This window comes from Vibrio salinus, assembly GCF_021272385.1.
In the GTDB taxonomy this organism is placed as follows: Bacteria; Pseudomonadota; Gammaproteobacteria; order Enterobacterales; family Vibrionaceae; genus Vibrio; species Vibrio salinus.
In genome coordinates this window covers 1,268,513-1,383,855 of record NZ_JAJSDZ010000010.1, presented here as the reverse complement: position 1 = coordinate 1,383,855, position 115,343 = coordinate 1,268,513, and the positions used below count along the sequence as shown (strand labels likewise).

Genomic DNA, 115,343 nt, shown 5'->3' with positions numbered 1-115,343 from the left:
GAATACTCATAATAAAAATGCGTTTGCCGAACTTGAACACCATTTCTCAAATGGCTGGACAGCTAAAACACGCTTGAATTACACCAAAATTAAGGGCGATAGTAAGCTGCTGTATATCTACGAAAGTTCCGGATTAAGGGCTTATTCATCTGCGTATGACAATGATGTTGATCAAACCTTGTTTGATGTCCAACTATCAGGAAATTATGAATTGCTCGGTCGTCAACATGAAGCCACATTTGGATATCAGTGGTTTCATTCTGCTGTCTGGGATTTGTCAGGCTATGGCCCGACCTTTGATTCGATTTCACTGAGTGAAGTGCTAAGTGGGAGCTATTCAGAGCCGGCATTGAATCAATCATTTGACGGTAGTAACTATGACCAGTATCAGAGGGGGGCTTTTGCCGCTACAAGATTAAGCATTACCGATAAGCTTTCTATGTTAATCGGTGGCCGGATGACGGCGGCCAGTATCGCCGGACTTGCATATGGTACCAATAAATCGTCTGATTTTGATTATCAGTTTGTCCCTTACGGTGGTATCACTTATGAAGTTGTTAATGATGTCATGCTGTATACCAGCTATTCAAAAGTATATGAACCGCAAAATAAATTCGACGAAAGCGGACAGGTTCTTGATCCCATTCAGGGAAATAGTATCGAAATTGGTGCGAAATCGAATTTTGCTAACGATAAGGCTTATGCATCTCTGGCATTGTTCAGAGCCAGTCAGGATAATGTTGCCGCCGTTGCTGGTACAAATGGTGGTACGACTTATTATACCGGAGAAGATGGTATTACCAGCAAAGGTGTAGAAGCGGAAGTCGCAGGGGAAGTGATTAAAGGACTTCAGGTTCAGGCCGGTTATACTTATACCGATGCTGAAGATCCGGATGGTTCCCGGGCTCTGACTTATACTCCGAGAAATCTGGTTAAAGTGTCCGGAACATACCGATTTGATGCAATACCAGAATGGAAAGTCGGGGCGACATACCATTGGCAGGATGGAGTATATAGTTCAACAAATGATTATCTACGACAAGGTGCTTATGGTGTGGTTGGTGTGATGACCAGTTATGATATTACCGATGATATTAAGGCATCTTTGAATATCAATAATGTAACAGATAAAAAATACCTTACCAGTACACGTTGGGGGCAATCATACTATGCTGCGCCACTTAATGCTGTCGCCAGCGTTAGTTGGAATTTCTGAATTGACTCTGTTTCATTTTCATAAGCAAGAAGACGAGCCAGCTGGGTCGTCTTCTTTGATAATATTAAACGAGAGTTTTTAGTACATCAGATAACCGTTGTTTATCCGTTTCATTCTGAGGATGATAAATATTTAACCGGCTGTTCGAATCCCCATTCACGTTCCACCATATCTGTTTGTCTAATGTTATTTTCCCTAATGACGCGTGTTTATGTATGTACGAAATTTCCTCCGGTTGCAGAACCGAATTGTTTTGCCAGGCTTGCTTAAACGTAGGGGATAATTCGACAAAACTGTCGATCTTTTGTTTCAGAATTTTATCATTTGAACGACTTGCTAATGTATTTCTGAGAAAACCGGCCATCCGGGATATCTGTATTTTCAGTTTATCTTCATTGTCAATGAGCAGGAATTGTTGCCAGTCCGGATTCATAATCGTTAAATGAAGATAATTTCTTTCGTCCGGGGGGAGAGTTTCCATAGGAAAACCGATCATGAGGCTAAACGATTCATTACAGGCGATGATATCCAGATAGTCATTCTGTAGTAATGCCGGGAGTGGATTGATTTGTGACAGCAGTTGAAAGGTATGGTCGGAAATTTTATTACGAGGAGAATTAACGGTGATTTCCGGAATGGAAGAAGCCAAATTGCAGATGTAGTTATATTCGGATTTGGTTAGCTGAAGCGTTTCAGCAATATCGGCAAGAACCTGAGTCGAAATCCCTGAGACTTGTCCGCGTTCAATTTTACTATACCAAATGGTACTGATGCCCGAATGATACGCGACGTCATCTCTCCTTAATCCTTTTGAACGGGTCCTCTTGAGTCTTGGTAACCCAATCATTTCAGGTTGTATACGTTCTCTTTTTGCGCGTAAAAAATCACCCAATAGCTTTAGATTATCACAATGCATTAATTCGTTACCCTATACAATTTATACGTATATAACCGCTTCCTTGTACAATATTGAACACCACTCATAATGTCTATGTTTATTTAAGTCGTTGATATAGAAGTACTCAGTTATCCTGCACACAGCTAAGTACCGGTAACGACGTATTAGTACTTTTTTCAGAAATGAAATCAGTCATATGAGTTGAGGTTAAACAGGGTTATGAATAACAAATTACATGGTCCGCTATTTCTGGCGATTCTTAGTACACTAATGGCTTTTGCGTCGTTGTCGACAGATATTTATCTGCCGGCTATGCCGATGATGGCAACTGAGTTAAAGGGTGATGTTGAATTAACGGTCACGGGTTTTCTTATTGGCTTTGCATTGGCTCAATTGGTTTGGGGACCAGTCAGTGACGCTCTGGGGCGCCGTATTCCTCTGTTTATCGGTATGGCTATGTTTATCGTCGGCTCTGCCGGATGTGCATTGTCGGCAGATATCCAGCAAATGGTGTTCTGGCGGGTATTTCAGGCATTTGGAGCTTGTACCGGTCCAATGCTGGCACGAGCGATGATCCGGGACTCATTTACCCGTATCCGTTCTGCTCAAATGCTATCAACATTACTTTTCATTATGGCCATTGCGCCAATTGCCGGCCCTTTAGTTGGGGGGCAAATTATTAAGGTCTCGAGCTGGCACACGGTTTTCTGGTTATTGGTGGTGATAGGTTTATTCATGTTTCTTTCATTATTTACTTTACCGGAAACGTTGCCACAGGAGGAACGTGTAAAAGCCTCTTTGCCGGGCGCTTTTCGCAACTATTTAGCTTTGCTCCGTAATCGTCTGTTTATGCGCTATACACTATGCTTAACGTTTTTCTATGTTGCTGCGTATGCCTTTATGACGGGGTCTCCATTTGTTTACATCGATTTTTTTGGTGTTGCGCCTCAGTATTATGGCTGGCTGTTTGCCCTTAATATCGTTGGTGTTATGGGGGTAAGCCTGATAAACCGACGTCTTGTTCTGCATTTTCCGCTGGAAAAATTACTTAAATTTGCCGTGATCATATCGGCGCTTGCTACCCTGACATTGGCATGTTGTGTGAAGTTACAACTTGGGGGCATCATTGCGGTTGTCATAACAGTCTTTTTATTTTTCTCGATGAATGGTGTGATTGCGGCAAACTCAACCACGGCCGCCCTAGATGCGGTACCGTCATTGGCCGGTTCGGCATCGGCATTGATTGGTTCATTACAGTACGGGAGTGGTATTATCTCTACGCTTTTACTCGCGTTTTTTTATGATGGTACGCCGTGGACGATGTCATGGATAATGCTGCTTTTCACTATTGCCAGTGTTGTAACACTCCTGCTTCCCATGTCTGCAAGTACCTCTGCGCCTGAAATTTCTGTCGCTACGGGAAGATCTAAACATTCTTGGTATAATAGTCGACAATAGTTAATATTTTGTTTAGTTCATTATAACTAACATCTTTGCGGCAAATAGCATAAGATACACGGCCTTTATTTAGCACTGAGCCACTCATCGTAATGACAGATAACACACAGCAAGTGACATTTATCGATCTTGGTTTGATTCCAACCATAGTCGAGCGATTAGAATCCCTGGAATATAGTCAACCGACTCCAATTCAATCTCATACTATTCCTTATGTACTTGAGGGGCGGGATATTGTTGGTGGGGCTAACACCGGTTCTGGTAAAACCGCCGCGTTTGCATTGCCAATTTTGCAGAAGATCTACCAGCAAGATATAACACCTAATCGTCGTGGCAACTTCGTGTCTCATCTGATTTTGGTTCCAACTCGTGAGTTGGCATCACAGGTGGCTTACAACATTAAATCCTACTCGTACCATCTTAGAGATAAGATCAAAACGGTTGCAGTATTTGGTGGCGTATCGGTGAATCCTCAAATGCAGGCTCTTCGTGGTGGTAGTGACGTCATTGTCGCAACTCCGGGCCGATTACTTGATTTGGTATCTGGCAACGCCATCAGGTTGGACCAGGTAAAGACACTCGTCCTCGATGAAGCCGACCGTATGTTGAGCCTCGGATTTACAGACGAACTCAATAAGATTCTTGCACTACTACCTGAGAAGAAGCAGACACTGCTGTTTTCTGCCACCTTCCCTGAAAAAGTTACGAGCTTAGCTAAAGACTTGCTGCACGATCCCGTTGAAGTCCAGTTACAAAATGCGGAAGCCAGCACGTTGGTACAGCGAGTGTTTAGTGTCAACAAAGGTCAGAAGACGGCAGTACTTGCACACCTCATCAAACAGCATCAGTGGAGACAGACTCTGATTTTTGTTAATGCCAAGAATGCCTGTAACCATTTGGCTCAAAAACTGTCAAAACGCGGCATCACGGCAGAGGTTTTTCATGGTGATAAGGGGCAGGGGGCTCGTACTCGTGTGCTTGAAGGGTTTAAGTCTGGTGAGATTCAAGTACTTATAGCTACCGATATCGCCGCTCGTGGTCTTGATATCGAAAAACTACCGGTGGTTATTAACTTTGACCTTCCACGAAGTCCTGCTGACTATATGCACCGAATCGGGCGTAGTGGTCGTGCGGGCGAAGTCGGCCTTGGGTTATCGCTTATCGATTACGATGACTATCACCACTTTAAAGTGATCGAGAAGAAAAATAAGTTCCGGCTTGAGCGTGAGCAGATTGAGGGTTTTGAAGTGGAAGATGATCAAAGCGAAGCCTACTTTGCACCGATGAAACCACGTGCAAAGCCTGCCGGTACGGGTAAAAAGAAGAAAAAGCGCAATCAGTAGAATGCAGTTGATGGGAGAGAGGGTTCGCGAATTTGCTATTTTAATGCCTTAGATTTTCGGGAACATTTTCGTTTACACCTTAATAATAAAAGTTGCAATAAGATGCATTTTTGTATAATCAATTACATAAACAAGTTAACAGATTGAATAGCACCTATTGGCTGTCATTTCCGGACGGGAAGAAAATGAGTTATCAGCCTAATTTGTTAATGCTGTACATGCCTTGGACTTTACTATCATGATAAGGAAATCGCTCTTATGAATATTGCATCCAATCCCATTTGGTTCGTTGAACCTCAGACCGGCTACCAGATTAATTCGACGGCCATCAGTGCTGATGGCAGTGTCTGTTTACTTGGTACTTCCCGGGAATACGATTCAGGTCAGTTTGCCGTTTATTGCTATGACAGTAATAAGAACCTTTTGTGGAGCAAACCGATTACGGACTCCGAAGTGTATCAGGGCGTGTTCTGGGTTGCTGTCAGTGCCAATGGCCAGTATGGTGCTGCGGGAGGGATAAAGAAAACACAGACGTCAGGTACGAAAAAGGCTGTTAGGTTGATAGCTAGAGATGACTCAGAGAGTACCGACAATGGCTTTTTGAATATCTATGATATGAGTACCGGAGAAAACCTTTTAGCGCTGAGTTGTGCTAGCAGGGTCAACCAGGTTGCGATGTCAGACGATGGTTCAACACTTGTTGCCGTGGCAGGGAGTGAAGTTATCCTTTGTCAGAAGGTTGGAGGCGATTTTGAGCGAGTCGCTGTGGAAGACCTGGGTTCACAGTACGGTCAGTCGTGTCAGCTATCTGCTGACGGGTGTCATGCAGTAGTCGGTACGACCAATTACGATGAAAACAAAGATAATGGGTATACCGGTCAGGTCCTGACTTACAGCACAGCGAACCAAACCCTTACACAAACTGCACTTTATCAGGCTGATGTGGGAATTCAGCGAGTGGCTTTGTGCAGTGATAGTAGCTGGTGGGCTGCATCGACACACAGCGGTCAGCTTTTTGCGTTTTCTGCTAATGTTAAAAGTGGTTCGTTACCTGTTTGGACATTTACCCCTGATGATAAGGATGTCAGCCTTTCTTATGCGGTTGCCATCGGTCGGAAAGACGAGGTGGTTTACTTCACTTTAGGAGTGAACCTGCATAGTGAGAATGCCGGAGGGCGTTTGTATACTATGCAGTGTCAGGCCAGCTCGCCCGAGGGTAGTATGCCGACTCCATGCTGGCAGCACGATATTACCTATGGTGTTAATCCTGGAGTTAATATGGATAGGAATGCTGAATACGTTACTGCCACTGATGGTCAGCCGGGTTCTAAAAGTGATAAAGATGAATCAGCCGGTGATTTCTACTTGTTTAAGGTTAACGATAATAGTAATCCTCTGCTTTGGTCCTATAAAACAGATCAGATGAACTGGCCGATGTCTATCAGCGCGAATGGCAATGCCATCTTCGGTGCGAGTGATAACGGCTACGCATATTTCTGGGCATAAAGCCAAACAGATGTAGGACTCTTTGTAATCTCTGTCATCACACTTGGCAGAGATTATGTGAACCGCTTCTTATTGAAGAAAACGATTTGTTCCATAGCAATTTAATAGAGAATTACTCCGGTAGATATCTTCGCAAATTTTCTATACATTTTTGATAGCCATACGACTTTTGCCTGAATGTTCACTTAAAGTTGTTATTCATCGAGCCATGAATCAGAACCCACAATTAGACAAATATAACTTTAATTGCTAATGATAATAGAATTATGCCTGAGATTTTATCAATCAGAGATGCTTTAGCTCGTATTCTATCGATCACCGTTCTATTTGAAAGAATAATCGCTATCAATGTATACCAAAGGCCATCTAGTAAGGGAGGAATAACTGAAATTATCGCCTTATCTTGTATTGTTTGAGATACTCCAATAAATTGACTGAATAATGCAATGAAAAACAGTGCTATTTTCGGATTCAAAATTGATATAGCAAGCCCATCTCTTATCGCTTCAAGGATGCTACCTTTTTCTCCAGACTTAAGTTTGTCCTCTATTCCCCCTTTCGATAGAAAAGAACGAGTACCTAAATAAGCTAAATAAATGGCGCCTAGATAAGTTATTAATTTAAACACTAAAGATGAATGTTCAAGCACTATTGATAAGCCACTAATTGTCAATATTGCGTAAACGAATATACCTAATGAGTGTGACCATGCAGTTGTTACTCCGTATAAACGTCCCCCGGAAAGTGAATGCCTGGCTACAACAGCAAGGCTAGGACCCGGAGACATTGCACCGAGTAAACAAATACTCAATAAGGTACCAAAGAATGTTAATGTCATGATTTTTCCCTTTTTTGGTGAGGATAATGGAACCAGAGCATGTAGGGAAATCATAATTAATCATGATTAGTATGATCTATGGTAATAATGTTGTTAATTTGAACAGTTTGGAGATATCACGATAGATGGATAGAATTTTCGTTATCTTGCATTGAAAGTACAATTTGTTCCCTTACCCATTTGTGGCTGACGTCATTATCAAATTTTGGATGCCAAATTAGCCAATATTTATTGATTCCCATATCAAAGGGGAGGTTTTTATGCGTTATAGACCAGAACTTTGATAGGTTTTTAGCTATGTGCAGTGGAACAACCATTAAAGCATCAGTTTGTACCAATCGACTGACAGCTGCAGTAAAAAATGGTACCTGAAGATAAATTTCCCGATGATGGTTCAATAAGCTTAACTGCTGATCAACAATTGAGTCTTTATCTGCTCCACCTGTAATTTTTATATAGGGATATGATAGTAGCTCATTAACACTTATATTCTTCTTACTCGACAATGGATGCTTTTTGCGCATTACAAGAACAGAATAGTCACTTCCTATGAATAGACTCGATACTCCATGGGGCTTTTCTGGAAGCATTGTTGACGCAATATCGATACCTAACTCGTGCAATCGCTCAATATTTACCGGATTCCATAGCTGGTAATTGATTTTCAGCTGTGGAGCTAATAAATTGAGTCTAGAGCAAATGCTGGGTAAGACATATTGGGCAACATAATCACTGGATGAAATGATCAATTCTCCTGACCAATTTTCAGGTTCAAATGTTATGTCAGACAATAAGTGTTCAAAATCTCCCAAGAACGAGTCTAATTTTGCTTTAAGTATTTCGGCTTTAGGAGTCAGAACATAATAATTTGAACTGCGTACTAGTAAGTCGTCGTTACACATTTCCCTTAACTGAGCTAACTGTCTACTAACTGCTGATTGGGATATGTGAAGCCGCTTTGCTGCATTACTTACATGGGCTTCTTGTAAGAGTATATGGAGTGATTTCAATAAATTTAGATTGGTATTTTGAAACATAATTGGGTGCTCAAATATCCTAATTTTTTATGCCTTATGAATAATGTACTACTGACCTTATACAGCCGATCCTGATGTTATCATGTAAATAAACTTTTAGTGTTGAAAGAGATCTGAATCAGTAGTTTAAGGCATGTTGGTAAGCAATTTTCCTATACAAAAAGTAATTTATTGCTCGCTAATTTAGTAAAGTTCCTATCACTAAATTGTCCATCAGCGTGTCAGCGAGATCTTAGCTGACACGAATCTGCCCCATTCCAGTTTAGTTCTGGCTTTCCCATAAACTTTATTCTGAATTTTTTTGACCTAATTTGTTTAATACACATATATGACCTAGATTGTATATGTAATTGGCAATTTAAATATAGCTACAATCTACATTACTTCGCTTTAGTAAGGAGGTCATTATGACAAAAGGTGGTAGTTCAAAAGGTGGAAGCGGTGGTAAAAGCGGAGGCAGAGGGCCATCCAGTCATCCAGGTCCGGGTGGTAATTGGCCAAGTACCTCTGGGAATCCTTCTGGAGGTGGTCGTGGTAACGCACCATCAAAAGGGAAATAAGTATTACAATGTACCAGTTGATTTCTACGGCTGGCACAGAACTGCCCCATTCGAAGTTAGAAAGTAGGCATCGTATTCATATCGAATATCAGTTTTGCAATATTTATTCTACTGATACGTTCGGTTTGAATCGGGCTATAACGTTACCTTTGATGAAAATTTAATTATTAATTATATGATTTAATAGGTAATAATAATTTATAAAAAAATAAGTATCTATTATGTGTATATCGTGTATAGTACTGACAGCTCTAACAGTGAGCTATTGATAAAATATTTAGTTCAAGTACTTCTCAGTTTTTTTTCGATTTAATTCGTCATATTTATCCTGCGATACCTTTTTCTTCATTCCTTATTTAGTAGCTTTCTTTTTAATTTAATCAATGTATCGAGATATATATGTCAAATAAAGTAACTGGTTCAGTAAAATGGTTTAACGAAACAAAAGGCTTTGGATTTATCACACCTGATAACGGTGGTGCAGATTTATTTGTTCACTTCAGATCAATCGCTAGCGAAGGTTTCAAAACATTAGCTGAAGGCCAAAAAGTCGCCTTTAACGTAGAACCAGGTAACAAGGGCCCACAAGCAGGCAACGTTACTCTAGTATAAATATTTTCAGAAAGCTTTTTCCTATATGGAGAAAGCTTTTACTTTACAACTTAATAAGGAGTCCGATGACTAAAAAAACTAATCGAAAGACATATTGGTATTATGTTCTGCGCGAGCAGAGAATAGTTAAAGAACAAAAGATTAATTGTTCATAATAAAATATAGCCTTCATCATGGTAATGACTTCTTAGTCTGCCGTCATACATCAGTTAAATAGCGATGTATTAAAACGTTATATTCTTCCTAGATTAAATACCTGCATCTTTTATCTCAGCATTTTTTGAATTGGAAAATCTTGGTGAAATTAAAGATTCCATAGGGAGTTTTTTTGACGGGGGCATATTCAAATTAGAGAAGGAGATTGAGCTTTGAAAAAAACATCAACGAGTTCTAAATCCAAGACTGCCAAAGTCGTGGAACCTAGTACAGATGAAAGCTCTGATAGCATTCATAAGATAAGAAAAAAAATCGAAAACATTTTGTTGGAACGAGAACATAGAAAACTTTGGGATTTATAAGGCAAAGATCAATATGAGAAAACCAGTAAGAAAATCGAGTAAAAAAATACAAAAAAACAATTTTGAAGAGCGATTTACTGTTATGGTCAAAGAATATCAAGAAGCTAAAGAAGTTCTTGAATCTATGGCAGAAGGTACTTCAGAGTATATAAATCAGAAAAAAATATGCGATAAACTATTTGCCAATGCTGAACGATATATCAATAAAAATTAAAAAGCTGCAATGATTTCCATTTGTTTTATCTAAGATTCCCAAAATATATTAATTAATAGTTATCTTCTCTATCAGCCATTTTTTGTAAATGTGGCTACCAGCCCACAGTGATGTTTACCATATCCTTTAACACGGATGGGAGGTCAACATGGAAGGTGTTCAAAATATTTTTCCTAATCTGTTCAAGTCAGGTTAGTGCTACAGTTCTAACAAACTTTTGTCCATTTTTGAGTTAAGTTGTGTGTATCAGAAACCGCATGAAGGAATCAAAAAATTAGCATTCTTAATTTGAAATTAATCGGAATGGGGTAAGAGTAAATGGTACAAATTGCGATGACGAGAGACTAACCCAATTCAGGCAGTCTCTCGGTTTATCGTGTTTTAGTCCATTTCTGTCATTGCGGTTTTACCTGCAATACGGCCAAACGTAAAGATGTCTGCCAGGGCATTACCCCCCAGACGGTTACCTGCATGGATACCACCTGCGACTTCACCTGCGGCATAAAGATGCTTGATTGGCTGGTTGTTTTCATCCAGAACGCGTGTGGCGGTGTCAATTTTAAGCCCACCCATCGTATGGTGAACGGCCGGTTGACGAGGTGTCGCGTAGAAAGGGGCTTTTTCCACTTTCAGGCTAAATGTATCCTTGTGGAATTCAGGATCTTCACCGGCTTCAACATAGCTGTTGTATTTGTTCACCGTATCAACAAGTACCGCTGGATCCATACCGGCTTGAATGGCTAACTCTTCAAGCGTATCTGCTCTGAATAACGTGCCAGCTTCTACCTGGCGATCAATTTTCTCCTGACTGGTGTTTGCCGCTGTTTTCTTAATTTCATCATCAGCAATCAGATAAAAAAGTCCGCCTTCTGCCAGTGCGGCTTTCGTCAATACATCACGACCTGCAAACTCATTAATAAAACGTTCACCCTGTTTGTTCACAATCACGAAGTTTTCCGGCGGTACCTGAAGGCCACTGAACAGCTCACCCGTGTTCGGGTCAGCGACCGGCATCATCTGAGTGAAGCCCATGCCAGTCAAACCAGCACCGACTGATTGACCAAGAAGAATACCGTCACCGGTCATTGCGTAAGAGTTGGTTGTTTTGATGTCATCTGCGATGTTGCTCCAGTAGGTGTTGTACTGTTGTAACATCTTGGTGTTCGCACCAAAACCGCCACTTGCCAGCACTACCGCTTTAGCATGTACTGTAATTTTCTGACCATTCTCACCGGTTGCGATCATGCCTTTTATTTCGCCGTCTTCGATGAGGAACTCTTTGGCCGGGCTGTCAGTAATTATGGTGCCGTTCATTTTTTCAATGTATTCACTCAAGGCAAGAATGAAAGCAGTACCGTATTTTTTAACGGGTTTATGACCACGACGCCATAAGGCACCAACCGGTGCAAACACGATGGATTTGTCGTATTCCACACCGATATCTTCAAGCCATTGAACACTCTCTAAAGCATGGTCGGTTAAGATCTTAACCAGATCGTACTGGCCATAGATTTTATTTCCCTGAAGGTCAGTACGTTTGCCGCCGAAGTAAGTTTGCATTCTGTGAAGCAGAGGAGAATCAAACAGATAGCCTTTTCTTTCGCCAAACTCAGCCTGATAGTTCGCGAATTCATCTTTCAGAGCACGGAAATCTGCACGGTATTCTTCGTGAATCTCGCTCTCATCTTTGCTCACCAAAGCCTCGATTGTATGGCGTTCCCCCGGGTTTTCATCGAAAGTATGTTGCCATTCCGGGTCTGCCGCATTGATTGGCCCACCGGTACGAATCGTGTTACCACCTACTGCCGGGTATTTTTCGAGGACAATGGCGCTCTTACCTTGCTGAAGAACGGTTGCCGCAGCACTTAATCCAGCGCCGCCGCCGCCAATAACAACGACATCACAAGTGTACTCTTCGTCACCTTTATTCAGGCTGCTTGCGGGTTTAGGACGTTTTCTTAAAATGTCAGGGTTAACCCCCGCTAATTTCACCGCCTTAGCCACACCATTAAGAACCGCATTACTGGTTTCTGATGCGCCAGACAGTGCGTCAACATTCAGAGTTTGACCTTCGATGATTTTATCGGGGATGCGGACAAAAACAACATCTGCCAGACCTTCTGTCTCACCAGCGGTATCGATATCGATGCTTTCAATTTTCTTCTCGCTGAAGGCAACTTTCATTGGCAGAGCACCACCATGACCGATTGCATCCACTTCATAGGTACCTGGTGCAAATGAGAAATCTTCTTCTTCATTTAACTGGTTGGAAATCTTAGCAAAACGCATAAATCTCAAGAAGCAGATTTCCAAAAAGTCGATAGTGCTTTCACTGTTTAGTTGATCATTTTCATCAAAGGCTTTGTGGGCATTGCCCAGCAAGAATTCGTAGCCAGGCATGACGTTAGCATTCACCCCCGGAGCATCCAATATCTGACGAAGGTGTAGCTGTGCTCGTGAAGAACCCTGAGAATCAATAGAAGCCCCCAGAATCATAACGGGTTTCCCATCCAGAGGATGAAGCTCATAGCTTAGCCATTCAAGCACACTTTTCAGACTGGATGGTATTGAGTGGTTATATTCTGGCGTAGCAATAATGACACCGTCACTTGCTTCTATTTTTTCGTTAATTGACAATAGTTGTGGATTGTTAGATGGGTTGTCCTGATTAAACATCGGAACTTCGTTGATTTCTAACAGTTCAATTTCAGCCTTGTCTTTAAAATGCGCTTGCATAAACTGAAGCAGTTTTCGGTTGTAAGACTTTGGAGACGTGGTTCCGACGATTGCTGTAAATTTCATTTCTCTTATGCCTCCTGAGTTTGCCAGGCGAATTTTTTCGCTTTTTTGATTACAGACTTTTCTGATAACAGTTTTGTAATAAGATCTGTAAACAGAACAAATTCTCTAAAAATCTCATCGAGCTCTTCTACTTTGTCTTCATAGACCAGAGTGCCTCCGGCATTAAACGCTGCTTGTGATCTTCCTAACAGAAATTCACTGCTTGGCATAATACGGGCTGCTAATTCAGGGGAATCGAGAATTTGACGAAGATGAGCCTGAGCACGTGAAGAACCCAGAGAGCCGTGAGAAGCACCGACAATCAGGACGGGTTTATCAGTCAATGCCTGACTGGTATAGCTGATCCATTCCAATACACTTTTTAAGGATGCCGTAATCGTGTGATCGTACTCCGGTGTCGCAATAATCACACCATCTGCCTGACGGATTTTTCCGGAAAGCGCTTCGACTTCCTGAGGAACCTGATCTTCATCTGCTTCGTAAAAAACGGGAAGGTCTTTGATTTCAAAGAGTTCTATCTGAGCTTCTTCTTTGAAGTGCTCCTTCATGAATTGCAATAACATACGATTTGTTGACACCTTTGAGTTGGTGCCCACAATGGCTAAGTAGTTCATATCAGACCGTTCCTATCTTATAAAACCATAATTACTATCTGGGTATTGTTTTACCACAGTATTCAAAAGCTATCTAATAGCTGGTTATTCATACTTGATAAGTAATTTGTTATAGTCCCGGTATCATTGAGTTGAAGAGGGGGTGGGTATGTCTAAGTATCGTAATCAAAACACATTATTTTACATCGATGCTTTGTTAAAATTCAGTAATTACAGTAAGGCTGCAGACTCCCTTTATATTTCTCAACCATATTTAACTCAGGTGATTAAACGGATTGAAAATGAGCTGGATTGTCAAATCATAAACCGAAGCGAGCTGCCCTATCGTTTAACAGAGCAGGGCAAGGTTTACTATGATTATCTTGGTTCCCTTGAGACGGTTTATTCCAATATGCGCAGAAAAATTACTGCGATAACGGATATGAATAAACAGACCATAAAAATTGGTATTTTGCCCAGTATAGGTACTTATTTGATACCACTTTTTTTACCCAAATTTTTGTCTCTCTTTCCCGAATGTCAGATAGAGCTGGTGGAAGATATCCCCGAAAACAATGAGAAGCGTCTTATGAATGGGGAGATCGATTTCTGGGTTGGGCAGAACTCAAGTAATCTTGCTCCCAATCTTCTGGCGGTATCCTGGGGAAAGCACCGGTATTATGCCGTTATACCTAAATCCTGTGAGTTGTATCAGGAAGAGACTGCCATTATTGAACCAGACTCTATAGCGATAGAGGATTTATTACGACAAAAGCTTGTTTTAACGTCTAAAGGCTCTGCGATCCGAATGCAGGTCGATCACTTATTAAGTATTTATAAGATAAAGCCCGATATTGTGATTGAAAGCAGTGAAATCGCCACAGTAAAACATCTTGCAATGGCGAATATGGGGGTCACGTTTGTCCCTGAAAGTCTGCCGTTAGAATCTTGCCCATCGAAGTACAACATCTATATTCTGCCTGTGGACCGGTTAAACATCGATTATTTTATTGCCCATCTGGGTAACAGGGAACTCTCAGTGCCGGATACAGGACTGCTTGATTCGTTCCTTCGTTATAAAGACACGGCCCATTACTGATACTTTTAAGGAAAAACCATGACGGAATGTAATAAAGTACTCGACCTGATGGGGACCAGAATCCGTCTTTATTTTAAGGGCGATCAGGCGGATAAGTGTTTGTCTGAGGCTTGTGAAATGTTAAGACATTATGAGCAGGTCTTTAGTGCCAATAATGATCAGTCTCCGTTGTCTTTATTGAAAACAACCGCAGCGAGAAAACCCGTTGTCGTGGCTCGGGAATTGTATGAATTAATCAAGATAGGAAAGGAGCATAGTCTTGACCCCAATAGTTTATTAAACATTGCCATTGGCCCTTTGATTAAGCTTTGGCGAATTGGTTTTAAAGATGCTCAGGTTCCAACTAAAGAAGAAGTTCAATCGGTTTTAGAGAGGCTTAATCCATCTGACATTGTCTTGAATGATGAGCAAAGCTCGGTATTTTTTGCCAAAGACGGGCTTGAAATCGATCTGGGCGCTATAGCGAAAGGCTACTTCAGTGATAAAATCATGAGTTTTTTCAAAGGGAAAGATTCCCTTTCTGCCATGATTGATATTGGTGGTAATCTGCTGGTTTATGGCGAATCCCCTAAAAACGGGCAGTATTGGGATGTAGGGATACAAAATCCTTTTCTGCCAAGAGGAAACTGTGTTGCTAAGGTTAAGATAAGAAATCAGTCAGTCGTCACTTCCGGTATTTACGAAAGAACTTTTGAGCACAATGGAAACAAGTACCACCATATTTTTGATAGTCACAGTGGTTATCCTGTCGAAAACAATGTGGCATCATTGACGATTATCTCTGATAAATCACTGGATTGTGATATCTACACCACCAAACTCTTTGGACTGGATCCGAGAATTATTTTAGAAACAGTCAATAACATAAAGGGTATGGAAGCAATTGTTATTACCCTTGATGGGCAGTTCGCCAGCACGCCAAACCTCAGGAATAAAATAACGATGGCTTAGGTTTTCTCGGATTGACATGTTCAATATATACGCTAATGCGTAGCAATCCACACGCGATATTCCTGGCTAATAGCTATTTATCAATGAAGAAATGCCGGTGAAGTTCCTTTTTACCTTTACTTGTAATAATCACTTCTCGGTATCCAGAGACTCTTTCTATCCAGTAATTACTTTCAAAAAAATTCAGTAGTGATGCCCCTAAGTAACCGCCAACGTGGAACTTTCTTTCGCTCCAATCTAAGCACGGACAGCATTTTTTTCGTCTGGTTTTTTCATCTAAATTGATACCTAACAGCAAGAACTTTTCATGCCCTTGTACAGTAAGATCACTTCCATCCTGCTGAATCCAATTATTTTCCACAAGGAAGTCATACAATTTAACTGCGATTTCGCCAGCCAAATGGTCATAACATGTTCTTGCTTTTAGTAGTTCTGCCGGCACTTTCGAGCGGGAGGGATTATTTATTTGAAAAGTAATGCCCATCATATTTTCAAGTAATGAAGCGATGTTGTTACTGTAAAGGCGAAAATATCTATGTCGGCCCTGAGATAAACAGGTCACCAGATTGGCTTTTAACAGGCGGGATAGGTGAGAGCTGGTTGTTGACGCAGCAATATCTGCTACCACACTTAGCTCCGTTGCTGTCCAGGCTTTTCCATCCATTAATGCGCATAAGATTTTCATTCGGGAAGCGTCTGACATGGCTGCCGCCAAGGCCGCCATATCCGTTTCCTGACTAAAGGTTGTTGATTCTATGGGCGTTATGTTTTTCTTGTTCAAATCTGGATAGCCCAATCAGTCGTTGCATCGTCAGCCAATGTATCGTTATCTGTTACCAGTATCAATCGGTTATCATGATCACTATATTGAACTATGATATTTACTCCTTTATCAGCCAGTGCTTTGGCAATTGTGCCTAGCTCTCCCGGCTGTTCCTGTTTTAATTTTCTTATGAGTGGAGATACGACGCTTTTTACTTCAATCCCGTTCTGAGTCAGAAAAAATCTGGCTTTCTCACCATCTTCAACCAAAAAATGAGCATGGCATTGATTATTAACAGTAAATACGCCACCACCTTCCAGCCCGATTCTATTTTTACCTAGTATCTCCCCAACGCGGGCTAATTCTCCGGGGTCATTTTTTAAAATTATGTGTATATCTTGCATTTTTTATCCCTTTTTATTGTGAGCTATATTCGCGGGTTGAGGTTAAAACATTAATCTTGTACCAAGAAAAAATAGAAGATTTTCCTTCGTTCTGAGCAAGCTTATGCTGCACATTTTTTTTCCAATGCTTGATCGCTTCTTCATTGTTCCACCAAGATAGCGATATAAATTTGTCTGGATTCGTTGTGCTTTGGAAGCGTTCAATTGATATAAAACCATCAATATCACTGAGTAGTGGTTTTAATTGTTCCGCTAACTGGAAATACCGGTCTTTCTTTTCGGCAACTGCCATTGCCTCAAATAATACAGCTATCATTTCTTTCCCTATCCTATGTCACTTAATTGTTGCAGGTACTATAGCTATTTGGAAAAGAGATACTTCGTTGATGACCGAAATATGGTTGTTGTATGATTTTTATTCAGGGAAGGGAGTTTGCCCACAGCAACACGGTTTGCCCATTTTATGTTGATAGTGACTACGTTTTAGTTACATCACTGCACCTATCATATGAGAGACGATTTTTATAGTGAATATATTAAATTTCGGTTTTGAGATGCAATTACATACTTATCTGCTATTAATTAATTGGGATAACTTATCATTCCAAAATATAATATTGATTGAATAGGTGATGTTATGAAAAAACTCTTAGTGCTTTGTGTCAATATCTGTTTCATGCTTGTTGTGGCAAAATCTTACGCTGCTCCATTAATTGTGGCACATGAACTACCTGCGGGGCACCCGGTTAGTCAATCGATAGATTGGTTCGCTTCTGAAGTAGATAAACGCACAGGGATGGAAGTAAAGGTTTTTTCTGATGGGAAATTAGGGAATGAAACCGCCCTGCTTAAAGCTCTTCAAGATGGAAGTATTGCCGTCACAAAGGTTGGAGCATCTCTCATTACGAACTATTCAGATGATTACAAAGTTTTAGCATTGCCTTATCTTTTCAAAGATAAGGCTCATTATAGTCAAGTTCTCCAAGGACCAATCGGCAAAAAACTCTTAGCAGAGACAAACGATAAAGGTTTCATTGGATTAGCGTTTTTAGATGCGGGATCAAGGAGCTTTTATACCGATAAGCCAATAGTAAAACCGGCTGACTTAAAAGGGTTGAAAATAAGAGTTCAAAATTCTTCGTTACCTAAAGATATGGTGAGCGCGTTAGGGGCAGTGCCAATTCCGATCGCATATAGTGAACTCTACGATGCACTGCACTCTGGGCTTGTAGATGGTGCAGAAAATAATATTCCTTCATTTTTCTCTTCTAGGCATTACGAAGTAAAAAAATATTATTCTTTCGATAAACATAGTTCTGTGCCAGATGTTTTAGTCGTATCAACAAAAATATGGGATACCATTCCGGAATCTGACCAAAGTGAAATTCGTAAAATTGCCCAAGAGATGGTTAAAGTACAGGAAGATAATTGGAGCAAATTTGTTGGTTCTGCAGTTGAAAAGTTAAAAGCATCCGGAGTTAAATTTACGGAAAGTGATATTCCTGCATTTCAGGAAGCGGTTAAGCCTGTATATGAGAAATTTATAACTGAACATCCCGGTCAGGAAGAACTGCTAAAAAATATTCAGAATCAGTAATGTGAATAGAAGAGGGCCTTTATCTATATAGAGGCCTTTTTATTTATTTTTCAGTGAGTAGCCAAGAGACCTGGTTCATTGACAGTCAATTTTGGGACGCAGTTTAACTTTGGGGGGATGGAAATGAAGTCGCTTTCTTTTAAGTTCAAGTTACTTTCTCTAGTTTTGATGATTATTGGTGTAACCATCATTACTGCGAATATCAGTGCTAATTATTTTATTAGTTACTATGTCAAAGATACGCTCTCCTCTCAGGTATCTAGTGAGATAAACTTGGTGAAAAAGATTACAAGCCAGGAAGTGAATGCAAAGATAATAATTGCTAAGTCGACCAATTTTTCACTAACACAAGTTAAGCAAGCTGCACAGCAAACTGGCTTTCATCAGGTGGTTAAAATTCAAGATGATATTGCGATGGGAGTGAATGGGTGGATAGAAGACAAAGAGTTAATTAAACGCTATAAAAATCTTATTAAACAGGCGAATGGCAAAGTTTTTGTGGATAATGTGTATTTTCAGGATAAGGCACCTATCCTAACCATAGTCGTGCCTAAAGGGGAGAATCAGGGAAATTTGTTCTTTGCTGACTTAACCAGTTTAAAGACATTGTTAGAAAAAAATCAGAAAAATGGTATGTATTTCTCTTTAATTGATAATGGCCAGAGCTCTATTTTTAATGGGATTCCCCCTGATAAAAAGGGGACAACGTTTGAAGAATTTTTTAATGTGGTTGGTCATGAATGGAACTTGAAAGGGTTTGTGGATGACGAAGTGATTACAGAAAGTACGAACCAACTGAATCACTCAATTACTATTGCTCTACTTTGCAGTGCAATCATTATTTTTCCTGTCACTATCTTACTCATTAATGTTGCATATTCACCAATAAAGTCACTACGAAAACTAGTACAGGAACTAGCCAGTGGGCAAGGTGATTTAACTCAGCGTCTGGTTGTGAATTCAAAAGATGATCTTGGTGTGATATCTGAGAGTATCAATAAGTTTATTCAGCAATTACAGCAACAAATGCTTGGTATATTAGACATAACAGAAAGCATTGATCATGAGGTTCAGAGTTTTAGAGGAAGAACTCATTCTAATGAGGAGTTGCTTAACTCTCATAAATTAGAAACAGACCTGATTGTTACTGCCATGGAAGAACAAAGTTCGAGTTCTGAGTTGGTTTCGAATAGTGCTTCGGATACAGCTAAGCAGATTCAGGCAGCTACCGATGCTGGTAATTACTCCAGAGAGTTGGTTCAAAAATCACTTCTAAATGTTGAGCAGCTTGTTGAAAATTTAAATTATACCCATAGATCAACGGAGAAAATGGAACAAGTTACTATTGATATTACGGGTGTTCTTGGGGTAATAGAAGGCATTGCAGAACAGACTAATTTACTTGCTTTAAACGCTGCTATTGAGGCCGCAAGGGCTGGGGAATCTGGTCGTGGTTTTGCTGTAGTTGCTGATGAAGTCCGTTCTTTGGCTTCTAGAACTCAGAAAAGTACCGAAGAAATCTCAGAGATGTTAACTTCTCTAAATAAAGCCTGTAATGAGGTAGCCGAGAAAGTGAAGCAAACTCAAAGCTATGGAACGATTACTTCTGAAAATACAAGCCAAGTTGAATCGTCGATCGTAGGAATGACCGAATCAATGCTGTCCATTAATGACTTGTCTGCACACATTGCTACGTCAGCCAAGGAACAAAGTCAGGTTTCGGATGAAATGAGTAAGAATATGAATTCAATACAAAGTGTGGTAAATACATTGAGTGAAAATGGTGAATTAATAACATCAGGAACTGAACAATTGAATAAATTAAATAAATCGTTAGTGCAGCTTGTTGATAAATTTAAACTAGCCTAGCCTTTGCACTTTTAGGACTGACTGACAAAATTTCGCTTTACAACAAACGCGACCTCCGGTCGCTTATGAAAATAAACCCCACAAAAAGTGGGGTTCACCTTTCCCATATATCATTCGGATAACTTAATCCGCTTTAATCTCTATTCATCCCGGTATTCGTTAATATCAGGACAGGTACAAACTAAGTGGCGGTCTCCGTATACGTTATCCACGCGGTTGACCGTTGGCCAGTATTTTGCCTGACGGGTATGGTCAGACGGAAAACAGGCCAGCTCTCTGGAATAATCGTGTTCCCACTCAGCGGACATTAAATCTGCCTGTGTGTGCGGGGCATTGACCAGCGGATTATCCTGTAAAGACCATTCACCATTTTTGACTTTTTCAATCTCTCTGCGGATGGCTATCATGGCATCACAGAAACGATCAATCTCCTGTTTGTCTTCCGACTCCGTGGGCTCAATCATCAGCGTTCCTGCAACAGGGAATGACATCGTCGGGGCATGAAAACCATAATCCATCAGGCGCTTGGCAATATCTTCCTCTGATATCCCGGTCGCTTCTTTTAACGGCCGGATATCAATGATGCATTCGTGAGCGACGCGATCATGCGTTCCTTTGTAAAGAACCGGATAGTCGTTGCTCAGACGGCTGGTGATGTAGTTGGCATTCAATATGGCCGTTTGGGTTGCCTGCTTCAGCCCCTGAGCGCCCATCATTGAGATGTAGGCCCAGGATATGGGTAAAATAGACGCGCTTCCCCAGTTTGCAGCAGAGACTGCATAGTCTGAACCATGTTCTCCGTTTTCACAGTGTCCAGGTAAAAATGGAGCCAGATGAGATTTCACACCGATGGGGCCGACGCCGGGGCCACCGCCTCCGTGAGGGATGCAGAAGGTTTTATGCAGATTAAGGTGCGAGACATCGGAGCCGATAAATCCCGGGTTGGTTAAGCCAACCTGAGCATTCATATTGGCACCATCCAGATACACCATACCACCGGCAGCATGCACCATGTCACAGACTTCGCGGACCTGTTCTTCATACACACCGTGCGTCGACGGATAGGTAATCATCATGCAGGATAAATGATCGCGGTGTTTTTCGATAAGTGACGTCAGGTGACCGATATCAATGTTACCCACCGAGTCACAATTTACGACGACTACTTTCAGTGACGCCATTGAGGCACTGGCCGGGTTCGTCCCGTGTGCTGAGCTAGGAATCAGGCAGATGTTGCGGTGCGATTCATTGTTACTTTGATGATAACGCTGAATGGCAAGCAGCCCGGCGTATTCACCGGAAGCTCCGGAATTTGGTTGCAGTGAGAAGGCGTCGTATCCGGTAATGGCGCAAAGCTGATTGCTGAGTTCAGACGCCAGTGCCTGATACCCAAGCGTTTGCTCCGTCGGGGCGAAAGGATGAATCTGACTGAATTCAGGCCAACTGACCGGCATCATTTCCGTGGCCGCGTTCAGTTTCATGGTGCAACTGCCCAGAGGTATCATCCCATGGGTCAGAGAAAAATCTTTATTTTCCAGTTTTTTCAGATACCGCATCATTTTGGTTTCGCTGCGATAAGCGCTGAAGGTCGGATGCGTCAGAAAAGGTGACGTCCGGCGGCAGCTTTCAGGAATCGCAGAAAACTCGTTTGGTGCAATATCAGCGGATAAAGTCTCGATATCATCGTCGATGCCAAACAGACTAAACAGACGGGTAACGTCTTCAATGGTGGTGGTTTCGTCCAAACTGATGCCCAGAGCATCCGGGAATTTCCTCAGATTGCAGCCCATTTGCTGTGCCCTGTGGTACAGGCTGTCGGTTTGCTCACCGGTATTGACCGTGATGGTATCAAAGAAATAGGCGTGTTTTAATTCGTAGCCCTGACTGACGAGCCCTTTGGCAAGAATGGTCGTCAGGTGGTGAACCCGGCGGGCTATTTTTTTCAGTCCGTCTGGCCCGTGATAGATTGCGTAAAAGGCCGCCATATTGGCAAGTAATGCCTGAGCCGTACAAATATTCGAAGTCGCTTTTTCCCGGCGGATATGTTGCTCTCTTGTTTGCATTGCCATGCGAAGTGCCTGATTTCCTTTCGCGTCTACCGAGACACCGATCACCCGGCCGGGCATGCTTCTTTTCAGTTTATCGCGGGTGGCCATAAAGGCAGCATGTGGCCCGCCAAAGCCAAGAGGGACACCAAAACGCTGTGCCGAGCCGATGGCAACATCCGCACCCATTTCACCGACGGGTTTGAGTAATACCGAAGCCAGAAGATCGGTGGCAACGGTCACGACGGTCTTTTTGGCCTGTGCGGCTGAGATGATATCGGTCAGATCCCGGATTTCTCCGGTGGTGCCGGGGTATTGTAATAACGCGCCGAATACGTCGTGGTCATCCAATGTTTCGACCGGGGCCACAATGACATGGTATCCGAGAAACTCTGCCCGGGTTTTTATCACGCCAATGGTTTGCGGATGCAGGGCATCGGAGACAAAATAAAGATTGCTTTTGTTTTTGCTGCTTCGTTTACTGAGCGCCATGGCTTCCGCCGCTGCGGTGGCTTCATCCAGAAGTGAGGCGTTTGCGATATCAAGACCGGTCAGGTCGATGATCATCTGCTGGAAATGAAGCAATGCTTCAAGGCGTCCCTGAGAGATTTCCGGCTGATAAGGCGTGTAGGCAGTATACCAGCCCGGATTTTCCAATACATTTCTTAAAATAACGCTGGGCGTGTGGGTGTTGTAATAGCCTTGTCCAATATAGCTGCGGTAAATTTTATTTTGCTCCGCATAGGCTTTTAACTTTGTTAACGCTGCTGTTTCATTTAATGGAGGATTAAGGTCTAACGGATTTTTAAGCCGGATGGATTCCGGAATAGTTTGTTCAATCAGTGTATCAATGGAGTTAACGCCGAGCGCACTTAACATCGCGGCATGTTCTGAATCATTCAGGCCATTGTGGCGGGTGACGAACTCAGAACCGGAATCGAGCGTTTGCAGCAGTGAAGTCATGTTTCCTTACCTATACAACGTTGAGGTTATCAATTATTCATCTTCGATGGAACTCAGATAGGCTTCTGCGTCTTTTAAGCCGTCCAGCTGACTGGCATCTGAGATTTTGATTTTTGCTATCCAGCCGGTATCGTAAGGCTCTTCGTTAATGAGCTCGGGGCTGTCTGCCAGCTCGTCATTCACTTCGATGATTTCCCCTGAAATCGGGGCATAAATATCGGAGGCGGCTTTGACGGACTCAACCAAAGAGAAATTTTCTCCGGCGTCTACGTTTTCTCCAACCTCAGGCAGTTCTACAAACACAACATCACCAAGCATTTCCTGTGCATGTTCTGAAATACCGATTGTCGCGGTGCCATCGCCATTATCTTTTACCCATTCATGGCTGTCCGTAAATTTGAGTGTCATGTCCATCTGGAAATCTCCGTAAAAAAAAGAAAGCAACAAAGTGATAACATAGCGATTCTTTACTCAACATTCAATTAAAATTTCTTATAGGAAACTTTTTTATTGCTTGGCTATGATGATTTCTGGCATGGGTGTGTTTCTTGACCGGAAAATTCATGCCACAATGCGGGTAATTCTTTTGAAAAAACAGGAAAACGATGTATGCGAAATGAGATGTTGGATGAGTATCCTTCGTTATTGCTGGCGCAGGAAACAAACGAAAAGCGTATCGAGCCGTTAAAACTGGGAGAACGGATTAAAGAGATCCGGACCAATCTGGGGCTGACGCTGGAAGAAGCGAGCCATAAAACCGGGCTGGCCCGTTCAACATTGAGTAAAATTGAAAATGAACAAATTTCCCCAACATTTCAGGCGATGCAGAAACTGGCGGGGGGATTGCAGATTGATATGCCACAACTGTTTGAACCACCTAAGAAAATTACGGCTGCCGGTCGTCGTGATATTACCCGCAATGGTCAGGGGAAACCTCACCCTACATCAACGTATGAACATGAATTGCTGGCAACTCAGTTATCAAATAAGAAGATGATGCCTTTCAAAACGACGGTTCATGCCCGTCAGTTCGACGAGTATTCCGATTGGGTACGCCATGACGGGGAGGAATTCCTTCTGGTGTTATCCGGTGAAATTATGTTTTACACCGAGTTTTATGAGCCGGTGAGTATGCGGGAAGGTGACAGTGTTTACTATGATGCAACCATGGGGCATATGTTAGTTTCCTCCAGTGAAGACGATGCAGTGATTTTATGGGTGACGGCTAAGTAGTTTACTTTAAGAAACAAGGGATTCTTTTTTCTCTTTATCTGCATGTATTTTCATCACTTCTGGCTTTGTTTCATCATTTTAGGCACTAAATTTTGTTAATGGTTGGTTATTTTTGAACTTTTGTTTATTATTGGAAACTTAAGGGACACATAAAAATAACCCATTCAATTTATGATTTTACGGAGAAAACCCATGGCTGATTTGACAGAGCAGGGCGCATTACAGAAAACCCCTTTTTATGACCTTCATATTTCTGCGGGAGCCAAAATGGTACCTTTTGCAGGTTATGAAATGCCTGTTCAGTATAAGTTAGGTGTAAAAAAAGAGCACCTTCATACCAGAAATTCGGCCGGACTTTTCGATGTGTCTCACATGGGGCAGCTATTACTCACCGGTGACGGTGCCGCTTCATTTCTAGAAAGTCTTGTCCCTGTCGATGTACTTGGTTTGCCTGCCGGAAAGCAAAAATATGCGCTTTTTACTAATGAAAATGGCGGTATTTTAGATGATCTGATGATTACGAATCTGGGCGAAAGCTATTTCATTGTGGTGAATGCCGCGTGCAAAGAGCAGGATATCTGCCATCTCCGCGCCTGTTTACCGGATAATTTAATCCTTGAAGAATTAAGCGATCGTGCATTACTGGCATTGCAGGGCCCTGAAGCCTGCCGTGTTTTGAGTGCTTTGATTCCTGACGTGTCAGACATGGTCTTTATGGATGTCATAAGAGCTACCGTTGAGGATGTGGAATGCATTATCAGCCGGAGTGGTTATACCGGTGAGGATGGATATGAAATTTCTGTCCCTGAGAGTAAAGCGACATGGCTGGCGACCAGACTGACAGAGTTTGATGAAGTGGAATGGATTGGGTTGGGAGCCCGTGATTCGCTTCGTCTGGAATGTGGTTTGTGTCTGTACGGTCATGATTTGGATCCGACAACAACCCCGGTTGAAGCCAGTTTACTGTGGGCAATCAGTCCTGTCCGGCGCAATGGAGGAGAGCGAGCCGGAGGGTTCCCCGGCCACTCGGTTATTCTGGAACAGATAGAGACAAAATCTGTGGCCCGTAAGCGGGTCGGCCTGATCGGGACAACAAAAGCGCCTGTCCGTGAAGGGGCGGAATTATTTAGCTCGGATGGGGAACTCATCGGGGTGGTTACCAGTGGCACTGTCGGACCTACGATAGGTAAACCGGTTTCGATGGGATACCTTGATTCGGATTTTGCCGCGCTGGGAACCGAAATTTTTGCAGAAGTGCGTGGTAAGAGGTTACCGATGCAGGTTGAAAAAATGCCGTTTGTCCCTCAGCGCTATTACCGTGGTTAACATACGATCAGGTTACGCCCACTTTCTTTGGCCTTATAAAGTTGGGCGTCTGCGCACTTGATGGTACTTTCCATTGGTTGATTGAGACAACAAAGCCCGCCGGAAATTGATACGGAGGGCTGTTGGGCTAATTGTTCAACCCCTGCCCGAATTCGTTCAATAATATTGGCGGCATCTTCTTTTGAATTCGTTTTCAAAATGACGAGAAATTCTTCCCCGCCGAATCGAATGGCATAATCTGAAAACCGTATTTTACTTTTTATTACAGTAGCAACCCGTCGGATAACCTGGTCGCCGATATCATGCCCGTATTTATCGTTTACTTTCTTAAAGTGGTCGATGTCTAATATGCAGAGATAATAATTTCCGTCGGTAGTGATTCTGTTTTTTATTTTACTGAGATAGTGACGGTTATTCAGGCCGGATAACTGGTCGGTGTAAGTTATCTTACTCAATGCCATTTTTTCTTTTCTTAATAAATATAAGTAATAGGTAACACCGGCTGTTATACCAAACATAAAAATGATGATGTAGAAATAAGGCGGAATAAGATCCGAGTCATCGATGATGTGCAAAACAAATACAGGTTGGTCCGATATAAATGATAATTTATGGACGATAACTGTGGTGTCTTTTATTGAAAAGGTATTATTTGGCTTATCCATGACCGATATTTCATTCCAGATCTTTGGATAAATTTCGCTTAGTTTATGGCCGGGATAAATATTTGAGCTGGAGGTGTTGTATATATAGCTGTCAGCATTCAGAAGGATTAAGTTTGGTGTGGAAAAATCACATAGAGCCTTCAGGTCCAGATTAATATATAGCTGTCTTATGGTTTTAGATTGGTGGCATATTGGTTGATATATTCGGAATTCATCGGTATTCGGATCAAATAACGTATTGGTTTTTACAGTGGAAGGAAAATGAGAGCCGCATTTGTGCGATATTTGATAGCTTGGTTTATACTCAATTGATTTTATATAATTAAAATTCTCTTTAAAACCTTTATTAAATACGCTGAATCCATAATCAGAATGATGTTTTATCAGGCTGTTAATGAGTCGTATTTTTTCTGAAATAATTTCAGACCTGAGTAACAATTGTTGTTGATAATCTTTTAGCTGATCGTTTTTTATATAACTGACCGGAGTATTAAAAAAGAAGATGATGGCAAGTGTAATGGCTAGACACTTAAGCTCCATATTGGACGATGAAGAACTGACTTTGGTCGGATATGTGAGCATTATTCATCTATCGGCTGGGTGAAACAATAAAGGAATATGCTATTACACTGATGTGACGGTTTTATGAACTACCACTCAGTATTGAGAAGATAATCAAGAAGTTTTAAGGATTGTAAAAGGTGGCACTAACAATAGAGAGAGGTTTAGTAAACCAGTAGCCCTGTAGCAGGTCCGCCTGCATATTTGTAAACTTATTCAACATGATACTGTCTTCAATTCCTTCAATGACAACGCTGATTTTTTTGGTTTTGCAAAGCTGTATTAAAAACTCCAGATATTTACTTGAGTCTTCATCAGACATCGTTTTTGTTGCAAATGTTTTATCAATTTTTATTTGATTAAAGGAAAAATCAAAGAAACTGTTGATAGAACTGAATCCGGCACCAAAATCATCCAGGGAAAGAGAAAAACCCATGTTTTTTAGTAACTTAAGTTGGTTTCTGGCGTTTTTGTTTCTATCCAGAAGGAAAGTTTCTGTCATCTCCAATACCACATTGGAAGGGGAAATACCCAGTTGAGAGGTGATTTTTCTTATGTTGTCAGGAAAGCGGGTGTTTAAAAGCTGTAAAACAGAAACATTAATATTAATGTTCACATTGGTTTGGTTTTTATCATTGTATTGTTTAATAAAAGAACAGGCCTTTTCATATACCAGATAACCTAGTTCAACAATCAGCCCTTTCTTCTCTGCCACCGGAATGAATTCATCCGGGAATATATGACCGAATTGCTCAGACTTCCAGCGGGCGAGAGCTTCAAAACTTTTCACCTCTCCGGTTTTTGAGCATATTATTGGGTGAAATTTCACCGATAGTTTTCTGTCCCGGAGAACTGTTTTCAGGTCATTTTCAATATAGAAAAACCGATCAATCCTGTTTTGTGTGCTGCCGTGGTATACCTCTATATGGGTTGAGGTCGATTCTTCAGCGTACATACAGGTGCGGGAAGCAAGACTAACAATTTCGTTACTGTCCAGATTTTCTGTTGACTGAGGGTAAATACCAAAGCTGAGCTTATTAGCGAGCAGATGACCCTGCGCGTACATTAGCTCAGAATATTCCGAAGAAGCTTCCAGACAGGCTTTAACAACAGGCGCAATAGAAACCGCCTGATTTAATAGAATGACATAGTCGCTGGCATTAACTCGGTAAAGCACGGAAGAATACGCTGAAAATGCAGATGAAGCTATTTTTAGGTTATTTACAATGTCGTTAGCTAGGCCGTTACTCAGTTCATCTGGCGTTGAGTGTATATTACCAACTTTTAAGTAGACAGTATTAAATTCGGTATTGTTTGTTTTTAATGAATCAATGTCAGCAAAAAGTTTCCGAAGATTAAATAAACCGGAAAAAGAATCATAGAAAGCCGTATTATTCAGGTAAGACTCAAGTTTTTTCTTGTCAGAAATATCCCGATGAGAGCCAACAACAAATTTTTCACCGTTTTCAGAAAGACAAATAGATCTATTTTCAATCCATACATATTCATTAGCGGATGTCAGAATCCGGTAATGGTTCGTTAGTTTCTGGCCGACTTCCAGTTGGCTCAAATCTACCCGGATTTGTATGCGGCTAATATCGTCAAGATGAACTCTCTGATACCAATCATTCAGTTTTATATTACAGGTTGTAAATCCTAGCTGCTTATAAAATTCATTGTTATACAGAGTGACGTTGCCGGAATAGTCTATGTGATAAGACCCTTCCAGACAGGTATTAAAGATATGGAGCAAACGGAACTTATGACTCTTTAACGAGTACGCATTTCGCTCGGAATTGATAAGTTTTAAATGTCTTATATTACCGTGGGTCATAATGATCGCTATGCTTACGTTAATAGAATATTTTTAGATTTTTAAAATTCGATTAACTGACTCAGATGTATGAGTTATTATTATTGGATATAGAATGATGAAATTTGACAAATTAATCAATAGTTATTCTGTCATTTGATGTTTTTTTGTGCTAGAGCAACTGTTTTTGTATAAAGAATCAAAAACAGTTGCATTGGAAAGGTTACTGATTTGTGTCGGAAGCGGAGGACAATTCTTTATAGGCTTTCGTTCCCCACAGTGGGACAGTTGAAAGGCTGTGTTTAAAACTGCCTGACGTTTCTTTTGTTGAATACGCAATGTACATCAGGGTTTGAGTTTTTTCATCATATATCCGGCGGATTTTCATTGTCTTAAAGAAAACGCTTTTTGATTTTTTAAAGACAACTTCTCCTGAGCTGGATTTATCGATGTTCTTAATCATTTCCGGTGTGATTTCTCCTGTCTGACGGCAGGCTATTGATGAATCTGAAGGGTCTGCCAGGCTTAGGTTATCCTCAATACTCGCAATATGGCAGGTAACACCGGTAACAACCGGATCTTTTAACAAATCGATTTTTATGTCCTGAGTGGTAAAGACCCCAAGGCTGACATCGCCAACTTCGTTTTTGTCACAGGCCGTGAGCGATGAAGCAATTAAAGCAATAAATGCTAATTTCTTTAACATTCTATTCTCCGAAACGATTTATCTGTACTGGTGGCTATCATACATTAATTCGGATGTCATTTCAGAGAATCACCGGCTGTGTCGAAGTTACCCGGGTATATCACTTGTCTCATTGACTGAGTATGCGTATTCTTGTGGCTGTTTATTCCAATCCGAGATACCCATGGCAGATGAAATTTCGCTAATCGTTGAAACAAAGAATGAGTGGTTACGGCATCAGATAGAGGTCGAGTTTCCGACCAAAGCCAGTCTGAAAGGTTACCATTTGCAGCTTGAACGAAGCCTGAAATGCGAAGTGATTGCCTGGACGCCATCGGAACAACCATGTCTGTGTCCCTTTGAGTTGTTTCCGGTTAATTTTCACCGGTTGACGGTGTATTTTGCGATTATGCAAAGTAAGCGGTTTGCTTTGCCTGAAGAGCAGGAAAGCATTATTGAGTTCTACACCCAGATTATTTACTCAGAACCCTGTCAGTTGTACGTCGGATTCAGGGAACAGGAGCCAGTATTTGCTTGTATGGTGACCAAAACCGGTAACCAGGTGTTGTTTTCTAATTTTGTTTCTGTGGATCCAACATATTCACTTTCGGACAATGCTCAGTTTATCTACGATTTTTTATTCGGACCGGAAATCGCTGATTGTTCAATTTATATTGAAGATTGCGACAGTTCAGACCTGTAATAACGTTTCCCTGTTTCTGCTTTTAGTTGATGGATTTCTTATTGAAAGGTATATTACGCTGATTATGTAAATGATAATGACTATCATAAGCGTTATTGGTGTAGGTATGATTCTTAAAATAACAATGTCCATTTTGATTGCAACGATTTCGGCTTACGTATGTGCTGAGCCGGTTACGATCCATCATCAGTTGGGGAACACTCAGATTAACGACACACCGCAACGGGTTGTTGTTCTTGGTGTCGGACCTCTGGATGCTTTAGACAGTTTTGGTATTAATCCGGTGGCGGTCACTAAATTTTCCGGTACGCCTGACTATCTGTCCAAATATGAAAGTGAGCAATATCCTTCCGCCGGTTCGCTCTTTGAACCCGATTTTGAAAGTATATACATGCAAAAGCCGGACTTAATTATTATCGGTCCGCGTAGCGCTAAAAGTTATAAAGAGTTGTCCGAAATTGCACCCACGGTGGTTTTCTCGAATGATATGGATAAAGGTTACTGGAGTAGTACACAGCAACAGTGGCGGAATTTAGGAAAGATATTTCATATAGAGCAAAAAGTTGAAGATAAAATAAAAAAAATCGATGCAGAATTTAAACAGATAAAAACGTATAACGAAAATCATCAGGCATCGGCGATGACCATTATGTCGGTTGGTGGGAAAATATCATCTTTTGGAAAGCTGTCTCGTTTTTCATCGATATATGATGATTTTGGTTTCCGGGAAGTCTATCAGACAAAAAAAGAGGGTCCTCATGGCGATCTGATTTCTTACGAATTTATTCAGGGAAAAAATCCCGATATTTTATTTATTATTGATAAGGACAAACTGGTCAATCATGGTCAGAGTCATAGCAAAGAAAATTTTAATAATGCGTTGATTCAATCAACGAAGGCCTATAAAAAAGGCCATATTGTCTATCTTGATATCAATGCCTGGTATGTATCCATTGCCGGAGTACGCTCAACAGAGCAAATGATCCGGGACATAAAACAAGTTGTCCGTCATAACTAACCCTACAGAGTCCTTCTTTTGAAAATTATCACTACTATTTTAATTTTACTTGGGCTGTGCTCTCTGTTTATTGGCGTCGGCTCGATGACGTTGTACGGGTTGATATCGGGTGATGAGCCGATGTGGAATTTAATGATTGCCAGCCGGATTCCGCGATTAGTCGCTATTTTGCTTGCCGGTGCCGGATTGAGCATTGCCGGTCTTATTATGCAGCAAATCAGTCAGAACCGGTTTGCCTCACCCTCAACGTCCGGAACTATCGAAAGTGCGTTATTGGGTTATGTGCTTAGCCTGGTTATTTTTGGTAATGGTCAGAGTATTTGGTTTATTTTTTTAACGGCTATTGCCGGAACATTAATATTTGTTTTTTTTATACAAAATATCCAGTTTAAAAACGCGGTTTTTGTTCCGTTGGTCGGTATCATTTTTGGCAATGTTATCCGGTCAGTGGCGATATTTCTGGCTTATCGTTTTGATGTTATTCAGAATTATTCGAGTTGGAGTGTCGCTAACTTTTCTACCATTCTTGAAGACAATTATGAATTGTTATACCTCGCTGTGCCCATTGCTGCATTTAGCTATTTGTATGCAGCCCATTTATCCGCTGCAGGTATGGGAAAAGATTTTGCCATCAATTTAGGCCTTAGTTATACACGGGTTGTTGTAATTGGCAGTGTACTTGTTTCTATGACCTCTGCAGTTGTTGTGATGATCGTTGGGCAGTTGCCATTTCTTGGATTGATTGTGCCTAATCTGGTGTCATTTTTTTATGGCGATAATTTGCGGAAAAACATTCCTCTTACCGCGATTGCCGGTGCGTTAATCGTTCTTTGTTGTGATATCGCCGGGCGGTTGGTTATTTTTCCTTATGAGATGCCGATTTCTTTTATTATCAATATATTCGGTGGCGTATTGTTTGTGCTGTTTATAATTAAAGGACGCCTTAATGAAAGATAGCGCGAAAGTTGTGGTTCTTGTGGTCGCTTCTCTGGTGGTGATGGCATTGTTTATCGGAATTGGCTTAACACCAGGTAATTATGAATTTTTTCTTGCGCGACGGATACCAAAAGTTCTGGCCATTATTTTAGCTGGTATCGCTCTGGCATTGTCATCGTTATCTTTTCAGACTATCACTCATAACCGTATTTTGACGCCAGGCGTTATGGGATTTGATTTTCTCTACCAGTTTACTCAGGTTTTGCTAGTGATGATATTTGGCGGACTGAGCAGCTTTGTGACTGGTGCATACTGGAATTTTTCTTTATCGGCGTCAGTTATGCTGGTGTTTTCCTTTCTGTTATTTGCTTTTTATTTCCGAAGTGGCAAAGGAAACTTAATTACCCTCCTTTTGTTAGGTGTTGTGATTGGGCAGGTCTTTAACAACATGACATCTTTTCTCGTTGTTTTGATGGACCCGAACGATTTTGCATCGGTTCAGGCGAATTTATTTGCCAGTTTTAATCATGTTAATGTCAATCTGGTTTATTCTGTTACGCCATTGCTGCTCATTACCTCCTTTTTGTTATTCCGGATGAATCCTATTTTCGATGTGTTCTGGCTGAATCGGGATAATGCGGTCAGTCTGGGAGTAGATGTCCAAAAGGTGACCCGTAACACCCTGCTGCTGATAGCTGTGCTTATTTCGATATCTACCGCGTTAGTCGGACCAATTTTGTTCTTTGGCGTACTGGTTACCAACCTGACCAGAGAGTGGTTTCAGACATACAGACACAGTGTTTTATTAACCGGTTGTTCTGCAATGTCTGTATGTTTTCTGTTAAGTGGCCAATGGCTGGTTGAGAAAGTATTTAACTTCGATACAACGCTAAGTGTTGTGATTAATTTTATCGGAGGGATTTATTTTCTGACGTTACTAATGAGAAATAAAGTGGTGTAAAGATGATAAGCGTTTTAAATTTAACAAAACAGTTTGATCGTCAAACCGTTGTTGATAATGCTACTGTTTATTTTGAAAAAGGGGAAATTACCTCAATTATTGGTCCTAACGGTGCAGGTAAAAGTACTTTGCTATCGATGGCATGCCGACTTCTTAACAAAGATAAAGGTGAAGTCTGGATTGATGGTAAAGAACTGGTCGAATGGGATACAAAAGCTTTAGCGAAAAAGTTATCGGTTTTACGACAGTCTAACTCATTGTCAATGCGCTTTACTGTCAGAGAGTTAGTCTCATTTGGGCGTTTCCCGTACTCAAAAGGCGGATTGACAGCGGAAGATGTACAGATAGTTGACCGTTCCTTAGCGTATCTGAAGATTGACGATATTCAGGATAAGTTTTTGGATCAGCTCAGCGGTGGTCAAAGACAACTGGCATTCATTGCCATGGTGATTGCTCAGGATACGGATTACATTTTTTTAGATGAGCCTTTAAATAACCTGGACATCAGACATTCTTTACAGATCATGAAAACAATAAAACGTCTGGCCCATGAACTGGGGAAAGCCGTCATTATTGTGATTCATGATATCAATTTTGCTTCGTGTTATTCCGACTCCATCGTTGCGCTGAAAAAAGGGCAAGTCGTTGTTTCCGGAAAAGTCGATGAAGTGATAGATTCAATTATTTTGAGTGAAATATATGAAACTCCTTTTAATGTAATTGAACACGATGGGAAAAAAATGTGCCTGTATTACGCATAATGTTTGCTCTTCCATATACTTTAGAAAGCAACCCTCTAACGGGTTTATAAACTTTCTAAAGTGCTCATTCCTTTATTAATGACTAAAAATTAATCATTAAAGCAATATATTCAACTTTTGTTGAATGAGAAGCCATAGATTTACCTAATTTTGTTGAAAACAGCAAATTTTTGTTCAAGATCAATAAAAAATGTTGAATAGGTCTCAAAGAATTAAAAGAAAGTTGAAAGATTCAAAAATTATTGAATAATGGTTAGTACAGGAACAAGAAGTTTAGAACTTCATCATTTACCCAAAAAACAGGATATCGTCTCATGTCGAACTCACTAGTGTTGGTCATTAATTCAGGAAGTTCATCTCTTAAATTTGCAGCAATTGATGCCGAAACTGGAGATGCCATTATAAGTGGTTTAGGAGAATGTTTTGGTCTTCCAGAAGCTGAAATAAGTTGGAAATATAATGGAGAGAAAACGGCTGAAGCTATTCCTGCCGGCGGTGATCATCATCAATATGCTTTCGGACGCATTGTTAAATTACTGGATTCACTTGATTTATCATCCAAATTTGTAGCGGTAGGGCACCGGGTTGTTGCTGGTGGTGAATCTTTCAAAGGTACTGTGAAACTGGATGAAAAAGTAGTAGAAGAAGTGGCTCGTTTAGCAGAGCTTGCTCCTCTTCACAATAAAGCAAATGCAGCGGGTATGGTCGCTGCGATGGAAGTTTTCCCAAGCTTACCTCAGTTTGCTATTTTTGATACCGCTTTCCATCAGACAATGCCTCCTAAAGCATATATCTACGCATTACCATATGAACTATACAAAGAACATAAAATTCGCCGTTATGGCGCGCATGGCACAAGTCATTTTTATGTTAGCCGGGAAGCAGCAAAAATGGTGGGTAAACCAGCTAACGAAGGTAGCTTTATTACCGTCCACCTTGGTAATGGTGCCTCTATCTCTGCGATAAAAAACGGAGAATGTATTGATACCAGCATGGGGCTGACTCCTCTTGCCGGTGTGGTTATGGGAACCCGTTGTGGTGACCTTGATCCAAGTGTTATCGAATTTTTAATGCGTAAAGGCTGGGATCAGGAAAAAATCTTTACAACGTTGAATAAAAAGTCCGGCTTACTGGGTATTTCCGGTAAAACAAGTGATATGCGCGGTATTCTTGAAGCGGTGGAAGCCGGTGATGAAGCTGCAAAACTGGCTTTTGATGTATTTACTTACCGTGTTGCTAAATACATTGGTTCTTATATTGTATCGGTAGGTGAAGGTTTGGATGCCATTGTATTTACCGGTGGTATCGGTGAAAACTCAATGCCTGTCCGTCATGCCGTTCTTGATTATCTGAAAGTGTTTGGTTACGTAGAAGATGAAAAAGGAAACGAAGCGGCCCGCTTTGGTGCTTCCGGTCAGATTGCCAAATCTGAACTGTTTAATTCCGTTGCTTTAGTTATACCAACAAACGAAGAGCTTGTTATTGCGAGAGAATGTGTAGAAAGATTATAATTTTTTCCCGTTCCTCACTTTGATAGGTTTAAAATACCGCTGCCAGGTTGGGAGCGGTGTTTTTGTGTTTGTCATTTAATTAATGATGGATTAATAAAATGACACGCTAGTTTGTTATTCTTAATGAATATGCTGAATTAGCTTAACGGTTTCGATTATCTGTCTGCTTAGTTTATTTTTCTTTTTAAAGATCAAAACTAAGTGAGCGATGAATGTAAAATGTTTTAGCAAGTCGCTTATTTTTATCAGTTGTTGCCAGACTGTATCCGGAACACTTTCTTTCCATAATAGTAATGAGTTGATTTTTTGGTCTTCCGTTATGCTGGAAATACGGCATAAATCCATCAATAGCATGAAAATATCGCGGGCTATTTGTTGCTCTGTTGCATTTAATATCGATTCTTCAAAATCCAGAATACTTAATTCATTCTTTTCATTAATGACAATATCTCTGAGAGCAGGGCGACCGTGAGCAACATTATTCGTATGCAGTTTTGCAAATGCTTCAAATAAGTGATCTAAGGTATTTTGATCGATTCTTTCCGGATCGATATTATTAAGGGGTTTTCCTTCATCAGAAGTAACAAAAAAACCAGGGCCTTCGTATTCTATATGAGGAACCCGTACATTCATTTCATCAAGATAACGTAATACACATTTCTCATGCTCAAAGCGTTCATAACTGTTAAGGACGGCTTTGGTTTCGAAGAACGAAAATTTATTGAATCTGGCAAGAAATGCAGAAACTTTTCTGATGATATTATTTTTATCTTCCCCTGATATTTTCAACCAGTAGGTATGTTTATTTTCTTTAATCTTGATAACACCACCAGAGGTGTTGTCCGAGATTAATTTATTACATGTTTCTGCAAGCATAATATTATAGTGGTTATGTTTTCTTTGTGATTTTAAAAAATGCAAGTCGTATATTCAATAAATTTATGACAAATTGATGAAAATTTGAGGTTATACCTCATGATTTTATAAGAAAAAGGATAAATTCCCCATTTTAGTCTGAATATTATAATAGACTTAAGACGTGTCAGGTTAGTTTACGTCTTGGTGAACGACCTGACTTTTGATGAATTTTCCGGTGTTATCGGCAAATTTAATTTCATATTACAGGGATACGGGATCTCAAGGAGTTAATCAATGAATAGCAGTTCGTCTCTGGCAGCGAAAGATTCATCGATAGAAAATTCGTTAATTTGGCCGATTTTTGAGGTCTTAAAATCATCTGGAAATGCATGGAAAGTTCATATTTTATCGGCCCATTTGAATAGGCTGGGTTATATCCCTGAGTTGGATGCTGCTCCTGAAAAAGATGTATTTAAGCGTAATTTTTTGATTATGAATGCGTTATATCAGCTTCAGGAAATTCTGATCCCTGAATACTGGCTGCAGGTTGAGGCAATGAATATCCAATTATTTTTTTATCGTCATACTTCATCACATGCTATTGATTCAGCCGATCCCCTGAGAGAGTATTATCTGGAATGGAGCAATTATGAAGCTTCGGAAGGTGAAGTGAAACGATTACTCAATCAATTTTGGGAACACTATCAGTCCTATATCGGTGGTGTTTCTGATAATGTCGGCCTGACACGCAAAAAGGCGCTGGAACTATTTGAACTGGATGATTTTGCAACTCCGGCAGAAATCAGAAAGCGTTGGCGTAAACTGGCTCTGAAATGGCATCCTGACCGGGATGGGGGAAACAGTGATACGTTCCGTATGTTATGTGAAGCTTGGAATTTACTAAGAATATAGCGATGATTTAGTCTTCTGCTGTTTAATTCAATTCGAAAACTTCCAATTGAGTTTTCAGTTTGTTTTCAAATACGTCAGCCTGCATTGGTTTGCCATATAAATAACCTTGCCCATAATCGCATCCTTCTTCAATAATAAACTGTTCCTGCATTCGTGTTTCCACCCCTTCGGCAATTACCTGAAGATCGAGTTTTTTTGCAATCTGGATGATAGAACGAATGATATCCTGATCCTGAGGATTGTTTTCGATGGTTTCAACAAAGCTTTTGTCTATTTTGATGCAGTCAAACGGAAATTTTTTCAAATAGTTAAATGAGGCATAACCTGTCCCAAAATCGTCAAGAGATAAGGTAATTCCCAATTGATGAAGCTCCTCTAAAACCTCAGCTGCCATTTCTTCATCGGTGATTAATCCACTTTCTGTTACTTCAATTTCAAGGCTTTCAGGTGACAAAGAATGAGTTTCCAATAACTTTTGAACCTGATGAATAAACCGGATATCCATCAGTTGTTTCGCTGATATATTTACCGCAATTTTAAAATGAGGTGCGTATTTTTTCCAGGAAGCCGCTTTTTTGATCGCTGTTTTTAACACAAAACTTCCTACTTCAAATATAAGGCCATTTTTTTCTGCTAAATGAATTAATGTTTCACTGGAAATTTCACCTAGCAGAGGGTGTTTCCATCTTAATAATGCTTCTGCAGCAAGCCAGCGTTTTGTCAGTGGATTAACCTTCGGTTGGAAGTAAAGCATCAGGTCTCCGTTTCTGACCGCTTTGAGCAGATAGCTTTCCAGATGCTGAAGTCGGGTTTGGCTTTCGGATAGCAGATTTGAGTGAATGCAATATTTTTGTCCGGTATCTTTACAGGTGATCATAGCTGATGATGCCTGATTGATCAGAGATGATACACTGGTTGTACCAAAGCTATAAGAGACACCTATGTGGGTATGTAAGTGGATAGCCTGATTGTTGATTGTAAAGATTGATTTGCTGATTGATGCCAGCTCTTCGCATAATAGGATCGTTTCTTTTTTCAGTTCGTGTGAGTGAATTAGAACAATAATATCTGTTGCATTCGGTCTTGCGATGTTAATGTGGTCTTGCTGTATTTTGAACGAAAGCCGATCAGCAAATGCTTTGAGTATTTTTTCCCACTCATAAAAATTAAACTGAGTCTGAAGGTTTTTTGCATTTGCAAACCCGACATAAACAACGGCCACTTCATTTGGTGATTTAGATAGAGCCTGTTCCAGCTCCCTTTCCAGGGCATATCTGTTTAAAAAGCCAGTACCGAAATCGTAATTTTTGTGAAAGTCGAGTTCATTTTTTATCAGTTGATGCTGATTTTGTTCCAGTGAACGGAGTTTATTCAGAACCTCTAATTCAATTTTTTCGCAATATTCCTGCAGTAGATTTAATTCTTGTTGGGCTGGTGATCTTTCTGACAACATTGTTGCGGTGATTAAACCGATTGGCAGATTAGATAGTGCATCTGTTAGCGTAAAATATAAAATATTATAGCATTTATATCTTTCTCCGGTTGTCTGAAGAGGTTTCAGAAATTTCGTGGTAGGTAAGTGAGATTGATTCAGTGAATTTTTTAACTCAGATAACAGCAAGAACTTTTCATCTTGTTTTAAATTTAAAACTGTTAATGAACAGTGTGGGGAATTGTATAGCCAGATATTGAGTTGAATGTCGGTTAAATAGTGTTCAAAGACCGCCGTTGTGTTTTCCCAGTTTTTTAATAATTCTAAGAATAAGCCTGAATTTTTTAGCTCATTAATTGGCATAACACTTTATTCCCGCATGAATCTTGGACTTAACTAAAACGCTAAATTAGGCGTTATACGAAAGCATTTCGATACTTATAAAACCACAAAAGTGAAATGTTGAATAGGTGTTACGAAATGAATTTTGTCTTTTCTTTGAGAATTATAAGGGCAACTGGTCAACTTTCTGTTGCCCTTAACCATTCGTTAGTGTTTATTCTTCATCATTATTATACCCATTGAGCTGTAAAAATTGTTTTTTTACCGATTGGTATGATAAATCAGATGATAATTTTTCTGGCGTAAATTTTTTAAGTTTTTCAGTTACTGCTAACTGAATGTCTGAGGATAGCTCTGTTTCATCCAGCCTAATCAGGCGTTCACTATCGGTTTGAATATTATCTGGATCAGATAATTTTTCATAAAATAAGTGCATCATTTGTGATAAAGCATCTTCATTTCGATTCTGACTGTCCAGAACACTTTCTAAACAAGTTAAATAAGGGAGTAGTCCCGGAATGACGACGCTGGCTCGTGTGACCAGAGTTTTACAGACGACTGCATGTGCCGAGCCTCCAAAATTGGCCAGCTCCATGTTTAAACTGTGGCTGGTTTGGTGAAGATCGACTTTGGCGTGCCCAAGCGTCCCTTCGAGATAAATTGGGTTAGTTAATTCCGGGCCTATATAAGAAAACGCCAGAGTTCGACAACCATTCGAGATAGATTCCGAATTGATCAGCGTTTCTACCCAGGAAGCCCAGTCTTCTCCTCCCATCACTTTTTTTGTCGACAAAATTTCATCGTCTGTTGCCGGTGGTATTTCTACCTCAGACATACTGTCATCACTGAAATCGATAATATTAGTATGAAGAGGGGTATTCATTGGCTTAATTACAGCATGCCAAAACTCTTTTGAATTCGGTTTCCGGCGTTTTGTGCTGGCGATGCTGTAAACAATAAGATCGACTTCGCCTTCAAAGTAGGTTTCAATGGCTTCTATAACCTCAATTTTAGTTTGAGGAGAAAATACGTCTCCTTGAATATTGACGGCAGTATGACCATCAATTTCAGCAAAATGTTTGAACCATTGGTTGTTGTAATATCCGGCGTTAGCTTCACTGTGTGGAGTGGGATTAGTGTCCAGTGATACTCCGATCGTGTCGGCGTTTGCTTCTCCGAATGTTAAGGCGATTCTTGACGCTAATCCAATACCACTGGAGCTGCCCAGAATAAGAACCCGAAGTCGTTTATTGCAATGAATTGTGGCCTGTTTTACCCGTTGGATCTGCTTTTCAATTCTCTTCTTACAGCCAAGGGGGTGGGCATGCTTAACCGTGTTGTTGTGAATCTGAGGTTTTATAGGCATGTAGTCAGTTCCTATTTTGTTCAAACATGTTAACCATATCTTAACTTAACATGTAATTTATTGAGCTAAGCCATTAAAATATCCAGAATATGCTATTAGTTGGGTTCGAGTGAAATATGAGGCACGATATCTTGGGCTATCTGGCTGGCAATCCATGGTTGGGCCTGTTCGTTGGGATGTAAGCCATCATCTCTCATCCACTCGGGTTTCGTGACGACTTTTTCCATAAAAAAGGGAATTAAGGGGACGTTTAACTGCTGTGCAAGACCCGGGTAGATATTACGAAAAGCATCGCTGTAACGTTTGCCATAATTCGGAGGGATACGAATTTGCATCAGTATCGGGAACGCGCCTTCCAGCCGTATTTTTTTGATCATAGAAATCAGGTTTTGTTTTGTAATGTCGAGGGGGAATCCCTGAAGACCATCATTAGCTCCAAGCTCTATCAGGACATAGTCCGGCGCATTCTCAGACAAAAGTTGTGGCAGCCGGTTAATTGCAGATGAGGTGGTATCTCCTGAGATACTTCCATTTACAATATTAATATTGTATCCCTGCTGTAGTAAGTCATTATTAAGTAATGATGGCCAGGCTTTAGAAATTGGCATCTGGTATCCGGCACTGAGGCTGTCACCCAGAATCAGCAGGGTTTTTGATATTCCTGATGTTGAAAAAAACAGTAAAAAAACTAAGGAAAGTAAACGCATTATGAGTACTCCAGTTATCTCTGCTTCTAATATATCTAAGGTTGTATCGACAAAACAACATACGCTGACAATTTTGGAAAGCGTGAATATGAATATTTTCTCCGGTGAAACAGTAGCTATTCTTGGAAGCTCAGGAGCCGGCAAGTCAACTTTGATGTCATTACTGGCTGGACTGGATTCGCCATCGTCCGGAAACATTGAACTTTTGTCTGAGAACCTGAATGCGCTGACCGATGAGCAAAAGGCAGAGTTAAGAAGCCGGAAGATTGGATTCATTTTTCAAAATTTTATGTTGGTATCAACATTGAATGCGATTGAGAATGTGACGTTACCATTTCTTCTTCAGGGTAAAAAGGAAAACTGGGTGAAGGCAAAAGCGTTGCTTGATGCTGTGGGATTAGGGCATCGTTGCCAGCATATGCCTTCTGAATTGTCAGGTGGTGAGCAGCAACGGGTGGCGATTGCCAGAGCATTTATGATTAATCCACAGGTATTATTTGCAGATGAGCCAACCGGAAATTTAGATCAATCGACGGCTAAACAAGTCATTGAGATGTTGTTTGAGTTGAATGATAAGCATGATACAACTCTGGTAATTGTTACTCATGACCCTCAATTAGCAGATCGGTGCAGACGTCGGTTCATTATGAGTGATGGAACCATTAAAGAGGTAGGCACCGATGGCTGAGCGGTTTCCATGGCGGTTTTACTTTTCCTGGAGTTTCCGGGAATTAATGCGGGGGCATTTCTGGCCTGTCGTTCTGGCTATCATCCTGATTGTTGCCAGCGTGTTTTCTCTTTTTGCTTTGTCTGAAAGAATGTCTCAGGCTATCGATAAACAGGGTAAAGATGCTCTTTTAGCCGATATGGTATTTGAATCCGCCAATCCGCCTCCGGCGTCTCTTTTGGACATCCATAGTGAGGATAAAAGTGACACGTCACAGATGACCCGCTTTTACACCATGTTATTTGGTCGTAACGCCATGAAAATGGTGACGGTAAAGGCCGTACAGAGCAATTATCCGCTGAGAGGGCAGTTACAACTGGAAGGGGGCGCCGGGGATGCCCATCACGTTTATCCCGGAACGGTCTGGCTTGATAAAGGGCTAATGAGTGAATTGCAAACGCATATTGGTGATTTGGTTTCGATTGGAGATCTTGATGCCAGGGTGACCGGGGAAATTAAAGAAGAGCCGGGGATTAACTTTAACCCTTTCCGCCAGATGCCGACGGTGTATATTCATCAGAGTGACTTAGCGAAAACCGGTGCGATTCAGCCGGGTAGTCGGGTCAGATATTCCGTGTATATCAATGCCCCTGAAGAAAAACAGGCCGCTCTGAAATCTCAGATTCCTCTTAAAAGTGGTGACAAATGGCGTGATACCGGCGAAGAGAGCCGGGCATCCCAGATTTTTGAGAAAACTCGCCAGTATGTGTCAATGATTGTTGTGATCATTGTGTTGATGGCCTCGGCGACACTGGTGGTAACGGCTCAGTCGTATGTTAACAGCCGAAAACCGGTGATTGATGCGCTCAGATGTATGGGCGCGACACGTAAATGGATAATCCGTTGGTTACTGATTCAGTTGGGGCTTCTTTTAAGTGTTGCTATTACTGCAGGGCTTATTCTAGGTATCGGATTAGAGTATGTTCTGAGAATCCCGCTCAGGCCTCTGTTACCTGCCGTTATTTCGCCACTGACTGGCGAGCCTTATGCTATTGCCGTTACGTTTTGTTTACTGGTTGTTTTCTCTTCTGTCGGGATTCCCATCAGGCGTTTATGGCGGACTGATTCTATGAAGGACAGTTTCACCGGCCATATAATGACCTTTATTTTGATCATTATTCCTTTATTCAGTCTGTTTTTTTTGTTCAGAGGGAACCTGATTGTCTGGTTTATGCTGGGCGGCATTGCCGTTTTGTTTTTTGTGCTTTCCTGTCTGTCACTTTTGATTATTTTTATTACGAAGCGGTTTATCACTTACCCGGCTATTAAGTTGGCACTAATGAGGATGAGCCGTACAAGAATAGTAACAGGTTTACAGCTTGGTGTTCTTGGGTTGTCTTTGATGCTTATGGCGGTGATCTGGATGGCCAAACATGACTTATTTTCGGATTGGCGTTCTGTTCTTCCTGTGAATGGTCCCAACGTATTTGCATTTAATATCTCAGATAAGGAAAGAGCTCGTTATAGTCAGGAAATCGGTAACATTGCGACGGATATTTCGCAAATGTATCCGATATTGAGAGGCCGGATTACCAGGGTGAATAATGAAAATATTGTTGATCATGCCGGGGGTACTGATCAGAGTGATTCATTAAGACGGGAAATCAACTTTACCTGGGCTGACACTTTACCAACCTATAATGACATTGTTGATGGGACATGGAGTCATAAAAATGGGGTTTCCGTTGAGTCCAGGGTTGCTGACGAATTGAAACTTAAGGTCGGAGATATATTAACATTTGTGGCAAACAGTGTTTCGTTTTCTGCGACGATTAATTCAATCCGCCGGGTTGAATGGCGTTCAATGAAGCCAAACTTTTATTTCATTTTTACTCCGGATGTCATGAGGAAGTTTTCTTCTTCCTGGTTGGTGAGCTATCGTCTGTTACCTCAACATGATAGCCAATTGAATCAGATATCAAGATCTTTTCCAACTGTTAGTGTGATTGATTTAAGAATCCTGACGGAAAAAATTCAGAATTTACTAAGTAAAGTGGTGTGGGCAATTTCTTTATTGTCAGGTATTGCCGTGTTAGCGGGTTTTTTACTGGTAGTAACGGTTCTGCTGTTGAGTATCGACTCAAGGAAAAATGAAGTACAAATATACAGAACATTAGGTGCAAGTAAGAACCGAATTTTTCAGACATTATTATACGAATTTGGCTTGATGGGCTGTATTGCGAGTATTGTAGCGTATTTTAGTGCTGAAATTTTGATTCGTATCCTCAGTGAATACATACTCAATATCGATTCTTCTATGCATTGGGCTATGTTATTTGTTATGCCCGTTATGACGGTCGTAACTCTAATGATTCTTGTCCTGCGGAGTTCAAAATCACTGGTGAAGCCCTATTGAACAAAGTTGATGTTCAATAGGTCCGCAAATCTTAAAGATTTGCTCAACAGACAAATTAATTGAACATAGACTAAAGTTGCAATTTATCCACAGAAATAGTGGATAAAGTTTGGGATAACTTGATAAGTTTGCTGCCGATTATTCGACTCAAAGCTAATAAATACAATGGCTGTGCTTGAGTGTATATTTCAGTTTTATTAAAAAAATTAAACTCGAAATGTTGAGTCAAGTTATATTTTTTAAAATTTGTGTCTTGATATTGTTAGACTCCAAAGCCAGTTTTTCGTATAAAAATGTGATTTTAATACCGTTTTGAGTCCGGTATATTGATTTTACGTTATACAAAAAATTTGATTGTTTATGAGCAAAGTGGCGTAATAAATACAACAGAATTCTGACCCGGTATGCTACTGAAGTAAAGTTGCTGTTAAGTAGTAAAATAAATCGGTTAGTTTGAACAGAAGGGAACTGCCAGTCAACGGTATTTATTTGGTTCGTCGAACGCTTGTAACCACAATAGTTTCTGCTTTGCGCTGTTGGTACTTGGTTAGCCATCGTTGGTTTAGCATTCGCAAGAAATACAGGCTACCGCGTAACCACCAGTCTGCAAACATTCCGAGCCAGACGCCGTAGACGCCTAAATCCAATACAATGCCGAGTATGTAACCGAGTACGACACGGCAACCCCACATACTGATAATGGCAGAGTACATGGTGTATTTGACGTCTCTGGCCCCTTTAAAGGCCGACGGTAAGACAAAGGAAGCGGCCCAGACCGGCAGCATGATGGCATTAAGGTACAACAGATTAACGACCACATCGATGACCTCGGGATCGCTGGTATATCCCCGGGCAATCCATTCTGCCAGTGGGACACTGACAACCCCTAAGAGAATCAGTAAAATCGTCGCGACCCAGAAGATGAGCCGCATTTCCTGCGCTGCGGTTTTGGGTCTGTCCTGACCCAGGCGTTTACCGATGATAACGGTGGAGGCCATAGAGAGGGTATTTCCGGGAATATTCAGCAGCAGAATAATAGAAAAAGTGATGTAGTTACCGGCCATTGCGACGGTACCCATCCCGGCGACCATAACTTGTGTCAGCAGTTTACCGAAGTTAAACATCATCGATTCGATGCTGGCAGGGATACCGACACCAAGAATATCGTTCAATATGTTTTTCCGAAATGGCTGAAAGAAGGCCCGTAGAGGGACACTGAAGGTTCGGTTTTTCATCAGGCAAACCAGAATCATCAGTGCACCAATCCAGCGGGCCAGTGTAATACCGATGCCTGCTCCCAGTAGTCCGAATCCCTGCCATGTTCCGATTCCCCATTCACTCAGTCCGTAAATCAGCGGGTAGCTGATCAGAATGTTGAGAACGTTCATCAGAATATTACTGATGGCCGGCAGACGGGAATTTCCAACCGCCCGTAAGACGCCACTTCCGGCAAAAAGTATTGCCAGTGCCGGGAAGCTGAACGCGATGGTTTGTAAATACATTTGGGTGAGCCGTATGACTTCTGCTTCTGCTCCATAAGCGACAACTGACAGAATGGGGCCTGCAAAACACTGCACGATTATCCAGGCGACTAGGCTGAAAACCAGATTCAAGTTAATGGCATGCGCTGCTCCCCGGATACAGTTTTCACGATCATGCTTAGCGTATAACTGAGCGATGAACACTGAACCACCAAGCGCAATGGCGGTGAGAAATGAAATGACAATGAAGGTGAGACTGTCGCTGACGCCAACGGCAGCCGTATCCGCTTTGCCGATACGGCTGACCAGAATCGTGCTGGCTATGCTCATCAGAACGACGCAGGTCAGTTCGATGGCGATTGGCCAGGCGAAAGGCGCAACGTCCTGCGAAAGCAGGACTTTATGACGGTGCCGGATAAGCCGTTTCGTTTGTTTGGGCTCCGGTGGTGGTGGCATAGGATTATCTATGGATAAAGAGTCCGGTTCGTTTGCTTGCTCGGCAGGCACGTTTGAGTTCCTTTTGTTATTGGCCACAGGGTAGTGGCGTTGGTTCTTCGATTGTTTGCTGGTATATGACATCCAGGTCGTAAACAATTTTTATTTCTCCGTCGATTTTTTGCTCTCCGTGCAAATATCCACCCGTTGAAATTGCCACGGGAATTTGCTGATAACATCCTTTTCGGGCGGCTTCCAGGGCAATTAATGCATAAGGTGTCGGATCATCCAGACGGGCAAAGCGATGTTTCACGGATGGCAGGAAATAACCGTCAAAATAGTGCTCTCTTATCAGGTTTTCGCCGACGTTTTCGGCCAGCTCATAGAGGCGGTGGTCGCCAGTCAGCTGTTCTAATTCCAGCAATGAAAAGACCAGATAAGGTGACGCGATATCGGTTTCTTGCGCGACTTCGGTTGGATGCAGTGTTTGAGCGTTGAGCCGACCTAATTTGAAGCTGGCGAACATTTTGGCCGTGAGCGTTCTTAAGTCAGCATTGTCACTTCGGATACCGGCGCGTACCAGTGTGAGCAGGCAAGCCGGATCGGTTGGCTGACGTTTGAGTGTCGTCCCTTTGTCGCCATAATAACCGTCTCTCTGGAACACATAGCCGGTCATGTCCTGTCCGTTATTCCACATGGGGATTATTTCGTTGGTTGACTCATCCCAGGCGTATCTGAAATAGGCATTGATCCCGTCAATGACCCAGTCGGTCAGTTCGTCATCCTGCAGAAGATCGGCGCACTCTAGCATGGCCAGAGGATTATCAATGATGACCGGCCAGTTGTCTCTGAATAAGACATTGGCTTCCCGGGCTATCGCGCCAAATTCTTTTCCGAACTGACGCCGGGCCCGGTCACCGAACCAGGAGAACGTAATCCGGTCATCTTCCGGCTCCGGTTCTCTTTGTTTTGGCGAAGAGAACTGATACACCGGCATTAACGTTTCCGGATTCCGGGCCAGAACAAACTGATGGTACAAGTGTTTTGCCCATTTGCTGGCATCGCTATCTCCGGTGTATTTGTAGTAGTGACATGCGGCATAAATTAAGTCCGTTGAGGCATTGACAAAGGTCAGACCGACGGTTTCCGGTAGATCCGGCCAGAGCGAGGGATCAACAACCTGATGAGGTTCAAACTGGTGGAATATCCGGTCAGGGAAAGGTTGGCCATATTCACCATGTCTACTCAGGTCCAGTTTATGCCAGTCGGACACATGGGCTGCCCAGAATCCCTGCAGGTATTTGGTCGTTTTTTCCGGGGATACCTGATGGAGAAGATCGTAAAAAGGGAAGTGATGTTTGAGTTCATGGACACAGGCTTTCCCTGCCGGCCCTTCAATGTCTCCGGTGTCCCGGTTAATGAAACGGTGTCCTCCCCAGTGGAACAATCCGCTTTTAGGGTCGGAATAATGTTCAAGGAAATACTGGGTCAGTTGATGCGCCTGTTCGCGGTAGTGTGCATTACCGGTAATCTCACTTAATGCAACCAGACCCCGCATAAAGTTTTGTTGGCTGGCAAAGTTACTCATTGGTGCCCGGGAACCATCCGGGTAAGCCCAGTAGACCGGGCGTCCGTTATGAACGTCGATTCCATCGGCAAGAAGGGGGGTGGATTTTGCCTGTGCTTGTTTTGTCATTCGTTGATAATAGTCATTAAGCAAAGGCAGAAAGGAAGTTTTCATGTTCATGATCTCCGCAGGCTTGGTCGGGAAAAAAGTAAATGAAGAGGAGTGAGCCATCCCGGTTTTGGTTATATTTGAGTGTGTTCATCCCATGGTGTAGGGGACATATCATGTCAATCAATAAATGTGTCAATTGCTTATAATAAAAACGCGAAAACAGCACTCCGTTTACCGGAGTGCTGTGACGATTTTCCTTTTACGTTATTTGGCAATACGTTTCAATACGCGGTTACCACGACGGATAAAGTTTTTCGCAGATTTGGCCGGTGTAGACTGACCGTAATCCAAATGCTGCATTTCTTCCTCAAATAATTCCATTAACTGGGCATTATCAGTATAAGTAGTTGGCAAAATAGTTTGTGGCAGTGTTTGCGCCATTTTGTAACCCTGATATGGCAGGCTGGTTTCATCCAGATCACCTGATACTTTCAATGCATTCAGGCCTGCTTTACTTAATGGTACACCACGAGCCAGCCCCATTGCTTTCACTCCATCGGGATCGTTTAGAAGGAAGTTCACCAGTTTGGCGGCCGCTTCAGGATGTTTTGTGTTTCGGCCAATAGAAAACATCATTGAAGGACGAGCCAGCAGACCAGAGTCAGTAGCACCCGGAGCCATCGGATAAGGACCTAATTCCATTGATTGTGGTGGTTCCAAATTGTCTGCGTATTTAGGAATGGAGGTATTCCACATATACAGACCACCAAAGTGACCGTCAATCCATGGACGCATTTCGTTCATGTTTCCTTTACCATAAGACGCGAATACTTCGGTTGATGGAAACACATGATTTTTAACCATATCAACATAAATCTGGAAGAATTTGGTCATCTCTTCCGGGGTAAAATCCAGTAAATTGGTTTTATGGCTGATAATATCTTTACCGTATTTCTGGATAAAAATTGAACGGTTGATGGCAAACACGTCACGGGCTTCCACCACCAGAGGATAGTATCCATCGCCCAGTTTCGCTTTAAATGCCTGACCGGCTTTTTTGAAATCTTCCCAGGTTTTTGGATATTTCACGCCTGCTTTGGCCCAGCTATCTTTGTTATAGTAGAACACCCTGGAGGTAATACTGACAGGTAATCCATCAATTTTGCCTTGTACCGTGGTCATTTTAATGGCTTTTTCCGGGAAGTTTCCGATATGTAGCGCATCTGATTGAGCATTCATATCATAAAAGCCTTTCCCGTCACGAGAGAAGATTGGCAACCAGTTCCAGTTGGTTTGCATCACGTCAGGTTCAGTGTTACCTGCAATCTGAGTTGTCAGACGGGATAGGTGACCATTCCAACCGGTATATTCACCTTTAACTACGATGTCCGGATACTTTTCATGGAATTTTTCAAGGGCTTTTAATGTTGCCTGATGTCGGGAGCTTCCCCCCCACCAGGACATTCGCAACTCAGTTTGTGCCGAGGCTGCTGTTGCAACCATTGTGCCAAGAGCAACCATGGTGAGTGTTGTTAGTAGTTTTTTCTTAATCATGAGATAGTCTCCAAGATATTTATTATTTTTGAGTAGGTAGAGAAATATTCACTTCTGTTTCTTTGTCAAAAATATGTGCTTTGTTCATGTCAATCATGAACGTGACATTCTTCTGTAACTGCATGTTTAATTTTTCTTTGACGTCATCAATTGGAACACGGGCTGTAAATTCATTTTTGCCGATGGCAAAGTAAACAAACACTTCATGCCCCATATTTTCCATCCGGACGACATCACCCTGGATGGTTTGAATCGAATCATGGTGAGAGCCTTCAGCTAATGACAACGTAATGTTATCTGGCCGGATGCCTAAAACGGTTTTATTGAATCCGTGATTGCGAATGCTGAGAACTTTTTCCGCTGGTAAGCTCAGTCTCTGGCCTTCAATATCTACAACCAAATCGTCACCGTCATCGACGAGTGCCACATCGGCCATGTTCATTTCCGGGGCACCGATAAAGCCAGCGACAAACATATTGACCGGGTTGTTATAAAGCTCTTCCGGCGTATCCACCTGCATAATTTCACCCAGTTTCATCACACAGATACGATCACCCATCGTCATCGCTTCTGTCTGGTCATGGGTAACATACACAGCCGTTGCAGGGCGTTTTTCTGATTTCAGGTGTTTGTGAAGGTCAGAAATACGGATCCTCATTGATGCTCTGAGTTTTGCATCCAGGTTGGATAGTGGTTCATCAAATAAAAACACTTCCGGTTTTTTCACGATGGCACGTCCGACGGCAACCCGTTGTGCCTGACCACCGGATAACTGACGAGGTAAACGATCAAGTAGTTCTTCAATTTCCAGAATATTGGCGGCATCATTTACGCGTTGATTGATTTCGCTCTTCGGTAATTTTTGCAGTTTCAGACCAAAGCCGAGATTTTCACGGACAGTCATATGGGGATACAGTGCATAGTTCTGGAATACCATGGCAATTCCCCGGTCTTTCGGAGGTAGATTATTCACCACCCGACCTCCGATCAGGATTTCACCACCGGTGATATTTTCCAGCCCCGCCAACATTCTCAGTGTGGTCGATTTTGCACAACCAGACGGACCGACGATAACCAGAAATTCTCCATCTCTAATAGTTAAATCAACACCGTGAACGGCTTTAAATCCGTTTGAATAAGTTTTCTCTAATTTATTAAATTTTACTTCAGCCATTGTGTTATCTCCCCAAGATTAACCTTTAATACCGCTGCTGGTGACGCCTTCAACAAAATATTTCTGTGACATAAAGAACACAATGATTGAAGGAATGATTGCAATAGAGGCCATTGCCAGAATTTCGTTCCATTTCGCACCCTCTGTAACGTCGATAGACATTTTCAGTGCCAGAGCAATTGGATATTTCTCTACACTGGAGACGTAAATCAACGGACCAAGGAAGTCATTGACTGACCACATGAACTGGAACAAGGCAACAGAAACGATCGCTGGACGAATCACAGGAACAACCACATACCAAAGTACCTGGAATGAGTTACACCCATCGATCATTGCGGCTTCTTCCATATCCGTTGGTACACCCCGAAGGAACTGAACCAACATGAAAACGAAGAACCCTTGTGTTGCAAATGCCATAGGCAAATACAGTGGCAGATAACTATCTAACAGACCCATTTCGCGGAACATCAGATATTGAGGAATCAACAACACTGACTGTGGAAGCAGAATGGTGGCAACCAGAGTGGCGAACCAAAACTTCTTAAACGGAATTTCAAATCGGGCAAATGCATAACCTACAATTGTCGATGAAATTACGGTCAGTATTACTTTTGGAAGTACGTAAGCAAAAGTGTTGATAATATAGTGACCAAATGTAAATTCAGTCCCGGTTTTCCAGCCATTAATAAATCCTTCCCAACTGATATGGTCCGGGATAAGACTCATGGAGGAAAATATTTCATGGTTCGGTTTCATTGACGCTGAGAACATCCATAAAAGTGGATACAGCATCAAGAGTCCGACAATGATCAGAATTGTGTAACGGAAAAAAGCATTAATCTTTTCGCGACGAATCGTGCGTTCATTTTCCTGGTTACGTTCTTTTTCAGCCTGAGTTGCAGGGATTATTGTTGAAGTCATAATTATTTACCTCCTTTATCGCCGGAATAGAACACCCAGTATTTAGATGAACGGAATGTAATGGCAGTAAAGATTGCTACGACAACAAATAATGACCATGCAAGTGCACTACCGTAACCCATATCGAAGAACTTAAAGGCTGTTTCATAAATATATAGAGAAATCAGATAAGTCGACTTCATTGGGCCACCGCCAGTGACGACGTAAGGTGCGGTAAATTCCTGGAAGGCCTGAGTAGTTTGCATAATAAAGTTAAAGAAAATAACCGGAGTGATCAGAGGTACGGTGACTTTCATAAACATTTGCCACTTGCTCGCCCCGTCAATCATTGCAGCTTCATACTGCGATTTGGGAACATTTTGCAGAGCGGCCAGGAAAATGACCATTGCAGAACCAAATTGCCAGGCTCTCAGGAGCGTAATAGTAAATAAGGCAAATGAAGGTTCCCCCAGCCAACTGATCGGATCTACGCCAAAAAGGCCGAGAAACTGGTTCAGTACACCATCAATGGCAAACAGAGCACGCCAAAGAACGGCAATGGCAATACTACTTCCTAAAATAGACGGAATGTAATAGGCCGTGCGGAAGAAACCAATACCTTTCAGATTAAAGTTCAGAATGAACGCAATAAACAATGCGAACGCGAGTTTGACGGGAATCGTTAAGAAAACGTATAAAAACGTTACACTCATTGATTTCCAGAACACATCATCTTCGAAAAGCATATAGTGGTAATTTTCTAAACCAACAAAATCCGGTGTGGTCATCAGATCATAATTGGTAAAGCTCATCAAAAACGATGACACAAATGGAAAGGCAGTAAACAATATCAACCCTATTATAAAGGGAGATAAGTACGCCAATCCCAGCTTGCGATTTTCATACATTTTCTTATCCTCGTTAATTTTATTAATTTACTGAAAAGTAGAAAACAAATACCGGGTCACATTTCAGTTTCTGTACTTATTAAACGCAGATACATATTTAACTTCCACTTGTTAATTTGATAATTGTGATCGCTGATTAAAATTTTTTAACCAATTTAATAAAAATAATGAAATAACGTTTTATATTTTATTTTTTAATGAAATGACAATATTGTGATTCAAATACCATTATTTTAAAAAAATTTTAGCTATGGCATATACCAGTCTAAATTGGCTTAACAAATTTTTTGATAGCAAGTGATAAGATTACTTATTAATTGAATATGCTATTAATTTTTGGTTAAGGAGGTGTGGCCCTCAACTGAATTGTGTGTTTTCTTGCTGATGTATTTAGGTATGTAGTATATAATTTTTTATTAATTTTTAGTTACTTATGCATGATTTCTTTTATTTATAATATTAATTTATGATGACAGATAAATGGCATATTTAGTCTGTAAATACTTTATTTTATTAGATTTAATATCAAATTAAATTTCCAGTGATTCTCGTTTCATATCTTTCAAATAGTTCATTTTTAATTTTTCTTATTATTTTGCGCTGATCACAGTTCATTGAATTTTTATTACATTCTGTGGCTCTTTGATCACAAAAATATTTATTGACTATTTTATTTTTCACTCATGGTTTTAAATTGAAACGGTTAATCCTATAAAGTGAAATGGTGTTTCATTATGAAAAATAAAATCTTAGTATCAGCTGTTTTATTAGGCCTGACTAGCACAGCAGTGAGTGCTGCAACCCTGAATATTCGTGAAGAGTTTACTCCTAGGTACGATAGCCAGTCGGCGGCACACAAACAACGTGTTGCCGTTGACCACCGCTTTAAAAATGGGGTGGGTTTCGGAGTTGAAGTGAAATGGAAAGGTGATAACGAAGACGCGTTTGGTGAACAGAAGAGTAACGGGCATCAGGCCAATATCAGTTACTTGTACAAACTGAACGATAAATGGTCGTTAAAACCGCAATATAAATGGGAATCGAATTCGACCCAGATTGGTCATCAGCTCAATTTGACCTTAGGGTATAAAGTGAACAGTGACTGGGCGGTGTCGTTCCGTCACCGTTACCATTACGATAATCCGGTTCCATCCAAGGGAAAAACCAATTCGCATTATAACCGTTGGACGTTTGCGTTCGGATATAGCGGTATTGAAGACTGGAAATTTGGTGGGTCACTGGATTACACCTTCAACAGTACAGAAAAAGGGCCTAGATGGAAAGATCATAAAGCATGGTTCTCTGAGCTTAACTTTACCGGTGAGTATAAAGGCTTTGAAAGTGGCTGGCGTCCATTTATGGAAGTGGGTTTCGTCCCTTATAAATCAGGTCAGGAATACGATTTCAATGGTACGACTGACGCTCAGAACGACAAATGGCGCCCACGTTTCCGTGTCGGTCTGAAATACAACTTCTAATTCTGCTTTCTTTTTCCATCCTTACGACTTATTCCGGTGACACCGGAATAAGTCTGTTCATCTATCGAGGTAACTGATGATGAAAATAGCCAAAGTTCCGTTAATTCTCTCTTCTGTTCTGGCGGTGTCTGCTTGCAGTAACCAGTCTATGACAGCGGCTGACTATATTAAAAACAGCGATAATTTAACCTGGCAAGCCATTACGTTCGGTCAGTCGACTGATCTAAATTTCGGCTCCACCATTCTTCCTGAAAAAGTTGGGGTCAATCAGGTGACGATTAACGGTCAGCCTGTCAAACCGGGCCCGGTCGCCGGGCATTTCACGATTGAGAGTCGTGGCGGTAAAATTGCTAACTCTCATGAAGGAGGGACTTTCTATTACACAAAACTACCAACTGATGTCAATTTTACGTTGTCTGCGCAGGTAGTCCTCAGCCAATTAGGGCCGGAAACTGGTTCAACACCGAACCGCCAGGAAGGCGCCGGGCTGATGGTCCGGGATATTCTCGGTAATCCAAGACAAAATCCGCAACCGGAAGGCACGGAAGAGTTCCCGGCGGCTTCCAACATGGCGATGAACCTGCTGAGAGCCAATAAAAAAGCCAATAACGGTCTGATTAATATCAATGCGGCTTACCGGGAAGGCATTTATCAGCCATGGGGCACGGCTCATAACCATATGAGCAAAAAAGCGTTCCTTAAAGGGCTCACCTATGGTGAAAAACAGCCATTTCATATGACGTTAACCCGCACAAATAAGGGTTATACGGTCAGCTTCGATAACGGTAAAGTTCACAAAACCTATTCCATGAAAGGCGCTCACGCCAATATCGTCGAAATGCAAAATCCGGATTACCAATATGTGGGCTTCTTTGCCTCCCGGAATGCGAAAATTAAGGTAAGTGATGTCAAACTGACGCTATCAAAAGCGCAGACAGAAAAAGCGCCTCGTTATCAGCCTAAACAAGTTGCAACCTTGCTGCAGCGCGCATCGTCAACTGAGTCTGCAGTGAGCCGGTATGTGATACAGGCACGGGCAAATTATGCCGGTACCTATACTGCCAGTCAGGATGGCCGGATTTTGATAAACAATAAGATGGTGAAAGCCGGTACCATGTTCAGTTACCCAACTACACTGACCAAGGCGAAAACACCGATTGAAGTGACATTCGTACCGACTGAAGGTCCAAGCAAAAAAACGATTCATGACGTTTATACCGTGGAAAGAAAACAGGTTGCTCATCCGATGCGTCTGGTTGTTAATCCTAAAGGAACCAATGGCCGCCTGGATTTAGCCACAGCTGTTAAACTGTTGCCTCCGGGTGGCACTATCGTGATGGAGCCTGGTGACTATTCTGAGCTGAACATTCCTGTTGCTGCGAGTGGAACCCCTGAACAACGCAAAACACTACAAGCATCAAAAGGCGTTCGGGTAACCGGTCCATATCTGCATGAGGGTAACTACTGGAACATCGCTAATCTTGAAGTGGATGGTGGAAGAACCATCGTTCATGGTAGTTATAACCACTTTGATCATATGTTAACGCACAATTCACCGGATACCGGATTCCAGATTTCATCAACCAAAACTGTCGGCCGTCCACTGTGGGCAAGTTATAATATTGTCCGGGACAGTGAAAGTTACAACAACATGGATAAATCCCAAATCAATGCGGATGGATTTGCTGTGAAAATGCGGGTTGGTGATGGCAACACCCTGATTCGCTGCATTTCGCATCACAATATTGATGACGGTTATGACTTATTCAACAAAGTGGAAGATGGTCCGGATGGTGCGGTGACCATTATTGACTCCATTGCTTATATGAATGGTCAGACCATGAAGGTTAAAAATAAAAAAGGTGGCACCCGGGGTAATGGTTTCAAACTGGGTGGTGAAGGGTTACCGGTTGCGCATGTTGTGAAAGGCAATCTGTCGTTCCGTAACAGCATGGATGGATTTACAGACAACTTTAACCCAGGTTCATTAACCGTAGAAGACAATGTTTCCATTGATAACAAACGGTTTAACTTCCTGTTCCGGAAAAGCCCTTATAAAGGCAAAGTAAAACAAGGAACCTTTGAGGATAACCGTTCTTACCGGTTCTATGTGTCCAGTAAGTACAGTGATGTCGTGAATGCGTATAAAAAAGCACACAACGACTTTATTAGTCACGGAAAAACCACCAACGATAAGGGAACCGTCGTACCTGTTGCTAACACATTGAAAAAGGCAGCATTTATTCCGACTTCTCATTCCGCGGCTGACTATCGTCATGCTGTTAATTTGATAGAGGAAATCATAAAAACACATCAGGATATACAATAAAGTCATTACAAAGAGGACTGCTCCGATGAATGGAAGCAGTCCTTTATTTTTATTACCGGAGAGAAAAGACCTGAATAGCTAACAGAGTGATATGAATATCTTCTCAGTTTTGCCGTTAATTACAAAATCAAAGATGTAAAGAGGTGGTTATGGTCTCTGCTTATCAGTATAAGAGTGTCGGTTTTCAACTGAAACTGCCAGTTATACTTTGCCTGTTGATTGGTTTTAGTATTGCCGCAACAATTGTCTATCAGAATGCTTCCCGACTTCTGCTTAAATCCGCTTTTAGTGAACAACAGTCAAAGTTGAATGCTGTTGCTGAAACGGTCAGTGGTCAGTTCGATGCTTATGTCGAAACGACGAAAATACTCAGCTCCACCTTCAAAAACGGCTATCTTGCCGGTTTTGAAGTAAAAAAAGAGATGATTGATTATGCAGGACAGACAATACGTAATATTGATTTGTATGGTTTACCCTTAGTGAATAATACCGATTTGGTTGATACCTTTACGCAGGATACCGGCGCATTCGTGACTCTGTATTCATCAACCGGAACGAAGTGGTTTAGTATTGCCAGTTCTTTTAAGAGTAAGAATGGGAAACGGGATATTAACCATTTTCTGGATACCTCTTTTGCCGGTTATGCCCAACTTCGCCAGGGTAAACCCTATATTGCACAAGTATCTGTGTCTGGTCGCTCCTATCTTACTTATTATGATCCTGTGGTCGACAGCGACAAAAAAGCAGGCGCAATTATTATGATTTCTCTGCCGGTAGAAAATGCGACAGAGGAAATTTTTAACTCTTTGAAGAAAATTCACTGGGGCGAATCCGGTGAAACCATCATCGTTGATGCTCGTCCAGCACAGTTTGGACAGTACCTGCTGAATTCAGAAGATAAAACACTTAAACAGCAAAATATGGTGATGTTTACGGATACCAACGGAGAAAATCCATTAGTTTCCTTAAAAGGGAAGCAAGAAGGGATGATTCGTTTCCCGGTTTCTGTCAATGGTGATACGAAGGAAAAATACGTAGTTTATAAACATATTCCCGGATGGAATTGGTTTTTGCTTGGCGGGACGTGGACCAAAGAACTGACTCAGGGGAGTAATCGACTGTTGTTGGATATTGCCGCCATTTTCTTATTTGTTGGAGTGGTGACTTATATTCTGGTCTCATTAATTATCCGTCGAACCCTGAAGCCTTTAAAGCAGTTAAACGGATATATGGAACGACTTGGAAGTGGGGAAGTGAGTTTAACGATTGATGTTAGTGAACGGGCATCGAAAAATGAAATGACCCGATTGACGCAGGATGTGGGGAAAATGGCAGCCCACCTAAATAAACTGGTTGGGCAAATTCGCCACTCCAGTAGTCAGGTCAGTGCCCAGTCTCAGAACGTTGCTGAAGATGCCGGAATTGCGTTGGCCCAATTGACATCGCAGCAGCAACAAATTGAACAGGTAGTGACAGCCATTGAAGAGATGGCCGCTTCTGCGGAATCCGTCTCCCGACAGGTTGAATCGATAGCCGGTAATGTCCGTGATGCCAATCAAAATACTCAATCCGGACTGGCAATTGTTGGTTCCGTAGCCACTGATATTTCCGGATTAAATGAACAGCTCAACCACTCTTATCAGGCGATTCAAAAAGTCAGTAAAGACAGCGAGAGTATTCATGCTGTAATCCAAATGATTAATGATATTGCAGAGCAGACCAATCTGTTAGCTTTGAATGCGGCGATTGAAGCGGCCAGAGCAGGAGAGCAGGGCCGTGGATTTGCTGTGGTTGCCGATGAGGTGAGAGTTCTGGCTAACAGGACGCAGTTATCTGTGCAAAATGTTGTGGACATCGTCAGTCAGTTGAAAGAGTCGACTCAGTATGCTGTGTCATCAACGAAATTAAGTCAGAAACAGGCAAATAAGGTACTGGATGAATCCCATGATGCGGGCTCGGCTTTAGAGTCGATAGCAACTCAGGTGAATGAGATTGCGACTCAGGCGGAAGAAATTACCAGTATTGTCGAACAACAGGCACAGGTTTCGGTTCAGGTTTCTCATCATGCATCAGAGATTTGCAGCCTTAATCAACAGGGCAGAGACATCAGTACCAAAACGTCAGAAAACGCCAGAATAATGCGACAGGAAGCTGATGTTTTAGAAGAACAGGTGGATTTTTTTCATTAAGTGTATCTATAAGGGGGAAGCTATGTTGATTGCATCACTATATGATGTTGTTGTATCGCTGGATGGTTCCGGAGATTATCGGTCTGTGACAGAAGCCCTTGCTAATGCCCCTCAGGATGATGCTCCTTATGTGATTTTTATCCGTAAAGGGGAATATCATGAACGCTTTGAAGTTACTCGTCCCCGGGTTTCTCTTATTGGTGAATCCTGTGAGGATACGATCATTACCTCTTCAGTGGCCAACGGTATGTTGGATTCACAAGGGAGAAAATTTGCAACGTTTGGCAGCCGGACTGTCAGCATTAATGCCCCAGATTTTTCGGCCCGTTCTCTGACCATTTGTAATGGATTTGATTTCCCCGCGAATCAAGCCAAAGCGAATACCGATCCAACCAGACTGCGTCATACTCAGGCGGTTGCATTATTGATTGCATCCCATGGTGACCGGGTTCAATTAAAAGATGTTCGTTTAATCAGTTATCATGACACGCTCTATTTGTATGCCGGCCGAAGTTACATTGAACAGTCACTTATCTCCGGAACCGTTGATTTTATTTTTGGCGGAGGAACGGCACTGCTGGAACACTGTGACATCGTTGCCCGTAATCGGGACGATGTGCATTCGGATGAACCTTATGGTTATCTGGTTGCGCCCTGTACGCCGATTAAACAATCGTTCGGTCTGGTGGTTCAGGACTGCCGTTTGGAAAAAGAAAACGGTGTTCCGGCCGGTAGTTACGGGTTAGGACGTCCCTGGCATCCAACTACCCGGTTCGAAGACGGTACTTATGCCGATCCAGATGCTGTCGGTCATGCTGCTTTTATCCGGTGTCAGATGGATGACCATATTTTTGGATGGGATAAGATGAGTGGCCGGGACAGGGATAGGAATACTATCTGGTTTTATCCTGAGGATTCCCGGTTTAGTGAGTATCAGAACCGGGGTAAAGGGTCTTGTCCGGGTGATAGAAATCGTCCGCAACTGACTGCTGACCAGGTGAGCAATTATACTCCGGAGGCTTTATTTTCCGGCTGGGTTCCGGATATTTCTTTGAGTGAAATGAGCGCTTTGGTAGGGACGGTAGATACCGCAAAGGACAGCATTCCTGCAAAAGTACAGGTAACTGATACGCTGGGAATGGTAAGAACAACACTGGTGGATCAACAGGGAAGATACACAGTTCCGGTTTCTTTTATGACACCACCGTTATTGGTTTCCCTATTGCCTTTATCGGATGCTGATGAGAGTCATAACATGCGGGCATTGGTTGTGCTGGTGAACAATCAAGGGGAAACGGAATGCAATATCACGGCTGCATCTGAACTAATGGTTTCTGACGCCGAAAACCGGATTCAGTTCGGAGAGTTTCGTGCCGGAATTCCTGTCCCGCCGTTACCCCGAAGTATGTGGGAAGCGTTCCAGCTTTTAGCCGATGCCGGTTCTGGTAAAATCATTGCTTGAATCATATTTGCCCACTTTATTGACTACGTCTCTTAATCAAAAACGTTTCACCATATAAAAAATGTGATTTTAATGCGGTTTTAATCTATATAGAATGAGAAGGTGTTATACAAAATAATTAATTGTGTAGGAAAGGGTGCTATGGACCAAAAACCTAAGATCGCAGTGATTGGTGGTGGTGTTGCCGGTGCAACCGCAGCCGTACATTTAGGCGAGTTAGGCATCGATGTTCATCTTATAGAGCGAAAAAATGAACTTGTTAACGGACCTCCTATCTGCCATTTGCATGCTGGTGGAAATTTATACCGTGAAATTTCTGAAAACCAATGTATTGAATTATTGCGCCAGTCAATAGAGTCTGTCCGCCTGTATCCACATACTATCAATGTCCGGCCGACAGTTATTGCCGTTCCGGTTTCTGATAGCGGTACGCCTCAAACGATAATAGACCGGCTGGATGTTATCAAACGCAGTTATTCTGAACTTGTTATTACCGATCCGGGAAATAAAGTCATTGGTGAGCCTGACGATTACTATAAGCTCTATACACGCACGGATTTAGAAAAATTGCAGAGCGGTGTCCAGCCGGGAAATCCACAGAATATGGATGACTGGGTTATTCCTTTTGCCCGGTCAGCGGATTTATCTAAACTAAAATTTCCGGTTATTGTTGTTCAGGAATATGGATGGAGTGTTTTTCGTTTGGGGGCCAGTGCTACATTAGATTTGCAGAAGTTGCCAAACGCAAATTTACATTTGAATTCGGAGCTGAAAAGAATAGCTCAGAATGGAGAACGGTGGGTTCTTCAGTATCTTGTTGATGGTCATGAATCTCATGAGTTAGAAGTGGATTATCTGATTAATGCCTGTGGCTATGAAACCGGGATTGTTGATGATCTGGTTGCTTACCGCCGTAAACGTTATGTTGAGTTTAAAGCAGCTTATGTCACTGAATGGAAAGAGAGTGAATATCAGTGGCCGGAAATCATTTTTCATGGCGAAAGAGGAACGCCGCAGGGAATGGCTCAACTGACGCCTTATGCAGACGGTATATTTCAGTTACACGGCATGACGGAAGACATTACTCTTTTTAAAGGTGGTCTTGTTGCCAGTCATCAGGGGTCTTCTCAGCCGGCTCTTCCTGAAAAACTGAATAAAAAACTAAAATCGGGATGGAATGAAAACATTGCCCGTGAGAGAACAGAAAAAGCCATTGATTTTATTGGTCAGTATATTCCTGAGTTTTATGAAGCGCATCCCAAAGGACTTCCTCTGTTCGGGGCGCAACAGATACCGGGAAATGACGCGTCATTACGAGCCTCTGATGTCTCATTTGACGGTCAACGCTATGCAAGAATTGAGATTGTGAAAGGTTCATCTGCTTATGAAGCTGTGAGAAAAATAGTACAAGCCTGGAATCTGGTACCTTCCTGGAAATATGATCAATCTATAGAAGAATTACATCCTTGTATTACATCGTTATCGCCGGATATTGTAGAGCAGTTTGCCATACAGATGGCGGTAAACAGAGGTTATCCTGCTGGGTTGGCTAAGGCTGTTGGGGTGAAAGAGAGTATTAATTTTGAGAAAGTAAGCTAGCTTAGCATTGTATTTGTATTGTGAGGTTCTAACTTTGTAAGTGAGTGATAAACTAAAGAAAAGTTATCAGAAGGTATAATTTACAATGAACGTATTAGTAACAGGTGGAATGGGATACATAGGAAGCCACACTTGCATTCAAATGATTGAAGCGGGTATGACTCCGGTTATCTTTGATAATCTATACAACAGTAAAGAGACGGTCTTACAGCGGATCGAGGACGTTTCTGGCAGTAAACCGGAATTTGTGAATGGGGATGTCAGAAATAAAGCATTACTGATTGAAACAATGAAACGTTTCAATATTGAATCGGTTATTCATTTCGCTGGTTTAAAAGCGGTCGGTGAATCGGTTGCCAAGCCTCTGGAATACTACGATAACAATGTTAATGGAACCCTTGTCCTTGTTGATGCAATGAGAGAAGCTGGTGTCAAATCAATCATTTTTAGTTCATCGGCAACGGTTTATGGTGATCCGGCAACGGTTCCGATTACTGAATCCTTTCCGACCAGTGCCACGAATCCTTATGGCCACAGTAAACTGATGGTTGAGGAGTGCCTGACTGATTTTCAAAAGGCGAATCCGGACTGGAGTATTGTTCTGCTTAGGTATTTTAATCCGGTAGGCAGTCATCCAACGGGTAAATTAGGTGAAGATCCTCAGGGGATCCCTAATAACTTAATGCCGTTTGTTTCTCAGGTTGCGGTCGGAAGGCGTGAATTTCTGTCTGTTTTTGGCAGTGATTATCCCACCAAAGATGGCACCGGTGTCCGTGACTATATTCATGTGGTTGATCTGGCTGACGGGCACGTTGTTGCGTTAGATAAGATTGGTAAAAAGTCCGGTCTTCATATTTACAATCTGGGCACGGGAAACGGATACAGTGTTCTGGATATGGTGAAAGCATTTGAGGTTGCCAGTGGTAAACGTATCCCATATAAACTGGTAGAAAGACGGCCCGGTGATATTGCTGAATGTTGGGCCGATCCATCAAAAGCACAGAAAGACCTAGGCTGGAAAGCGAAAAGAACGTTAGAAGACATGACAAGGGACTCGTGGTTATGGCAGTCTAATAATCCTGACGGTTATCCGGAATAAACAGAGAGTAGCCAGCGACGCTGGCTTTTTTATGAATTATTTAGCCCATCTTCACATTGCCTCTTTTTGCCAGAGTTCTCCTCTGGGTAATTTACTCGGTGATTTTGTCAGAGGCGATCCCGCAAAACAGTTTGATTCCGGTCAATTAGTTCAGGGAATTTATCTACACCGTTGGGTTGATCGTTTTACGGATGAATCTTCTGTGATTACAGAAGCGAAATCATGGTTTCCTAAAGAATGCCGTCGTTTCAGTCCGGTTGCGCTGGATATATTCTGGGATCATATGCTTGGAAAGCTCTGGGATTCATATTCGTCAGTCAATCTTAATGATTTTTGCGATGATATGAGGGCTCAGTGCTGCCGGGAAGAGCAGATTGTAGGGAATGTGCCATCAGAATACTCGCGGGTTTCGGGTATGATGTGGGAAGAAAAATGGTTGCAGTCCTACCAGCATTGGGAAAAAACCAAATATGCCATTGAACGGCTTTCCACAAAAAAAAGCCGGTATGCCCCATTAGCATTGTGTAATCGGGTTCTTGAAACCCGTTATTCAACCTTTGAAGCGCTTTTTAAGCCTTTTTACTTGCAGTTACTTGACGAATCTATATCTTATGTCCGCAGTAACTTTCGCTGACTATAATAGCTAACTTAGGCTATGTATATGTAAAAGTGAAGGTTGTTCCTGTTCCCATAGAAATAAATCAGGTTATCGAGTGAGCGAATTTTCCGAATTAGGTTTGAGTACAACCGTTTGTCAGTGTCTTGAAAATATTGGGCTGAAGACACCAACTGATATTCAAAGACAGGTTATCCCTGAAATTATCCAAAAAAGTGATGTGATTGCCGGTGCACAAACCGGCTCGGGTAAGACGTTTGCGTATTTGCTTCCGGTTTTTGAGCATTTGTCTGAAGCACTAACTGATAGGCTTTCCTGCACGGAAACCGGAAAACCTTCTGTTCTGATTGTCGTTCCGACACGAGAACTTGCTCAGCAGGTTTTTAATTCCTTTTGTGAGCTCACGTCTGGAACCGGACTTAAAGCGGCCTGTATATATGGCGGAGCAAGCGTCAATGTTCAGAAACAAAAGCTGGCACAGTATCCTCAGGTTGTTATCGGAACGACAGGGCGACTGCTGGATATGATTTATTTAAAAGCTTTGGATATTTCTCACCTGGCAATATGGGTTTTAGATGAAGGTGACCGGCTTCTTGATATGGGTTTTTCTCCCGATATCGAACGATTGTCGAAGAAGATGAGCGTGAGGCCTCAAACCCTTTTGTTTTCTGCAACATACAGTCCTGGGGTGATTCGTTTCAGCCAGAAATATTTACAGCATCCAAAGCGAGTTCAGATTGGTGACGAAAACCGGGTGGTTTCCAGCATTGAAGAGCGGTTATATGAGCTGGATGAAAAGCAAAAGCGCAAGGCATTGTCTTTTTTGATTGGTTCAGAAAACTGGCAACAGGTGTTGGTTTTTGTCAGAAAGAAGGTAAGTGTGGAGTCTATTGCGAAAGAATTAAAGTTAGATGGAATCTCTGCATCAACACTTCATGGTGATAAAAGCCAGGGGGCCAGAGAGCGCGCTCTAGAATTGTTTATGTGTGGTGAATCCAGAGTGTTAGTTGCAACGGATGTTGCGGCAAGAGGGCTTCATATTGAGGATCTGCCTGTCGTTATTAACTATGACATTCCCTTTAAGGCCGAAGATTATGTCCACCGGATTGGGCGAACCGGCAGGGTAAATAAAACCGGTCTTGCTGTTTCTTTTGTGACAAAAAATGATGAACCAATGCTGAAAAAAATAGAGCAGTTGATTGATCACAGACTGAGCGTTCAGTGGCTGACCGGTTTTGAGCCTGAGATACTGAGTCAGGATGAACCGGAACCGGTCGCCCGTAAAAAAAGTCGTAATTATGAAAAGCAGCAATTGAAGAAACGGCTTAAAATCCACTCAGGCAGAGGGAAAAACCGTTCCCGTTAGTTTGTCTGTTTATACCGAATAAATTAATTCGTTAAGCCCTTTGGGAAATAGCCGCTGAGACTGTTTAACCTGAAGTTTATTTGCCATTAAGTTATTAAACAGTTCCCAGTGTTTGAGCAAATGGATTTTAGAGGTATCGCTGGAACCGGGCCAGTTCGCTTTCAGGAAAGGCTCCAGTGATGCTGCTGCGTGGGCATATAAGATAATTTCCCAGTTTATTTCTTTCACTTCAATGTGTGAATGTGTAGTTGATGCATTGTATTCGGATACCAGGTTATCGATAATTTTTGCCAGTTCGCTGGAATGCGCGAAAAAGTAATCAAAACGCTCACCTTCCTGATCAATTACATCTGACGACAACTTAATTGGTTTCTGATTAATCAGGGTAAACGCAAGCACACGTATTGAAAACTGGTAAAGTTTTTCATTGACTGGCAGATATTCAGGTAGCGAATTAAGGATAAGCTGGCAATAAGATTCCATATGTTTTCTGGTTTCATCACTAATGTGGTACCAGATTTGTTCTTTGCTTCCAAAGTGGTGTCGAATCAGACTATGAGAGATTCCCGCACGTTCACTAATACTACGAAGTGAAACCTGAGCATACCCGAATTCACTAAACAGATCCGTTGCGATCTTCAGAATGCGTTCTTTTGTTTTCTGCGCATCTTCTGCGCTACGTCTGCCTTGGCGTTTTTTGGTCATAAAAATTATTTACCTTCCTGCATAGTCAGTACTTTATCGTTGAATACAGAAAATGTGTAGGACAATTTCAATTGAGTACCCTGACGTAAATCATTTTAATCGTGTAAATAACCGAGAATTTTTGCTTTATTCAACGCTGCCATTGTTTTGGAGTCTTTAATTTGACCTTCTTTTATTTTGGTTTCGATTTCTTCCAGTGACAGAAAAAATACGTCAATAAACTCGTCATCATCACAGGTCAGCCTTTGAGTTTTAGACAAATTTTTTGCTAAAAATAAATATTGAACTTCATCACAAAATCCTGCCGAAGGTATGAGTTCACCCAATGAAATGAATTCCGTTGCCGAATATCCGGTTTCCTCTTCCAGTTCTCGTTGGGCACAGACAAGCGGTGTTTCTCCGGATTCTTTCGTTCCGGCCGGTAGTTCATAGAGCCATTCATTCAGAGAAGGTCTTAACTGATTTAAAATGGCGATTTTGTTTTTGTCATCAACGGCGATGATAACAGCAGCGCCAGGATGCCTGAGTGTTGTATGGATTGCATTTGTATTATCGGGGAAAACGAAGCGTTCTTCCTGAAGTGAAAACGATTTCCATTTATGAATAATTTTGGTCACGATTAAAGCCTTTATATTAGATTATAGGAAATATTGATAATTAACTAATGTATCAATAATAAAAACAAAGGTTGCATGTGTCTCTTGGATTTTACAATTTGTTATAGGTATAAAAACCAGCATTGTCCGTTACGGAAAATTTGTATGATAAATTTTATCCGTGTAGTCTCTGATAAATCAATAAACTAAATTGAATTATTTATGGATCTATTGCACCCGACATCTCATAGTGAACGCTCATTATTATCTGAGCGCATTAACAAACTCTCTGCCGCTTTAGCTGAAGGTACATATGAACGTGAACACGTGATAAAAATGTGCTTGCTGGCCGCTTTATCCGGCGAGAGCGTATTTTTATTAGGCCCTCCGGGTATTGCGAAGAGTTTAATTGCGAAACGCTTGATTCAGGCATTTCGTAAAAGCCGTTATTTTGAATATCTCATGACGCGTTTTTCGACGCCGGAAGAGGTGTTTGGCCCGCTCAGTATTCAGGAGCTTAAAGATAATGGTCGCTATGTGAGGTTAACGGAAGGGTACTTGCCTGATTCTCAGGTCGTGTTTCTTGATGAAATCTGGAAAGCGGGGCCGGCTATTCTGAATACTCTGCTGACTGTTGTTAACGAGAAAATATTTAAAAATGGCACTGAGATTGAAACGGTTCCGATGCGGTTACTGGTTGCCGCTTCCAATGAACTCCCTGAGGAAGACAGTGGGTTGGATGCTCTTTATGATCGTTTACTGGTCCGACTGTATGTAAACCGGATTCAGGAGAAAAATAATTTTAAAGCACTGCTGACGGTAGGAACACCTCAGGAAACCACGATCCCTGAAGAGCTTGCCATATCTGATGAAGAATACTTTTCCTGGTTAAAACAGTTGCAGGAATTGCCGATTTCAGATGATATTTTTGAAAAGCTGTACAAGTTAAAAACAATGCTTGAAACGGCAGAACTGGAAAGTGTGAATGCAGAAGATTTCTATGTATCTGACCGACGGTGGAAAAAAGCGGTAAAACTATTGAAAGCGAGTGCCTTTTTCAATGGAAGAAATACTGTGAACCCTCTGGATTTGTTGTTGCTGAGGGAATGCTTGTGGAATTCACCGGCATCAAGAGAGAAAGTGAATGAGATCATCAGGGAGTTTGCTGTTTCTTATGCTTTCAATCAGAAAGAAGCAGAGCAAATGACGGTTTCTGCGACACAGGACGTTTTTAATTTACAAAAAGAAATGGAAGATGCGCTTGCGATGTCGTTAGTCGCAGAAAGCTCATCAAGTCTTATCAAGAAATCGTCTTCTTATCACCTGACACTAGGAACCCCCGTTTGTTTTCCCAAATCAATGGGGCGAAATTTTGTTAAGCTGGTTCTTTTACAGTCCGGTTGTTCGGTTACGAATAAAGAACATGCCAGTGGTGAATGCCGGTGGGTTTATATTGATAAAGGCGACTTTGAGCGGCTTATTCGTGATGGAGAAGGTGATGCTAATGGCTATGTTAATGAAGGCAGTGTCTTGTGTTCTCTGAGGTTTCAATTAGATTCTCAGAACCGCTTTGTAATTAAGGATATGGCGAATCGTTCTGTGTTGGTCAGAGTTGTCACTCATGATATGAAAAGCACCATTCACTGGGATAACTGGTTTGGAACAATTTCTGCTATTTCTGAAGCGTCAGAACAAATTGAGCAATTGATGAGAGATGCCCGGACTTCATTTCATGGTGCACTTCCACATATATTTGTTGATAAGAGTTTGTTGGTGAAAATTGAATCTACCATTCAGTCGATAAAAAACAGTAGCGATTCTTTTGCTTCTGCATGTCAGGAAACAAAGGAAAAGTTGGAAAATTTTCAGCGTTATTTTTCTCTTAATTCTACAGAGAAATAATTGATATGCTTGGTTTAGATATCGCAGACATGACGACGTCGTTTATCGATTCTGGTCTGACCGATCTTACGATCGAAGAATTGATTGATTCTGCGCAATATTTTTTGATTGGGCAGGACCCCAGAATACAGACACCTTTGAAAAAACACGTTGCGAGGTGGAAAGAGTATGTCCGGTTCCGTTTGACGAAAGTGAGTGAAGCAGACCGGTTTAAAAAGGAAATGGCACTCTATCAAAAAGTGGTTTACTGGGCTGAGAGCGATTTTTTTGTCAATATTGAAAGCATTGTTGATCATCTGGAAGGTTTGTCCGGCTTTTATAATGAAGCCCGGCGTTTGCTTGATGATGAAAATAATATTCATAACCCAATGTTTCCTCATTATTTTTGCGATCAATGGTATCAGAGTCTTGAAAGTGACATCCGGCAGGCACAGGAAAGAGAGTTAGAAGAACACAAACGGGTATTGCTCAGCGATCTGTATCAGAGAATGGAAACATTGCATGATTTAGAAGAATGCGATGAGGATGCACCAACGACTCCGGATGCCGCACGCCGAATGTGGAATATGGCCTCGACGAAACTGAGTAAGACAGATATTTCAGTGATAAAAACACACGCTCAGTTTTTGAAAAAGCACCATTCTCTGAGGGAACTGGCTGAACAGTTGGGAAGAAAAGCCAGTGAGTCAAACGAAAATAACGCTCAGAGCAATGAGTACGTTGATGACATTCAGATCATTGAAGAAAAAGCATCAGAAGCGACGGATGATATTGTTGGTGTTCACCAAAAGGACGATATAAACCGCTTGTTACCCAATGAGCTGCTTTTCCTGTCTCATCCGGAACTGGAAGTGGTGTTTTATAAGCATCTTATCGATCAGGAGCTGCTGAATTATGAACTCCATGGGAAAAAGCGCAAGTTAAAGCACATAACGACCAGAAAGAAGACATCGGATAACGATGAGGTCAAAGAAGGTCCCTTTATTGTTTGTATTGATGCTTCAGGCTCTATGCAGGGTTTTCCTGAGCAGGCGGCAAAAGCGTTAGCTTATGCCCTGATGCAGATAGCATTGGCAGGAAACCGGGATTGCTATGTTATGATTTTTTCAACTCAGGTAATAAAGTATGAGCTAACCAAACAGGATGGGTTACGGGAAGTCAGTGATTTTCTGAGTTCGACTTTTCATGGTGGTACGGATCTCGAACCGGTATTAAGAGCCTCTGTGGAATTACTGGATTCTGAGAAGTATAAAAATGCAGATGTGGTCGTTCTGTCTGATTTTATGGCACCTAAACAGAATTCTGAAATTGCTTCTCAGATAGAAAACCTCAAAGCAGAGAAAAACCGGTTTCATGCCGTTTCTTTATCTTCGTATGGAAATCCTCAACTTTTGGATCTCTTTGATTTTTACTGGTCTTATCATCCATCGCTACTAGGCCGTTTGGCAAAGCATCGTTAGGGTGAAAAACAGACAATTTGATGAGCTTTTATTCCGGCGAGATCGCTTTTTAATCACTTGAATTAAAAAGTTAAAATAAATTGTTGACTCATTTTAAAGATGCGCTAAAGTACGCCCCGTTCGCAGCAATAAGCGCGAACTAAAAGCGACACTAGCTCGCAACCTTGCAAGGTTGAGGTCACGAGTTCAAACCTCGTTTTTGTCACTACAGACATATAATACATCGTAAGATGGTGTCTACTTTCAAAAGTGCCCTGGTGGTGGAATTGGTAGACACAAGGGATTTAAAATCCCTCGGCGTTCGCGCTGTGCCGGTTCAAGTCCGGCCCGGGGCACCATCTTTTTTTGCGACACTAGCTCAGTTGGTAGAGCGCAACCTTGCCAAGGTTGAGGTCACGAGTTCGAACCTCGTGTGTCGCTCCATGAAATGGCGTGTTGGCAGAGTGGCTATGCAGCGGATTGCAAATCCGTGGACCTCGGTTCGACTCCGGGACGCGCCTCCATTTCATCGTTCATCAAAAAAATCCTTATTTCTAATATATTTACTCATTAAGTGATAAGTGAAGGGTCTGATAACCCAGCTGATAATGGAGCGCCCTAACCGGATTGCTGTATTGGTATTTTCGTAAATTTTCCCGTTATAAAGCCATAAGATTTTTCCGACATGCCAGTAAAGCAGGGGAATTGGAGGCATAAAGGTGACAATGTCAATATCACAACAAACCCGGTATGTTTTTTTTCTTAATTTGTAGTTTCTGTAAAACTTCCAGTTTCCGATCGCCGGCTGACCGAAAGTAACAATTCGTTTAATACTGGCCGGATATTTGTTTTCGATATAATCCCCCAAAACACAGGCGATTGCACCCCCGGAAGAATGTCCGGTAAACGTGACCTTTTTCCCACTGTGAATTAGAGGTTTTAATGTTTTCTCTACTTTCGTGAGTACCGACTCTCCCAGGTGATCTTCGTTTCGGGATGGTGTACTTTCCTGAGTCAGTAGTCTGTGATATCCGGCATGAATGGAGTAGTTCAGTCCGATGTCATGACATCCTTTCAGCCAGAATGCGAAGTTCAGCATCCAGTCTCTCGGTGAATGAGAGCCCTTCAAAACGACGACGATCTCTTCTTGTTTCTTATTCCATAAGATTCTACCAATAATTTTTCCATGCTGATTATAGATAATCCGCTGACCACCGGGATCGAATCCATATTGAGTATGGCGAAATATTCTGGGATACGAAAGCTTGCACAATACAGCGTAGCGTTCATATTGATATCGTTTGAGAGGTTTCACTTTAAACCAAAAATTAAAAAGAGATATCTAAAATATTATGAATGTATTTTTAACAAAGTATGACAATCAATAAAAAATAATTTTATTAATAGTAGCTTGATTTTAATTAAATATAACTAGATAGTAATAGCTTATGCTTTGTCCGTTTTTAAATTTACATGCACTTATACCCAAATTACTTTAAAAGGAAATAGCCATTGCTTCCGTTATTTTCCTTGAACTGAACTCGTTGATGATGCTTTTAATCGGCATATCGAAGTCATTTGGTTATCTATTCGAAAGGAATAATTTGTGAATGATGAATGCGTAAAATATTCAGATGAAGAGAATTTGATTTCGACTACGACAAAAGAAAGCATTATTACTTATTGTAATGAAAGCTTTTGTGATATTTGCGGGTACGAAGAAGAAGAGTTGTTGGATAAACCTCATAACGTTATCAGACATAAGGATATGCCTAAAGAGGCCTTTGGTCAGTTATGGGAATACATCCAGTCCGGGAAAAGCTGGATGGGGTTGGTGAAAAACCGTTGTAAAGATAAAGGACATTACTGGGTTTCGGCATTTGTAACACCTATCAAAAATGATGATGGAAGTATTCATGAATATCAGTCCGTCAGGCATCTTCCTGATGATGATCAAATAGAACGTGCCGGGAAGTTATATTCGTCAATACAATCAGGGAAAAGAACGAAAAGAAAAATGCATTGGATGAATCTGATGTTATTTTTACAGATTATTTCCCTGGGCCTTTTTATTACCAGTTTATTACACCCCAATATGTCTTATGAATTATCTGGATTAGCAATTGTTTTTTTTATTTTATCTATAATATTTCAGTTTTTTATAAGAAAACGTTTAGCTAAAATAAATAAATTAGCATTTAATGTATATTCTAATCCTCTAATGGAGTGGCCTTATACCAATCATTATGATGATTTTTCGGCACTTGAATTAGCTTTTATTATGAAAAAAACAGAGTTAAGAGCAGTGACTGCCCGTTCATCTGAAACAACTAATAACATTCTGGTTTCTGCGGAAGAAGAAATGGCGGCTTCTCAATCTGTCCAGCAAAACTTGCTGAATCAGGTTAATTCGACGGATGCCATGGCGGTTGCTGCAGAACAGATGTTAAATTCCATCGATGGCGTTTCATCACATGCAAAAAGTAGTGCAGCATTTGCTGATAGTGCGATTCTTACAGCAGAAGAAGGGGCAAAAACAATCAATAACTCTGTTGATGCCGTGATGGAATTAAGCCATCAACTGGATAAATCAAAGCTGTCTTTAGAGAGGTTGTATTCGGATGTTGAAAGTATTGAAGATATATTAGGTATGATCCATGGGATAGCGGAACAGACTAATCTTTTGGCTCTTAATGCAGCAATTGAAGCGGCAAGGGCCGGAGAAGCCGGTCGAGGGTTTGCTGTTGTTGCTGATGAAGTCAGAGCGTTGTCTGAAAAAACCAGTGCATCTGTTGACGATATCCGGTCACGTATTGATGCGCTTCAGGGAGCAGTGAATGAAGCCGGTAATACGATGACGATGGGGCAGAAGTCCTCAAAGGATAGTGTGGAATACGCAGAAAAAAGTAAAGAATCATTTGAAAAGATTGTTCAGGATCTTACTGCTATTGGAGAACAAACGACGTTTACTTCCAAGTCAATTCAGGAGCAGGTCGAAGTCACAAAAAGTATGGTGGATCATGTAGAAAGGATGAAAGAGACAACAAATGAAACCAGAACACTGTCTAATGGTTCTGTCGACAGAACTGGTGAGCTGGTTACACAAATTGAAAGTTTGCAGCGTTTAGTTAATCAGTTTTCCCATATGTAACTCGCGGAGAGGAATCGGGCAAAGTGACGAACATTTTGCCCGTAATACAGAGCTAATTTTTATTTAATGCATCGTTTAACCAACGGGTAAACTGGCTTTTTGGTAAAGCACCGTTGATGACATCAAGGCGGTTCCCTTTATGGAATACCATAATGGTTGGTATGCTTCTTATCTGAAATTGTGTCGCCAGTTGTTGTTGGGCCTCTGTATCAACTTTTATAAAACGGGCTTTACCGGTAAAATCACTACTGACATCTTCAAATACCGGAGCAAAACCGACGCATGGATTGCACCAGGTGGCCCAAAAATCAATAACGACCGGAATATCTGAATTAATGAGTACAGATAGGTTTTCTTCAGTGCCTTCCACAGGCTTGCCGTCCAGTAACTTAGACTGACATTTTCCACAATTGGGTGCTTCATTAAGGCGATTCACCGGGATACGGTTCAGGCTTTTGCAATGAGGGCATCGGGTTGTAATTGCTGACATCATTTTCTCTTAATCATTATTGGTATGTGTAGGTTGAATTTATCTGCTTTAATTGGTGATATCAAGCAACACCGAAGAGATATGAATAAAAGGAAGGATGCATTAAAAGTGACTCCTGACCGGAGTCACCAAGGTCAACGGATTATTTTTTTGGTTGATTCTGAAGTTTGTCTTCTTCAGTCAGCTCATGAATTCTCCGGCTTAACTCACGACGTTCTTTCGAAATTTCAGCACTGGTAATGATGTGATCATCGACACGGTCTTCGTAGTCAGATTTCATCTTTTTAATGATGGCAAAAATCTCTTCCTGAGTCATTTCTGGTTTGATGTAATCCAGTAAATTATCCAGCAAATCTACTCTCTTACGGTTATCCCGAACTTTCTTTTCGTTGTCTAATAGTTCGCGTTTTAATTTATTTTTACGTCGAGCTAATGCTACGATTTCAAATACGCTACTCATAAGTTCCTTTCCATTTTTAGTTATGATATGTGAATTGATTAAATCATATCAAAGCTATCAAGAATAGTCTTTAGATCAATGATTTTAATACTAATCATCAGCTGGTTGTTAATAGAAATTATAACATAATAAACTTGAGTTTTGTGTTACATGAGCATTATCATTATAGACCCCGCCTTTAGTAGTTATTGAATGTGATAAGGTAATGAACTCGTCTGATATAGTCTGTTTGCGAACTGATGTCTCAAAAGCCGAAAAGGTTTCCCGCCTCGGGGAAGCATATAAGACTGCCTGGAAAGAAAGAGATAAAATTGATATTGAACTTAACAGAACAAGAATTGCTGTCCTGGATGAATTCGGCCAGTTGATTAAGTTGAATATTTTTAAAGAGCATTGAAATTTGTTATGGATTCGGAATAATTTGATATGAATATTGAGTTGACCAGTGAGGAAGCCAGAGTAATTGGCTGTCTTATAGAAAAAGAAATCACCACTCCTGATTATTATCCTTTGACTTTAAATAGTTTAACTACAGCTTGTAACCAGAAGAGTAATCGTGACCCGGTAACTTCATATTCTGATTCTGAAGTTATGGATATTGTAGGAAGTTTGATTGACCGGCGGCTGGTGAGTGATGAAAGCCAGTTCTCCAGTAGGGTGAATAAATATCAGCATCGTTTTTGTAATACTGAATTTGGCGATTTACAACTCAATCCACAGCAGTTGGGTATTATCTGTTGCTTACTTCTTCGTGGGCCACAAACGCCTGGGGAATTACGAACAAGAACAAATCGCTTGTGTTCATTTCAGGATGTGAAAGAAACCGAAACCGTACTGGAAGATTTGGTTTCTCTTCAGCTGGTGGCAAAACTGGAGAGAGAACCGGGTAAGAGAGAGTCCAGATATGCCCAATTGTTTACAGGAATGCCGGATACCGCTCAGTTATCGGGCAGTGCTGGTATTGATGAGCCGCCGGCCACTGTCACTGATCAGGAAAGCAGGATTGCCATGTTGGAGAAAGAAGTGGCAGGATTAAAGGATGAGCTATTGAAGTTAAAATCTCAGATCTTTAATGAAAACTGATTTTCCGGAAAAACAGCCTGACTCGCAAAGTTGGTGGGTATATTTAATCAGAACAAACCATGGTCACTTATATTGTGGTATTACTAAGAATGTTGAGCTCAGGCTGAAAGCACACTCAGAGGGAAAGGGCGCGAAGTATCTCAGAGGGAAAACACCTTTGACATTGGAGTGGAGCCGGTTTATCGGTTCCCGTTCACTTGCTTCACATTATGAAATAAGAATTAAGCGGTTATCTAAATATAAAAAGGAGAAATTAATAACCAATCCCGGGTTGTTTGAGCAATATGTGCCCGATTTGTCTGATGGTACAAAGTGAATCGACATATTTACCCTAAGTCTAAGTGAGTTGGAGAGGTGGATGAATTCATGCATTTGGGCTGTATGGCATAGTAAATAAAGTTACGATATTTTTCTTAGATACTAAACTCTCAAATACTCAGCTATTAATTACTTTTCTTTTATAGCTCGCTAAGATGCTATGCTATTAGTGTAGTGACCAATATTTATTGTTTATGTTGAAAATTCGAAGCACAATTATCCATTTTCTTTTCATCTTTTTATTATCAGGTTCATTTTCTGCTAGTGCCGTTCCAGGATACTGGCGTTATGATGAATTCCTGAATCATTCTCCTGAGCAGAAACAATTGACTGATGCTCTCAGTGATGTTGTCAGGAAACCACCAGTTCCTCTTTCGATTGATCAGAAAAAAACAATTTCCATTTCGATGGTGTTACCGGGACAACAGGTATCGGATTATTGGATTCGTAATTTAAAAGCCTTCGAAATTCGCCTGGATGAGCTGGGAGTGAAGTACGTAATTAATCAGGTATTTACCAGACCTAATGTTGATGAAAGGCAGCAAGGCTATTATCTGATGGAAGCAATGAAGAATCATTCAGACTATCTCATTTTTACGTTAGATTCGATTCGTCACCGTAAGTTTATTGAAAGGGTTTTACATTCAACAGACACAAAAGTCATTTTGCAAAATATTACAACGCCAGTAAAAGCCTGGGGTAATAAGCAACCGATGATGTATGTTGGCTTTGACCATGAGCTTGGAACTCTCAAATTAGCAAATTATTACAAAAAAAGGTTTTCTAAAGGCGCTAATTATTCCATATTGTATTTCTCTCAGGGCTTTATCAGTCAGGCACGAGGGGACTCTTTTAATAGTATTATCCGGCGTATCCCATCTTTTAAGCATGTATCATCCTATTATACGGATGCAACGGAAGAAAGCGGCTATAAAGCAACACTTGAAAATGTAGCCCGTCATCCTGATTTGAACTTTATTTATGCCTGCTCTACGGATGTTGCACTTGGTGCGGTTAAGGCTTTGAAAGAATTGAACCGCGAAGATATTGTGGTTAACGGATGGGGTGGAGGTTCGGCAGAACTGAATGCATTGGGTGATCTTGATGTAACTGTCATGCGAATGAATGACGACACTGGTATTGCTATGGCTGAAGCGATTAAATGGGACCTGGAAGGGGATAAAGTGCCACTAGTCTATTCCGGTGACTTGGTCTTGGTGACGAAAGAAAATTCCCAAGAACGATTGGATGCGCTTAAGCGACAGGCGTTTCGTTACTCTGATAGAGGCAAAAAAAACAGTGAATGATTAAAAAATTCCAGACTAAGCGTAAAATAGCCACTTATTTTACCCGTTCTATAACATTAGTCATCGGGGCATTGACGTTTGGAATTTTATTTGAAAGTTATCATATGAGCAGTTCTTTAATTGCTCAGGAAGTAGAGAGAACGGCAAATCAAACGGCTAATCTGCAACAAAGAGTGTTCAACTCCCGGTTGTCTTTGCTCAAAATTCATCAGGATAGCAGCGTTAGTAATCCTGAGTTAATTCGCGCTATCCGTGAAAGAAATAATCATCATGTTGAACGTTTTTTTAAATCATTTGATCAGCTTGATCCAAGTAATACACCTGATTTTCGTTTTTTGGCTGATTTAACCCATCCTAATTGGGATGACGGTAGTTCGGCTTTTTACGGTATTCCCGATAGAAAACTAAAAAATATTTTTGATGCAGTATCTCTGAATAATTATTGGAATTTGGTCAGAGTAAATACCGGGCAAAGAAATGTGTATGTGTTAGCTCGTAGGGCTCCAATAGTAGATCCAGATTCTGGAGAGGTTTTAGGATATCTTGTCGTTGTTTTTATTCTTAATGATAATTTTCATTTAATTGAAAATTTACGGACCAGAAGTCATGCAGAAAATCTGATTCTGACCGTGAATCATGAAGTGTTGTCTACAACCATTTCAGGGAAAGAGCCTTATACGACCGGTGACATTTTAAATAGCCATCAGTTTTACAATTTTAAAGATGCTATTTTTATCAGTAAAACTAATCTTCAGGTTGATGATATTCCCACTCAATTAATGATTTTTTCTGTTCAGAATAATTATAATATCAAAAAGTTACGGAATAATTTTTACTATACAGTTGTCTTTACACTACTTGCGATGCTGATTTTTTCCTATTTATTATGGAATTGGTTACACCGACGGATTCGGTCAGAGATAGAAACGTTGATGAACTTTACGTATTCGATTGCGGATAAAGGAACTGATGTGATATTTGATGGTTCTTCCATTGCAGAATTTGATCACTTTGGCCGGGTATTAGAGCATACGTTTCATCGCCTCTCTGAGCAGGAAAAACAATTTGAGAACTTATTTCACTATTCAATCATGCCTACGATTTTGTGGGGAACAAATAGCAGTCTTTTGAGAATGAATCCAGCTGCTATTAACTATTTTTCTGAGGACAAAAAAGGCACAAAACCTCTTTTTATTGAATTAAAGATGCTGTTGAGTCATGACATTATTAATGTTGGAAAGGGGGCCGGGTCAAAAGAAGTGTTAACAGAGGTTGGCGGGAGAACGTATCGGTGGATGGTATCTCCCATTTCTTCTGCTCGTGGTTTGGAGTCCATTTTAACTCAGGGACAAGATATTACCACTATTGCGGAGGCGGAAAAGCAAAGTCGTTTAGCAACAAAAGAAGCGGAAAAAGCGGCGAGTGTCAGAGCAGATTTTCTGGCCAGAATGAGTCATGAAGTCAGGACTCCATTAAATGGTATTTTAGGCGTTGCTCAGTTACTTAAATCGACAGTTAGTGATTCGAAAAATAAAGAGCAGGTTGGGGTTTTGTGCGCGTGTAGTGAGCATTTGTTAGCGGTGCTTAACGATATTCTGGATTTTTCAAAACATGAGCACGGCAATTTTCAGATTAATGCATCAAATTTCGATTTAGTGGATACGATTCGGGCTGTAGAACAGATTTATCGTCCTTTATGTGAGGAAAAAGGACTAAACTTTTCTGTTGAACACAATTTAGAGCATGAAACTTATGTGTACAGTGATCAAACACGATTGAACCAGATTATATTTAATTTGTTAAATAATGCGGTTAAGTTTACTGATAAAGGCTCGATTACGGTCAGGTTGAATTTTTCTGCGACTGCTCCGGAACATAATACACTCATCGTCGAAATTACGGATACAGGTATCGGTCTTGATGAAAGTGAACAGGAGAGTGTTTTTCAGCCCTTTGTGCAGTCAGAATCCGGCTTATCTAAAGTGCATGGAGGGACCGGGTTAGGGCTTGCTATTGTCAAAAATTTAGTTGAGCTGTTTCATGGGACGATTGAGCTGGAATCCAAGCTGAATGTTGGCAGTAAATTCAGGTTTGAAATGCCGATTTCTCTGTCCAGACATAAAACCCGACGAAGAATACCGAACGAGTCAAATCATCATGATGAACTTAACTTTGATATTCCGCCAAAGGTGTTGTTAGTTGAAGATAATCAGACTAACGCTTATATAGCCAAAGCATTTTGTGAGAAATACGGTTTACTGGTGACCTGGGTCGAGGATGGTAACCAAGCCGTGAAAGCCGTTTCAGAATCTTCTTTTGATTTGATATTTATGGATAATCAGTTACCAAATAAAGATGGTATTGAAGTAACCCGAACCTTGCGGAAAGAGTTAAATCTCAGAACGCCCATTTTTGCCTGTACTGCGGATGGAAGTGACAGTACTCAGAAAGCATTTTTAAACTCAGGTGCAGATTTTATTATTGTTAAACCAATACGAGAAGAGATAATACGGCAGGCATTGGCGTATTTTAAATCAATGTATTATCGCAATAATATCAACAGTCGGGATAGCAATACTTAAATATGGCTGACTGCAGCCTGTCATCAAAAGGAATTTGCTGATTAAAAAACACACCAATAATTTTTTCTGACTTAAATTTTGTAATGTTGGTTATTGTGCTGGAAATAATACTTTCCTGTTCCGGGAAAATATTGATTTTTACGTCAACTTTCGCTCCTAATTCGACAAATGCTTCATGATTTAAGCTGATTTTACATCCCGAGACTGAGAAATCCGTTAACATACCATTATAGTGCCGATTATTTATGTTTATCTCCACTGGTGCGGTGAATTGAAACCGATAATGTTTTCTGATGGGTTTACACGCATAGTCGTGAGGCACTTTTAGCATAATCATGGGGGCGGGTTGCATGATTATATGAAGGATATTGGTTCGAAAAGCAATAATGTGCCCAAGTTCGGAGTTACTTTTAGCTCTGATAATCGTTTTCGCATACTTCAGGTTCCGGACGATTAAGTCGTCTATGACTTTATGCGGGTAATCTATGATAATGAAAGCGTGATTCTTAAATCCTATAACCTGCGAATTAAAGCAGTACTCATCATTGTTCCCAAATTCGAGCTTGACGGAAATTTTTGTACCATTAGTCAAAAAATTTCTTAACCTGGACATGTCTTTTTCATAGTTCATAAAAGAGCCATAGCATTAAAAAATAGCTCTGACATTCAGTTCCAGCTGAGGTCCCCATATACCGTTGTTAACGAAACCGGCACCAACAGATAACTGGTCAGTTGAATGGAATCTGACACCGGCATTAAAGATTGAGTGATCGTCTATCGTTCCGACCCTGACTTCTGTTTCGAGATTTTCCGCAATCCAGAGTTTTAAGCCAACATTCAGTTCCAGCAGAGCTTCTGAGCCTTCATTTCTGTTTTTAGGATAGTCGACGTAATGAGCTAATGCCTGTCCGTAGATGTCAATAAAATCATTTACAGGGCCATTAAATCCAATTCCTGCAGCCAAATCACCGTCATGATCAAATTGAGAATCGAGATGTGCAACGGCATGGAAATTATCGGTTAATGCGAGACTGTACTCTGCGCCCAGTGACTGAGGGCTTGAACCCATTCTGAATTCGAAATAGTTATAGCTAAAGTTATTGGCATAAACAGGTGAAGATAACAATAACAATATTGGTAAGAGGCGCCATTTCATATGTAATGCCATTATCAGTTCCTATTAATATTTAACCTTAGCCATCATATTATAAGAATACATAATAATAAAAAAAATGAGTAAAAACATTGACTATTACACTGTCGGTACAGAAATGTCCCCATGTATTTGTGACGTATTGTCCGAAACCGGCTATGGGCAAAACTTCTCTGGTATTGTCGACTTAATTGGTGAAACCTGAACCAAACTGGTAATGTTCCAAAATGGACTGAAAGGTTCCGTTTTGTTTTATTTCTTCTAAGCCTTGATTGAATTTTTCAATAACCAACTGATTATCATTAATTTTTTTGAAATAATCAAATGGAGGTGATTGGTTTGCAATGGGGGAGAAAGTACGACGATTTCATCACGCCATTTCGGAAAGTGCGTATTGATAATATAAAAAACGTTTAACTTCTCATCGACTAAAAGATCAAATCGTTCTGCCATGAGTTTTTGAATATTTGTGTATGCAGAACTGCCTATCTCAAGGTTTTCCCCTAATTCTTCTTTAAGTAATTCATGAGGTGTGGAATCCAGTGCAACCCCGACCCGGTATTTTTTTAAATCGGTCCATTTTGCATAGACGGTGGGATTTGTCTTTCTTTTGATAACGACCAGTTTTGTTGAAAGCAGAGGTTCTGAATAAGAAAAATACTGCAGGCGTTCTTCGGTAAACCACGCGCCAATTAATCCGTCATAGATACCACTTTTGGCCAGATTGAATGCCCTTGCCCAAGGGAGCCATTTCACGTCGATGTCGTAACCGCTTGCTTTAAAAGCTTGCCTGGCAATTTCGGTTACTACTCCCCCCGTTTTCTAAGGTTTCACTGTAGTAGGGCTCCTAATTTTCGCCGATGGAGAGTGTAATGGTTCGACGCTCAGAGTTGTCCTGTTCATCATGATGAGCAGGGGAGTTAGCCGGGGCTGATAGGGCGGATGGCATGGCGAGAAGGTACCTGAGGATTATGGCCGGAATCGTGTAAGGGAAGGTAAATGGGAACATTCTTTATCTCCATTCGTTCAGCCTTGGGGGAGAACGGATACCTGATCACTGGGCGGTGTTGAAAGCGGATGGCTAATACATCAACTATAGGTTATAGATGTGCCATTATCAAAGGAGAAAGGCTGACTACACATCCCGACAATGGGCTGCAATATAGGCTTCTAATATGTTTGTCGCCGGACCGCTGTTTTCTTTTTTCAACATCAAAACCTGATAGTCATCCAGCTTGGGTAAATGCTCAACGACAACAAAAGGAGGTTTCACCAGGCTACGGGGAAGTGGCGCAACGGCGAGATCGGCCTCCATTGCCGCCTTCATACTGGTACAGTTATCACAGGTGTATGCGATCCGGTATGCGACCTCTGATTTTTCGAGCGCGTCAAGAGCCTGTTTGCGCCAGCAGCATCCGGGTTTGGCAACGGCGATGGGGAGGGGAATCTGTTTGGCTGCCAGCCCGCTTTCGCAAGTTGTCCAGAGTAATGGTTCTGAATATAGGGCCTGGCTGTGCCTTGGAACCTGACTGGCGTCATCCATGGTTATCAGTGCAACATCCAGTGTTTTCATTTGTATTTTTTCAATCAGTTCCTGACTATTTCTGACTTCCACATTGACAGAAACTGCCGGGTGGGAGCGAGCAAACTGTGCCAGAACGGCTGGTAGTATTCGGGTTCCGACATCGTTTGGCAGACCAAAAGTCACGGTGCCTTCTAATTCTGGCTTTAAAAAGTGACTGACCGTCTCTTCGTTGAGTTTGAGTAGACGCCGGGCAAAAGTCAGTAAGGTTTCCCCTTCCTGAGTTAACCGGACTTGACGGGCTTCACGGATGAACAAACGTTGTCCCAGCGTTTCTTCTAACCGCTTAATTTGTATACTAACGGCGCCCGGGGAACGAAATACCAACAGGGCCGCTTTTGAAAAACTGCCGCATTCAGCAATCGCGACAAAGGAACGAAGCACATCTAATTCCAGTAAAGGTGGCATGTTTTTAGTGTATGTCATTAACATTACCTTTTAGTTTTTCTAAATACACAGTTAAGTTTATTTCGTTTGATTAAATTATGGTAGCTCGTCAATCTTTAATTCTCCATTTTCTCAGCTTTACAGGGGGCTTCATGCAGATGTTTGGCAGAAAAGAAAGAAATAAGGGCAAAGCGCCAGTTTTACGAACGTGTTCAGATGATGGTTCTTTGTTGCGCTTTTTGATGATGTTACTGACGTTATTACCCAACATAGCCAAAAAAAAGGCCGCTGAAAGAAAACGAAAGAAGCGGCTTCAAAGTACGCTTTTCTATGGAGACGCCATTTTAGAAGATATTGGACATACAAGAGCTGCCCTCTTAAATGGAAAAAAATCAATCACTAAAGGTTAGCAGCCCCTATGTGCCAAATGAACTCACAATGGAACGAGCGGCCCCGATGCCCATTGGTTACCAAACTCCGGTCTATTGTCAAAATCTGGTTAAAGTCGCTTTCCCGAAAGCACAGGACCTGTCAGAGAGTGTATAAGCGAAGGCTTAAAGCGCTTTTACCCCTGCCTAATTTAGGCCTGACGTCGTCATCTACTTTCTTCTGAATGTTTTACTCATGTGACAAATTCGGCATTTTGTGATGGTAAAAATCTGATAGGCCATGTGCTTTTGTTATTGCACAACTAGTTGATATGCCACTGTAATATTTGGTGTATACTGTACTGAATTTTTCGGTATATTAAATTGTTATATTGCGGTGCACGGAATTAATTTACGAGGTTAGTTTGAACTTACTGTTACGGCTTAGATTGGCATATTGGGTACTTGCTGCTGATAAACAAGGTGAGAAAGTTCGGGATGATGGACATATTAATGCCTGGTCAGTTCTTGGTTTGATTGTTTATGTGTTCCTATTTGGTTGTTGGAGCATAATTTCATTAGTCTTTGATGGCGTTTTAACCCACATTGGTGCTTATTATTGGATTCTAACTATTGGGTTGATTACAGCTTTAATCATTTATGTTGGTTGTATTCGTGGGAGCGCTTATGAAGAAGGGAAAAAACATTGGAAAAATTGTGAAAAGTCTAAGCGAAAATTACTTGGTATAAAGAATGGTTTTTTTCTGATTTTTGTTGCTATCACACCACAAATGACTGCATTAATATTTATGGTTTATAACTCAATATAAAAAATGGAGTGGTAATATAACAATTCAATCAAGGTGACTTTTTACGCTCGGTGGTTTGGCTTTGGGGTTTTGTGTACTTGGTAAGATTCGGTGTTGATGCACGGAACATCCCAAAACTTATCAAACCATACTAGCCCGTCGTGCTAAGAGCACTACATTATTATGCCCGCTATTGTGTGATGATATACCGTTCTGAATTTTCTGTTTATTTTGGTGGAATTAAAGTGCGATTACTATTGTTTTTTTTTGTTAATAATGGTGCCACCTGTTTCAGCTGAGACTGCTCATGAACATGATGCTATTTTAGGATCAATATCTAATGACTCATATGTTTATTGCAGTAAGTATCCAGATATAGTAGCTCGTTCTGAGAGGAGTATATGTTCTGAATATATATATGGAATCAATAATCACCTGAACGAACTTTGGTGGAAATCGAAGAATAAACAAGAACTAATACATTTTCTAGATGAGTTATGGGTTAATCAAAATGAATCGCCAATTCTCAACAATATTCTGATAAGGCTTAATTTGGCTTTTCTTATGGGGCAAGCATCATGGAATTCCCTTGAGTGTGATAACTGTGACCATTTACGAAACTACGTCATATCCTACATGTCGAGCAATGATGCCGAAATTCTTTTGTCTGCGATTACAGCGTTGGGAGTGGTAGGAAAAAGTGAGGATGCTCTCTTGCTAAAACCCATCATATTAAGTGAAAAAGAGGGGTTAGCAAAAAAAGCCATAACAGCCGCGGTAAAAATATTGAAGCACAGAAAATCGGTAAGTGAGTTTATGGCGAATGTTTTACCTGATATTCAAAGAAACTCTTTGAGAAGTTATATTCTTCAATATAAATGAATATCACTTTATATACCCGTGATCATGATGGATTATAGAGTGTTCGCCATTCTAAATTTTACAGGGTTAACAATTCCCTTTATAAATAGGCATGAGAATCTTCGTGATTTGTACCAATTCGGATGTGTACCAATAAGTGTACCAAATTGAGTATTGGACTTTTTATCTCTAACAGTGTGAATGACTATACAAGTTAACTAAGATATTTTTTAAGTTTTTTAGGTTATGATCTTTTGGTGTTTAAGTGATTAAAAATAATATGATTTTGATGGTTCAGGGAACCACGTCAGATGCCGGGAAAAGTGCGTTGGTGACGGGATTATGCCGGGTGCTGCACCGCAGGGGAATCAAGGTGGCGCCATTTAAACCTCAGAATATGGCACTTAATAGTGCGGTTACGGCTGACGGAGGTGAAATTGGCAGAGCACAGGCAGTACAGGCTCTTGCTTGCGAAGTCTCTACCAGTGTGCATATGAATCCCGTATTGCTTAAGCCAAACTCCGATACCGGGGCTCAGATTATTCTTCAGGGTAAAGCGGTGACCAATATGGAAGCAACCGCTTATCATGACTATAAAAAGGTCGCAAAGGCAACGGTGATGGACTCTTATCAGCGTTTGTGTGATGAATATGACAGTGTGATGATTGAAGGAGCCGGGAGTCCGGCTGAAATAAACCTTCGGGATAATGATATTGCGAATATGGGCTTTGCAGAAGAAGCTGATATTCCGGTTATCATTATTGCAGATATCGATAAAGGTGGTGTTTTTGCGCATCTGTATGGCACTTTGGCCTTACTATCTGAAAGTGAGCAGAAACGGGTTATTGGCTTTGTTATAAACCGGTTTCGTGGTGATATATCGATTTTGCAACCGGGATTAGATTGGCTGGAAGAAAAAACCGGGAAACCTGTTTTGGGAGTCTTGCCTTATTTGCATGGTTTCGATCTGGAAGCGGAAGATGCGATTGATAAAGAACAACATCTGTCGGCAGAAACGAAGCTGAATGTGTCCGTGCCAGTCTTTTCCAGAATTAGTAACCACACTGATTTCGATGTGTTGAGAAAAAATCCGGATATAAACCTTCGGTATATCCAGAAGGGAGAGCGGATCACAAATGCTGACCTTATTATATTGCCGGGCTCTAAATCTACCAGGGCTGATTTGGAGTATCTCAAATCTCAAAAGTGGGATAAAGATATCATGAGACATTTACGATTTGGCGGAAAAGTATTAGGTATTTGCGGTGGTTTTCAAATGTTGGGTAAAACGATTGCTGATCCTGATGGGGTTGAGGGTAGGCCCGGTACGACAAAAGGGTTGGGACTGCTTAATATGCATACGACGTTAACGCCACATAAACGTTTAACCAATGTTACCGGCCAGCTTTTTTTACAACATCGCTCTTATCCGGTTTCCGGATATGAAATCCATGTAGGGAAAACGGTTCGTGAAGAAAATTCAGATGATTTAGATTTGATTAAGTTAAATACTGGTTGCTCAGATGGACTGATCAGTGGTTGTGGTCAGATTATGGGATGCTACCTACATGGTTTGTTTGACGAATTTGATGTAACGAAAGCGATATGTAAATGGGCAGGAGCAGAAGATATCGAGTTTTTTGATCATTTAAAAAATAAACAGGATGCTATTAACAGAATAGCAGATGCTGTCGAGGACAATCTTAAACTTGACCTGCTATGGCCGTCTATACAGTGAATAATATGTTGAGTGAGATAAGAATAAATGTTCAGACCCTGACATCTAACATAGAACCAAGCATTTCCTGATTTTTCTGGACAATGTTAGTACCGGCTTTGTTGTACTGAACGGCTTTATTCAATTCAATAAGTGGGTCGATGTTATTTGTTGAAGATGATGATTTTGATTTCTCATCGTTCGAGGCTGCTTCTTTTTTTTCGATATCGTTTGGAAGGAGCTGTGAGGAAGTTGACTTCTGATCATTTTCAGTCCGAGCGGAATTAATATCATCAGCAGCCTTTGAGGCCATCTGTGATGACTGATTAATTAAGTTATATCCTGACTGAATTGAGTTAATGGTCATAGTCTTCTTTAATAAGTTAGATCCTACCTATTTGAGTCTAGTTTCATTTACGCTATAGGTCAAGATCAGTCTTATTCTGCATCTGCAAACAGAGAAACAATCATATCCAGTTCTTCGCTGGTTAAAAGTACCGGTTCCGGCTCTTTTAGAGAATCCTGAATTTGTTCCTGTAAACAATGCAGTTGAACTGGGCTAAGAAACTTTAGAGTTTCCAGCACCTGATCAAAACTATTTTCGGAAATAGCATGACTTTGTTTTGCACCATGACAACACTCGGTTGTTGTTAACATTGCCTGCCTCCTTAATATCAATATGGAGGAGTATACTTTTTAACCTCTCAGACAATGTTCACCTAATGTCAAATTTTTGTCAAAAGGATGGTTAGTCTTGGTGAATCCGGGCTGAAAATTTTTCAGACAAAGAATATAGCTCAGGCAGCATCCGGTATATCAGGTGCAGCTGCTGTAAAATAAGTTTCGCTGAATTACTTCCTTCTTCTCGCCATTGTGTCAATTTTTTTTCTAATTCATCATCATTTATTATTTCATTCTTACTGCTATCTGCAGTTGATACCAGTCTTTGTTTTATCTCGTTCAGATGCCTGTGGATGATTTTATGTGATGTTTGAATAAGCATATGCGCTTCAATATCATCCAGTCTGGTTCGATGGGCTCCAAGAGTGGATACATAACTCAAAAGTGCGTGCGATAACGTCAGAAAACGAAATGCTTCATTGATGGATGTCCGGTATTTTCCCGGTTCTGAAAGCATATTATTTATAGAGAGCGTTAGCGCTGCGTCCTGATTATGTGCGTCCCTGCGGGCAATACGATACTGTAGATTGTCTTTTTTCCCGATTCTGTACTGCACAATAATCTGATCCAAATAGTTGAGATTTTTCTCAACGGCATCTGCCATTGTCTTGTGAATTCGCTTAGCATGCCAGTCCGGAAGAATGAAAATAACGGCTCCGACAGAAAGAGCACACCCGGTAAGGGTATCAAGCAGACGCGGAAAGACGATACTTAATCCGATATTGAATTGCTCGAAGCAAAATAGAACCAGCACGGTAATAAACCCGGTAGCGTATCCATAATTATTGATGCGAAAGGCAAAAAACATAACACCGGCAATAATGATGATACTTATCTGGCTTAATTCGGATGGGAAAAGAGTAATTAATAGGGCGCCGATGAGTAATCCTGCGATGGTGCCAATAACCCGTAAAATAATTCGTTGTTTTGTAGATGAAAAGTTGGGCTGACAAACAAATAATGTGGTTAGAATAATCCAGTAACCCAGACTAAGCTGAAAAGCCTGAATAATCAGATAACCGGCAGTAAGTGCAACTGACATTCGGATTGCATGCCTGAAAATGACAGAGTCTGTATTAAAGTTATCCATGATTTTTCTGAACATGTTTTTCAATGAATCAGGAGAGGTATCACTTAACTGGTTCTCATTTAATGTTTCCGCATGAGGCTTGCTTATGTTGTTTAAAAGTTGTTCGATGGTTGATAGGTTATTAAACAGATAAGTGAGCTGATTAATTAATGGCTTTGATTCTTCGTCACTGTGATCTTTAATGTAATTCATCGATACTTTCAGTTCGGATAAGGCCTGAGAAGTTTCACTAGTATGCAGGTAAGTATTATTCAGTTTTAGTGCCTGAGCAATGTGTTTGCAGGCTTTGGCTTGTTCCTGCATCAGAAACTTAAACCGGAATAAGATATCCGAATGCTGAAAATGTTTTGCTAAGTCCTGATAGCGGTAATGTGTAGACGTCACACGTTCATGAATATCCTGAGCCAAAAAGTAAATTTTCAGATATTTATCATTTGTATGATGGATAAATCCTCTTTTTGAGCGGGCAACGAAAGTGGATTTGCAATGATTTAAAGACATCACGGTCGATGCATTGAGGTTGGCTTCCCGGATTCGGAATGGTTGTAATTTCATATTTTCGATGGGATGAAATAATTCACTTTTCATTTCGATATAATTTGAGATCTGCTCAAATACATCCGATAAACTTTGTTGTATCGGATGACGGGGGAAAAGGGCCGCCCAGATAAAAGACAGGAAGTAGTACCAGATTGCGCCACTGAGCAACAAAGTAGGCTGAAACCAGAATTCAGGACTTTGGGGAATGCCAAGCATGGTATAGACAGCTATCAGCAGTGAGCCAAATGCAATACTGGCATAGCGTGGACCAATTGCCCCCAACATAATAAACCCAAAAGTAGAACAACATAGTCCGATGGCAAATAACACGGGGTGGTTGAATAAAATTTGTATTGAAATCGTCGCAATGGCGAAACAAATGATAGTGAGCACATTTGCTTTGATACGACCAACAAGACTTTCGTCCTGCTCTGTTAAGGCAGCAGCAATAACACCAAGAATTAATGGTGTCATCCAGGTATTTAAATGGTATTGATAAGTTGGTACTGCTATTCCCATGAGAGCAATAAAGATGAGAATAGAGTAGTTAATGGTCTTGTTTGTCCAATAACTAAGTAACAAGCTAATAAGTCTCACTTTTTTTAACCACTTAAGCCGAAAAGTGTTAGGCTATCAGCTTACAGAATTAATAGATTGATATAAATAAAATTCTCAAAAGATAATTGCTTAATACAGAGCAAAAAACAGAGTTAGTGTATGTTGTTAAAGGCCAGTAAAAGCGCACAGTATTTTATTCATGGTGAATACCATCAGGTTGAGCTAGTGGATAATACACTGATTGTCAGTTCTAACATGGTGGAAGAACATATTCCTTTTCTTATATGGAATGGTTCAATCCGGGTTTGCCGGGGTATCCTGTGGGGGCAACTTGAATTCCGGTCTCATATTGATGAGGGGAAACAAACTTGTTGGCTGGTTCAGGGATTGCCGTGGAGTTCTTGTGTTGAATTTGCAAAAAAAGCCCTTGCTTCCTATGAGGCCTGGCATAATGAGCAGTGCCGTATTCTGGCTGAATTTTTGCCTCAGTGGCATGCCGATTTAGACGCTTTAATTCATTATGACGGTTATCTGCCTCACTCGAAGCTATCAGATTGGAAATCTAAGGTAAATAACAATCTTTCCACATTATCGATGTCCATTAAACAGGTGAATCAACGTTTTCCTCATATATCGACTCTGATTACGAATTGGTATACCGATATTTCCTCCCAGCTTGATGAGCGAAACAACCGTTGGGTCAACAATGAAACAGGCCGGTGGGACGAGCTTTTTACTCAAATTGAATCATCTCCGTTAAATATTTCTCAGCAACAGGCTGTGTTACTAAACGACGATAACAACCTGGTACTGGCCGGAGCTGGGTCTGGTAAAACGAGTGTGTTAATGGCCAGAGTTGCCTATCTGCTTGAAAGTAAACTGGCCCAGCCAGATGAGATACTCATGCTTGCATTCGGGCGGGAGGCCGCAAATGAAATGCAGGAGAGGTTACTCAGCCGGATCGGACCTGCTGCAAAGCATGTTCAGATCTGTACGTTTCATCAGTTAGGTCTCAATATTATAAAGCAATCTGGCGATTCGGATGTATTAATATCTTCTGTTGCAACCGATGAGGATAAAAAAGGCGAATGGGTGACAGAGTGGTTGAAGAAACATTGGATGACACCAACGAATTATAAACGTTGGCAAAAACATCTCAGCCAGTGGCCTATCGCCTATATTACCGGAGACGATGAATTAGGAAGTCATGTTGAAGATAGTAAATTGATTGCCTGGTTGATAAAACAGCTGGATACATTGGCCATGGTGAATATGTCGAAAAAAGACATTCAACAAAAATTGGTTAGTGATAGTGAATATTCCCGGTTAAACAGTGAATTAGCATTAGTTTGGCCATGTTATCAGTCATGGGGCCAGATGCTTAAGGAAAATAATGAAGTCGATTTTAATTTGATGATATCGAACGCAATTAAGATTGTGAAACGTGGTCGTTTTAAGTCACCATGGCGACACATCATGATCGATGAATATCAGGATATATCACCTGAGCGTTTATTATTGATTGAGTCTTTATGCCATAAGAATAAAAAACAGGCAGATGTACATTTATACGCTGTTGGTGATGACTGGCAATCCATTTACGAATTTGCCGGTTCTGAAGTTGACTTAACAACCGGTTTTAAAAAACGTTTTCCTCATTCTGTTATTAAATATCTTGATACCACTTATCGTTTTAATGACAAGATTGGTGCTGTTGCCAATCAGTTTATACAACAAAACCCTGAGCAACTGAAAAAAACACTAAATAGTTATACGACGGTTAAAGGGGCGAGAGTTTGCTTACTGAATCAGGCTAAAATTGAGAAAATTCTTGATGGGTTAAACCGGAAAGCTAAAGAGCCTAAAACGCTGTTAATGTTAGGTCGCAATCATTACCACAGGCCGGAACTGTATGATGACTGGCAGGATAGGTATTCTAATTTAAATATAAGATTTATGACCTGTCATGCTTCAAAAGGGAAGGAAGCCGATTATGTTATTGTGCTGAACGTAGACGACGGTCAGTTTCCTGCTCAGGTGAAAAAAAATCATATTGATACTGTGCTTATGAGTAAAAATGAAACCTATCCCTATGCAGAGGAAAGACGGCTATTTTATGTTGCGATGACCCGGGCAAAAGAAAAAGTCTGGCTTGCATATAGCCACATGGGCTCCTCATTTATAGAGGAGCTCCGTCAGGGACAATATCTGCTAAAACAAATTAAATAGGAACTAGGTGCGTTTGTTTAGGTAGGCCTCATAGTCTGGAATTTCAATGTCAAATTCAGAATCCATAAGTGGAGAAGCAAAAATGACATCTGCACTTGCCTGATTTGTTGCTACAGGTATATTCCAAACGCTGGCAATTCTGAGAAGGGCTTTAACATCTGGATCATGAGGCACTGAATTCAGCGGATCCCAGAAGAATACCAGAACATCGATTTCCTGTTCTGAAATAAGAGCGCCAAGTTGTTGGTCGCCACCCATTGGACCGCTGATCAGACTCTTAATTGCCAAGCCGGTTTCTTTACTTAAAAGATGTCCGGTTGTGCCTGTTGCATATAAAAAATGTTTTTGAAGTTTTGCTTTATTTGTAGATACCCAGGCAAGCAGGTCTTTTTTACAGTTGTCATGTGCTACAAGTGCAACGTGTTTATGAGCTGCAATTGTTCTTGTCTTCTTATCCATGTTCATCAAACCTTAAATATAAAAGTAACTTATATATTCCTTTTTCTTACTGATATTTCAATCTTATAGTTAACAAAATGAGGAAAAGAACAAAAAAGAGGAAGAAGAAAGCCAAAAAATGACTGTTTTTAAAATAAAAAAGTTAAGGAATAATAGAATTTCCTGATTAAGCTAATGTTTTTAGCTGTTCCGCCACACTTGCCTGAATGAAGTGTGGCGATTTTCTTTGGAAAGAGTTTTAAATATCAAATATGTAGGCTTCCGGCACAACAACAATGCCCTGTTCTGATATATGAAAGCGTTCTGAATCTTTTTGCGGGTCGATTCCAATTTCAGTATTTGGTGGTATTTTTACATGTTTATCAATAATGCAGTTTGCTATCTGACACCCTTGGCCTATGGTGACGTCGTCAAAAATAATGGAGTTTGAAACGGTTGCGCTGTCATAGATTCTGACGTTTGATGAAATAATGGAATGGTGCACAGAGCCGCCAGAATTTATAACGCCGTTCGATATAATTGAATTGATGAAGATACCTTCATTGCCTGTTGCTGAAGAAACAGTTCTCGCTGGTGGGAATTGGGCCTCATAGGTTCTTATTGACCAATCAGGTTGATATATGTTCATCGGAGGCAGTGGGTCAAGTAAGTCCATATTGGCACGGTAATAGGAGTCGATCGTACCGACATCACGCCAATAGCAATCTTTGGCAACCCTTCCTTTATCTCCACAGAAATTATAGGCAAATACGTTTCCTGTTTTTACCAGCTCGGGAAGAATGTTTTTTCCGAAGTCATGATTTGAATCTTTGTTAGCTGAATCTTTTGTCAGCGCTTCTTGTAACTCTTCCATATTAAAGATATAAATTCCCATGGATACCAGACTTCTGTTCGGGTCGTTAGGCATTGGGGGCGGATCCTGAGGTTTTTCAATAAAGGACGTGATTTTATAGTTGGTATCTACGTTGATAATACCGAATGCTGATGCTTCACTTCGGGGAATGTCCATGCAGGCAACTGTCGTAATGGCGTTCTTGGCAATGTGTTCTTCTAACATTGCGGCGTAGTCCATCTTGTATATGTGGTCACCGGATAAAACGACAACATATTTAGCATCGCTCCGGGATAGTAACCATAAATTATGATAGATCGCATCGGCGGTACCTTCGTACCAGGCACCTCCTTTTCTCATTTGAGGGGGAACAATGGTAATATACTCCCCAAGCTCAGGGTTGAATATCGACCATCCATCGCGTAAGTGCTTCTGTAGTGAATGGGATTTATATTGAGTTAGTACCAGTATTTGCCGGAGACCGGAATGTAAGCAGTTGGTTAGTGTGAAATCGATGATTCGGTATTTGCCTCCGAAAGGGACGGCTGGTTTTGCTCTGTTATCAGTCAAAGGCGATAATCTTGAGCCGACTCCGCCCGCAAGTACAACCGTTAGTGTATCTTGCATTTGTTGCTCCCTAATGATGTGCAATTTTATTCATTGTTTGACCACTTCAAGTTTTACGCCAACTCATAACAGTTAACAAAAACAAACGGTTAAAACTAAACTAAACACACGCTGTTTGGAAATTGTGCACATTTTCAGGCTCTTGCACTAAATTGAGGCGATTCATATGTGGATATTTCTGATATTTCCTCAGTCAATAGTGTTATTATCTTATTTCGTCCGGTTGATTTGGCATCATATAGTGCAACGTCTGCACGTTTATAAACATTTTCAGGTGAAGACGTGATATTGGTTATTCCGCAGCTAATTGAGCAGGGGATATCGGAATTGGTGTGGATGGATTTTCGTATTCGGTTCAGAATATAGCTTGCGTCTTCTGATGATGTTTGATGGAGGATGATTGCAAATTCTTCTCCGCCAACCCGGGCTATGATGTCGGTCTCTCTTAAAAAAACTTTTAACGTGGTGGCAATGTTCTGAATAACATGATCACCGATATCGTGTCCTAGCTCATCGTTGACGAGTTTAAAGTGATCGATATCAATGATTGCAAGACAACCAAAGGATTTATCCGGGTACCGGCCATTGAGCTGGCAGAAATGTCTCAGTTCTCCATCAAACTTTCTTCTGTTCCATATCCCGGTCAAAGGATCTTTTTCGCTGAGAGCTCTTAGTTTATGCTCTACTTTTTTTTGTTCAGTGATGTCCACAAATGAAATCATATAAAAGATTCGTTGATCATCGTTATCAGAGCAAACCATCTGTATTTTTACTAATTGGGTTTGTATATATCCTTCTTTGTGAATGGTTGATAGCTCTCCCTGCCAGACGTTTTTTTCAGCTAAGCAGGAGATGATAGATTTTTTTTCTCTGTAGGAGTTTGTAAAAACAATAGATGGGAAAGGATTTAATCCGGAAATATCTTTAATATCATAGCCATTTAGTTTACGGAACTCTTTACTACTGCGTATAATTCTGAATTTGTTATCGAGAATGATCCATGCAGAAAGCTCATTAACGGCACTGAGAAGTTCTGGCAAATGTTGCTTCGACTTTCTTTGGGAGTAAGTAAAAAAGATGATACTTGCTGATAAGATTAAGATGCATACCATGAGAGAATAATAGATTATTGAAGGCTCAGAAGTCTCAGTTGCTTGGCAAGGGAAAGCCCAGACAACAGACTGCAGGATGATAACCGTAGCTAGCAGGTATTTTTTCTGAACACCAACACTCAAATTCATATTATTGATATGCAATATGTCTATTAGCTATTAGATATTTTGTAAGTATGTAGATCTTTGCCACTAATTTCTATGTAAAGGCTCAAAATTACAGTGCTAATAAGTGATATTAATATGAGTAACGCTCGGGTTACCTCGTTTAAGTCTGTATTTTAAGACTAAAGTTAATACAGTAGTGACCGATGACAGAGTAGTTCTGCTGTTTATCTTTATTGGGTCTTTTTGAATCAGTACAGGAAATATTTGTGAAAAAAATTTTATTAATTGTCATTTTGTTATTGGGTTTAGGTGGTGCAGGGGCAGGGTATTATTTGTTTTTTATGAAACCACAGTCTGATACTGAAGTGACTAAAATGACGGATGATACAAAGGCGAAGTCTAAGGCATCAGATGCTAAGACCCAAAAAGTTGCGAAACCTGTACCATTCAGAGTTAAAGATTATTACATAAAGGAACGGAAGATAGCGGTACGTAACGGTCCCGGGGATGACCATCTGCCGGAAAGATACATGTATATTGGGGATACTGTCAGAGTTTTGGAACAAAAAGATGGGTGGGGACGAATTTCGAATTTCTATGTTTACAAAGAAGGTGGGAAAGAAATGGCTGAGTGGGTAAAAATGTCAGATTTATCTCATACCAAGCCTATTATTTCCCCACTTGAACATGATGATATTGTGAGCAGTTATATTGGGCGCTCTGATGATTTTAAATTATATCGTGACAGGTTTATCAAAGTAACCAGTAAGCTGTTACAGGAAAATATTTGTAAACCAGAAGATTTTGAAGAGCTTCATGGTTGGATGCGTTCATTAAATTACCCTGACCGGAATGTTTACTTTGTTTATTGTGGTGGACTTAATGTGTCTGATAAAGTTTATTATGATGTAGACAGTGGAGAAGTTTTTTATAAATAAATGAGCAAGCTTTGTTTCTGCATAAGAAAAGAAGTCAGACATATATATTTAAACAGAATGAAATCTTAATACTTTTTTTTTGATGTTTCCTTTTGTTACATTCAGTGTCTGATAAATTTCGCATGATTCACAAATCTGTAGCAGGTAACCGAATATGATGTGTATTATTCGACGTCTATCACTGAAGTAGGTAGTAGTATGATCATTAGTAAATTTGGTTGCTCTGATAATCAGGCACTATTTTCTCCATTGGTTAATGATATTTTTGATTACGTAACCAGTTTAGATTTAATGAATCTGGCTTCTGGTAAATACGAAATTAAGCACATTGAAAGTGATGAAGCTTTTTTTCTGGTTCAGGAATATGAAACAGTGGAAGAAAGTCAATTCGGTGCTGAATTCCATCAAACATACACAGATGTTCAGTTTCTTCTATATGGTGAAGAAAAGTTTGGCTGGACAGTGGCTTCTGATGAAGAATACCGGGTTTTGAGTCGTACCTGTAATTATGATCAGGCGAAAGATATTGCTTTTGTCGGAAATGAAAATCCGATGGTTGAGCTTCAGGAAAATATCATGAAGCCAGGGGCTTTTTATGTATTCACACCAAGAACCATTCATATGCCATCCCTTGCATTATCTAAGCCTTCGAAAGTGAAAAAAGTAGTGATAAAGATTGAAACGTCACTTTTGTCTGATTCTTGCAATTTCAAGCCGATGCAGACGGTTATTAATGAGTCGCCCAATCTTTGTGCTGTGGGTTAAGATTTTACATTGTGTGCATGGTTAGGTTAGCCAAGTGCCAGCCATGCTGCAACTCCAGCCATTAACGACCCTGAAATCCTGTTCATCATAACAACATTGCCTCTTTTCAGTAATGCTTTCCTCAGAGTCTGGCCTCCGGATGCATACATCATAAGACAAATAAATTCAAAGCTTAGAATGATGCTAATCAACATGGCAGATTGCGAAAATAATGGTGCTTCGGAATTGATAAAGGGGGGCAAAAGTGCAATAAAAAATGCCCAGCCTTTTGGATTGGCAATCGCCGTTATTAGTCCCTGGGATGCCAGCGATTTGAAATCAACATCCATTTCTTGATTCAAATCTTCCGGTATTGCTAACCGGCCTTTGGAACGCCACATTTGTACTCCCAGGTAAAATAGATAGAGTGCCCCCACCGTTTTTAAAACCAGAAAGAGTCCCGGGTGGTTAAGCAAGAGGGTGGCAACACCGATAATCGCAGCGGTAGCGACAGAGGCAACGCCAATCAGTTCACCAACCATCATGTACATTGCTCTTTTTACACCAATGGTCATTCCTAACGTTAATGATAAAGTCATACACATACCGGGAGTTGCCGATACGAAGAAAAAAGTTGGGATAAAAACCCAAAGAGAAGAAGATTCCATTCTATGTAACAAACTTGTAAATTAAATATACGAGAACTAGTTATAAATCTGATAAGCAGAAGAATCAAGACAAGTTTTATGTACAGAATACTTGTCTTGAATTGAAATGGTCATTTTATTGTTGTCGCAATATCTACACCACCGAGAGCCTGATAGACCGTTGCCTGAATATTAAACCGGTTATAGCGGTTTTTCAGTAATGATTCTTCAGATTCACGTTGTGTCTCCTGAGCATCTAGCCAGTCCTGGATACTGACGGCACCATAACGATACTGGCTGGCATAGATTTTTTCAGCTGCCGAGGCGGCATTATATTGCTCTTTGAGTTTTTGGGCCTGATAGTCATACTGAGTTTTTGCGGATAACGCATTGTCAACATCTTCAAACGCTTCGTACAAAGTTTTTCGGTAGGTAACAACCGCTTTCTGGTAATCAATATCAGAAATTTTCTCATTCAGTTTCATTTGGTTCCACTCCAGAAATGGCAGAACCAGATTGGCTCCCAGAGTACCAATTGGATTGGATAGCAGATTATGTAATTCGGTAGATGAACCACCAAGTGACCCCGTCAGAGAGAATGTTGGGAAATAGGCTGCCAGCGTTGCATCTTTTGTTGCCAACGCTGCTCGCATTGTATACAAAGCTGATTTAACATCGGGTCTGCGGATTAGGACATCGGCCGGAACACCAGCCTGTATCTCTGGAATATTTGTGTCCGGTAATGTATCTATTTTGGCTAAATCCGGTTTGGGTGTTTTCCCCAGTAATATAGCCAGTGAGTTTTCAGCTTCATGAAGTTGTTGTACTAATTCGCTGTGACTTGATTCCTGTCCTGCAAGGCTACGTTGTGCCTCCAAAACATTTAACTGCGTAACTGCTCCACTTTTATACTGATTTTTCGTTAAGGCAAGAGTCTGTTTAGCATAATCAATGCTTTTTGAGCTTAGCCGGAGCCGATCTTTTAAATACCCTATTTGCCAGTACAGAGAGGCGGTTGTTGATGCCAGACTCTGAGCGGTCGCTTCTCTGTCTTCTTCACTGGCAACTGCTGTCCATTTGGCTGCGTCTATTTCCGATGATACTCGTCCCCACAGATCAAGTTCATAACTAATGGACAATGACGTTGAAAAGCTGTTGTCTGTTGCTCCTGAGTCCAGGTCTTTATTTTTTTTCCCAGTTGTCTCTGATGATATATCCGGATAGCGGTCTGTTGCTGTCAGACCTGCTTTCAGGCGGGCTTTTTCTAATGTTAATGTTGCCAGAGCCAAATCATTATTATTTTTTAGCACGTGAGTGATCAAAGAATTTAATGTTTCATCATTAAATTTAAGCCACCATGGATCGATACTTGTGGACTCATTTATCTGTTGTTGTTGCCAGGATGACGGTACATTCACTGGCGGTGGGGAAAACGTTGTATGAGTTAAAGAGCCGCAACCAGCAAGCAGAGCACAGGAAATACTAAGACTCAGTAATTTAGATTTTGTTATTGGCATAAGGATGATTACTCTCTTGCTAAAGCGTCAATAGGATCTAACCGGGCTGCATTTTTCGCTGGTAAAAAGCCAAAAACGATACCGATCATTGTGGAGCAAATGAATGCTGCCAGAATGGATGTGGTTGAATAGATCATTTCAAAGCTGCCACCGGTATAGGAGAATATGACGCCAATCAGATACGCCAGTCCGATACCAATGATTCCACCACTCAGGCAGACCAGAACCGCTTCAATCAAGAACTGGCGAAGTATGTCACTTTGTCTGGCTCCTACCGCCATTCGGACCCCTATCTCTTTGGTTCTTTCTGTTACTGAAACCAACATGATATTCATAACACCAATTCCGCCTACAACCAGAGATATAACAGCTATGGCAGAAATCAACAAGGTCATGGTTGCCGTTGTTTTCTCAATATTCTGGCGAATAGTATCCGTATTGATGGTAAAGAAATCTTGTTTGCCATGACGCATTTTTAAAAGTGAAATAATAGCTTGTTCTCCCGAGGCACTGGTGACTGAATCATCGAGTCTGACGGTGATTTTATTCACGTTATTCTGTCCAAGCATCCGGTTGGCAACGGTTTGGTAGGGAACCCAGACATTGAGAGAATCACTGTTACCAAACGCGTTTTCTTTTGGTTCAGTGACACCGATAATTCTTACCGGAAGGTTATCTAAAAATATGACTTTTCCGATCGGATTCGTTTTGGGAAAAATTTCTTTTTGGGTATTATTGTCAATGACGGCTAATTGTGCCAGAGCAGAAGCGCTGTCTTCATCCCATTGTTGTCCATTAGCCAGAGTATAACCTCCTACCCTGAAAAATTGTGTTCCGACGCCTTTTACAGTTGCGGTAACAGCCTTGTTCGTATATCTCAGTGTGATGCTGGAATTGATAGCTGGAGTTACACTGTCAACGAACATTAAATTTTTTATTGCATCAGCGTCTGAGGCAACTAAAGTTTTGACTCTTCCTGAGCGTCGGTCACCAAATCCGGTACCGGGCATGATATCAATGGTATTGGTTCCCATTGATCGAATATTTTTGAGGATAGCTTGACGGGAACCTTCTCCTAATGCAACGACAGAAACGACGGAAGCAATACCAATAATAATTCCCAGCATAGTGAGAAAAGTTCTCAGTTTATGACTGGACATGGCCAGAATGGCCATTTTGAATGCTTCTGCGTAGTGTGCGATGCCAAACCAGTTTTTTCTGACTTCTGTTTTTTCCGGTAAGGATTTTGTTGGTTGGCCGTCTGGATCATTTTGTGTATCACTGATGATTTCACCATCTTTAATTTCGATAATGCGATCAGCATATCGGGCCACATTCATATCATGAGTGACCAAAATAATGGTGTGACCGTCCCGGTGTAGTTCCTGCAGTAGTTTCATCATCGATTCACCGCTGTGACTATCCAGAGCTCCGGTTGGTTCATCGGCCAGTATGACATCACCACCATTCATGAGGGCCCGTGCGACACTAACTCTTTGTTGCTGACCACCACTCAGTTGATTTGGTTTATGGTCCAGACGACTTTCAAGACCAAGGCGCGTTAACAGTTCTTCTGCTTTTTCTTTACGGAATTTTTTATCTTTACCGGCATATACGGCGGGTACTTCCACGTTTTCGACCGCATTCAGGTCACTGAGCAAATGGTAACGCTGAAATATAAAACCAAAGTATTCGCGTCTTAGTTGGGCTAATTCGTCCTGGTTCATGTGGGATGTATTTTGCCCATTGATAATGTAATTGCCACTGGTTGGTTTATCGAGGCATCCTAATATATTCATCAGAGTGGATTTCCCTGAACCGGACTGCCCAACAATAGCAACCATTTCACTGCGCTTGATGGATAAGTTCACGCCTTTCAGAACAACGAGTTCTTGGTCGCCTGCAGGAAATGAACGATAAATGTCGGAAATTTCAAGTAATGTTTCCTTCATGACTAGAATCCCATTGGCCCGTGACGCATTTTGTCAGTAAATGTATCTCCCCCGGGCATTCCAACCACAATTTTTTCACCCTCACTGAGGCCGGATACGATTTCCGCGTTGACCTTGTTATTGATTCCTACCTGAACTTCAGTTTGTTGTATTTGATGATTTTTCAGGACCGGAACTGTGTAAGTACCATTTCGTGATTTAGTAAGCACTTGTGAGGGGACTAAAAGTGCATTTATTGATTTTTTGAGGACAACCGTTACCTGAGCTGTCATCCCTATCCGCAGAGTATGCTTCGGGTTGGCAACATTAAAGAGGGCGTTATAGTAAACCGCTTCGTCATCATCCGGGGTCATATCGCTATCGTCTCCATCCATTGAAGTTGGGCCAGGTTCGATGGATTCTAGTTTTCCTTCATAACGATGGGAGGCGTTACCCAAAATTGTGAAGTAGACAGACTGACCTGGTGATGTATTAATAACATCGGCTTCGGATATTTGTGCTTTAACAGTCATCGTATCCAGATTGGCGATTTCTACGATGGTTGGCGTACTTTGATTGGCATTAACAGTTTGACCGACTTCCACGGCAGTATAAACAACGGTACCATCCATTGGAGCATTAATTTTGGTGTAACCCAGGTCAACTTTTGCGCTATCAACAGAGACTTTTGCCTGATCAATTTCTGCTTTTAGTTTATCGGATTCTGCTTTATAAACGGCCAGGTTGGACTCGGCGGATTCATAATCTGCTTTTGAGCTTGCATGATCAGCCAACATGGCTTTCTGACGTTTAAATTCCTGCGTAGCCTGTTTTATCTGGGCTTGTTTAGCTTGATACTGTGCTCTTAAACTCGCCAGAGATGCCCGGGCCTCTTTCAATGCGTTTTGTTGTGTCAAATCATCGATTTCGGCAATTAACTCGCCTTTTTTAACATGATCACCAAGCTTAACTTTGAGTTTAGTGATCTGTCCGGATACCTGAGCTCCCACGCTGACCAGTTTGGATGCCTGGAGCATCCCACTGGCAAGAACCGCACTTTCAATGTTTCCTCTTCTTACTACCTCAGCGGCATAGGATGGGGCTGGTTTTGGTTTCATCCACAAAGAATAGGCGGTTCCGGATATAGCAATGAAAATAGTCGCTAATATCAGTGTTAGTTTTGTTGTTTTTGACATATTGCGTATCCAACATAATGACTTGAGTTCCACCAATAGTTGATGGACTGAATAAAGTTAAGCAGGCGCTCTCTAATCTGCCATATAGATGTATTAAAATGAAGACGTCAAAAATGAAAGAATCGGTAAAGGTTCAGAAACGTAAAGTTTAGTCTGTATAGTCGAGATGATTTTTTATTTGTTGTTTTTATTTAAATGACATTAATTAACAATGAGTTATAAAATTTTTTCCTCTTGGGTCAATTTCTGCCCTAAACTTAGAGTTAGAACTAAATTAAACCTTAATATATACGAAACTTTACTTTTATTTACGTTACTAAAAACAGTGTTTTTATGTATTCGGAATAGATAAGTCATTTTTATGAATTAAATTTATTCCATTACCCTATCTTTTCAATGTACACAAGATCGTTTTTAAAAAATAATTAGTGTTCTAACTAATATTGTGGTTTGTGTTACATGAATATTGTTGTATAAAACGCATTACCTCGTGTTAACTCTATTAACAATCAAATTGTTTTTGTTAACGTTTAATTAATTTTTGGCTAAAAATATATTGATTACAAAAGTTACGTAACTTCAACCGTTTTGTTCACAAAAGTGATAATATTACCAACTTCACATTAATTAAATTATTGATATAAATGAATAAAAATAAAATTCCATTAATATTTTGTTACAATTGAAATATAAAAATGAGTGATGTATCCCATTTTTGTTATTTTATATTCCATATGAGTTATTTCTCGAAATTTTTTAACCATTATCAAGGATTCCTTTCCAATAAGAAACTTAAATATAAGAGAACAAAAACTTTTAACCTCAATTAATTACGCTTGGGAAACGTACAAGAAATTGAGAACTTCATATTTTTTATCTTGATAATGGAAATACAATTATGAGTGAACTAGCACTATCTACTCTGGTTCTTGCCATCGTGGCAGTAATCGGCTTGTGGTTAGGTGGCATAAAAATAAAAGGTGTTGGTCTTGGAATTGGTGGTGTTTTGTTTGGCGGCATCATTGTAGGTCACTTCACTAATCAATTTGGATGGCACCTGGATAATCATGCTCTTCATTTTATTAAAGAGTTTGGTTTGATTCTTTTTGTTTATACGATTGGTATTCAGGTTGGTCCGGGTTTTTTTGCATCATTAAAAAGCAGTGGATTAAGGCTGAATGTTCTTGCTGCCGGAATTGTGGTTTTAGGCGGTTTAGTTGCTGTAGCACTTCATTTCATTTTTGACCTGCCTCTTGATGTGTTCCTTGGTATTTACTCTGGGGCGGTAACTAATACACCATCTCTTGCTGCCGGGCAGCAGATTCTGCAGGAATTAGGTGAAGGAGTCGCGCATACGGATATGTTGGGCCTTGGCTATGCGATGGCCTATCCATTTGGGATTTTGGGAATTTTGCTTTCTATGTGGGTTGTACGAATTGTTTTCGAAATCAATGTAGATAAGGAAGCGGAAGAGTACGATAAGAAAAATAACGGGGGAGGCAGTCAGAAAGATCTGCTATCTGTTAATGTCGTTGTTGAAAACCCGAATATGGATGGCATGTTGTTTAAAGAGCTTGAAACTTTAATTGGTCAGAATATTGTGTGTTCCCGCATGAAATCGGATGGGGAATTGAACGTTCCCGGTCCGGATACGGTCTTGCACATAGGGGATTACCTACATTTTGTTAGTGCCAGTTACGATATGCTGCACAAAGCCGTGGTGATTGTCGGAAAAGAGGTGAAAGAATCACTGTCTACAAAAGGGACGGATTTCAAAAGTGACCGTATTGTGGTTACCAATGAAAAAGTGCTGGGTAAACAATTAGGTGATTTGCACCTAAAACATGAACATAATGTTGTGATTTCACGTTTAAATCGTTCTGGTGTTGAGCTGGTGGCTAATCGCCATTCCGTTTTACAGTTCGGTGATATTCTTTACATAGTTGGTCAAAAAGAAGATATTACAACAGTAGGTAAAATGCTGGGTAATGCGGCCAGTAAGTTACAACATGTTCAGATGCTTCCTATTTTTATCGGTATCGGCTTAGGGGTGCTACTGGGTTCAATTCCATTCCAGCTACCTCATCTGCCAGCACCATTGAAATTAGGTTTGGCTGGCGGTCCGTTAATTGTTGCCATCATTCTTGCAAGAATTGGTAGTATAGGCCGTCTGTACTGGTTTATGCCACCAAGTGCAAACCTCGCTCTTCGCGAAATCGGTATTGTTCTGTTTCTGGCTGTTGTTGGGATCAGCTCTGGTGGCAACTTTATCAGTACGATTATAGACGGTGAAGGTCTGTCCTGGATGGGATATGGTATTTTTATTACCTTAATCCCGTTATTAATCATTGGTTTTGTTGCCCGTTTTGTCATGAAGTTAAATTATCTTTCTGTCTGTGGGCTTATGGCTGGTTCGATGACAGATCCACCGGCGCTGGCTTTTGCAAACTCGATCCACGAAACAAGTGGGGCATCGGCTTTAGCATACGCAACTGTTTATCCTCTGGTGATGTGTCTGAGAATTTTGTCACCACAAATTATCGCTGTTTTACTGTGGGTCGCAGTATAAGCGAATAATAAATAAACATTCTTAACCCGGCGTAATGCCGGGTTTTTTGATTTTATCGTGAAGATTGAAGCCGATTTAAAAGTAATGGAGCAATTTTGTTCAATTTTTTAGTCGAGTCATTTTCTATAGTATGTAAAGATTAATACTAAGCCGATAACATTTTTTCGAGGAAATGACTTTGAAGCAAGCAAATCACTTTCAGTTTACTAATCGTTTGCAACTAAATAATGTTGCAATGCTTAGTGCAACAATGAGTGATTTTTCATATTCAAAACACGCTCATGAAGAATACTCAATAGGGTTGACTCTTCAAGGTCGGCAGGATTTCTTCTGTCATGACTCATTTCATAAAAGTTCTCCTGGCTGCGTTATGTTTTTTAATCCGGAAGACATTCATGATGGGCATTCAGGAATAGAACAGGAGCTTGAGTATGTGATGCTCTATATTCATCCTGATGAGGTCGGTCCAATATTTCAGACATTAGGTTATAAAGGCAATGGACCTTTGAGGCTGAAGGATCGAGTGTTTAATGATCCTGTTTTGCGTTACCGGATTGAATCGATGACTCAGTCGTTAAAATCTGGTAATCGTTCGCAAATTGAATACGAAAATGAATTGTATTTACTCGCTCAGGCTATTGTAAGCCATGATGGCAGTCTGCACTTGCCAACATCGGGTTTGAAAGTCGATTCTCTGCTTATTAAAGCGAAAGACTTCATTATTGCAAATCTTAGTAATGATATTTCAATTGACCAGATTGCATCGGCCGCCAATATATCTAAATTTCATTTTATACGAAAATTTCGTGCTCAGTTTGGTATTACTCCACATCAATATGTTTTGAACTGTCGTATCAACCAGGCCAGAAAAATGTTGCAGATTGGAGACAGTGCTACCCAAGCTGCTGTTGAATCTGGTTTTGCTGATGTTAGCCATTTAAACCGGAATTTTAAAAAAGTATTTGGCATGACGCCAAAACAGTTTCAACGTCAGTGGTCCCGTTAACTCTGGTTTCCTTTTGCTTTTTAATATCCGAATAAAGCATCTCTGGTGATTTATTCAGATATTGATAATCTGCCCTGATTGTTTTTGGAGTGATTATGTTAGCTATTTTTGCTTATGCCATCGGTATTATGTACACACCCGGCCCGGTTAACTTACTGGGATTGTATAGCGGTATTAATGGTCGAACCCGGAATCATCTTGGATTTTTTGCCGGAATTGGATTTGCAATGTTTATTTTGTTTGTTTTCCTTGGGTTCGCAGGCAATCAGGTTATGAAGCCAACGTACCTGCCATTCATCAGCTTAGTTGGTTGTTTGTATATTTTGTATATCGCCTGGAAAGTACTTAAAGCGAATGTGCACTTGAATAATGTGGATACAGATACCAGTAATAGTCACAGAGATGAACTCAGCTTTAAAGATGGCGTTATTATGCAGTTGCTAAATCCAAAAGGCTTAGTTGCAACGTTGCCAATTGCAACCATTCAGTTTCCCAGTATTGGGATTGCTGGAGGGGAATTACTGTTTTGGTCGTTTATACTGGCTGTTCTGGCATTTGGAGCTCCTGCCAGTTACTCTTTGATGGGGCTGGTGGTCGGAAAGCGGATTGAAAGTCAGAATTATTTCAGGATATTCAATTATATTATGTCCGTACTGTTAGTTTATGTTTCTTTTTCCATTGGATATCAATACGTCTATATACCGCTATTAAATTAGTCTGAATGAGGCGATACTTTCTGGGAGAGAGCTATTCATTTGCGGTAACCAGTGAATTTACCGCAAATCTACACGTGCAATGGTCTTATTTTACCAGATGTTTTTCAGCGATGGCCTTTACTTTATCAACTCGTTTTGTGTATTTTTCTTCGTTGATAAGGTAGTCGGTTGTCATCCATGTGTTAACAATATCCTGAGCAATTGCAGAACCAATGATTTTGCCACCAAGGCACAGAACGTTGGTGTCTGAATGCGAACGGGCTAAACCTGCACAGAATGGGTCCTGACAGATAGCCGCATAAACGCCATAAATTTTGTTGGCAATCATCGCGCTACCATAGCCGACTCCATCAATAAATATACCGCGATCAACCTCTTTCTTACTGACGGCTAATGCTGCTGGATATATAAAATCAGGCAAATCACAGGATTCTTCACTAAAAGGGCCAAAATCTACTACTTCATGCCCCTGACTTTGTAGAAGTTCTGTTATTTCCTGTTTCATTTTAAAGCCGGCATGATCACCTGCCACAGCAATTTTCATAATTTACTCCAAATCAATAATGTTTTTTCGTTATTCGAATTGTTCTGTCTGAATAAATTAGTAAAACCAGATAGAATCAATAGCTGAAACGATTTAGCATAAGATAGCAGAAAAACCGTCTTTCCGATAGAACAGACTTGATGTTCGTTGATAATTCTGCATTAGCCACATCAATGACCACGGCGTAGATGTATTAAAATATACGGTCTGGTTGAATTTATTCCCAAACAATAAGAACACAGCACATTCCGGTGTTCCAGTCGGCTTATTTATCAATTAAAGCTTCTGAGTACTCCTGTTCCTGTTTCGTTTGTCCGGCAGAGGCTAATAACAGGATAAAGTCTTCTGTCTGAGGCCAAAAACCGTTATTCTTCTTTTATTAAGAACTTTACAGGGCCAGATTACGAGACAACTTAGTAGCCGGCCACTAAAAAAGAAATGAGCAGAGTCCTATGATTAATGATAATGATGTAATTCGTACTCTTGAAGAATTAGAAACTTTTTTAATTTTAGTCGAGAATGGTGGATTAGGATTGGAAAATGTTGCCGGTGTCGCTTTGGCAACGAACAATTCGGACGGGCGGCCTTTTGTCGCAGTGCTGGATGACCGGCACCAGTTACTTCTTGGGCGGTGGGTCACTCAGGAAGTGTTTGAAAATGGGAAAGATCTGGTAAGAAAAGGGCCGGGGAAAACGCACTAGATTATTATACGAAAGGACGTCAGTATTATGGAGTTTGATATTTTTGTTGTTGATGCTTTTACGGATAAACAATTTAAAGGAAATCCGGCCGCGGTTGTTTTATTAGCGGACTGGATTGAAGCAGAGAAAATGCAGGCAATTGCAGCAGAGAATAATCTGTCTGAAACCGCATTTATACGGTTTCTTTCGTCAAACCAATATGAAATTCGCTGGTTTTCTCCGTTAACAGAAATCGATTTTTGCGGGCATGCTACACTTGCTTCTTCGTTTGTCATTTTCAATTACCTGAATAGCAAAGGTGAGATTGAATTTATCACATCTCAGGTCGGTTCATTGTTTGTTAGTGAACTCGATGACGGACGTATTGAAATGAGTTTTCCAAATCAGCGTCTAGACCCTATAGAAGACATTCCGGAAGTTTTACTTAAAGGATTGTCTTATTCGCCGGTACAGGTTCTGAAAAACCGGCAGGCTTATTTTGCTGTGATGTCTTCAGCTAAAGAAGTTGAGTGCTTAGACTACCAGACAGAACAACTTAAACGACTGGCACCGTATGATGTGGTAGTGACGGCGCAATCGGATACGTTTGATTTTGTATCACGATATTTTTGGCCGGCGAATGGCGGTGATGAGGATCCTGTTACCGGTTCGATTCATTCCGGGTTAGCGCCTTTCTGGGCTGAAAAACTCGCTAAATCAAATTTAGTTGCATATCAGGCTTCGAATCGCGGTGGTGTTCTGTATTGTTCTGTTAATGGTGAACGTGTGATGGTTTCGGGCTATGGCGTCTTGTATATGAAAGGAACCATTTATATTTAGCCGGTTTTGTGTGTGGTTTATTCCCGAGATATTTTCGTCGCCTGGGTATATCTGCATTAATGTGCCATTATTTTTATTATTAAGGTGGAGAGAGAAATCATGAAGCTGATATACACACATGAAAATAAGGTCATTGTTGAAAATACAAGAAATTATTTGCAAAAACAGGGAGTTGATTGCGAATTGAGGAATGAGTTCGCTGGTGGTGCCATTGGTGATTTATCGCCAATACAGACATGGCCTGAATTATGGGTCAGTGATGAATATTATGATCAGGCTGCAGAACTTATTGCTCAGTTATCTGACGAATCAGGTGATGATAACTGGATTTGTCCGGAATGTGGCGAGGAAAATGCACCATCGTTTGACTTTTGCTGGAACTGCCAGTGCGTTAGTCCTCATGTTAGTGAATAGCCATCGACGATTTTACCAACATCCTATCTAAGCCATTTTTATTTTCTATCCTTTCCTTTTACATCCCTCCACTTCTTATTTTGATTGGTACTCTGCTTTTCCTGCCAGAATGAGAGTGACGTTTATTGGTATGTACTATTCTTGTTAGTGAATAATTTTTTGCGTGATGTCATTGATATTTTTGATAATAAAAGTCATCACGCATAAGGATAAGTACAATGATAGTGATTGATCGAATAAAAAAAACGTCAGCAATTATATCGGCGGGGTTACTGATACTGGTCGGAATTTGGACACCGGCGAGTGCCGAGGTTTTCCGTGCAAAATTTGAATCAGGTTCAGAGTATCTGATGGTGGAGATTTTAGATGATGACCTGGCTCATTTTGAACTTTCTGCTGTAGGTTCTGCACCCTCTACTGATACTGCGCTCTACACGTCACCAATGATCCTGAAAACAGACTATCAGGGAGCATCTATGGTTATACGACGTGATAATGTGATTGAAACACCCGATATGCGTTTAAAAATTGACAAAGATAACTTGTGTATCAGTCTGACTGATAAAACGAAAAGTGATATCCGGTTAACGACGGTTTGCCCGGTCGATCTTTCCCAGCCAATGAAAGGACTGAACATTGATCCCGCACAAATGCAGAATGTGTATGGACTTGGGCAGAAATTTAAAACACTCGGGTCAGCAGATGGGGACTGGATTAAGCTTGGTGTCAGAGAAGGGAAAGACAACTGGGGTAATGGGTTTGAAGTATTCCAGAATGCAATGGTTGGCAATGTTCAGATCCCGGTGTATTACGCTGTTGGCCCGGAGAATCTGAATTACGCGTTATTTATGGATAATGTGTATTGGCAAAAATGGGATTTTACTAAAAACTGGTGGCAGGCCCGTATGTATGGTGATCAGCTACGGTTCTACCTTATGACCGGTCAGAATTTAGAAGCATTACGTTCGGATTTTATGGCATTAACCGGCAGACCTCCGGTTCCTTCCCGTAAAGCCTTTGGTTTGTGGGTATCAGAGTTCGGTTATGATAACTGGGAGCAGATCGATCTGCTTAAAAATGGGTTGAGAAGTCATCATTTCCCGCTTGATGGATTTGTGTTGGATTTAACCTGGTTTGGTGGTATCAGTCCGGACTCTAATATGGGACGTTTGAACTGGGATCAGAATCAGGATTCACTGGTTCAGAATAATTCGTATTATTTCCCGGAACCGGCGGAAAAAATTAAACAGTATGACGAAGATCATATTGGATTGGCTGCGATTGAAGAGTCTTATCTTGCAGAAACAGATCCGGTGCTGAAAACAGCATCAGAAATTCCTCAAAATCTGATGAGTTATAAAAGAAACAACAGCAATCAGTGTGATCCGGATAGTCAGATTCCCGCTGAAACGTTCGGTTTCTGGGGCACCGGGTGGATGTTTGACTGGTCTGATGATGCCTTAGGGAAATGGATACACAATAACCGGCGTTATCCAAATTTGGTGAAGTTGGGTGTTAATACTCACTGGACGGATTTAGGTGAACCCGAGACATTTAACCAGTCGGCATGCTATGAAGGTGTAGAAATAACCGCAGATGGTGTGAAGAATGCGCATGCCGACATTCATAATCTTTATAATTTACTTTGGAACCGTTCTATCTGGAACGGTTATGTTGAAAAGCAAGGGCAGCCGGATAACCTTGGCGTAACCAATCCGAGACCACTGATTCTTAGCCGCTCAGGAGCGGCAGGTTCTCAACGCTATGGCGTAGCAATGTGGTCGGGGGATATTGCATCAAATCTTAAGTCTCTGGCCAGCCATTTTAATGCTCAGATGCACATGTCTTTTTCCGGAATCGATTATTATGGTGCGGATATTGGGGGATTTCGTCGTGAGGTGTTACCGGGTAATACCAGTGACGGGCCTTATGACGTCAGTTATCAGGATGAAATGTATACCCAGTGGTTTGCGAATGGCAGTTGGTTTGATATTCCCATTCGTCCACATACCGATAACGAATTCGGTACCGGTCGTGATAGCTGCCAGAAAAATTTTGGGGAACGTACTCCCCCCTGTTACGAAACTGCACCAGACAGAGTTGGCAAAACAGCCAGTAATTTAGCGAATCTTCGTCAGCGGTATGAACTTATCCCATATTATTATTCTCTTGCTTACCGAGCCTATTTATACGGTGAGCCAGTGGTACCACCTCCGGTTTTTTATTATCAGGAGGATGAAAATCTGAGAGAAACCGGTAATGAAAAAATGATTGGAAAAGATATTTTAGTGGGTGTTGTTGCACGGCATGGAGAATATGAACGTCATGTTTATCTTCCTAAAGGCGAATGGGTTAATTATCATTCGAATGAATGGGTGAGCAGTCGGGGAGAAGAATTCGAATCGATACCGGTCTACCGTGATGGTTTATTCCGGTTGCCCACTTTTGTCCGGGCTGGTGCCATCCTTCCACAGATGTATGTTGACGACAACACGCTTGATGCTTTTGGTCATCAGGGTGAGAACACGTTGGCTCATAAAGAGCTGATACTTAGTGTCTATGCTTCGGATCAACCCTCGCAGTTTATCTTATATGAAGATGATGGCCTGACGCTTAACTATACGATGTCAGGTCGACCGCTGTATACATACAGAACCACTGAAATCAAACAGCAACAAAGTAATAATACCGTTCAGGTGATGATTGGCTCTGCTGTTAATAAACAAGGTGATACGGAAGTGGAAGAGCCGTATTCAGGTGCAGTTACCAATCGTTCAAATATTATTAAACTGATTGTTGATGGGCGTATTGCAACTAAAGTGACACTAAATGATTCACCTTTGACAAAATATCAGTCACAACAGGCATTCAGTGACGCAGACAGTGGTTGGTATAATGCGGGTCCCAATCTGGTGATCGCAAAAACGGCTAAGCAGGATGTGGAAACCTCAAAATCATTTACTTTTGAATTACAGGCGGCTCAGCCGACCACATCGGTTAATTTTATTTGCGACAATGGCATTACCGTTCCGGGACAAAGTATTTATGTTTCCGGTAATATTGCTGCATTGGGTAATTGGGATCCGGCTAATGCCATCAAGCTCGATCCGAACATTTATTATGATTATATTAACCGGAGTAATACGGACCTTCCCGGGCCGACTAAACCGGTATGGACGGGTGTTGTTCGCGGGTTACCATCGGATATAGCTTTTGAGTGGAAATGCATTAAGCGAAACGAAGATGATCCGGGACAGGTGCAATGGCAAACCGGAAATAATAATAAAAAGACAACTACGGTATCCGGATATGCCGGGCATAGTTATGGTTCTTTTTAGTTCGACCGTATCCGGTTTTTGTTAGGTAATAGCAGGGTATTACCCTTTGTTTCCTGGGGGAAATATTCATATTTCCCCGTCTTATAAGTAAACGAGCCCGGTATTGACTGAATAAAGCCATAAAATACAAAAACAGCATAAAAACATCATTAGCGTATATCGCCAGTTTAGCTTTAAGAGTTCACTTGCTCTGATGTTATAGCGGGATTGTATGCTCAGCTGTACTCCGGAAAATGGTGACAGAGATATGCCTAAAGACCAGCTCATTAAAAGTGTGAGGCCGAGTAAATTTGGGTCTTGTACTGATGGTGCAAGAATACTACCGGCAAGCACGACACTTGTTACCGGATGCATGCCGGTCATTGCCAGACCAACTAAAATCACCAGAGTAATACTGGCTTCTAATGGCCCATAGTGTTCAGGCGCTAAGTGAAGGTGTAATGCGGTCATCATGGCTGCAAATCCGGAGGCAAGCAGTGCGGCTGATGCAAACAGAACGACTTCGTTTCCTGAACTGACAATACCATGATTGATGTGCTCTTTGATGGTACTGATACCTTTTCGTAATCCTTTTTTTAGAGAAAGCAAACCCAGAGTAAAAGTAATACTGGTAAGAGAAACCAGCGTGAGAACACTGACCCCCGGTTTTATTTCATGAATCATCAGTACGATACCGGCAAGGAAGCAAGGCATCCACAAAGAGTCCAGTGCCATTGGGTAACCGGTCAGCTCTTTTGCAACCGGCTTACGCAAAATTTCCCAGGCACTGATAAGTATCGCAGCAATACTGGTTGGAAGGCCATACAGGACTAATGTGGTAAGTTGAGAACCTGGGGAACTGATTAATGTCAGGCCCATTGCGGCAAAAAAAGGAGACCAGAATGCACAAATACAAAATGCTCTTAACAGGAGCAGCCCTTGCAGAGGTGTCACTTTTTGTTGGTTGGCGAGTTTATCGCCCATAATGATGACGGAAGACATATTCAGAACGGCACCAAACAGATGAGCGCCAAATAAGGTTTTTAACAGGGCTTTTCTGCCCTTTGGCAGGTCATTTTTATTGAGTGAAACCGCTGAGGCACATATTTTTAGAAAGCCGACGGCAATGAGCATGGTTACCACTTTTTGATTGGCATCTAAGGCTCTGCGCAGGTCAGCCAGATGTCCAGAATACAAAGAACTGAACAGTATTCCTGATACACCAAGGATAATGAGTATGGAAACTTGCGTTTTCTGATTTGATTTAATCCGCGGAAACAAGAGTACAGCACTAATCCATATTGGAATTCCGGCATAATAACCGGGTATTTCCGGAGAAAAAGCGGAAAAAATTGAAAGTGCCAGACTGGCTGATAATAACCAGCCACACACAGTATTTAGCCTAAATTCCATTTTAGCCTTGTCATCCAATTGCTGTTTTATTGTTCTGATAATATTATCAGATATTCATTTTTCTGTCAGATAACGGTATCTGTCCATTGTCCGTTAATCATTGTGTTTACTATTTGATAGTTGTCAGTGATCTGAGTAAGGTTTGCAATTTTGTCAGGTTGGATACTACCAAGTTTGTCTGCCATGTTTATCGAATGCGCCGGATAGAGTGTCGCCATCCGGAACGCTTCATCCACACTGACACCGCCGTTTTCGGCCATTAGCCTGATGGCATTATTCATTGTCAGAGATGAGCCACCTAACGTCCCGTTTTTATCGCAACAGATTCCGTCTTTCAGGTAAATAGTGGCGCCACAAAAATTAAACTCAGTCATATCCGAAGGTGGCATTGCTCCGGCTGTTGCATCGGTAACCAAACATAATTTGTCACCTAATATCGTCTTTGCAAGTCTTATATTGGACCAATGAACATGGTGTCCGTCAGCAATGATGCCGGAGTATACTTTCCTGTCAAAAACAGCGCCTACGACCCCCGGTTCCCGCCCGTTTGCTATTGAACTCATTGCATTAAAGAGGTGTGTTGCACTGGTTACTCCCTGCTTAAAGCTATTGGTCGCTTCTTCGTATGTTGCAGCTGAATGGCCAATGCTGACAATGATTCCTGATTGCGAAAGCTGCTGAATGAATTCAGCGGTGCTGAGTTCAGGAGCCAAAGTGATTTGTTTTATGGCTTTGCGATGTCTGAGCAACCACTCAACCATTGTCTGTGTCAGAGGCCGGATTTGTTCCTTAGGGTGAATCCCCCGACGAATCACATTGGTAAACGGGCCTTCCAGGTGCATTCCCAGTATTTGATTATGATGCTTTTCTGTAAATGTTTCGACGGCTTTAACGGCGGTCTTAATGTTTGCATCGCTGTCGCTGATGAATGTTGGTAAAAAACTGGTTGTTCCGGATTTTAAGTTGGTTTCCTGCATATGTTTAAGGGTGGAGTAAGTGGGCGCACTGTTAAACATGACCCCACCACAGCCATTAACCTGAAGATCGATAAAGCCTGCTGACAGCATGGTGCCTTCCAAATCGTAGGCTTCAATACTGGATGGCAGTTCTGATTCGGGAATGATGGAATGAATTTTATTTTCTTTTATCAAAACAGCAACGTTGGTTAAGCGTTGAAATCCGGTTAAAACAATGCCGTTAGTTAAAGCAAGCATTTAAGATCTCCTTGGTAAACAGAATTCCATTGGCGAGTCGTTATCAGGCAGGCAATTGGAAAATAAATATCGGTGAAACTGACTATGCGTATGATAAACGGTGATATTTGGTTATTAAAGGGGGAAATAACTTATGTTGGCGAAACAATCCCGGCAAAAATAAGAATTTTTCTTCTTTATTGACTTCCCGTCAGGATAAAGTAATTTCATTTGCCTCTATACTTTGTGATATTAATCATTATACTTCGTACTAGTACAATGATACACTTTGGGCGTTTAAAATTTTTAAAAATAAATATTGACCCTATCGACATATTTATTATGTTTAGTGAAGGTTTGATGCGATGAAATTGGTTGAATCTAAAAATAACGATAAGTGATGAAAAGACAGGCGGGAAAATGCGTAAAAAATGGTTAAACTCTGCTGGTGCTGCGGTTCTGGCGTTTTCTGCTGCCACAAGTGTTTCGGCAGCTGATTACCCGAGTAAAAATATTCAGGGTATTATTATGTGGGGAGCCGGTGGCTCAACTGACAGCGTGATGAGGACAGTTACACCGGACGCGGAAAAGCTGTTGGGTACCGATGTTATCTTAGTCAACCGTCCCGGAGGCAGTGGCGCTCTGGCCACAAAATTTGTTAATGCTAAAAGAGCCGATGGTTATACATTATTAATGGGCGCAGAAAACCCGCAGATATACAAAGTGTTGGGACTTTCTAAAATCGATTACAGTGATATGATTCCTGTTTCCCTTCTGGCTCAGGGGATTTCGATATTCGTCGCCCGTAATGAGACTCCGTATAATAACTTGAAAGAATTCATCGATTACGCAAAGGCACACCCTAAAGATGTAAAAGTTGGTTCAACTGGTCCGGCAGGTTTACCTTCCATTTTATTATCCATCCTTAAATCCGATCAGAAATTTGAAGTAACATCGGTTCCCTATAATGGTGATAGCCCGGCATTAACGGCTTTACTCAGTGGTGCGGTGGATGTCATGCCGATTACTTACGGAGTTGCGAAGGAATACATCCGGGCAGGGCAGGTAAAAGTTATTGGTTTAATGGATAAAAAGCCTAATGACCAATTGCCGGGTGTTGAACCCGTTACGACGTATTTTCCTCATTTAGCCGGTAAACTGCCCTACAGTGCATTTTTTGGTATTTTTGCAAAAGCAGGTACACCGGATGATGTGGTAAATAAATTATCTCAGGCGTTTAATACTGCTGCAGCACAGGGTGATTTTAAAAAGTTAATTGAAGATAAAGGTTATGAATACCTCGGTCTTTCCGGACAGAAAGCTGCAGATTATGTTGAACGGTTCAGAAAAGTGGGTTCGTGGACTGTCTATGAAGCCGGAGCAGCAAAATTTTCGCCGGCAAAATTTAACATAGAAAAGATTCATGATTAGTGCGTCGTTTCTTTCATTTAGGGGGCGCTAAGCCCCTTTTAACTTATGGTATAAAAATATGAGGAACTTGGTGTATGACCACAAAAACTAGTAGAGGTCCCGGAGAACTAGTTTTTAATGGAATTTTGGTTTTGGTGAGCATGTTTTTGGTTTATCAGGCTTATCAGATATCAGGGATTGGTGAATTGAGTTCGCCCGGTTTTTTCCCTTTAGTTGCTTCGTTTGTCATGCTGGTATCCTCAATGTTTACATTTTGGACAACACTTCATACAAAAGCCCCATCGCATTCCTTCGAATCGTTTATGGAACGGATTCTTCCACGAAATATACTGATTATTCTGGCCAGTATTTTTGTTTTTGTTTTGTGTCTGGATTCTCTGGGATTCATTACTGCCGCTTTTCTGTTTTTATTTTTTACATTTACCGTTTTTTATCGCAGAGGTTGGCTGGTTTCACTATTGCTTTCGGTTGTTGTGCTTACCGTAGTGTTTGTTATTTTCAGAATGGTTTTCTTAGTTGTTCTTCCAGAAAGTGAATGGTTGGGCTCGCTTGGTTTTTCAGGGTTTTGAGGTATAAAACGTGGATATTTTAAGTTTATTCCTGACCAGTTGGTCCTCAGTCCAATTGCTATCCATTACGGCTCTTGGTGCTTTTTTAGGCATTTACATTGG

Annotated in this window: 100 protein-coding genes, 3 tRNA genes and 1 pseudogene (2 of these 104 running past the window's edge); 59 read left to right on the top strand and 45 right to left on the bottom strand. The window is 41.0% G+C overall.

The features are described 5' to 3' along the window. Positions 1 to 1,216 carry the 3' portion of a TonB-dependent siderophore receptor gene (locus LRQ06_RS19785; RefSeq protein WP_232768764.1) on the top strand. The gene continues 863 nt to the left of window position 1, outside the view, so the window shows 1,216 of its 2,079 coding nt (coding positions 864-2,079); its start codon lies off the left edge, out of view; its stop codon occupies positions 1,214 to 1,216. A 64-nt stretch (positions 1,217 to 1,280) separates the two neighbouring features. Here LRQ06_RS19785 and LRQ06_RS19780 read toward each other — a convergent pair whose 3' ends face one another. Continuing rightward, positions 1,281 to 2,132, bottom strand: coding sequence for a helix-turn-helix transcriptional regulator (locus tag LRQ06_RS19780; protein ID WP_232768763.1), 852 nt, complete (start codon positions 2,130 to 2,132; stop codon positions 1,281 to 1,283). Between the two features lie 201 nt (positions 2,133 to 2,333). On the opposite strand from LRQ06_RS19780, the gene LRQ06_RS19775 reads away from it, so the two are divergent. From LRQ06_RS19775 to LRQ06_RS19765, 3 genes are all read left to right on the top strand, one after another. Continuing rightward, positions 2,334 to 3,572, top strand: coding sequence for a multidrug effflux MFS transporter (locus LRQ06_RS19775; protein ID WP_232768762.1), 1,239 nt, complete (start codon positions 2,334 to 2,336; stop codon positions 3,570 to 3,572). Positions 3,573 to 3,664: 92 nt separating this feature from the next. Then, positions 3,665 to 4,915 (top strand): DEAD/DEAH box helicase, encoded by a 1,251-nt coding sequence (locus tag LRQ06_RS19770; protein ID WP_232768761.1) that lies wholly within the window; start codon positions 3,665 to 3,667, stop codon positions 4,913 to 4,915. Positions 4,916 to 5,173: 258 nt separating this feature from the next. Beyond that, the gene (locus LRQ06_RS19765; RefSeq protein ID WP_232768760.1) at positions 5,174 to 6,421 is read left to right on the top strand and encodes a hypothetical protein; all 1,248 of its coding nucleotides are present in this window, start codon (positions 5,174 to 5,176) and stop codon (positions 6,419 to 6,421) included. Positions 6,422 to 6,647: 226 nt separating this feature from the next. On the opposite strand, the gene LRQ06_RS19760 is transcribed toward LRQ06_RS19765, so the two are convergent. Further along, complete coding sequence (locus LRQ06_RS19760; RefSeq protein WP_232768759.1) at positions 6,648 to 7,259, bottom strand: LysE family translocator; 612 nt, start codon at positions 7,257 to 7,259, stop codon at positions 6,648 to 6,650. 116 nt (positions 7,260 to 7,375) lie between these two features. Beyond that, positions 7,376 to 8,296: a LysR family transcriptional regulator gene (locus LRQ06_RS19755; protein ID WP_232768758.1), complete on the bottom strand. Its 921-nt coding sequence runs from the start codon at positions 8,294 to 8,296 to the stop codon at positions 7,376 to 7,378. A 407-nt stretch (positions 8,297 to 8,703) separates the two neighbouring features. Between LRQ06_RS19755 and LRQ06_RS19750 the strand changes: the two genes are divergently transcribed. From LRQ06_RS19750 to LRQ06_RS19740, 3 genes are all read left to right on the top strand, one after another. Continuing rightward, a complete protein-coding gene (locus LRQ06_RS19750) occupies positions 8,704 to 8,856 on the top strand; it encodes a hypothetical protein (RefSeq protein WP_232768757.1) in 153 nt (50 codons plus the stop codon). 399 nt (positions 8,857 to 9,255) lie between these two features. Then, on the top strand, positions 9,256 to 9,468 hold the full coding sequence (cspE, locus tag LRQ06_RS19745; RefSeq protein WP_232768756.1) for a transcription antiterminator/RNA stability regulator CspE: 213 nt from the start codon (positions 9,256 to 9,258) through the stop codon (positions 9,466 to 9,468). Between the two features lie 531 nt (positions 9,469 to 9,999). Further along, the gene (locus LRQ06_RS19740; protein WP_232768755.1) at positions 10,000 to 10,200 is read left to right on the top strand and encodes a hypothetical protein; all 201 of its coding nucleotides are present in this window, start codon (positions 10,000 to 10,002) and stop codon (positions 10,198 to 10,200) included. 381 nt (positions 10,201 to 10,581) lie between these two features. On the opposite strand, the gene crdB is transcribed toward LRQ06_RS19740, so the two are convergent. Together crdB and crdA are read right to left on the bottom strand one after the other, a co-directional pair. Next, a complete protein-coding gene (gene crdB / locus LRQ06_RS19735) occupies positions 10,582 to 13,002 on the bottom strand; it encodes a flavocytochrome c (protein WP_232768754.1) in 2,421 nt (806 codons plus the stop codon). A 5-nt stretch (positions 13,003 to 13,007) separates the two neighbouring features. Further along, on the bottom strand, positions 13,008 to 13,616 hold the full coding sequence (gene crdA, locus LRQ06_RS19730; RefSeq protein WP_232768753.1) for an NADPH-dependent FMN reductase: 609 nt from the start codon (positions 13,614 to 13,616) through the stop codon (positions 13,008 to 13,010). A 148-nt stretch (positions 13,617 to 13,764) separates the two neighbouring features. Here crdA and LRQ06_RS19725 point away from each other — a divergent pair, with 148 nt between their 5' ends. After that, on the top strand, positions 13,765 to 14,694 hold the full coding sequence (locus LRQ06_RS19725) for a LysR family transcriptional regulator (RefSeq protein WP_232768752.1): 930 nt from the start codon (positions 13,765 to 13,767) through the stop codon (positions 14,692 to 14,694). An 18-nt stretch (positions 14,695 to 14,712) separates the two neighbouring features. Next, a complete protein-coding gene (locus LRQ06_RS19720; protein ID WP_232768751.1) occupies positions 14,713 to 15,645 on the top strand; it encodes an FAD:protein FMN transferase in 933 nt (310 codons plus the stop codon). Positions 15,646 to 15,718: 73 nt separating this feature from the next. Here LRQ06_RS19720 and LRQ06_RS19715 read toward each other — a convergent pair whose 3' ends face one another. The 3 genes from LRQ06_RS19715 to LRQ06_RS19705 are packed head-to-tail and all read right to left on the bottom strand — an operon-like array spanning position 15,719 to position 17,128. Continuing rightward, positions 15,719 to 16,369 (bottom strand): ArsR/SmtB family transcription factor, encoded by a 651-nt coding sequence (locus LRQ06_RS19715; protein WP_232768750.1) that lies wholly within the window; start codon positions 16,367 to 16,369, stop codon positions 15,719 to 15,721. 53 nt (positions 16,370 to 16,422) lie between these two features. Then, positions 16,423 to 16,812 (bottom strand): amino acid-binding protein, encoded by a 390-nt coding sequence (locus tag LRQ06_RS19710; RefSeq protein ID WP_232768749.1) that lies wholly within the window; start codon positions 16,810 to 16,812, stop codon positions 16,423 to 16,425. 13 nt (positions 16,813 to 16,825) lie between these two features. Then, a complete protein-coding gene (locus tag LRQ06_RS19705; RefSeq protein WP_232768748.1) occupies positions 16,826 to 17,128 on the bottom strand; it encodes an antibiotic biosynthesis monooxygenase family protein in 303 nt (100 codons plus the stop codon). A gap of 321 nt (positions 17,129 to 17,449) precedes the next feature. Here LRQ06_RS19705 and LRQ06_RS19700 point away from each other — a divergent pair, with 321 nt between their 5' ends. Next, on the top strand, positions 17,450 to 18,409 hold the full coding sequence (locus LRQ06_RS19700) for a TRAP transporter substrate-binding protein (protein ID WP_232768747.1): 960 nt from the start codon (positions 17,450 to 17,452) through the stop codon (positions 18,407 to 18,409). A 117-nt stretch (positions 18,410 to 18,526) separates the two neighbouring features. Further along, positions 18,527 to 20,278, top strand: coding sequence for a methyl-accepting chemotaxis protein (locus LRQ06_RS19695; protein ID WP_232768746.1), 1,752 nt, complete (start codon positions 18,527 to 18,529; stop codon positions 20,276 to 20,278). Between the two features lie 140 nt (positions 20,279 to 20,418). Here LRQ06_RS19695 and gcvP read toward each other — a convergent pair whose 3' ends face one another. Then, positions 20,419 to 23,286: an aminomethyl-transferring glycine dehydrogenase gene (gene gcvP / locus LRQ06_RS19690; RefSeq protein WP_232768745.1), complete on the bottom strand. Its 2,868-nt coding sequence runs from the start codon at positions 23,284 to 23,286 to the stop codon at positions 20,419 to 20,421. A 33-nt stretch (positions 23,287 to 23,319) separates the two neighbouring features. Then, a complete protein-coding gene (gcvH, locus tag LRQ06_RS19685) occupies positions 23,320 to 23,700 on the bottom strand; it encodes a glycine cleavage system protein GcvH (RefSeq protein WP_232768744.1) in 381 nt (126 codons plus the stop codon). A 195-nt stretch (positions 23,701 to 23,895) separates the two neighbouring features. Between gcvH and LRQ06_RS19680 the strand changes: the two genes are divergently transcribed. Both LRQ06_RS19680 and gcvT read left to right on the top strand, forming a co-directional pair. Continuing rightward, a complete protein-coding gene (locus tag LRQ06_RS19680) occupies positions 23,896 to 24,519 on the top strand; it encodes a helix-turn-helix domain-containing protein (RefSeq protein ID WP_232768743.1) in 624 nt (207 codons plus the stop codon). Between the two features lie 192 nt (positions 24,520 to 24,711). After that, the gene (gene gcvT, locus LRQ06_RS19675; protein WP_373054843.1) at positions 24,712 to 25,845 is read left to right on the top strand and encodes a glycine cleavage system aminomethyltransferase GcvT; all 1,134 of its coding nucleotides are present in this window, start codon (positions 24,712 to 24,714) and stop codon (positions 25,843 to 25,845) included. On the opposite strand, the gene LRQ06_RS19670 is transcribed toward gcvT, so the two are convergent. From LRQ06_RS19670 to LRQ06_RS19660, 3 genes are all read right to left on the bottom strand, one after another. After that, positions 25,842 to 27,092, bottom strand: a complete 1,251-nt coding sequence (locus LRQ06_RS19670; RefSeq protein ID WP_232768742.1) for a GGDEF domain-containing protein — start codon at positions 27,090 to 27,092, stop codon at positions 25,842 to 25,844. The genes gcvT and LRQ06_RS19670 overlap by 4 nt on opposite strands. 103 nt (positions 27,093 to 27,195) lie before the next feature. After that, positions 27,196 to 28,905 (bottom strand): GGDEF domain-containing phosphodiesterase, encoded by a 1,710-nt coding sequence (locus LRQ06_RS19665; protein ID WP_232768741.1) that lies wholly within the window; start codon positions 28,903 to 28,905, stop codon positions 27,196 to 27,198. 202 nt (positions 28,906 to 29,107) lie between these two features. After that, entirely contained in the window at positions 29,108 to 29,590 is a 483-nt protein-coding gene (locus tag LRQ06_RS19660; protein ID WP_232768740.1) for a CreA family protein, read from the bottom strand. Positions 29,591 to 29,753: 163 nt separating this feature from the next. Here LRQ06_RS19660 and LRQ06_RS19655 point away from each other — a divergent pair, with 163 nt between their 5' ends. The 6 genes from LRQ06_RS19655 to LRQ06_RS19630 all read left to right on the top strand — a co-directional run bounded on the left by LRQ06_RS19655 (position 29,754) and on the right by LRQ06_RS19630 (position 35,459). Then, positions 29,754 to 30,272: a flavodoxin gene (locus LRQ06_RS19655; protein ID WP_232768739.1), complete on the top strand. Its 519-nt coding sequence runs from the start codon at positions 29,754 to 29,756 to the stop codon at positions 30,270 to 30,272. A gap of 106 nt (positions 30,273 to 30,378) precedes the next feature. After that, a complete protein-coding gene (locus LRQ06_RS19650) occupies positions 30,379 to 31,290 on the top strand; it encodes a siderophore ABC transporter substrate-binding protein (RefSeq protein WP_232768738.1) in 912 nt (303 codons plus the stop codon). A gap of 18 nt (positions 31,291 to 31,308) precedes the next feature. After that, on the top strand, positions 31,309 to 32,247 hold the full coding sequence (locus LRQ06_RS19645; RefSeq protein WP_232768737.1) for an ABC transporter permease: 939 nt from the start codon (positions 31,309 to 31,311) through the stop codon (positions 32,245 to 32,247). Continuing rightward, positions 32,237 to 33,187 carry an iron chelate uptake ABC transporter permease subunit VctG gene (vctG, locus tag LRQ06_RS19640; RefSeq protein ID WP_232768736.1) on the top strand — a complete coding sequence of 317 codons (951 nt, stop codon included), beginning with the start codon at positions 32,237 to 32,239 and terminating at the stop codon, positions 33,185 to 33,187. The genes LRQ06_RS19645 and vctG overlap by 11 nt, the downstream gene beginning before the upstream one ends. A 2-nt stretch (positions 33,188 to 33,189) precedes the next feature. Next, positions 33,190 to 33,948, top strand: a complete 759-nt coding sequence (locus LRQ06_RS19635; protein ID WP_232768735.1) for an iron ABC transporter ATP-binding protein — start codon at positions 33,190 to 33,192, stop codon at positions 33,946 to 33,948. Positions 33,949 to 34,262: 314 nt separating this feature from the next. Beyond that, a complete protein-coding gene (locus LRQ06_RS19630) occupies positions 34,263 to 35,459 on the top strand; it encodes an acetate/propionate family kinase (protein ID WP_232768734.1) in 1,197 nt (398 codons plus the stop codon). Between the two features lie 120 nt (positions 35,460 to 35,579). On the opposite strand, the gene LRQ06_RS19625 is transcribed toward LRQ06_RS19630, so the two are convergent. Then, positions 35,580 to 36,335 carry a BUD32 family EKC/KEOPS complex subunit gene (locus tag LRQ06_RS19625; RefSeq protein WP_232768733.1) on the bottom strand — a complete coding sequence of 252 codons (756 nt, stop codon included), beginning with the start codon at positions 36,333 to 36,335 and terminating at the stop codon, positions 35,580 to 35,582. A 276-nt stretch (positions 36,336 to 36,611) separates the two neighbouring features. On the opposite strand from LRQ06_RS19625, the gene LRQ06_RS19620 reads away from it, so the two are divergent. Then, positions 36,612 to 37,229 (top strand): DNA-J related domain-containing protein, encoded by a 618-nt coding sequence (locus tag LRQ06_RS19620; protein ID WP_232768732.1) that lies wholly within the window; start codon positions 36,612 to 36,614, stop codon positions 37,227 to 37,229. 22 nt (positions 37,230 to 37,251) lie between these two features. On the opposite strand, the gene LRQ06_RS19615 is transcribed toward LRQ06_RS19620, so the two are convergent. From LRQ06_RS19615 to LRQ06_RS19605, 3 genes are all read right to left on the bottom strand, one after another. Then, on the bottom strand, positions 37,252 to 39,024 hold the full coding sequence (locus LRQ06_RS19615) for a putative bifunctional diguanylate cyclase/phosphodiesterase (protein ID WP_232768731.1): 1,773 nt from the start codon (positions 39,022 to 39,024) through the stop codon (positions 37,252 to 37,254). 193 nt (positions 39,025 to 39,217) lie between these two features. After that, positions 39,218 to 40,369, bottom strand: a complete 1,152-nt coding sequence (gene fabV / locus LRQ06_RS19610) for an enoyl-[acyl-carrier-protein] reductase FabV (protein WP_232768730.1) — start codon at positions 40,367 to 40,369, stop codon at positions 39,218 to 39,220. Positions 40,370 to 40,464: 95 nt separating this feature from the next. Continuing rightward, complete coding sequence (locus LRQ06_RS19605) at positions 40,465 to 41,079, bottom strand: arylesterase (protein ID WP_232769020.1); 615 nt, start codon at positions 41,077 to 41,079, stop codon at positions 40,465 to 40,467. Here LRQ06_RS19605 and LRQ06_RS19600 point away from each other — a divergent pair. After that, positions 41,078 to 41,764, top strand: a complete 687-nt coding sequence (locus LRQ06_RS19600) for an ABC transporter ATP-binding protein (protein WP_232768729.1) — start codon at positions 41,078 to 41,080, stop codon at positions 41,762 to 41,764. The genes LRQ06_RS19605 and LRQ06_RS19600 overlap by 2 nt on opposite strands. Then, positions 41,757 to 44,159: an ABC transporter permease gene (locus tag LRQ06_RS19595; protein WP_232768728.1), complete on the top strand. Its 2,403-nt coding sequence runs from the start codon at positions 41,757 to 41,759 to the stop codon at positions 44,157 to 44,159. The genes LRQ06_RS19600 and LRQ06_RS19595 overlap by 8 nt, the downstream gene beginning before the upstream one ends. 485 nt (positions 44,160 to 44,644) lie before the next feature. Here the strand turns inward: LRQ06_RS19595 and LRQ06_RS19590 are convergent, their stop codons facing one another. The 6 genes from LRQ06_RS19590 to LRQ06_RS19565 form a co-directional block, all read right to left on the bottom strand. Then, positions 44,645 to 46,147, bottom strand: a complete 1,503-nt coding sequence (locus LRQ06_RS19590; RefSeq protein ID WP_232768727.1) for an EmmdR/YeeO family multidrug/toxin efflux MATE transporter — start codon at positions 46,145 to 46,147, stop codon at positions 44,645 to 44,647. Positions 46,148 to 46,163: 16 nt separating this feature from the next. Further along, the gene (locus tag LRQ06_RS19585; protein ID WP_232768726.1) at positions 46,164 to 47,816 is read right to left on the bottom strand and encodes a pectate lyase; all 1,653 of its coding nucleotides are present in this window, start codon (positions 47,814 to 47,816) and stop codon (positions 46,164 to 46,166) included. Between the two features lie 201 nt (positions 47,817 to 48,017). Continuing rightward, on the bottom strand, positions 48,018 to 49,307 hold the full coding sequence (locus tag LRQ06_RS19580; protein WP_232768725.1) for an ABC transporter substrate-binding protein: 1,290 nt from the start codon (positions 49,305 to 49,307) through the stop codon (positions 48,018 to 48,020). Positions 49,308 to 49,329: 22 nt separating this feature from the next. Next, positions 49,330 to 50,481: an ABC transporter ATP-binding protein gene (locus LRQ06_RS19575; protein WP_232768724.1), complete on the bottom strand. Its 1,152-nt coding sequence runs from the start codon at positions 50,479 to 50,481 to the stop codon at positions 49,330 to 49,332. A gap of 18 nt (positions 50,482 to 50,499) precedes the next feature. Further along, positions 50,500 to 51,405 carry a carbohydrate ABC transporter permease gene (locus LRQ06_RS19570; RefSeq protein WP_232768723.1) on the bottom strand — a complete coding sequence of 302 codons (906 nt, stop codon included), beginning with the start codon at positions 51,403 to 51,405 and terminating at the stop codon, positions 50,500 to 50,502. A 2-nt stretch (positions 51,406 to 51,407) separates the two neighbouring features. Continuing rightward, on the bottom strand, positions 51,408 to 52,292 hold the full coding sequence (locus LRQ06_RS19565) for a carbohydrate ABC transporter permease (protein ID WP_232768722.1): 885 nt from the start codon (positions 52,290 to 52,292) through the stop codon (positions 51,408 to 51,410). 734 nt (positions 52,293 to 53,026) lie between these two features. Between LRQ06_RS19565 and LRQ06_RS19560 the strand changes: the two genes are divergently transcribed. The 8 genes from LRQ06_RS19560 to LRQ06_RS19525 all read left to right on the top strand — a co-directional run bounded on the left by LRQ06_RS19560 (position 53,027) and on the right by LRQ06_RS19525 (position 64,430). Beyond that, positions 53,027 to 53,770 carry an oligogalacturonate-specific porin KdgM family protein gene (locus tag LRQ06_RS19560; RefSeq protein WP_232768721.1) on the top strand — a complete coding sequence of 248 codons (744 nt, stop codon included), beginning with the start codon at positions 53,027 to 53,029 and terminating at the stop codon, positions 53,768 to 53,770. A gap of 79 nt (positions 53,771 to 53,849) precedes the next feature. Then, complete coding sequence (locus LRQ06_RS19555) at positions 53,850 to 56,099, top strand: right-handed parallel beta-helix repeat-containing protein (RefSeq protein WP_232769019.1); 2,250 nt, start codon at positions 53,850 to 53,852, stop codon at positions 56,097 to 56,099. Between the two features lie 149 nt (positions 56,100 to 56,248). After that, positions 56,249 to 58,288, top strand: coding sequence for a methyl-accepting chemotaxis protein (locus LRQ06_RS19550; protein ID WP_232768720.1), 2,040 nt, complete (start codon positions 56,249 to 56,251; stop codon positions 58,286 to 58,288). Between the two features lie 22 nt (positions 58,289 to 58,310). Then, positions 58,311 to 59,750, top strand: a complete 1,440-nt coding sequence (locus LRQ06_RS19545) for a pectinesterase family protein (protein WP_232768719.1) — start codon at positions 58,311 to 58,313, stop codon at positions 59,748 to 59,750. Positions 59,751 to 59,891: 141 nt separating this feature from the next. Next, complete coding sequence (locus LRQ06_RS19540) at positions 59,892 to 61,349, top strand: FAD-dependent oxidoreductase (RefSeq protein WP_232768718.1); 1,458 nt, start codon at positions 59,892 to 59,894, stop codon at positions 61,347 to 61,349. 85 nt (positions 61,350 to 61,434) lie between these two features. Then, complete coding sequence (galE, locus tag LRQ06_RS19535) at positions 61,435 to 62,448, top strand: UDP-glucose 4-epimerase GalE (RefSeq protein ID WP_232768717.1); 1,014 nt, start codon at positions 61,435 to 61,437, stop codon at positions 62,446 to 62,448. Positions 62,449 to 62,479: 31 nt separating this feature from the next. Beyond that, positions 62,480 to 63,082 carry an acyl carrier protein phosphodiesterase gene (locus LRQ06_RS19530; RefSeq protein ID WP_232768716.1) on the top strand — a complete coding sequence of 201 codons (603 nt, stop codon included), beginning with the start codon at positions 62,480 to 62,482 and terminating at the stop codon, positions 63,080 to 63,082. Positions 63,083 to 63,161: 79 nt separating this feature from the next. After that, positions 63,162 to 64,430, top strand: a complete 1,269-nt coding sequence (locus LRQ06_RS19525) for a DEAD/DEAH box helicase (protein WP_232768715.1) — start codon at positions 63,162 to 63,164, stop codon at positions 64,428 to 64,430. A gap of 9 nt (positions 64,431 to 64,439) precedes the next feature. Here the strand turns inward: LRQ06_RS19525 and LRQ06_RS19520 are convergent, their stop codons facing one another. Continuing rightward, positions 64,440 to 65,135: a TetR/AcrR family transcriptional regulator gene (locus tag LRQ06_RS19520; RefSeq protein WP_232768714.1), complete on the bottom strand. Its 696-nt coding sequence runs from the start codon at positions 65,133 to 65,135 to the stop codon at positions 64,440 to 64,442. 95 nt (positions 65,136 to 65,230) lie between these two features. Further along, positions 65,231 to 65,752, bottom strand: a complete 522-nt coding sequence (locus LRQ06_RS19515) for an NUDIX hydrolase (protein ID WP_232768713.1) — start codon at positions 65,750 to 65,752, stop codon at positions 65,231 to 65,233. Between the two features lie 201 nt (positions 65,753 to 65,953). Here LRQ06_RS19515 and LRQ06_RS19510 point away from each other — a divergent pair, with 201 nt between their 5' ends. The 5 genes from LRQ06_RS19510 to LRQ06_RS19490 all read left to right on the top strand — a co-directional run bounded on the left by LRQ06_RS19510 (position 65,954) and on the right by LRQ06_RS19490 (position 69,596). Next, complete coding sequence (locus LRQ06_RS19510) at positions 65,954 to 67,633, top strand: ATPase RavA domain-containing protein (protein ID WP_232768712.1); 1,680 nt, start codon at positions 65,954 to 65,956, stop codon at positions 67,631 to 67,633. A 5-nt stretch (positions 67,634 to 67,638) separates the two neighbouring features. Continuing rightward, entirely contained in the window at positions 67,639 to 69,093 is a 1,455-nt protein-coding gene (gene viaA / locus LRQ06_RS19505) for an ATPase RavA stimulator ViaA (protein WP_232768711.1), read from the top strand. Positions 69,094 to 69,344: 251 nt separating this feature from the next. After that, positions 69,345 to 69,431, top strand: a tRNA-Leu gene (locus tag LRQ06_RS19500). A 9-nt stretch (positions 69,432 to 69,440) separates the two neighbouring features. Beyond that, positions 69,441 to 69,516: transfer RNA gene (locus LRQ06_RS19495), tRNA-Gly, on the top strand. A gap of 6 nt (positions 69,517 to 69,522) precedes the next feature. Continuing rightward, a tRNA-Cys gene (locus tag LRQ06_RS19490) sits at positions 69,523 to 69,596 on the top strand. A gap of 2 nt (positions 69,597 to 69,598) precedes the next feature. Here the strand turns inward: LRQ06_RS19490 and LRQ06_RS19485 are convergent. Further along, positions 69,599 to 70,387 (bottom strand): lipase family protein, encoded by a 789-nt coding sequence (locus LRQ06_RS19485; protein ID WP_232768710.1) that lies wholly within the window; start codon positions 70,385 to 70,387, stop codon positions 69,599 to 69,601. A 291-nt stretch (positions 70,388 to 70,678) separates the two neighbouring features. Here LRQ06_RS19485 and LRQ06_RS19480 point away from each other — a divergent pair, with 291 nt between their 5' ends. Next, a complete protein-coding gene (locus LRQ06_RS19480; RefSeq protein ID WP_232768709.1) occupies positions 70,679 to 72,223 on the top strand; it encodes a methyl-accepting chemotaxis protein in 1,545 nt (514 codons plus the stop codon). 52 nt (positions 72,224 to 72,275) lie between these two features. Here LRQ06_RS19480 and trxC read toward each other — a convergent pair whose 3' ends face one another. Further along, positions 72,276 to 72,713, bottom strand: a complete 438-nt coding sequence (trxC, locus tag LRQ06_RS19475; RefSeq protein WP_232769018.1) for a thioredoxin TrxC — start codon at positions 72,711 to 72,713, stop codon at positions 72,276 to 72,278. Between the two features lie 142 nt (positions 72,714 to 72,855). After that, on the bottom strand, positions 72,856 to 73,197 hold the full coding sequence (locus LRQ06_RS19470) for a DUF496 family protein (RefSeq protein WP_308218849.1): 342 nt from the start codon (positions 73,195 to 73,197) through the stop codon (positions 72,856 to 72,858). Positions 73,198 to 73,378: 181 nt separating this feature from the next. Between LRQ06_RS19470 and LRQ06_RS19465 the strand changes: the two genes are divergently transcribed. From LRQ06_RS19465 to LRQ06_RS19445, 5 genes are all read left to right on the top strand, one after another. Beyond that, a complete protein-coding gene (locus LRQ06_RS19465) occupies positions 73,379 to 73,570 on the top strand; it encodes a hypothetical protein (protein ID WP_232768707.1) in 192 nt (63 codons plus the stop codon). A 29-nt stretch (positions 73,571 to 73,599) separates the two neighbouring features. Continuing rightward, positions 73,600 to 74,256, top strand: coding sequence for a YceH family protein (locus LRQ06_RS19460; RefSeq protein WP_232768706.1), 657 nt, complete (start codon positions 73,600 to 73,602; stop codon positions 74,254 to 74,256). Beyond that, on the top strand, positions 74,246 to 74,572 hold the full coding sequence (locus LRQ06_RS19455; RefSeq protein WP_232768705.1) for a GIY-YIG nuclease family protein: 327 nt from the start codon (positions 74,246 to 74,248) through the stop codon (positions 74,570 to 74,572). The genes LRQ06_RS19460 and LRQ06_RS19455 overlap by 11 nt, the downstream gene beginning before the upstream one ends. A gap of 196 nt (positions 74,573 to 74,768) precedes the next feature. Next, positions 74,769 to 75,881 carry a substrate-binding domain-containing protein gene (locus tag LRQ06_RS19450; protein WP_232768704.1) on the top strand — a complete coding sequence of 371 codons (1,113 nt, stop codon included), beginning with the start codon at positions 74,769 to 74,771 and terminating at the stop codon, positions 75,879 to 75,881. Beyond that, on the top strand, positions 75,878 to 78,463 hold the full coding sequence (locus tag LRQ06_RS19445; protein ID WP_232768703.1) for a LuxQ periplasmic sensor domain-containing protein: 2,586 nt from the start codon (positions 75,878 to 75,880) through the stop codon (positions 78,461 to 78,463). Before LRQ06_RS19450 ends, LRQ06_RS19445 begins: the two co-directional genes overlap by 4 nt. Here LRQ06_RS19445 and LRQ06_RS21275 read toward each other — a convergent pair. Beyond that, on the bottom strand, positions 78,438 to 79,076 hold the full coding sequence (locus LRQ06_RS21275; RefSeq protein WP_373054865.1) for a PilZ domain-containing protein: 639 nt from the start codon (positions 79,074 to 79,076) through the stop codon (positions 78,438 to 78,440). The genes LRQ06_RS19445 and LRQ06_RS21275 overlap by 26 nt on opposite strands. A gap of 33 nt (positions 79,077 to 79,109) precedes the next feature. Then, positions 79,110 to 79,631 carry a hypothetical protein gene (locus LRQ06_RS19435; RefSeq protein WP_232768702.1) on the bottom strand — a complete coding sequence of 174 codons (522 nt, stop codon included), beginning with the start codon at positions 79,629 to 79,631 and terminating at the stop codon, positions 79,110 to 79,112. 64 nt (positions 79,632 to 79,695) lie between these two features. Between LRQ06_RS19435 and LRQ06_RS21090 the strand changes: the two genes are divergently transcribed. Beyond that, the gene (locus LRQ06_RS21090) at positions 79,696 to 79,821 is read left to right on the top strand and encodes a hypothetical protein (protein ID WP_257794120.1); all 126 of its coding nucleotides are present in this window, start codon (positions 79,696 to 79,698) and stop codon (positions 79,819 to 79,821) included. Positions 79,822 to 79,877: 56 nt separating this feature from the next. Here the strand turns inward: LRQ06_RS21090 and LRQ06_RS19430 are convergent. Together LRQ06_RS19430 and LRQ06_RS19425 are read right to left on the bottom strand one after the other, a co-directional pair. Beyond that, positions 79,878 to 80,420, bottom strand: a pseudogene (locus LRQ06_RS19430) (substrate-binding periplasmic protein); the annotation flags it as partial. A gap of 331 nt (positions 80,421 to 80,751) precedes the next feature. Continuing rightward, entirely contained in the window at positions 80,752 to 81,624 is an 873-nt protein-coding gene (locus LRQ06_RS19425) for a LysR family transcriptional regulator (protein ID WP_232768700.1), read from the bottom strand. A gap of 113 nt (positions 81,625 to 81,737) precedes the next feature. Between LRQ06_RS19425 and LRQ06_RS19420 the strand changes: the two genes are divergently transcribed. The 4 genes from LRQ06_RS19420 (at position 81,738) to LRQ06_RS19405 (ending at position 85,361) form a co-directional block, all read left to right on the top strand. Continuing rightward, entirely contained in the window at positions 81,738 to 81,995 is a 258-nt protein-coding gene (locus tag LRQ06_RS19420) for a hypothetical protein (protein ID WP_232768699.1), read from the top strand. Between the two features lie 407 nt (positions 81,996 to 82,402). Next, positions 82,403 to 82,783 (top strand): hypothetical protein, encoded by a 381-nt coding sequence (locus LRQ06_RS19415; RefSeq protein ID WP_232768698.1) that lies wholly within the window; start codon positions 82,403 to 82,405, stop codon positions 82,781 to 82,783. A gap of 255 nt (positions 82,784 to 83,038) precedes the next feature. Beyond that, positions 83,039 to 83,644: a hypothetical protein gene (locus LRQ06_RS19410; RefSeq protein ID WP_232768697.1), complete on the top strand. Its 606-nt coding sequence runs from the start codon at positions 83,039 to 83,041 to the stop codon at positions 83,642 to 83,644. Positions 83,645 to 83,903: 259 nt separating this feature from the next. Beyond that, complete coding sequence (locus LRQ06_RS19405) at positions 83,904 to 85,361, top strand: cobyric acid synthase (protein ID WP_232769016.1); 1,458 nt, start codon at positions 83,904 to 83,906, stop codon at positions 85,359 to 85,361. A gap of 31 nt (positions 85,362 to 85,392) precedes the next feature. On the opposite strand, the gene LRQ06_RS19400 is transcribed toward LRQ06_RS19405, so the two are convergent. The 3 genes from LRQ06_RS19400 to yccS all read right to left on the bottom strand — a co-directional run bounded on the left by LRQ06_RS19400 (position 85,393) and on the right by yccS (position 88,248). Further along, positions 85,393 to 85,707 (bottom strand): hypothetical protein, encoded by a 315-nt coding sequence (locus LRQ06_RS19400; RefSeq protein ID WP_232768696.1) that lies wholly within the window; start codon positions 85,705 to 85,707, stop codon positions 85,393 to 85,395. A gap of 71 nt (positions 85,708 to 85,778) precedes the next feature. Continuing rightward, positions 85,779 to 85,997 carry a hypothetical protein gene (locus tag LRQ06_RS19395; RefSeq protein WP_232768695.1) on the bottom strand — a complete coding sequence of 73 codons (219 nt, stop codon included), beginning with the start codon at positions 85,995 to 85,997 and terminating at the stop codon, positions 85,779 to 85,781. A gap of 91 nt (positions 85,998 to 86,088) precedes the next feature. After that, positions 86,089 to 88,248: a YccS family putative transporter gene (yccS, locus tag LRQ06_RS19390; RefSeq protein ID WP_232768694.1), complete on the bottom strand. Its 2,160-nt coding sequence runs from the start codon at positions 88,246 to 88,248 to the stop codon at positions 86,089 to 86,091. Positions 88,249 to 88,368: 120 nt separating this feature from the next. On the opposite strand from yccS, the gene helD reads away from it, so the two are divergent. After that, positions 88,369 to 90,438 carry a DNA helicase IV gene (gene helD, locus LRQ06_RS19385; protein WP_232768693.1) on the top strand — a complete coding sequence of 690 codons (2,070 nt, stop codon included), beginning with the start codon at positions 88,369 to 88,371 and terminating at the stop codon, positions 90,436 to 90,438. Between the two features lie 3 nt (positions 90,439 to 90,441). On the opposite strand, the gene LRQ06_RS19380 is transcribed toward helD, so the two are convergent. From LRQ06_RS19380 to LRQ06_RS19370, 3 genes are all read right to left on the bottom strand, one after another. Then, positions 90,442 to 90,897 (bottom strand): methylglyoxal synthase, encoded by a 456-nt coding sequence (locus tag LRQ06_RS19380; protein WP_232768692.1) that lies wholly within the window; start codon positions 90,895 to 90,897, stop codon positions 90,442 to 90,444. A gap of 238 nt (positions 90,898 to 91,135) precedes the next feature. Next, the gene (gene glgC / locus LRQ06_RS19375) at positions 91,136 to 92,356 is read right to left on the bottom strand and encodes a glucose-1-phosphate adenylyltransferase (RefSeq protein ID WP_232768691.1); all 1,221 of its coding nucleotides are present in this window, start codon (positions 92,354 to 92,356) and stop codon (positions 91,136 to 91,138) included. 134 nt (positions 92,357 to 92,490) lie between these two features. Further along, positions 92,491 to 93,396 (bottom strand): sensor domain-containing diguanylate cyclase, encoded by a 906-nt coding sequence (locus LRQ06_RS19370; RefSeq protein ID WP_232768690.1) that lies wholly within the window; start codon positions 93,394 to 93,396, stop codon positions 92,491 to 92,493. A gap of 446 nt (positions 93,397 to 93,842) precedes the next feature. On the opposite strand from LRQ06_RS19370, the gene LRQ06_RS19365 reads away from it, so the two are divergent. Together LRQ06_RS19365 and LRQ06_RS19360 are read left to right on the top strand one after the other, a co-directional pair. Further along, positions 93,843 to 94,514 carry an SH3 domain-containing protein gene (locus tag LRQ06_RS19365; RefSeq protein WP_232768689.1) on the top strand — a complete coding sequence of 224 codons (672 nt, stop codon included), beginning with the start codon at positions 93,843 to 93,845 and terminating at the stop codon, positions 94,512 to 94,514. 198 nt (positions 94,515 to 94,712) lie between these two features. Next, positions 94,713 to 95,279 carry a NanQ anomerase/TabA/YiaL family protein gene (locus LRQ06_RS19360; protein ID WP_232768688.1) on the top strand — a complete coding sequence of 189 codons (567 nt, stop codon included), beginning with the start codon at positions 94,713 to 94,715 and terminating at the stop codon, positions 95,277 to 95,279. A 26-nt stretch (positions 95,280 to 95,305) separates the two neighbouring features. On the opposite strand, the gene LRQ06_RS19355 is transcribed toward LRQ06_RS19360, so the two are convergent. The 4 genes from LRQ06_RS19355 to LRQ06_RS19340 form a co-directional block, all read right to left on the bottom strand. Further along, a complete protein-coding gene (locus tag LRQ06_RS19355; protein WP_232768687.1) occupies positions 95,306 to 95,926 on the bottom strand; it encodes a LysE family translocator in 621 nt (206 codons plus the stop codon). A 110-nt stretch (positions 95,927 to 96,036) separates the two neighbouring features. Continuing rightward, positions 96,037 to 97,422, bottom strand: a complete 1,386-nt coding sequence (locus LRQ06_RS19350) for an efflux transporter outer membrane subunit (protein ID WP_232768686.1) — start codon at positions 97,420 to 97,422, stop codon at positions 96,037 to 96,039. Between the two features lie 8 nt (positions 97,423 to 97,430). Continuing rightward, a complete protein-coding gene (locus tag LRQ06_RS19345; protein ID WP_232768685.1) occupies positions 97,431 to 99,374 on the bottom strand; it encodes a MacB family efflux pump subunit in 1,944 nt (647 codons plus the stop codon). Between the two features lie 2 nt (positions 99,375 to 99,376). Next, positions 99,377 to 100,549, bottom strand: a complete 1,173-nt coding sequence (locus LRQ06_RS19340; RefSeq protein ID WP_232768684.1) for an efflux RND transporter periplasmic adaptor subunit — start codon at positions 100,547 to 100,549, stop codon at positions 99,377 to 99,379. A gap of 898 nt (positions 100,550 to 101,447) precedes the next feature. Here LRQ06_RS19340 and LRQ06_RS19335 point away from each other — a divergent pair. The 3 genes from LRQ06_RS19335 (at position 101,448) to LRQ06_RS19325 (ending at position 104,840) form a co-directional block, all read left to right on the top strand. Beyond that, positions 101,448 to 103,118, top strand: a complete 1,671-nt coding sequence (locus tag LRQ06_RS19335; protein WP_232768683.1) for a putative transporter — start codon at positions 101,448 to 101,450, stop codon at positions 103,116 to 103,118. A 178-nt stretch (positions 103,119 to 103,296) separates the two neighbouring features. Beyond that, complete coding sequence (locus LRQ06_RS19330) at positions 103,297 to 104,124, top strand: AraC family transcriptional regulator (RefSeq protein WP_232768682.1); 828 nt, start codon at positions 103,297 to 103,299, stop codon at positions 104,122 to 104,124. A gap of 95 nt (positions 104,125 to 104,219) precedes the next feature. Further along, positions 104,220 to 104,840, top strand: coding sequence for a LysE family translocator (locus LRQ06_RS19325; protein WP_232768681.1), 621 nt, complete (start codon positions 104,220 to 104,222; stop codon positions 104,838 to 104,840). Between the two features lie 85 nt (positions 104,841 to 104,925). On the opposite strand, the gene LRQ06_RS19320 is transcribed toward LRQ06_RS19325, so the two are convergent. Then, positions 104,926 to 105,384, bottom strand: coding sequence for an RpiB/LacA/LacB family sugar-phosphate isomerase (locus LRQ06_RS19320; RefSeq protein ID WP_232768680.1), 459 nt, complete (start codon positions 105,382 to 105,384; stop codon positions 104,926 to 104,928). Positions 105,385 to 105,836: 452 nt separating this feature from the next. Here LRQ06_RS19320 and LRQ06_RS19315 point away from each other — a divergent pair, with 452 nt between their 5' ends. The 4 genes from LRQ06_RS19315 to LRQ06_RS19300 all read left to right on the top strand — a co-directional run bounded on the left by LRQ06_RS19315 (position 105,837) and on the right by LRQ06_RS19300 (position 110,656). Continuing rightward, positions 105,837 to 106,085 (top strand): hypothetical protein, encoded by a 249-nt coding sequence (locus LRQ06_RS19315; RefSeq protein WP_232768679.1) that lies wholly within the window; start codon positions 105,837 to 105,839, stop codon positions 106,083 to 106,085. Positions 106,086 to 106,112: 27 nt separating this feature from the next. Then, positions 106,113 to 106,904 (top strand): PhzF family phenazine biosynthesis protein, encoded by a 792-nt coding sequence (locus tag LRQ06_RS19310; protein WP_232768678.1) that lies wholly within the window; start codon positions 106,113 to 106,115, stop codon positions 106,902 to 106,904. A gap of 99 nt (positions 106,905 to 107,003) precedes the next feature. Further along, positions 107,004 to 107,318, top strand: coding sequence for a putative signal transducing protein (locus LRQ06_RS19305; RefSeq protein ID WP_232768677.1), 315 nt, complete (start codon positions 107,004 to 107,006; stop codon positions 107,316 to 107,318). Positions 107,319 to 107,536: 218 nt separating this feature from the next. Continuing rightward, complete coding sequence (locus tag LRQ06_RS19300; RefSeq protein ID WP_232768676.1) at positions 107,537 to 110,656, top strand: TIM-barrel domain-containing protein; 3,120 nt, start codon at positions 107,537 to 107,539, stop codon at positions 110,654 to 110,656. A gap of 81 nt (positions 110,657 to 110,737) precedes the next feature. Here the strand turns inward: LRQ06_RS19300 and LRQ06_RS19295 are convergent, their stop codons facing one another. Continuing rightward, complete coding sequence (locus tag LRQ06_RS19295; protein WP_232768675.1) at positions 110,738 to 112,048, bottom strand: hypothetical protein; 1,311 nt, start codon at positions 112,046 to 112,048, stop codon at positions 110,738 to 110,740. A 65-nt stretch (positions 112,049 to 112,113) separates the two neighbouring features. After that, positions 112,114 to 113,262, bottom strand: coding sequence for an N-acetylglucosamine-6-phosphate deacetylase (nagA, locus tag LRQ06_RS19290; protein WP_232768674.1), 1,149 nt, complete (start codon positions 113,260 to 113,262; stop codon positions 112,114 to 112,116). Positions 113,263 to 113,661: 399 nt separating this feature from the next. Between nagA and LRQ06_RS19285 the strand changes: the two genes are divergently transcribed. The 3 genes from LRQ06_RS19285 to LRQ06_RS19275 form a co-directional block, all read left to right on the top strand. Next, complete coding sequence (locus LRQ06_RS19285) at positions 113,662 to 114,672, top strand: Bug family tripartite tricarboxylate transporter substrate binding protein (protein ID WP_232768673.1); 1,011 nt, start codon at positions 113,662 to 113,664, stop codon at positions 114,670 to 114,672. Between the two features lie 74 nt (positions 114,673 to 114,746). Further along, positions 114,747 to 115,241: a tripartite tricarboxylate transporter TctB family protein gene (locus tag LRQ06_RS19280; RefSeq protein ID WP_232768672.1), complete on the top strand. Its 495-nt coding sequence runs from the start codon at positions 114,747 to 114,749 to the stop codon at positions 115,239 to 115,241. 10 nt (positions 115,242 to 115,251) lie between these two features. Further along, positions 115,252 to 115,343, top strand: the 5' end (the start) of a protein-coding gene (locus LRQ06_RS19275; protein WP_232768671.1) for a tripartite tricarboxylate transporter permease. The gene runs 1,432 nt beyond the window's last position; only the first 92 of its 1,524 coding nucleotides appear in the window; it begins with the start codon at positions 115,252 to 115,254; the stop codon falls past the right edge of the window.

Bases quoted from the DNA above. Each gene is read 5' to 3' on its own strand.
- LRQ06_RS21275 (WP_373054865.1), bottom strand. From the start codon at position 79,076: ATGTCCAGGTTAAGAAATTTTTTGACTAATGGTACAAAAATTTCCGTC.
- LRQ06_RS19630 (WP_232768734.1), top strand. From the start codon at position 34,263: ATGTCGAACTCACTAGTGTTGGTCATTAATTCAGGAAGTTCATCTCTT.
- LRQ06_RS19285 (WP_232768673.1), top strand. From the start codon at position 113,662: ATGCGTAAAAAATGGTTAAACTCTGCTGGTGCTGCGGTTCTGGCGTTT.
- LRQ06_RS19300 (WP_232768676.1), top strand. From the start codon at position 107,537: ATGATAGTGATTGATCGAATAAAAAAAACGTCAGCAATTATATCGGCG.
- gcvT (WP_373054843.1), top strand. From the start codon at position 24,712: ATGGCTGATTTGACAGAGCAGGGCGCATTACAGAAAACCCCTTTTTAT.
- LRQ06_RS19445 (WP_232768703.1), top strand. From the start codon at position 75,878: ATGATTAAAAAATTCCAGACTAAGCGTAAAATAGCCACTTATTTTACC.
- LRQ06_RS19310 (WP_232768678.1), top strand. From the start codon at position 106,113: ATGGAGTTTGATATTTTTGTTGTTGATGCTTTTACGGATAAACAATTT.
- gcvP (WP_232768745.1), bottom strand. From the start codon at position 23,286: ATGACTTCACTGCTGCAAACGCTCGATTCCGGTTCTGAGTTCGTCACC.
- LRQ06_RS19720 (WP_232768751.1), top strand. From the start codon at position 14,713: ATGACGGAATGTAATAAAGTACTCGACCTGATGGGGACCAGAATCCGT.
- LRQ06_RS19710 (WP_232768749.1), bottom strand. From the start codon at position 16,812: ATGCAAGATATACACATAATTTTAAAAAATGACCCCGGAGAATTAGCC.
- LRQ06_RS19775 (WP_232768762.1), top strand. From the start codon at position 2,334: ATGAATAACAAATTACATGGTCCGCTATTTCTGGCGATTCTTAGTACA.
- LRQ06_RS19625 (WP_232768733.1), bottom strand. From the start codon at position 36,335: ATGCTTGCAGAAACATGTAATAAATTAATCTCGGACAACACCTCTGGT.
- LRQ06_RS19765 (WP_232768760.1), top strand. From the start codon at position 5,174: ATGAATATTGCATCCAATCCCATTTGGTTCGTTGAACCTCAGACCGGC.
- LRQ06_RS19575 (WP_232768724.1), bottom strand. From the start codon at position 50,481: ATGGCTGAAGTAAAATTTAATAAATTAGAGAAAACTTATTCAAACGGA.
- vctG (WP_232768736.1), top strand. From the start codon at position 32,237: ATGAAAGATAGCGCGAAAGTTGTGGTTCTTGTGGTCGCTTCTCTGGTG.
- LRQ06_RS19295 (WP_232768675.1), bottom strand. From the start codon at position 112,048: ATGGAATTTAGGCTAAATACTGTGTGTGGCTGGTTATTATCAGCCAGT.
- LRQ06_RS19620 (WP_232768732.1), top strand. From the start codon at position 36,612: ATGAATAGCAGTTCGTCTCTGGCAGCGAAAGATTCATCGATAGAAAAT.
- LRQ06_RS19510 (WP_232768712.1), top strand. From the start codon at position 65,954: ATGGATCTATTGCACCCGACATCTCATAGTGAACGCTCATTATTATCT.
- LRQ06_RS19560 (WP_232768721.1), top strand. From the start codon at position 53,027: ATGAAAAATAAAATCTTAGTATCAGCTGTTTTATTAGGCCTGACTAGC.
- trxC (WP_232769018.1), bottom strand. From the start codon at position 72,713: ATGTCAGCAATTACAACCCGATGCCCTCATTGCAAAAGCCTGAACCGT.
- LRQ06_RS19325 (WP_232768681.1), top strand. From the start codon at position 104,220: ATGTTAGCTATTTTTGCTTATGCCATCGGTATTATGTACACACCCGGC.
- LRQ06_RS19600 (WP_232768729.1), top strand. From the start codon at position 41,078: ATGAGTACTCCAGTTATCTCTGCTTCTAATATATCTAAGGTTGTATCG.
- LRQ06_RS19565 (WP_232768722.1), bottom strand. From the start codon at position 52,292: ATGTATGAAAATCGCAAGCTGGGATTGGCGTACTTATCTCCCTTTATA.
- LRQ06_RS19355 (WP_232768687.1), bottom strand. From the start codon at position 95,926: ATGGAATCTTCTTCTCTTTGGGTTTTTATCCCAACTTTTTTCTTCGTA.
- crdB (WP_232768754.1), bottom strand. From the start codon at position 13,002: ATGAAATTTACAGCAATCGTCGGAACCACGTCTCCAAAGTCTTACAAC.
- LRQ06_RS19570 (WP_232768723.1), bottom strand. From the start codon at position 51,405: ATGACTTCAACAATAATCCCTGCAACTCAGGCTGAAAAAGAACGTAAC.
- LRQ06_RS19280 (WP_232768672.1), top strand. From the start codon at position 114,747: ATGACCACAAAAACTAGTAGAGGTCCCGGAGAACTAGTTTTTAATGGA.
- LRQ06_RS19455 (WP_232768705.1), top strand. From the start codon at position 74,246: ATGAAAACTGATTTTCCGGAAAAACAGCCTGACTCGCAAAGTTGGTGG.
- LRQ06_RS19695 (WP_232768746.1), top strand. From the start codon at position 18,527: ATGGAAATGAAGTCGCTTTCTTTTAAGTTCAAGTTACTTTCTCTAGTT.
- LRQ06_RS19715 (WP_232768750.1), bottom strand. From the start codon at position 16,369: ATGGCGGCCTTGGCGGCAGCCATGTCAGACGCTTCCCGAATGAAAATC.
- LRQ06_RS19670 (WP_232768742.1), bottom strand. From the start codon at position 27,092: ATGCTCACATATCCGACCAAAGTCAGTTCTTCATCGTCCAATATGGAG.
- LRQ06_RS19460 (WP_232768706.1), top strand. From the start codon at position 73,600: ATGAATATTGAGTTGACCAGTGAGGAAGCCAGAGTAATTGGCTGTCTT.
- LRQ06_RS19635 (WP_232768735.1), top strand. From the start codon at position 33,190: ATGATAAGCGTTTTAAATTTAACAAAACAGTTTGATCGTCAAACCGTT.
- LRQ06_RS19305 (WP_232768677.1), top strand. From the start codon at position 107,004: ATGAAGCTGATATACACACATGAAAATAAGGTCATTGTTGAAAATACA.
- viaA (WP_232768711.1), top strand. From the start codon at position 67,639: ATGCTTGGTTTAGATATCGCAGACATGACGACGTCGTTTATCGATTCT.
- LRQ06_RS19450 (WP_232768704.1), top strand. From the start codon at position 74,769: ATGTTGAAAATTCGAAGCACAATTATCCATTTTCTTTTCATCTTTTTA.
- gcvH (WP_232768744.1), bottom strand. From the start codon at position 23,700: ATGGACATGACACTCAAATTTACGGACAGCCATGAATGGGTAAAAGAT.
- LRQ06_RS19420 (WP_232768699.1), top strand. From the start codon at position 81,738: ATGCAGATGTTTGGCAGAAAAGAAAGAAATAAGGGCAAAGCGCCAGTT.
- LRQ06_RS21090 (WP_257794120.1), top strand. From the start codon at position 79,696: ATGAGTAAAAACATTGACTATTACACTGTCGGTACAGAAATGTCCCCA.
- LRQ06_RS19580 (WP_232768725.1), bottom strand. From the start codon at position 49,307: ATGATTAAGAAAAAACTACTAACAACACTCACCATGGTTGCTCTTGGC.
- helD (WP_232768693.1), top strand. From the start codon at position 88,369: ATGTTGTTAAAGGCCAGTAAAAGCGCACAGTATTTTATTCATGGTGAA.
- LRQ06_RS19405 (WP_232769016.1), top strand. From the start codon at position 83,904: ATGATTTTGATGGTTCAGGGAACCACGTCAGATGCCGGGAAAAGTGCG.
- nagA (WP_232768674.1), bottom strand. From the start codon at position 113,262: ATGCTTGCTTTAACTAACGGCATTGTTTTAACCGGATTTCAACGCTTA.
- LRQ06_RS19770 (WP_232768761.1), top strand. From the start codon at position 3,665: ATGACAGATAACACACAGCAAGTGACATTTATCGATCTTGGTTTGATT.
- LRQ06_RS19380 (WP_232768692.1), bottom strand. From the start codon at position 90,897: ATGGATAAGAAGACAAGAACAATTGCAGCTCATAAACACGTTGCACTT.
- glgC (WP_232768691.1), bottom strand. From the start codon at position 92,356: ATGCAAGATACACTAACGGTTGTACTTGCGGGCGGAGTCGGCTCAAGA.
- LRQ06_RS19350 (WP_232768686.1), bottom strand. From the start codon at position 97,422: ATGCCAATAACAAAATCTAAATTACTGAGTCTTAGTATTTCCTGTGCT.
- LRQ06_RS19655 (WP_232768739.1), top strand. From the start codon at position 29,754: ATGGCAGATGAAATTTCGCTAATCGTTGAAACAAAGAATGAGTGGTTA.
- LRQ06_RS19345 (WP_232768685.1), bottom strand. From the start codon at position 99,374: ATGAAGGAAACATTACTTGAAATTTCCGACATTTATCGTTCATTTCCT.
- LRQ06_RS19755 (WP_232768758.1), bottom strand. From the start codon at position 8,296: ATGTTTCAAAATACCAATCTAAATTTATTGAAATCACTCCATATACTC.
- LRQ06_RS19615 (WP_232768731.1), bottom strand. From the start codon at position 39,024: ATGCCAATTAATGAGCTAAAAAATTCAGGCTTATTCTTAGAATTATTA.
- crdA (WP_232768753.1), bottom strand. From the start codon at position 13,616: ATGAACTACTTAGCCATTGTGGGCACCAACTCAAAGGTGTCAACAAAT.
- LRQ06_RS19660 (WP_232768740.1), bottom strand. From the start codon at position 29,590: ATGTTAAAGAAATTAGCATTTATTGCTTTAATTGCTTCATCGCTCACG.
- LRQ06_RS19665 (WP_232768741.1), bottom strand. From the start codon at position 28,905: ATGACCCACGGTAATATAAGACATTTAAAACTTATCAATTCCGAGCGA.
- LRQ06_RS19520 (WP_232768714.1), bottom strand. From the start codon at position 65,135: ATGACCAAAAAACGCCAAGGCAGACGTAGCGCAGAAGATGCGCAGAAA.
- LRQ06_RS19465 (WP_232768707.1), top strand. From the start codon at position 73,379: ATGAACTCGTCTGATATAGTCTGTTTGCGAACTGATGTCTCAAAAGCC.
- LRQ06_RS19410 (WP_232768697.1), top strand. From the start codon at position 83,039: ATGGTGCCACCTGTTTCAGCTGAGACTGCTCATGAACATGATGCTATT.
- LRQ06_RS19395 (WP_232768695.1), bottom strand. From the start codon at position 85,997: ATGTTAACAACAACCGAGTGTTGTCATGGTGCAAAACAAAGTCATGCT.
- LRQ06_RS19435 (WP_232768702.1), bottom strand. From the start codon at position 79,631: ATGGCATTACATATGAAATGGCGCCTCTTACCAATATTGTTATTGTTA.
- LRQ06_RS19650 (WP_232768738.1), top strand. From the start codon at position 30,379: ATGATTCTTAAAATAACAATGTCCATTTTGATTGCAACGATTTCGGCT.
- LRQ06_RS19700 (WP_232768747.1), top strand. From the start codon at position 17,450: ATGAAAAAACTCTTAGTGCTTTGTGTCAATATCTGTTTCATGCTTGTT.
- LRQ06_RS19680 (WP_232768743.1), top strand. From the start codon at position 23,896: ATGCGAAATGAGATGTTGGATGAGTATCCTTCGTTATTGCTGGCGCAG.
- LRQ06_RS19530 (WP_232768716.1), top strand. From the start codon at position 62,480: ATGAATTATTTAGCCCATCTTCACATTGCCTCTTTTTGCCAGAGTTCT.
- LRQ06_RS19335 (WP_232768683.1), top strand. From the start codon at position 101,448: ATGAGTGAACTAGCACTATCTACTCTGGTTCTTGCCATCGTGGCAGTA.
- galE (WP_232768717.1), top strand. From the start codon at position 61,435: ATGAACGTATTAGTAACAGGTGGAATGGGATACATAGGAAGCCACACT.
- LRQ06_RS19550 (WP_232768720.1), top strand. From the start codon at position 56,249: ATGGTCTCTGCTTATCAGTATAAGAGTGTCGGTTTTCAACTGAAACTG.
- LRQ06_RS19545 (WP_232768719.1), top strand. From the start codon at position 58,311: ATGTTGATTGCATCACTATATGATGTTGTTGTATCGCTGGATGGTTCC.
- LRQ06_RS19425 (WP_232768700.1), bottom strand. From the start codon at position 81,624: ATGACATACACTAAAAACATGCCACCTTTACTGGAATTAGATGTGCTT.
- fabV (WP_232768730.1), bottom strand. From the start codon at position 40,369: ATGCCTATAAAACCTCAGATTCACAACAACACGGTTAAGCATGCCCAC.
- LRQ06_RS19595 (WP_232768728.1), top strand. From the start codon at position 41,757: ATGGCTGAGCGGTTTCCATGGCGGTTTTACTTTTCCTGGAGTTTCCGG.
- LRQ06_RS19320 (WP_232768680.1), bottom strand. From the start codon at position 105,384: ATGAAAATTGCTGTGGCAGGTGATCATGCCGGCTTTAAAATGAAACAG.
- LRQ06_RS19360 (WP_232768688.1), top strand. From the start codon at position 94,713: ATGATCATTAGTAAATTTGGTTGCTCTGATAATCAGGCACTATTTTCT.
- LRQ06_RS19585 (WP_232768726.1), bottom strand. From the start codon at position 47,816: ATGAAAACTTCCTTTCTGCCTTTGCTTAATGACTATTATCAACGAATG.
- LRQ06_RS19705 (WP_232768748.1), bottom strand. From the start codon at position 17,128: ATGATAGCTGTATTATTTGAGGCAATGGCAGTTGCCGAAAAGAAAGAC.
- cspE (WP_232768756.1), top strand. From the start codon at position 9,256: ATGTCAAATAAAGTAACTGGTTCAGTAAAATGGTTTAACGAAACAAAA.
- LRQ06_RS19750 (WP_232768757.1), top strand. From the start codon at position 8,704: ATGACAAAAGGTGGTAGTTCAAAAGGTGGAAGCGGTGGTAAAAGCGGA.
- LRQ06_RS19725 (WP_232768752.1), top strand. From the start codon at position 13,765: ATGTCTAAGTATCGTAATCAAAACACATTATTTTACATCGATGCTTTG.
- LRQ06_RS19760 (WP_232768759.1), bottom strand. From the start codon at position 7,259: ATGACATTAACATTCTTTGGTACCTTATTGAGTATTTGTTTACTCGGT.
- LRQ06_RS19740 (WP_232768755.1), top strand. From the start codon at position 10,000: ATGAGAAAACCAGTAAGAAAATCGAGTAAAAAAATACAAAAAAACAAT.
- LRQ06_RS19315 (WP_232768679.1), top strand. From the start codon at position 105,837: ATGATTAATGATAATGATGTAATTCGTACTCTTGAAGAATTAGAAACT.
- LRQ06_RS19555 (WP_232769019.1), top strand. From the start codon at position 53,850: ATGAAAATAGCCAAAGTTCCGTTAATTCTCTCTTCTGTTCTGGCGGTG.
- LRQ06_RS19780 (WP_232768763.1), bottom strand. From the start codon at position 2,132: ATGCATTGTGATAATCTAAAGCTATTGGGTGATTTTTTACGCGCAAAA.
- LRQ06_RS19400 (WP_232768696.1), bottom strand. From the start codon at position 85,707: ATGACCATTAACTCAATTCAGTCAGGATATAACTTAATTAATCAGTCA.
- LRQ06_RS19540 (WP_232768718.1), top strand. From the start codon at position 59,892: ATGGACCAAAAACCTAAGATCGCAGTGATTGGTGGTGGTGTTGCCGGT.
- LRQ06_RS19340 (WP_232768684.1), bottom strand. From the start codon at position 100,549: ATGTCAAAAACAACAAAACTAACACTGATATTAGCGACTATTTTCATT.